At 56.1% G+C, this 98,179-nt stretch carries 93 protein-coding genes and 1 pseudogene (1 of these 94 running past the window's edge); 61 read left to right on the forward strand and 33 right to left on the reverse strand.

Translation table 11 applies throughout. The features are described from left to right. From ACXIZX_RS24580 to fes, 3 genes are all read right to left on the reverse strand, one after another. Positions 1 to 476, reverse strand: partial view of an amino acid adenylation domain-containing protein gene (locus tag ACXIZX_RS24580; protein WP_479405331.1) — the 5' end (the start) only. It extends 7,915 nt beyond the left edge of the window; only the first 476 of its 8,391 coding nucleotides appear in the window; its start codon is at positions 474 to 476; its stop codon lies off the left edge, out of view. A 172-nt stretch (positions 477 to 648) separates the two neighbouring features. Then, positions 649 to 870, reverse strand: coding sequence for an MbtH family protein (locus tag ACXIZX_RS24585; RefSeq protein WP_008110791.1), 222 nt, complete (start codon positions 868 to 870; stop codon positions 649 to 651). Continuing rightward, positions 863 to 2,221 (reverse strand): enterochelin esterase, encoded by a 1,359-nt coding sequence (gene fes / locus ACXIZX_RS24590; RefSeq protein ID WP_479405332.1) that lies wholly within the window; start codon positions 2,219 to 2,221, stop codon positions 863 to 865. The genes ACXIZX_RS24585 and fes overlap by 8 nt, the downstream gene beginning before the upstream one ends. Before the next feature lie 278 nt (positions 2,222 to 2,499). On the opposite strand from fes, the gene ACXIZX_RS24595 reads away from it, so the two are divergent. Both ACXIZX_RS24595 and ACXIZX_RS24600 read left to right on the forward strand, forming a co-directional pair. Beyond that, positions 2,500 to 4,686, forward strand: a complete 2,187-nt coding sequence (locus tag ACXIZX_RS24595) for a TonB-dependent siderophore receptor (RefSeq protein WP_479405333.1) — start codon at positions 2,500 to 2,502, stop codon at positions 4,684 to 4,686. 173 nt (positions 4,687 to 4,859) lie between these two features. Next, positions 4,860 to 5,345: a hypothetical protein gene (locus ACXIZX_RS24600; protein ID WP_179452373.1), complete on the forward strand. Its 486-nt coding sequence runs from the start codon at positions 4,860 to 4,862 to the stop codon at positions 5,343 to 5,345. Between the two features lie 69 nt (positions 5,346 to 5,414). Here ACXIZX_RS24600 and ACXIZX_RS24605 read toward each other — a convergent pair whose 3' ends face one another. Beyond that, positions 5,415 to 6,044 carry a LysE family translocator gene (locus ACXIZX_RS24605; RefSeq protein WP_479405334.1) on the reverse strand — a complete coding sequence of 210 codons (630 nt, stop codon included), beginning with the start codon at positions 6,042 to 6,044 and terminating at the stop codon, positions 5,415 to 5,417. Between the two features lie 93 nt (positions 6,045 to 6,137). Continuing rightward, positions 6,138 to 6,449 (reverse strand): PTS lactose/cellobiose transporter subunit IIA, encoded by a 312-nt coding sequence (locus ACXIZX_RS24610; RefSeq protein ID WP_061719101.1) that lies wholly within the window; start codon positions 6,447 to 6,449, stop codon positions 6,138 to 6,140. A gap of 168 nt (positions 6,450 to 6,617) precedes the next feature. On the opposite strand from ACXIZX_RS24610, the gene ACXIZX_RS24615 reads away from it, so the two are divergent. The 11 genes from ACXIZX_RS24615 (at position 6,618) to ACXIZX_RS24665 (ending at position 19,539) form a co-directional block, all read left to right on the forward strand. Beyond that, positions 6,618 to 7,952, forward strand: coding sequence for a PTS sugar transporter subunit IIC (locus ACXIZX_RS24615; RefSeq protein WP_479405335.1), 1,335 nt, complete (start codon positions 6,618 to 6,620; stop codon positions 7,950 to 7,952). Between the two features lie 9 nt (positions 7,953 to 7,961). Further along, positions 7,962 to 9,389 (forward strand): glycoside hydrolase family 1 protein, encoded by a 1,428-nt coding sequence (locus ACXIZX_RS24620; RefSeq protein WP_479405336.1) that lies wholly within the window; start codon positions 7,962 to 7,964, stop codon positions 9,387 to 9,389. A gap of 9 nt (positions 9,390 to 9,398) precedes the next feature. Next, positions 9,399 to 9,716, forward strand: a complete 318-nt coding sequence (locus ACXIZX_RS24625) for a PTS sugar transporter subunit IIB (protein ID WP_479405337.1) — start codon at positions 9,399 to 9,401, stop codon at positions 9,714 to 9,716. A 78-nt stretch (positions 9,717 to 9,794) separates the two neighbouring features. After that, positions 9,795 to 10,568 carry an FCD domain-containing protein gene (locus tag ACXIZX_RS24630; RefSeq protein WP_036650080.1) on the forward strand — a complete coding sequence of 258 codons (774 nt, stop codon included), beginning with the start codon at positions 9,795 to 9,797 and terminating at the stop codon, positions 10,566 to 10,568. A 506-nt stretch (positions 10,569 to 11,074) separates the two neighbouring features. Further along, positions 11,075 to 11,707 carry an RraA family protein gene (locus ACXIZX_RS24635; protein WP_154156555.1) on the forward strand — a complete coding sequence of 211 codons (633 nt, stop codon included), beginning with the start codon at positions 11,075 to 11,077 and terminating at the stop codon, positions 11,705 to 11,707. Positions 11,708 to 11,762: 55 nt separating this feature from the next. Beyond that, positions 11,763 to 13,103: an MFS transporter gene (locus ACXIZX_RS24640; RefSeq protein ID WP_479405338.1), complete on the forward strand. Its 1,341-nt coding sequence runs from the start codon at positions 11,763 to 11,765 to the stop codon at positions 13,101 to 13,103. A 42-nt stretch (positions 13,104 to 13,145) separates the two neighbouring features. Then, positions 13,146 to 15,233 carry a hydantoinase/oxoprolinase family protein gene (locus tag ACXIZX_RS24645; RefSeq protein WP_479405339.1) on the forward strand — a complete coding sequence of 696 codons (2,088 nt, stop codon included), beginning with the start codon at positions 13,146 to 13,148 and terminating at the stop codon, positions 15,231 to 15,233. Further along, positions 15,233 to 16,915 carry a hydantoinase B/oxoprolinase family protein gene (locus ACXIZX_RS24650; protein WP_479405340.1) on the forward strand — a complete coding sequence of 561 codons (1,683 nt, stop codon included), beginning with the start codon at positions 15,233 to 15,235 and terminating at the stop codon, positions 16,913 to 16,915. The genes ACXIZX_RS24645 and ACXIZX_RS24650 overlap by 1 nt, the downstream gene beginning before the upstream one ends. 3 nt (positions 16,916 to 16,918) lie before the next feature. After that, positions 16,919 to 17,725 carry an SDR family oxidoreductase gene (locus ACXIZX_RS24655; RefSeq protein ID WP_479405341.1) on the forward strand — a complete coding sequence of 269 codons (807 nt, stop codon included), beginning with the start codon at positions 16,919 to 16,921 and terminating at the stop codon, positions 17,723 to 17,725. 11 nt (positions 17,726 to 17,736) lie between these two features. Then, positions 17,737 to 18,888 carry a pyridoxal phosphate-dependent aminotransferase gene (locus ACXIZX_RS24660; RefSeq protein WP_479405342.1) on the forward strand — a complete coding sequence of 384 codons (1,152 nt, stop codon included), beginning with the start codon at positions 17,737 to 17,739 and terminating at the stop codon, positions 18,886 to 18,888. 30 nt (positions 18,889 to 18,918) lie between these two features. Beyond that, positions 18,919 to 19,539, forward strand: coding sequence for a TetR/AcrR family transcriptional regulator (locus ACXIZX_RS24665; RefSeq protein WP_479405343.1), 621 nt, complete (start codon positions 18,919 to 18,921; stop codon positions 19,537 to 19,539). Positions 19,540 to 19,604: 65 nt separating this feature from the next. Here ACXIZX_RS24665 and ACXIZX_RS24670 read toward each other — a convergent pair whose 3' ends face one another. Next, a complete protein-coding gene (locus tag ACXIZX_RS24670; RefSeq protein ID WP_479405344.1) occupies positions 19,605 to 20,513 on the reverse strand; it encodes a LysR family transcriptional regulator in 909 nt (302 codons plus the stop codon). Positions 20,514 to 20,655: 142 nt separating this feature from the next. Between ACXIZX_RS24670 and ACXIZX_RS24675 the strand changes: the two genes are divergently transcribed. Both ACXIZX_RS24675 and nfsB read left to right on the forward strand, forming a co-directional pair. Then, complete coding sequence (locus ACXIZX_RS24675) at positions 20,656 to 21,657, forward strand: zinc-binding alcohol dehydrogenase family protein (RefSeq protein WP_479405345.1); 1,002 nt, start codon at positions 20,656 to 20,658, stop codon at positions 21,655 to 21,657. A gap of 112 nt (positions 21,658 to 21,769) precedes the next feature. Further along, entirely contained in the window at positions 21,770 to 22,423 is a 654-nt protein-coding gene (gene nfsB, locus ACXIZX_RS24680; protein WP_479405346.1) for an oxygen-insensitive NAD(P)H nitroreductase, read from the forward strand. A gap of 100 nt (positions 22,424 to 22,523) precedes the next feature. Here the strand turns inward: nfsB and ACXIZX_RS24685 are convergent, their stop codons facing one another. Then, positions 22,524 to 22,814, reverse strand: a complete 291-nt coding sequence (locus tag ACXIZX_RS24685) for an ATP-binding protein (protein ID WP_479405347.1) — start codon at positions 22,812 to 22,814, stop codon at positions 22,524 to 22,526. Beyond that, on the reverse strand, positions 22,814 to 23,059 hold the full coding sequence (locus tag ACXIZX_RS24690; protein ID WP_286176324.1) for a hypothetical protein: 246 nt from the start codon (positions 23,057 to 23,059) through the stop codon (positions 22,814 to 22,816). Before ACXIZX_RS24690 ends, ACXIZX_RS24685 begins: the two co-directional genes overlap by 1 nt. A 247-nt stretch (positions 23,060 to 23,306) precedes the next feature. Here ACXIZX_RS24690 and ACXIZX_RS24695 point away from each other — a divergent pair, with 247 nt between their 5' ends. The 4 genes and pseudogenes from ACXIZX_RS24695 (at position 23,307) to ACXIZX_RS24710 (ending at position 26,857) form a co-directional block, all read left to right on the forward strand. Then, positions 23,307 to 23,999 (forward strand): hypothetical protein, encoded by a 693-nt coding sequence (locus tag ACXIZX_RS24695; protein ID WP_479405348.1) that lies wholly within the window; start codon positions 23,307 to 23,309, stop codon positions 23,997 to 23,999. A 227-nt stretch (positions 24,000 to 24,226) separates the two neighbouring features. Continuing rightward, positions 24,227 to 24,706, forward strand: a pseudogene (locus ACXIZX_RS24700) (Hcp family type VI secretion system effector). A 232-nt stretch (positions 24,707 to 24,938) separates the two neighbouring features. Continuing rightward, positions 24,939 to 25,709, forward strand: coding sequence for a transporter substrate-binding domain-containing protein (locus ACXIZX_RS24705; protein WP_479405349.1), 771 nt, complete (start codon positions 24,939 to 24,941; stop codon positions 25,707 to 25,709). Between the two features lie 74 nt (positions 25,710 to 25,783). Next, complete coding sequence (locus tag ACXIZX_RS24710; RefSeq protein WP_479405350.1) at positions 25,784 to 26,857, forward strand: DUF2817 domain-containing protein; 1,074 nt, start codon at positions 25,784 to 25,786, stop codon at positions 26,855 to 26,857. On the opposite strand, the gene ACXIZX_RS24715 is transcribed toward ACXIZX_RS24710, so the two are convergent. Continuing rightward, a complete protein-coding gene (locus ACXIZX_RS24715; RefSeq protein ID WP_179452359.1) occupies positions 26,852 to 27,622 on the reverse strand; it encodes a 2OG-Fe(II) oxygenase in 771 nt (256 codons plus the stop codon). The two genes, ACXIZX_RS24710 and ACXIZX_RS24715, sit on opposite strands and share 6 nt — an antisense overlap. A gap of 99 nt (positions 27,623 to 27,721) precedes the next feature. Between ACXIZX_RS24715 and ACXIZX_RS24720 the strand changes: the two genes are divergently transcribed. The 4 genes from ACXIZX_RS24720 to ACXIZX_RS24735 all read left to right on the forward strand — a co-directional run bounded on the left by ACXIZX_RS24720 (position 27,722) and on the right by ACXIZX_RS24735 (position 31,660). Continuing rightward, positions 27,722 to 28,624: a LysR substrate-binding domain-containing protein gene (locus tag ACXIZX_RS24720; RefSeq protein WP_179452358.1), complete on the forward strand. Its 903-nt coding sequence runs from the start codon at positions 27,722 to 27,724 to the stop codon at positions 28,622 to 28,624. A gap of 416 nt (positions 28,625 to 29,040) precedes the next feature. Next, the gene (locus ACXIZX_RS24725) at positions 29,041 to 30,339 is read left to right on the forward strand and encodes an SLC13 family permease (protein ID WP_479405351.1); all 1,299 of its coding nucleotides are present in this window, start codon (positions 29,041 to 29,043) and stop codon (positions 30,337 to 30,339) included. Between the two features lie 21 nt (positions 30,340 to 30,360). After that, positions 30,361 to 31,218, forward strand: coding sequence for an AraC family transcriptional regulator (locus tag ACXIZX_RS24730; protein ID WP_061719117.1), 858 nt, complete (start codon positions 30,361 to 30,363; stop codon positions 31,216 to 31,218). A 34-nt stretch (positions 31,219 to 31,252) separates the two neighbouring features. After that, complete coding sequence (locus ACXIZX_RS24735; RefSeq protein WP_061719118.1) at positions 31,253 to 31,660, forward strand: DUF2000 family protein; 408 nt, start codon at positions 31,253 to 31,255, stop codon at positions 31,658 to 31,660. A 135-nt stretch (positions 31,661 to 31,795) separates the two neighbouring features. Here the strand turns inward: ACXIZX_RS24735 and ACXIZX_RS24740 are convergent, their stop codons facing one another. Together ACXIZX_RS24740 and ACXIZX_RS24745 are read right to left on the reverse strand one after the other, a co-directional pair. Beyond that, a complete protein-coding gene (locus ACXIZX_RS24740) occupies positions 31,796 to 33,118 on the reverse strand; it encodes an amidase (protein WP_479405352.1) in 1,323 nt (440 codons plus the stop codon). Positions 33,119 to 33,122: 4 nt separating this feature from the next. Beyond that, on the reverse strand, positions 33,123 to 33,944 hold the full coding sequence (locus tag ACXIZX_RS24745) for an MBL fold metallo-hydrolase (RefSeq protein WP_479405353.1): 822 nt from the start codon (positions 33,942 to 33,944) through the stop codon (positions 33,123 to 33,125). An 81-nt stretch (positions 33,945 to 34,025) separates the two neighbouring features. On the opposite strand from ACXIZX_RS24745, the gene ACXIZX_RS24750 reads away from it, so the two are divergent. Further along, positions 34,026 to 34,949, forward strand: coding sequence for a LysR family transcriptional regulator (locus tag ACXIZX_RS24750; protein WP_479405354.1), 924 nt, complete (start codon positions 34,026 to 34,028; stop codon positions 34,947 to 34,949). 76 nt (positions 34,950 to 35,025) lie between these two features. Here ACXIZX_RS24750 and ACXIZX_RS24755 read toward each other — a convergent pair whose 3' ends face one another. Continuing rightward, positions 35,026 to 35,706: an SDR family NAD(P)-dependent oxidoreductase gene (locus ACXIZX_RS24755; RefSeq protein ID WP_479405355.1), complete on the reverse strand. Its 681-nt coding sequence runs from the start codon at positions 35,704 to 35,706 to the stop codon at positions 35,026 to 35,028. 132 nt (positions 35,707 to 35,838) lie between these two features. Here ACXIZX_RS24755 and ACXIZX_RS24760 point away from each other — a divergent pair, with 132 nt between their 5' ends. After that, entirely contained in the window at positions 35,839 to 36,774 is a 936-nt protein-coding gene (locus ACXIZX_RS24760; protein ID WP_479405356.1) for a LysR family transcriptional regulator, read from the forward strand. On the opposite strand, the gene ACXIZX_RS24765 is transcribed toward ACXIZX_RS24760, so the two are convergent. Beyond that, positions 36,732 to 37,766: a LacI family DNA-binding transcriptional regulator gene (locus ACXIZX_RS24765; RefSeq protein WP_008109401.1), complete on the reverse strand. Its 1,035-nt coding sequence runs from the start codon at positions 37,764 to 37,766 to the stop codon at positions 36,732 to 36,734. The genes ACXIZX_RS24760 and ACXIZX_RS24765 overlap by 43 nt on opposite strands. 217 nt (positions 37,767 to 37,983) lie before the next feature. On the opposite strand from ACXIZX_RS24765, the gene ACXIZX_RS24770 reads away from it, so the two are divergent. The 4 genes from ACXIZX_RS24770 to ACXIZX_RS24785 all read left to right on the forward strand — a co-directional run bounded on the left by ACXIZX_RS24770 (position 37,984) and on the right by ACXIZX_RS24785 (position 43,283). After that, the gene (locus ACXIZX_RS24770) at positions 37,984 to 39,012 is read left to right on the forward strand and encodes an ABC transporter substrate-binding protein (protein ID WP_008109398.1); all 1,029 of its coding nucleotides are present in this window, start codon (positions 37,984 to 37,986) and stop codon (positions 39,010 to 39,012) included. 175 nt (positions 39,013 to 39,187) lie between these two features. Further along, entirely contained in the window at positions 39,188 to 41,410 is a 2,223-nt protein-coding gene (locus ACXIZX_RS24775; protein WP_479405357.1) for an ABC transporter permease, read from the forward strand. Next, entirely contained in the window at positions 41,407 to 42,468 is a 1,062-nt protein-coding gene (locus ACXIZX_RS24780; RefSeq protein ID WP_008109395.1) for an ABC transporter ATP-binding protein, read from the forward strand. Before ACXIZX_RS24775 ends, ACXIZX_RS24780 begins: the two co-directional genes overlap by 4 nt. Positions 42,469 to 42,482: 14 nt before the next feature. Further along, positions 42,483 to 43,283 carry an inositol monophosphatase family protein gene (locus ACXIZX_RS24785; RefSeq protein WP_008109393.1) on the forward strand — a complete coding sequence of 267 codons (801 nt, stop codon included), beginning with the start codon at positions 42,483 to 42,485 and terminating at the stop codon, positions 43,281 to 43,283. A gap of 82 nt (positions 43,284 to 43,365) precedes the next feature. Here the strand turns inward: ACXIZX_RS24785 and ACXIZX_RS24790 are convergent, their stop codons facing one another. Continuing rightward, complete coding sequence (locus ACXIZX_RS24790; protein WP_008109391.1) at positions 43,366 to 44,004, reverse strand: LysE family translocator; 639 nt, start codon at positions 44,002 to 44,004, stop codon at positions 43,366 to 43,368. Between the two features lie 389 nt (positions 44,005 to 44,393). On the opposite strand from ACXIZX_RS24790, the gene ACXIZX_RS24795 reads away from it, so the two are divergent. From ACXIZX_RS24795 to ACXIZX_RS24825, 7 genes are all read left to right on the forward strand, one after another. Beyond that, entirely contained in the window at positions 44,394 to 45,506 is a 1,113-nt protein-coding gene (locus tag ACXIZX_RS24795) for a lactonase family protein (RefSeq protein ID WP_179452348.1), read from the forward strand. Between the two features lie 279 nt (positions 45,507 to 45,785). Next, positions 45,786 to 47,027, forward strand: coding sequence for an urea ABC transporter substrate-binding protein (locus ACXIZX_RS24800; protein WP_008109387.1), 1,242 nt, complete (start codon positions 45,786 to 45,788; stop codon positions 47,025 to 47,027). Positions 47,028 to 47,038: 11 nt separating this feature from the next. Further along, positions 47,039 to 47,908, forward strand: coding sequence for a branched-chain amino acid ABC transporter permease (locus ACXIZX_RS24805; protein WP_061719130.1), 870 nt, complete (start codon positions 47,039 to 47,041; stop codon positions 47,906 to 47,908). Continuing rightward, a complete protein-coding gene (locus ACXIZX_RS24810) occupies positions 47,908 to 48,939 on the forward strand; it encodes a branched-chain amino acid ABC transporter permease (RefSeq protein ID WP_479405358.1) in 1,032 nt (343 codons plus the stop codon). The genes ACXIZX_RS24805 and ACXIZX_RS24810 overlap by 1 nt, the downstream gene beginning before the upstream one ends. After that, complete coding sequence (locus ACXIZX_RS24815) at positions 48,936 to 49,667, forward strand: ATP-binding cassette domain-containing protein (protein WP_154157524.1); 732 nt, start codon at positions 48,936 to 48,938, stop codon at positions 49,665 to 49,667. The genes ACXIZX_RS24810 and ACXIZX_RS24815 overlap by 4 nt, the downstream gene beginning before the upstream one ends. Further along, entirely contained in the window at positions 49,660 to 50,364 is a 705-nt protein-coding gene (locus ACXIZX_RS24820; RefSeq protein WP_479405359.1) for an ABC transporter ATP-binding protein, read from the forward strand. Before ACXIZX_RS24815 ends, ACXIZX_RS24820 begins: the two co-directional genes overlap by 8 nt. Before the next feature lie 153 nt (positions 50,365 to 50,517). Continuing rightward, positions 50,518 to 51,096: an ANTAR domain-containing response regulator gene (locus ACXIZX_RS24825; protein ID WP_479405360.1), complete on the forward strand. Its 579-nt coding sequence runs from the start codon at positions 50,518 to 50,520 to the stop codon at positions 51,094 to 51,096. Here ACXIZX_RS24825 and ACXIZX_RS24830 read toward each other — a convergent pair. Beyond that, positions 51,085 to 52,032 carry a helix-turn-helix domain-containing protein gene (locus ACXIZX_RS24830; protein ID WP_258145393.1) on the reverse strand — a complete coding sequence of 316 codons (948 nt, stop codon included), beginning with the start codon at positions 52,030 to 52,032 and terminating at the stop codon, positions 51,085 to 51,087. The genes ACXIZX_RS24825 and ACXIZX_RS24830 overlap by 12 nt on opposite strands. 118 nt (positions 52,033 to 52,150) lie before the next feature. Further along, positions 52,151 to 53,545 carry an amidase gene (locus tag ACXIZX_RS24835; protein ID WP_061719135.1) on the reverse strand — a complete coding sequence of 465 codons (1,395 nt, stop codon included), beginning with the start codon at positions 53,543 to 53,545 and terminating at the stop codon, positions 52,151 to 52,153. 270 nt (positions 53,546 to 53,815) lie between these two features. Here ACXIZX_RS24835 and ACXIZX_RS24840 point away from each other — a divergent pair, with 270 nt between their 5' ends. The 7 genes from ACXIZX_RS24840 to ACXIZX_RS24870 all read left to right on the forward strand — a co-directional run bounded on the left by ACXIZX_RS24840 (position 53,816) and on the right by ACXIZX_RS24870 (position 61,945). Beyond that, on the forward strand, positions 53,816 to 55,240 hold the full coding sequence (locus tag ACXIZX_RS24840; RefSeq protein WP_479405361.1) for a hypothetical protein: 1,425 nt from the start codon (positions 53,816 to 53,818) through the stop codon (positions 55,238 to 55,240). A 365-nt stretch (positions 55,241 to 55,605) separates the two neighbouring features. Beyond that, the gene (locus ACXIZX_RS24845; protein ID WP_479405362.1) at positions 55,606 to 56,811 is read left to right on the forward strand and encodes an SfnB family sulfur acquisition oxidoreductase; all 1,206 of its coding nucleotides are present in this window, start codon (positions 55,606 to 55,608) and stop codon (positions 56,809 to 56,811) included. A 9-nt stretch (positions 56,812 to 56,820) separates the two neighbouring features. Beyond that, complete coding sequence (locus tag ACXIZX_RS24850; RefSeq protein ID WP_479405363.1) at positions 56,821 to 58,023, forward strand: SfnB family sulfur acquisition oxidoreductase; 1,203 nt, start codon at positions 56,821 to 56,823, stop codon at positions 58,021 to 58,023. Then, positions 58,020 to 59,381 (forward strand): LLM class flavin-dependent oxidoreductase, encoded by a 1,362-nt coding sequence (locus tag ACXIZX_RS24855; RefSeq protein WP_479405364.1) that lies wholly within the window; start codon positions 58,020 to 58,022, stop codon positions 59,379 to 59,381. The genes ACXIZX_RS24850 and ACXIZX_RS24855 overlap by 4 nt, the downstream gene beginning before the upstream one ends. Before the next feature lie 20 nt (positions 59,382 to 59,401). Then, positions 59,402 to 60,208, forward strand: a complete 807-nt coding sequence (locus ACXIZX_RS24860; protein ID WP_179452337.1) for a MetQ/NlpA family ABC transporter substrate-binding protein — start codon at positions 59,402 to 59,404, stop codon at positions 60,206 to 60,208. 2 nt (positions 60,209 to 60,210) lie between these two features. Further along, the gene (locus tag ACXIZX_RS24865; RefSeq protein WP_479405365.1) at positions 60,211 to 61,311 is read left to right on the forward strand and encodes a methionine ABC transporter ATP-binding protein; all 1,101 of its coding nucleotides are present in this window, start codon (positions 60,211 to 60,213) and stop codon (positions 61,309 to 61,311) included. Next, positions 61,295 to 61,945, forward strand: coding sequence for a methionine ABC transporter permease (locus ACXIZX_RS24870; protein ID WP_479405366.1), 651 nt, complete (start codon positions 61,295 to 61,297; stop codon positions 61,943 to 61,945). The genes ACXIZX_RS24865 and ACXIZX_RS24870 overlap by 17 nt, the downstream gene beginning before the upstream one ends. A gap of 54 nt (positions 61,946 to 61,999) precedes the next feature. Here the strand turns inward: ACXIZX_RS24870 and ACXIZX_RS24875 are convergent, their stop codons facing one another. Then, positions 62,000 to 62,902: a LysR family transcriptional regulator gene (locus ACXIZX_RS24875; protein WP_479405367.1), complete on the reverse strand. Its 903-nt coding sequence runs from the start codon at positions 62,900 to 62,902 to the stop codon at positions 62,000 to 62,002. Positions 62,903 to 63,002: 100 nt separating this feature from the next. Between ACXIZX_RS24875 and ACXIZX_RS24880 the strand changes: the two genes are divergently transcribed. The 3 genes from ACXIZX_RS24880 (at position 63,003) to ACXIZX_RS24890 (ending at position 65,995) form a co-directional block, all read left to right on the forward strand. Further along, positions 63,003 to 64,070: an SDR family oxidoreductase gene (locus ACXIZX_RS24880; protein WP_479405368.1), complete on the forward strand. Its 1,068-nt coding sequence runs from the start codon at positions 63,003 to 63,005 to the stop codon at positions 64,068 to 64,070. 470 nt (positions 64,071 to 64,540) lie between these two features. Next, on the forward strand, positions 64,541 to 64,855 hold the full coding sequence (locus ACXIZX_RS24885; protein WP_479405369.1) for a DUF3302 domain-containing protein: 315 nt from the start codon (positions 64,541 to 64,543) through the stop codon (positions 64,853 to 64,855). 3 nt (positions 64,856 to 64,858) lie between these two features. Further along, on the forward strand, positions 64,859 to 65,995 hold the full coding sequence (locus ACXIZX_RS24890; RefSeq protein ID WP_154157510.1) for an HlyD family secretion protein: 1,137 nt from the start codon (positions 64,859 to 64,861) through the stop codon (positions 65,993 to 65,995). Between the two features lie 135 nt (positions 65,996 to 66,130). On the opposite strand, the gene yahO is transcribed toward ACXIZX_RS24890, so the two are convergent. Beyond that, positions 66,131 to 66,400, reverse strand: coding sequence for a DUF1471 family periplasmic protein YahO (gene yahO / locus ACXIZX_RS24895; protein WP_154157509.1), 270 nt, complete (start codon positions 66,398 to 66,400; stop codon positions 66,131 to 66,133). Between the two features lie 290 nt (positions 66,401 to 66,690). On the opposite strand from yahO, the gene ACXIZX_RS24900 reads away from it, so the two are divergent. Both ACXIZX_RS24900 and yiaK read left to right on the forward strand, forming a co-directional pair. Continuing rightward, positions 66,691 to 68,256 (forward strand): MFS transporter, encoded by a 1,566-nt coding sequence (locus tag ACXIZX_RS24900; protein WP_479405370.1) that lies wholly within the window; start codon positions 66,691 to 66,693, stop codon positions 68,254 to 68,256. Then, a complete protein-coding gene (gene yiaK / locus ACXIZX_RS24905) occupies positions 68,237 to 69,253 on the forward strand; it encodes a 3-dehydro-L-gulonate 2-dehydrogenase (RefSeq protein WP_479405371.1) in 1,017 nt (338 codons plus the stop codon). Before ACXIZX_RS24900 ends, yiaK begins: the two co-directional genes overlap by 20 nt. Positions 69,254 to 69,293: 40 nt before the next feature. Here yiaK and ACXIZX_RS24910 read toward each other — a convergent pair whose 3' ends face one another. From ACXIZX_RS24910 to ACXIZX_RS24930, 5 genes are all read right to left on the reverse strand, one after another. Then, positions 69,294 to 69,923, reverse strand: a complete 630-nt coding sequence (locus ACXIZX_RS24910) for an NrsF family protein (protein WP_179452329.1) — start codon at positions 69,921 to 69,923, stop codon at positions 69,294 to 69,296. Continuing rightward, on the reverse strand, positions 69,910 to 70,467 hold the full coding sequence (locus ACXIZX_RS24915) for a sigma-70 family RNA polymerase sigma factor (protein ID WP_479405372.1): 558 nt from the start codon (positions 70,465 to 70,467) through the stop codon (positions 69,910 to 69,912). Before ACXIZX_RS24915 ends, ACXIZX_RS24910 begins: the two co-directional genes overlap by 14 nt. 17 nt (positions 70,468 to 70,484) lie before the next feature. Next, positions 70,485 to 71,714 carry a protein-disulfide reductase DsbD family protein gene (locus tag ACXIZX_RS24920; RefSeq protein ID WP_061719151.1) on the reverse strand — a complete coding sequence of 410 codons (1,230 nt, stop codon included), beginning with the start codon at positions 71,712 to 71,714 and terminating at the stop codon, positions 70,485 to 70,487. 15 nt (positions 71,715 to 71,729) lie between these two features. After that, positions 71,730 to 72,296: a peroxiredoxin gene (locus ACXIZX_RS24925; protein ID WP_479405373.1), complete on the reverse strand. Its 567-nt coding sequence runs from the start codon at positions 72,294 to 72,296 to the stop codon at positions 71,730 to 71,732. 461 nt (positions 72,297 to 72,757) lie between these two features. After that, on the reverse strand, positions 72,758 to 73,423 hold the full coding sequence (locus ACXIZX_RS24930; protein ID WP_479405374.1) for a TetR/AcrR family transcriptional regulator: 666 nt from the start codon (positions 73,421 to 73,423) through the stop codon (positions 72,758 to 72,760). A 79-nt stretch (positions 73,424 to 73,502) separates the two neighbouring features. On the opposite strand from ACXIZX_RS24930, the gene ACXIZX_RS24935 reads away from it, so the two are divergent. Beyond that, entirely contained in the window at positions 73,503 to 75,023 is a 1,521-nt protein-coding gene (locus ACXIZX_RS24935) for an MDR family MFS transporter (RefSeq protein ID WP_479405375.1), read from the forward strand. 5 nt (positions 75,024 to 75,028) lie between these two features. On the opposite strand, the gene ACXIZX_RS24940 is transcribed toward ACXIZX_RS24935, so the two are convergent. The 3 genes from ACXIZX_RS24940 to ACXIZX_RS24950 all read right to left on the reverse strand — a co-directional run bounded on the left by ACXIZX_RS24940 (position 75,029) and on the right by ACXIZX_RS24950 (position 77,898). Next, positions 75,029 to 76,444, reverse strand: a complete 1,416-nt coding sequence (locus ACXIZX_RS24940; RefSeq protein WP_479405376.1) for an amidohydrolase family protein — start codon at positions 76,442 to 76,444, stop codon at positions 75,029 to 75,031. Positions 76,445 to 76,451: 7 nt separating this feature from the next. After that, on the reverse strand, positions 76,452 to 77,420 hold the full coding sequence (locus tag ACXIZX_RS24945; RefSeq protein WP_179452325.1) for an ABC transporter substrate-binding protein: 969 nt from the start codon (positions 77,418 to 77,420) through the stop codon (positions 76,452 to 76,454). Positions 77,421 to 77,589: 169 nt separating this feature from the next. Further along, on the reverse strand, positions 77,590 to 77,898 hold the full coding sequence (locus tag ACXIZX_RS24950; protein WP_179452324.1) for a hypothetical protein: 309 nt from the start codon (positions 77,896 to 77,898) through the stop codon (positions 77,590 to 77,592). A 29-nt stretch (positions 77,899 to 77,927) separates the two neighbouring features. On the opposite strand from ACXIZX_RS24950, the gene ACXIZX_RS24955 reads away from it, so the two are divergent. Both ACXIZX_RS24955 and ACXIZX_RS24960 read left to right on the forward strand, forming a co-directional pair. Continuing rightward, on the forward strand, positions 77,928 to 78,905 hold the full coding sequence (locus ACXIZX_RS24955; protein WP_179452323.1) for an isopenicillin N synthase family dioxygenase: 978 nt from the start codon (positions 77,928 to 77,930) through the stop codon (positions 78,903 to 78,905). Positions 78,906 to 79,144: 239 nt separating this feature from the next. Beyond that, positions 79,145 to 79,696, forward strand: coding sequence for a C40 family peptidase (locus tag ACXIZX_RS24960; protein ID WP_008101910.1), 552 nt, complete (start codon positions 79,145 to 79,147; stop codon positions 79,694 to 79,696). A 63-nt stretch (positions 79,697 to 79,759) separates the two neighbouring features. Here ACXIZX_RS24960 and fhuE read toward each other — a convergent pair whose 3' ends face one another. Continuing rightward, a complete protein-coding gene (gene fhuE / locus ACXIZX_RS24965; RefSeq protein WP_179452322.1) occupies positions 79,760 to 81,913 on the reverse strand; it encodes a ferric-rhodotorulic acid/ferric-coprogen receptor FhuE in 2,154 nt (717 codons plus the stop codon). A gap of 452 nt (positions 81,914 to 82,365) precedes the next feature. Between fhuE and ACXIZX_RS24970 the strand changes: the two genes are divergently transcribed. The 5 genes from ACXIZX_RS24970 to ACXIZX_RS24990 all read left to right on the forward strand — a co-directional run bounded on the left by ACXIZX_RS24970 (position 82,366) and on the right by ACXIZX_RS24990 (position 85,666). Beyond that, complete coding sequence (locus ACXIZX_RS24970) at positions 82,366 to 83,454, forward strand: YncE family protein (protein WP_179452321.1); 1,089 nt, start codon at positions 82,366 to 82,368, stop codon at positions 83,452 to 83,454. 116 nt (positions 83,455 to 83,570) lie between these two features. After that, a complete protein-coding gene (locus ACXIZX_RS24975; RefSeq protein ID WP_179452320.1) occupies positions 83,571 to 84,464 on the forward strand; it encodes a dihydrodipicolinate synthase family protein in 894 nt (297 codons plus the stop codon). Between the two features lie 121 nt (positions 84,465 to 84,585). Beyond that, positions 84,586 to 84,801 carry a YdgH/BhsA/McbA-like domain containing protein gene (locus ACXIZX_RS24980; RefSeq protein ID WP_007890154.1) on the forward strand — a complete coding sequence of 72 codons (216 nt, stop codon included), beginning with the start codon at positions 84,586 to 84,588 and terminating at the stop codon, positions 84,799 to 84,801. Positions 84,802 to 84,996: 195 nt separating this feature from the next. After that, positions 84,997 to 85,212, forward strand: a complete 216-nt coding sequence (locus ACXIZX_RS24985; RefSeq protein ID WP_008101902.1) for a YdgH/BhsA/McbA-like domain containing protein — start codon at positions 84,997 to 84,999, stop codon at positions 85,210 to 85,212. Between the two features lie 142 nt (positions 85,213 to 85,354). After that, on the forward strand, positions 85,355 to 85,666 hold the full coding sequence (locus ACXIZX_RS24990; RefSeq protein ID WP_179452319.1) for a cupin domain-containing protein: 312 nt from the start codon (positions 85,355 to 85,357) through the stop codon (positions 85,664 to 85,666). Here the strand turns inward: ACXIZX_RS24990 and ACXIZX_RS24995 are convergent. Continuing rightward, the gene (locus ACXIZX_RS24995; RefSeq protein WP_179452318.1) at positions 85,663 to 86,412 is read right to left on the reverse strand and encodes an IclR family transcriptional regulator; all 750 of its coding nucleotides are present in this window, start codon (positions 86,410 to 86,412) and stop codon (positions 85,663 to 85,665) included. The genes ACXIZX_RS24990 and ACXIZX_RS24995 overlap by 4 nt on opposite strands. 138 nt (positions 86,413 to 86,550) lie before the next feature. On the opposite strand from ACXIZX_RS24995, the gene ACXIZX_RS25000 reads away from it, so the two are divergent. Next, positions 86,551 to 87,684, forward strand: a complete 1,134-nt coding sequence (locus tag ACXIZX_RS25000) for an MFS transporter (RefSeq protein ID WP_179452317.1) — start codon at positions 86,551 to 86,553, stop codon at positions 87,682 to 87,684. Positions 87,685 to 87,969: 285 nt separating this feature from the next. Here ACXIZX_RS25000 and ACXIZX_RS25005 read toward each other — a convergent pair whose 3' ends face one another. Next, entirely contained in the window at positions 87,970 to 88,659 is a 690-nt protein-coding gene (locus tag ACXIZX_RS25005; RefSeq protein ID WP_277967342.1) for an N-acetylmannosamine-6-phosphate 2-epimerase, read from the reverse strand. Next, a complete protein-coding gene (locus ACXIZX_RS25010) occupies positions 88,656 to 90,215 on the reverse strand; it encodes a PTS transporter subunit EIIC (protein WP_479405377.1) in 1,560 nt (519 codons plus the stop codon). Before ACXIZX_RS25010 ends, ACXIZX_RS25005 begins: the two co-directional genes overlap by 4 nt. Before the next feature lie 154 nt (positions 90,216 to 90,369). On the opposite strand from ACXIZX_RS25010, the gene ACXIZX_RS25015 reads away from it, so the two are divergent. Next, complete coding sequence (locus ACXIZX_RS25015; protein ID WP_061719167.1) at positions 90,370 to 91,197, forward strand: MurR/RpiR family transcriptional regulator; 828 nt, start codon at positions 90,370 to 90,372, stop codon at positions 91,195 to 91,197. A gap of 63 nt (positions 91,198 to 91,260) precedes the next feature. On the opposite strand, the gene ACXIZX_RS25020 is transcribed toward ACXIZX_RS25015, so the two are convergent. Together ACXIZX_RS25020 and ACXIZX_RS25025 are read right to left on the reverse strand one after the other, a co-directional pair. Then, the gene (locus tag ACXIZX_RS25020) at positions 91,261 to 93,198 is read right to left on the reverse strand and encodes a MacB family efflux pump subunit (protein ID WP_479405378.1); all 1,938 of its coding nucleotides are present in this window, start codon (positions 93,196 to 93,198) and stop codon (positions 91,261 to 91,263) included. Continuing rightward, positions 93,195 to 94,370, reverse strand: a complete 1,176-nt coding sequence (locus ACXIZX_RS25025) for an efflux RND transporter periplasmic adaptor subunit (RefSeq protein WP_479405379.1) — start codon at positions 94,368 to 94,370, stop codon at positions 93,195 to 93,197. The genes ACXIZX_RS25020 and ACXIZX_RS25025 overlap by 4 nt, the downstream gene beginning before the upstream one ends. 183 nt (positions 94,371 to 94,553) lie before the next feature. Between ACXIZX_RS25025 and ACXIZX_RS25030 the strand changes: the two genes are divergently transcribed. Genes ACXIZX_RS25030 through ACXIZX_RS25040 form a run of 3 tightly spaced genes read left to right on the forward strand, consistent with a single transcriptional unit; the run spans position 94,554 to position 96,421 of the window. After that, a complete protein-coding gene (locus ACXIZX_RS25030) occupies positions 94,554 to 95,090 on the forward strand; it encodes a tetratricopeptide repeat protein (protein ID WP_154157487.1) in 537 nt (178 codons plus the stop codon). Positions 95,091 to 95,117: 27 nt separating this feature from the next. Continuing rightward, positions 95,118 to 95,633, forward strand: a complete 516-nt coding sequence (locus ACXIZX_RS25035) for a sigma-70 family RNA polymerase sigma factor (protein ID WP_479405399.1) — start codon at positions 95,118 to 95,120, stop codon at positions 95,631 to 95,633. Then, the gene (locus ACXIZX_RS25040; protein WP_479405380.1) at positions 95,630 to 96,421 is read left to right on the forward strand and encodes an anti-sigma factor family protein; all 792 of its coding nucleotides are present in this window, start codon (positions 95,630 to 95,632) and stop codon (positions 96,419 to 96,421) included. Before ACXIZX_RS25035 ends, ACXIZX_RS25040 begins: the two co-directional genes overlap by 4 nt. Before the next feature lie 26 nt (positions 96,422 to 96,447). Here ACXIZX_RS25040 and ACXIZX_RS25045 read toward each other — a convergent pair whose 3' ends face one another. Beyond that, positions 96,448 to 98,148, reverse strand: a complete 1,701-nt coding sequence (locus ACXIZX_RS25045; protein ID WP_479405381.1) for an ABC-F family ATP-binding cassette domain-containing protein — start codon at positions 98,146 to 98,148, stop codon at positions 96,448 to 96,450. Between the last annotated feature and the right edge of the window lie 31 nt (positions 98,149 to 98,179).

The raw sequence follows: 98,179 nt of genomic DNA on the forward strand, positions 1-98,179 counted from the left end.
ATCGCCGCGACGCGTTGGGTCAGCGCTTCAAAACTGAAGCCATCCACCAGTAAATGGTGATAGCGCTGATACCACAACCAGCTACCGTCGCCGATACGCATCAGCGCGTGACGATAGAGCGGTTTGTCGCCGTCGGCGGGCAGTTCTGCGGCGAGATCCGCCTGCATCAGTTTGTGTGCCTGTCTGGTGGCACCGGCGCGCTGGCTGAAATCATGCCATTCCGGTGCGACCGGCGCTTGCGCACCAAACCACTGCGCCGGATTGCCATGCTCATCCAGGCCGAAGCGCGCCTGCACGGTATCGGCTTCCGCCATCGCTTGCTGTATAGCGCTGTCCAGCGCCGCGCGATTGATGTCGCCGTGCACCACGCTGTAGTGCGCCACGGTAAATTGATTGCGCTGCTGCGCAATGCTGTCAGCGATCCAGATGCCGGGCTGCGCCGCGACTAAAGGATAAGGTTGGTTGAACGTTGCCAAGAGACAATTCCTGTCTAATTCCCGTCATCCTTCAAGCTGCAGCTGCGTTGGCTACATGCGTTCACCCCAGTCACTTACTTCAGTAAGCTCCTGGGGATTCGCGCACTTGCCGCCTTGCTGCAACTCGAATGATTTTGGGAATAAATTATTGAAAGAAAATAAGGAAATATAATTAAGCTGCGGTAGACGACGTCTGTTGCGTCGCTGGCCGCATGTCGTGCCAGTTTGCTTCGATAAACTCAATGGCGGCGCTGCGCGTTAGCGGTCCCGCTACGTTGTGCCAGCCGGCCGGAACCGGGGCAAAAGCCGGCCACAGGCTGTATTGCTGACGCGCGTTGAGCAGCACCAGAAAATCGAGCGCGTCGTTATCAAACGGATTCTGTTGTTCAGACATGGTTATTACCTTCAGAAGGTGAGGTTGTGGGGAGAAAATCGGCCAGCAGCCAGCGGCAGCCGTCGATCAGACCGCCACGCCAGCACAACGCATCGTGCCCTCCGGCGAAGCGGCGAAAATGTAATGCATGGCCTGCGGCTTGCAGCGCCGGGACGATCTGCTGGTTGACGTACACCATGTCTTCCTCGCGATCGCCCACTTCCTGGAAAATCTTCAGCGTGCCCGGCGGTAACTCGCCCTGTTGCAGCCGCTCTAACAGCAAACCGGGCGCGTGCTGTTCGCGGTTGGCGTAGTCGCGGATGTATTGCAGATGCGGCCACCAGAAGGAGCCGGATTGCGTGAGAATGCGGCCAAAACGCTGCGGCCAGTGCAAACCGGCATACAGCGCGGCGAGTCCGCCGTAGCTTTGCCCAGCCACCAGCGTGCGGTCGGCGTCGCCGCTGAACGAAGCGTGCTGGCGCACCAGCGGTAACAGTTCCTGCTGCACTGCCTGCCAGAAGGTTTCATTGCACGGCAATTCGGCTTCGCGGTGTTGGCTGTCGATGACATCGATAAACAGCCAGCAGGCGGGCGGCAGTTCGCCATCGGCGGTGACCTGATCAAGCGCGCTGAAAATTGGTTGGCCGTACACCCAGTTTTGTCCGTCGAGCAGGATCGCCAGCGGACGCTGTTCGGGTTGAGCGGTTGTGCCGGTGCTATAGAGCCAAACGTTGCGGGTGACGTTGAGCAACGCGCTGTGCCACTGCAAGGTTTGCAGCGTATCCGGCCAGGTTTCCGCCATGCCAGCATCCAGCGCGCGCCAGGCGGATTGATCCGGTGCATCCGGCATGTGCGCGTTGCTCAGAGCAAAACGGCGGCTGCTGAGAAACGGCGGCGTGGGATTGAATTTGTCGGGGATTGCCAGCGGCATCAGCGAAATCCACCACTTGCGCTGTAGCGCGCGACAGGCGGCATCATCGCCACAAAACAGCGGCGGTAACTGCTGCGCGGTGGCGGGGATCAGGCTGTAACTGCCGCGCCAGTCGGACTCAATGGCGGTCGACCAATGCCAGACGTTGCTGTCGCCGACGCGCACCAGACTTTCTGGCGCTTCGCTGTGGTGATCGGTGACGCCGTTAATATCGACGTAAACCCGTTCAGTGGAAGAAAGTGCGGAATGCCCTTCGGGATCGCGCCAGAAGAAGTGCATGGTCGTTTGACCGCTTTCGTCACGCTCAACCAGCGGCGTACCAACCGCATAAAGCCGCTGCCACCAGCCTTCGCTACCCAAATCGGCCTGCTGTAACCATTGCGCAACTGTCCCGGTGGGCAACCATGTCTGCGTCGTTTTTTCTGCGCTTGTTAGAAACATCCTGCAACCCATCTCCACATTTTGTTCACTGTCTTTACTTAACCAAAGCTAATGCAAATGCTATTGATAACGATTTACATTTGCAATATGATTTTTCGCGCCTAATAAACCTTCGGATTTTCAGTGGATTATTTTGTGAAGGACGTCACGCAGGGAGATTAGGACCGTAAATAACGCAAGAGAGTAATATTTCAATCCGTTACAGCCATTGTCGTTGGGCGAGGGCGACTGAACGGATTATTTCATCTACAAGGCAGTTTGAAATAGAGATGGCAACTATGTCCGTTAAAGCAAGAAATTCAGCAATACCTGCTGTGGCACGTCAGTTCAGACTCAATCCTCTATACCTTTCTCTGGCCTCAATTCTGTTGCTGGCACCGGCTGCCTTCAGCGTGGCCGCCGAAGAGACCATTACCGTAAACGCCGACACGCGTGAAAGCGTGACCTCGCCGCTGCAGGGTTATGTAGCGAAAGAGAGTGCGGCGGGCACCAAAACGTCCACGCCGCTGCGCAAAACCCCGCAATCTATTTCGGTGATTACCCGTGAGCAGATGGACGATCAGGCTGCATCCTCCGTTGCAGATGCGCTGAGCTATAGCAGCGGCGTGCTGACCAACTATCGCGGTAACTCCAACCGTAACGATGAAATCATCGCGCGCGGTTTCCGCTATGCGCCGAAATTCCTCGATGGCCTGAGCTACGGTTTATCCGGCCAGGCGGGCGCAGCGGGGCAGGTTGATCCCTGGTTGCTGGAGCGCGTAGAGATGATCCACGGCCCAGCTTCTGTGCTGTACGGCCAGGTGAATCCAGGCGGCATCGTGGCGATGACCAGCAAGCGCCCAACCGCGCAGAGCATTCATAAAGTGCAGCTCAGCACCGGCAACCAGCATTTGGGTGAAGCGGCGTTTGATTTCGGCGGTAAGCTGAACGATGACAACACGCTGTTCTACCGTCTGAACGGTATTGCCAGCACCAAACATGAGTTCGTGAAGGACAATAAACAGCAGCGCATGGCGATTGCGCCAGCGATTACCTGGCTGCCGAACGCGGATACCAGCTTTACGCTGCTGACCATGTACCAGAACGAGCCGAAAGCAGGTTACCGTAACTTCCTGCCGGCCAGCGGTACGCTGAAAGAGAGCAGCGCGGGCTTTATTCCTTACGATTTCAACGTCAGCGATCCGAGCTTCAACGAAGCCAAGCGCGAACAGACGTCGATCGGCTATATCTTCGAGCACAATCTCAACGACAACCTGAGCTTCACGCAGAATCTGCGCTACAGCAACATGGACGAATCGTACAAATATCTGGTGTATACCTTTGATGCCGATAACGATCATTCGATCAACCGTCGTCCGCAGCATGACAAGATCAAGTCGAAAGAGTTGGGCCTTGATAACCAGCTGAAAGCCATCTTTGAAACCGGCAACATCGCGCACACCGTGCTCGGCGGGCTGGATTACAAGTGGAGCGATGTGGATAACAAACTGTGGCGCGACAGCGGCGATCAATACATCCTCGACTGGGCCAACCCAACGCGTATTAGCATCAATGAAAGCGATTTGACGTTGACTACCAGCACGCGCAAGAAGCTCGATCAGGTGGGCGTTTACTTGCAGGATCAGCTGGAGTGGAATCAGTGGAACCTGCTGCTGTCTGGACGTCACGACTGGAGCGAAGTGCGCACTCAGGATCGCACCGACAACAGCCAAACCCAGCAGAATGACGACAAGTTCACCGGCCGTGCGGGTCTGTTGTATGCCTTCGATAACGGCATTTCACCGTACGTCAGCTACAGCACCTCGTTCGAGCCAAACCTCAACAGCGGCGCGCCAGGCAGCGATCCGTTCAAACCGACTACCGGCGAACAGACCGAAGTGGGCGTGAAGTATCAGCCGGTTGGTTGGGATGCGGTGTTCACCGTGTCGGCGTTTGATATCACGCAGAAAAATATCACTGCGTATAACAGCGTGACCGGCTACAACGAGCAGATTGGTAAAGTGCGTTCGAAAGGTATCGAAACCGAAGCGCACGCGCAGATTACGCCCGAGATCAAACTGTTAGCGGCCTATACCTATACCGATGCGGTGACCAAAGAGAGCAGCATTACTCAGCGTATCGGCCACTCACCGTCGAGCATTCCGCGTCATGCGGCGTCGGCGTGGGGCAGCTACACCTTCCTCGATGGCGTGCTGAGTGGCTTTACGCTGGGCAGCGGCGTGCGTTACACCGGCACCGCGCCAGCGGACGAAATTGGCGTCGACAAAGTACCGCATTACACCTTGTATGATGCGATGGCCAAGTATGAGCTGGGCGAAGCGGCGAATTCGCTGCGCGGTACCACGTTGCAATTGAACGTCAACAATATCGCGGATAAGCATTACGTGGCGTCATGCAGTAACGAAAGCGCCTGCTTCTACGGCAGCGGTCGCACCATCGTAGCGTCCGTCAGCTACAGCTGGTAATTCCCACAGGCGGCCTGCGTGGCCGCCGTTTCGTTTTGCATTCCGTGCGGCTCGCTTTCCACTAAGACACTTCTTAGCCGGTTTTCGGAAAATACTGTATTTGTGTGACTGTCATCACTCTGCAAGGCGCGTTAAAATGAACGCTTCTCATTTAGCAGGGGTTTTTCGTCACGATGTTATCGCGCTTCACTTTAGCCACTTTGATGGCAACAATCATGCTTACCGGCTGCGCCCGCCTTGCCGCCGTAACGGGTACATCACATGACAGCACTGCGACTGCGGATGCTTCCGCCGCTCAGCCTGCAACCGGCGCGCCAATCGACAGCAACGATTCACCTTCACCGTTCGAAACCGGCCCAACGGTGATCAACATTTCGCATGTGGTGACGCGTACCGATGACGGATCTTCTATTTATGTGACGGTAGATGGTCAGGATGCGGGTCTGCTGAAGAAGGGTGAGAAGAGAGAGATTCGTGTTTCGCCAGGTAAACACCAGATTGGTGGTTACGTGCAGACGCTATTTGGTTTTGGCAAAGTGACCATCGCCTCGGTGGATGTCACCACCGATGCGAACAGCCCGAAAAACGTGGTTTACTCTGTGACGCGCCAGAAGCCCGCGTTCAGCGAAACCGACGCCACGCCGCCGAATAATTCGTGATGTTTGAGTGCGCATATATGTGCACCAGCAAGGTTTTGTAGGGTCGCCATTCATGGCGACCTTCCCACATTAACTCCGGCTAAACACCAGCTTCAACCCGGCAACCGTAAAGCAACAAGCCAGCAGCGCATCCAGCCCACGACGGATGCGGCGATAAAATGCTGCCATCACCGCAGTGGAAAACAACACCGCATAACCGCCAAACACCAGCATGCAAATCGCCGCGCAGCCTGCAATTATCATTGGCAAAGTGGATGCCGCCGCACCCGGTTTTAACGCCACCGACATAATCGCCACCCACGTCAAAATCGCTTTAGGATTGCCGACGTGCATCAAAATGCCCTGACGAAACATTTTGCCAAAGTGCGCTTTTGCACTTCCCGGCGCGAATTCGCTGGCATCTGGCTTACGCAATGCCGATTTCCCTGCCTTAAATGCCAGCCACAACAGATACAATCCGCCGCCAATTTTCAGCACAATCAGCAGTTGTGCGAAAGTGGCCAACACGGTGAGAACGCCGCAGGCTGCCAGCAGCGCCCACATCATCGAACCGCCAATCACGCCGCTGGCTAATGCCAGCGCCGCGCCGCGTCCCTGTTTCATCGCCGTACCCATAATCGCCATATTGCTAGGACCGGGACTGGCGGTGGCGACGAAATAGGTGGTGTAGATCAGAATCAATTCATGTGACAGCGCCATAGGTTCCTCTGCGATGGCGGAAGGGAACTCACGTTATATCGCCTGAAGCTGGATTCTTCCAGAATGGATTAAATATTCATCCTTGCTGCACCCTTACTTCCCGTGCAGCTCCTTCCGTAACAGCACCAACTCGCCCGCCAGATCGCGGCACAGCATCGCCGTCATCAGATGATCCTGCGCATGCACCAAAATCAGCGTAACCGGCACTTTGCCGCAGCCTTCATCGGCGCCAATCAATGCGGTCTGGATTTTATGCGCCGCTTTGGCGGCCTCATCTGACGCCGCCAAAGCCTCATCGGCACCTTGCCAGTCGGCTTTGCGCGCCTGCTGGATTGCCATCATGGCTTGCGATCGCGCCTCACCGGCATTAATCAGCAACTCCATCATCGTTTGTTCAAAATCCATATCCGCCTCACTTATTGGTATGCCAAATTGGTGATTACGATGCTACCGGAATACCAAAAAAGAGTTCCGCGAGCATGATCACAGAAATTAAGTGCGAATATCGCCATTTTGGTATGCCACGAACCATCACGCTGATGCATAACACCTAAAACCGCTGAGGGTTGACCAATGTCTCTACAGGAACGTCTTATCGATTCGCTGGGTAGCTTTGCCACGCGATTCAACAGCTACCGCTACATCATGGCGATCAAAGCCTCGTTCATCACGCTGATGCCGGTGATCATCGTCGGGGCGTTTTCGGTGCTGATTTCCAACATGGTGCTGGATCCGAAAAATGGCCTCGCCAGCTTCTCTGCGCTGTCGTTTCTCGCCGATTTAAAACCGATCACCAGCAGCATTAACTACGCCACGCTGAGCTTTCTGAATATCGGCGCGGTGTTTCTGATTGGTATCGAGCTGGGTCGCATCAACGGCATAAAAACGCTGTTTCCTGGCCTGCTGGCGATCATCTGCTTTATCTCGGTGACGCCCACCACGTTGCAAATGTTGGTAGATGGCCAGATGCATATGGTCACCGATGTGCTGGCGAAGCAGTTCTCCGATACCAAAAGTCTGTTCCTCGGCATGTTTATCGCCATTCTGTCGGTGGAGATTTACTGCCGGCTGGAGCAGGTTGAACGGCTAAAAATCAAAATGCCGGATACCGTGCCACCGAACGTTGCCGCGTCATTTTCTGCGCTGATTCCGTCGATCATCACCGTCACGCTGGTCGCTACCTTTGGCTTCATTTTCCATCAGATCACCGGCATGTACCTGTACGACGCCGTGTACAAAGTGGTGCAGCAGCCGCTGGAATCGGTGGTGCAGAGCTTGTGGGGCATTCTGCTACTGATGTTTGTTGCCCAGCTGTTTTGGGTGATTGGTATTCACGGCAACCAAATGGTGAAACCGATTCGCGAGCCGCTGCTGCTGGGGGCGATTCTGGTCAACATGAACGCTTTCGAGCAGGGCAAGGAAGCGCCGAACATCATCACCATGCCGTTCTGGGATGTGTACATGAGCATCGGCGGTTCCGGTCTGACGATTGGGCTGTTAACCGCGGTGATGATTGCCACCAAACGCAAAGAGATGCGGGAAATCGCCAAGCTGTCGTTTGGACCTGGCTTATTCAACATCAATGAGCCGGTGATTTTTGGTATGCCGATCATGCTGAATCCCATTCTCGCCATTCCTTTCATCATCACGCCGCTGGTCACTGGTTCGATTGGCTATTTCGCCACGGTAATGGGCTTCGCCGGTAAAGCGGTGGTGATGGTTCCCTGGACTACGCCGCCGATTATCAATGCATGGCTTTCTACCGCCGGTTCGATGGGCGCGGTAGTGACGCAAATCATCTGCATCGTGGTTTCAGTATTGATTTATCTGCCGTTTGTCAAAGTGGCTGCACGTCGAGCCGAAGCGGCGGAAGCGAAAAATCTGCAGGCCGAGCTGGCACAAAATTAAGGAGATTCGATGAGTAAGCACACCATTGCGCTGCCTGAGGGCTTTATCCTCGGCGCGGCGGCATCGGCCTGGCAAACCGAAGGCTGGAGCGGCAAAAAAGCCGGGCAGGATTCGTATCTGGATGCCTGGTATCAGCAGGATCGTCATGTCTGGCACAACGGTTATGGGCCGGCGGTGGCGACCGATTTTATCAACCGTTTCCGCGAAGACGTGGCGCTGATGAAAGCGGCGGGACTGACGCACTATCGCACCTCGATTAACTGGTCGCGTTTTCTCACCGATTATGAAAACGCGGTGGTTGATGAGGAGTACGCGGCCTATTACGACCAGCTTATTGATGAGATGCAGCGTCAGGGCATTGAACTGATGCTGTGCCTCGAACATTACGAACTGCCACTGCAGTTGCTGGAAGAGTACGGCGGCTGGCAGTCAAAACATGTGGTGGAGTTGTTTATCCGCTATGTCGAAAAAGTGTTTGCCCGCTACGCCGGAAAAGTGACGCGCTGGTTTGTATTTAATGAGCCGATTGTGGTGCAGACGCGCGTCTATCTTGATGCGCTGCGCTGGCCGTATGAGCAGAACACCCATAAGTGGATGCAGTGGAATCACCATAAAAATCTCGCAACGGCGAAGGTGGTGAAACTGTTCCGCCAGCAGGGTTATGCCGGCACGGTGGGCACCATTCTCAATCCGGAAGTGACCTATCCGCGCTCGTCGGCGGCGCACGATGTTAAAGCCGCGCAAATCTACGATCTGTTCTACAACCGGGTATTTCTCGATCCGGCGATCAAAGGCGTCTATCCGGCTGAATTGTTGCAGCTGCTGGATAAACATGAAGTGCAGTGGGATGTCACCGAGGACGAGCTGGCGATTATTGCCGCCAACACCGTCGATGAAGTGGGGCTGAATCTTTACTATCCGCATCGCGTAAAAGCGCCGTCTCGCGCGTGGCATCCTGAGACGCCGTTCCATCCAGCCTTTTACTACGAACATTTTGAGCTGCCGGGCCGACGCATGAACAGCTCGCGCGGCTGGGAAATTCAGCCGCGTATTGTCTTCGATATGGCGCAACGTATGAAAGAGGAGTACGGCAATCTGCCGTGGTTTGTGGCCGAGAGCGGCATGGGCATCGAGAACGAAGCGCAATTTAAGGATGCGCAGGGGGAAATTCAGGACGACTATCGCATCAACTTTATTGCTGAGCATCTTTACCAGGCGGTGCGTGCGCTTGAAGCGGGCAGCAACTGTCAGGGTTACATGTTGTGGGCGTTCACCGACAACGTTTCGCCGATGAACGCCTTCAAAAATCGCTACGGACTGATTGAGATCGACCTCGATAACCAGCGGCAGCGACGCATGAAGAAATCCGCGCACTGGTTCCGTCAGTTGCGTGACACCCAGCAATTGACCCTCAACATTGACGATGAAGCCAAATAAGGACGACCGATGAAACGCATTATTCTGGCCTGTGCAGCAGGCATGTCGACTTCGATGTTAGTTACCCGCATTGAGAAAGAGGCGGTAGCACGCGGTCTTGAGTACCAGATCTACGCCATTCCGGAACAGAACCTGCGTGAAGAGCTACAAAATTACGGCCAGGACGTGGTGGTGGTGCTGCTGGGACCGCAGGTGCGCTTTAAACTGGAGGAGAATAAAAAGCTGACCGACAGCTATCAGCTGCCGATTGCGGTGATCGATACTGTGGCTTACGGCACGTTCAATGGTGCAAAGGTACTCGATCAGGCGCTGGCTTTGGTACACTAGCGCCCAGATAGCAGTCAGGTTCCGGCTCGCACAGGACGCGGCCGGGCCGAATGCACCATGATGCAAAAGGGTGAGAGCGTGGAAAAAGCCGAAGCGCCACAAGAGAAAAAGCAGTATCAGGAAATTGGTCAGCATCTGCGTCAGCAAATCCTCGATGGCCATTACCCGGTTGGCTCACGACTGCCGCCAGAGCGCCAGTTGGCGGAAACCTGGGGCGTGAGCCGCACCATCGTGCGTGAAGCGTTGCTGATGCTGGAGCTGGAAGGCACGGTGGATATTCGTCAAAGCTCCGGCGTTTACGTGATGCGTATTCCTTCGGAAAGCGAGGATGCGGAAGAGGCCTTTTTCCGCAGCGATGTTGGCCCGTTCGAGATGTTGCAGGCGCGTCAGTTGCTGGAGAGCAATATCGCCGCCTTCGCCGCTAAAATGGCCACCAAAGCCGATATCGAAAACCTGCGCCGCACGCTGGAGCAGGAGCAGCGCGCCATCGCGCTCAACGACAGCAGCCAGGATAATGACAAGTTATTTCATTTGCTGCTGGCGGGCGCGACGCAAAATCAGATGTTGCTCGATACGGTTACCAGCGTCTGGCGCCATCACGAAGCCAGCCCGCTCTGGCAGCAGCTGCGACCGCAGTATGAAACCCGCGCCTATCGCCTGAAGTGGCTGGGCGATCATCAAACCATTCTGGCCGCGCTGCGACGTCGTGATGTGATGGGTTCCTGGCAGGCGATGTGGCAGCACCTGGAAAACGTTAAGAATACGCTACTGGAGTTATCCGATGCCGATGCACCTGACTTTGATGGCTACCTGTTCGAATCGGTACCGATTTTTCAGGGTAAGTTGATGTGATGCGGTCGCCATAAATGGCGCCCCTACAAACCCGCTGTCGTAGGGTCGCCATTCATGGCGACCAGGTGCGCATTTATGCGCACCGCAACAGTGCAATGTAACATCGCCCCCAATTATTTAACCGCTGAAAACTGAAGCCTTTATTTATTTACTTATGGCTCCGCATTAATTACCGCACCAAATTGTGACACGTATCGCCTGATTTAATAAATAATGCACTTAATTTGTGCTTCTCCTCATAAAATCGACATAAGAAAACACTATAACAGCGGATTATCCGATTTATTTCGATATCGGTCTGCTCCGCGCATTGAATGAATTGGCATAAATATTGTTTATAATCAATTTATTAACAGCACCCCCTCAGATTGAATCCTGCACAATTCCGTTAATTTAAAACCTCGTACCTGTCATATTCATGTAAAAAAGACGTTGCACACCTAATTTTTAAAATGATAAAAGTTTCTCACTTGATAATTCTTTTTCATTTTAAAAGGTGACCGATAATGGCTCTTGAAACGGCTGAAGTCCGTATTTCGACATCATGGCAGCGCCCGGAAAATAAATGGCTGGCGGCATTTGCCGAATTTCCGGTTGCCAACATTGGCGATGCGATGGAAAGACTGAATATGTGTGATGGCGGCATTGTTCCGGTCTCCTCCAACACGGCGTTCGTCGGCTTTGCCTTTCCGGTTCAGGTCACGGCGGGCGACAACGCGGCAGTGATCCGCGCGCTGGATTACATCCAACCGGGCGATGTGATGATGATTAACGGGCAGGGCCACATTGATCGGGCGCTGGTGGGCGAGCAGCTGACGCAGCGCTTCCAGCATGCCGGTGCAGTGGCGCAGGTTATCGACGGCGCGGTTCGCGATCGCAGCGTGATTGAATCAACGGGTTTACCCACGTTCTGTCGCGGCACCACGCCGGCGGGTCCGTTCAAAAACGGTCCCGGCGTGATCGGTGAGCCGGTCGCCATTGGCGGCGTGGTGTGCTGCGCGGGTGACATCGTGGTCGGCGACGATGACGGCGTGATCATCATTCCCTTCTGGCGCGCGGAAGCGGTGTTAGCGGCGGTACAGGAAGTGGCGCGCCGGGAAGCAGAAATGACGGCAGAAGTAACGCGACAGTATAAATAAGCCGCTGGCTTAGCGCATTCCGGGGATGTTTTCACCACACTTTCAGGGCAAACCAATGACGAAATCACATGCGGTAACAATGGATTACGCTTTGCCGAAGGACGGAACAACCAAGAATAACGTCGTCCGCCGCGCCTCGCTGGCGGGCGGCGTCGGATCCTTTGTCGAGTGGTATGACTACGGCATTTACGGCTTATTGGTCAGTTCACTGGTGCTGGTGTTTTCCGCCAGTGACATGAGCACCACCGATTCCGGCCTGATGTTGACCTACCTCGGCTTCACCGTAAGCTTCTTTGTGCGCCCGTTCGGCGGCGTCATTTGCGGCTATCTCGGCGACAAAATGGGCCGCCAGAAGCTGCTGGCGATTCTCCTGCTGATGATCTCACTGGCGACAGCGGCGATTGGCCTGCTGCCGAGCTACGCCAGCATTGGCTGGGCGGCACCGGCGCTGCTGATCTTGCTGCGCATCGTGCAGGGATTCTCTGCCGGTGGCGAAGTCTCTGGCGCAGGTTCGTTCGTGGCGGAATATGCCGAAGATCATCGCCGCGCGGTGGTGATGTCGCCGCTGGTGATGGGATCGTTTATCGCGTTGCTGTTCGGCAGCCTGCTGATCAGCGGATTGATCAACGTATTCGGCACGGAGGCGATGACCGCCTGGGTGTGGCGCGTGCCGTTCCTGCTGGCTATTCCGATGGCCTTGATTGGCGTCTACATCCGCACCCGCATTGAGGACACGCCCCATTTTCAGATGGTAAAAGCCAACAAGCGCGTGGTGCGCAATCCACTGCGTGAAGTGCTTTCCTCAAAGCGCCATCTGAAAGCGATTGGACTGGCGATCACGCTGCCTGCGGTCAACGGTCCGGGCTATTACATCCTGTTTGTCTACATGCCGACCTACCTGAATAAAGTGATGCACTTCCAGCAGATTCAAAGCCTGATGGTCACCGCCTGCGGCTTGATCACCATTATCGCCACCATTCCGATGATGGCATGGCTGTCGGATCGTCTGGGACGCAAGCCGCTGCTGGTGGCGTCGGCGATTGCGATGGCGCTGCTGGCGTGGCCCTGTTTCTGGCTATTGACGCTCGGCATGTTCCCGCTGGCGTGCATGGCGGCGGTTCTGCTGGCCTTTGCTTTCGCCGGACATGCCGGTGTGATTCAGGCAACGCTGGCCGAAATGTTCCCCACCAACGTGCGTTACAGCGCCTACAGCATCGGCTTCAACCTCTCAACGGTGATCTTTGGCGGCTCCGCGCCCTTACTGATGACGTGGCTGATTGGCCTGACCGGCATCGCCAGCATTCCCAGCTATATGGTGATTTTCACCGCCGCGTTGACGCTCATCAGCACGCTGTATCTGAAAGAAACCGCCGGTAAGCCACTCGCTGACGAGTGAACGCCGTAGCAATCAGCCCACATTCTGGATTTCGAGGTCATTATGAAAAACGCGTCACCCTGGCGGATAGGGTTTGATATTGGCGGCACTTTTACCGATCTGGTGCTGTTAAATGACATCTCTGGCGAGGCGATTCGGCATAAAACCCTGACCACGCCGGAGGATCCTTCTGAAGGGGCGTACACCGGCTTAACCCAGCTGGTGGAGCTGGCCGGGCTCAAAGCCAGCGACATTCACACCATCACGCACGGCACGACGCTGGCCATCAACGCGCTGCTGGAGCGGCGTGGCGCGAAAACCGCCTTTGTGGTGACGCGCGGCTTCCGTGACGTATTGGTGCTGGGGCGTGAATACCGTTATGACATCTACGATCTGAATGGTGCACCGGCGCAGCCGCTGCTGCCGCGTTCTCAGTCGTATGAAATCACCGAACGCGTGACAGCACGCGGCGAAGTGATTACGCCGCTCGACGAAGCCGATGTGGTGCGGCTGGCCGCTGAGCTGCGCGACCAAGGCTATGAAGCCGTCGCCGTACTGTGCATGCATGCCTATGCGTGGCCGGAACATGAGAATCGCATCGAAGCGATTTTCAGCCGCGAACTGCCTGGCGTGTCGATATCGGTCTCGCACAAAGTGTCGCGGGAAATCCGCGAATACGATCGCGGCGTGTTAACCGCTATGAATGCCTTTGTGCAGCCGAAAGCGCGCCGCTACATGGCACGGCTGGAAACCAAATTGCGCGAAGGCGGCTTCACCTGCGACTGGCTGGTGATGGGATCGAACGGCGGCCTGATGGCGCCGCAGGTGGCAGCGGATTATCCCACGCGCATCATTGAATCCGGCCCGGCAGGCGGCATCGTCGCCACCGCCGCCTTTGCGCGGAAAAATGCCGAACGTCAGGTGCTGGCGTTTGATATGGGCGGCACCACCGCCAAGGCGTGCGTGGTGCGCGATGGCGAACCCTCCATCACCATCGATTACGAAGTGGGGCGCGCGGATCGCCTGCTGAAAGGCAGTGGTTTACCGGTGAAGTTGCCGGTGGTGGACATGATTGAGATTGGCGCTGGCGGCGGCAGTATCGCGCGCGTCGATTCCCTTGGCCTGCTGGAAATCGGCCCGGAAAGTGCCAGCGCCTGGCCAGGTCCAGCCTGCTACGCGCGCGGCGGCGAGCGGCCGACGGTTACTGATGCCAATCTGGTGCTGGGCTTGCTCGATCCCGATGCCTTTCTCGGTGGACGCATGCCGCTCGACGTTGAAGCCGCGCGCCAGGCGATTCGCCGCGTCGCTGAGCCGCTGGGGCTGAGCATTGAAGACGCCGCTTGGGGCATTCACGAAGTGGCCAACAGCAAAATGTCCGAAGCGCTGCGCACCCATTCGGTTGAGAAAAACGTCAGCCCAGCACAAATGACTATGCTGGCGTTTGGCGGCGCAGGCCCGAGCCACGCCTGGTCGCTGGCGAAACAGCTCAGCGTTAAGCGCGTTTACTTCCCGAACGGAGCGGGCGTTTACTCGGCCTTCGGCTTATTGACCGCGCCGCCCAGCGCTGACTTTGTACGCAGCGATCGCTGCCGGCTGCAGCCCGGCATTGATGTGAAACGCATTGCGGCGCTGTTCGCCGAAGGCTTTGACGAGGCGATCACCACGCTGGCGGCGGCCAACGCCGATCCGAATACCGCGATTCAGCAGAAGCTTGCGGGCGTGCGCTATGTCGGCCAGGGATCGGAGCTGACCGTCACGCTGCCGGAAAGCTTCCTTGCGCAAGGCGATGCGCAAGCCTTAATCGACAGTTTTGAAGCCGCCCATCTGGCGCGCTTTGGTCGCACCTTGCCGGGACAAGGCGTGGAGGTGGTTAACTGGCGCGGTCGCGTGCAGACCACGCCACCGACGCTGAATACCACCGATCAACTCAGCCATCCTGAACCCGACGCGCGCGAGAAGAGCTTGCAGGTCTATCTGGGCCGCGAGCAGGGCTTCAGCGCCTGCCGCGTCATCCCACGCAGCTTACTGATCACCGGCGAAGCGATTCACGGTCCGGCGCTGCTGCAGGAAAAAGAGTGCGCGATTTATGTCGGTCCCGGCGCATCCGCGCAGCTGGACCCGCAAGGCAATATTTTGATGGAGCTGAACTGATGAGTGCGACAACCCACGATCATCTGCGTTTTCTCGACGATCCGATTAGCCTGCGAATCACCTGGGATCGGCTGGTCAGCATTTCGGAAGAGGCGGCAGCCACGCTGGTTAACATGGCGTTCTCCAGCATTATCCGCGAAGTGGGTGATTACTCGTGCCTGCTGATGGATGCCAGCGGCAGCTCGCTGGCGCAACCGAAAACCAGCGTGCCAGTGTTTATTGGCACCTTGCCCGCCACGGTGCGCCATCTGCTGGCGAAATTCCCGGCGGAGACGCTGAAACCAGGCGATGCGCTGATCACCAACGATCCCTGGCTCGGCACCGGCCACCTCAATGACGTCACGGTGGTAACGCCGGTGTTCCGCGCCGGCAAGCTGGTGGCGTTTACCGGCGCGGCGGCGCACATGTCCGATATCGGTGGCTCGCTGAATATGGGCTCATCGCGCGACATGTTTGAAGAGGGATTCCTCATCCCGCCGAGCAAACTGATGATTGCGGGCGAGGTGAACCAGCAGTTGCTGGATCTGTTCCTTGCCAACGTGCGCTCGCCGGATCAGGTGGAAGGCGATCTGCACGCCATGCTGGCGGCCAACCAAATTGGCGCTAACGGCTTACTTGGCTTGATGGAGGATTTGCAGCTGGAATCGGTGACGCCGCTGGCGGAGAAGATTCACTCGCTGACTGAAATCGCAATGCGCAAAGCCATTGAGGCGGTGCCGGATGGTCGCTATGAAGCGGCGGTGGATATTGGCGATTACGAAGGCGATATCCATCTCAATGTGGCGGTGATTGTGGATGGCAGCAACATCACCATCGATTATGCCGGTTCGTCGGCGGAGTCGCTGTTTGGCAGCAACTGCCCAATGTCATTCACCTATGCCTACAGCGTCTATCCGCTGAAATGCCTGCTTGAGCCGCATCTGCCGAATAACGAAGGCTGCTTTAAATCCATTACCGTTACCGCGCCGGAAGGCTCGATTGCCAATGCGCGTCCGCCGTGTGCGGTGGAGATGCGTAACCGCGTCGGACACATGGCGCACGCCGCCATTTTCAGCGCGCTGGCCGACATCATGCCGGATCGCGTGATGGGCCACTCGGGCAGCGCGCCGGTCACCTGCGACGTGTTCGCCGGACAGTTTGATGACGGACGCCGCTTTGTCGAAAGTCTGTGCGTCAACGGCGGCACCGGCGCGCGTCCTGCCGCAGACGGTATTGTCACCGGTTTCCCCGGCAACATGTCCTCCACGCCGGTTGAGTTGATTGAATCCGCCACGCCGCTGCTGTTCCTGCAGAAATCCATCGTGCCCGATTCGGGTGGTGCCGGACGCTATCGTGGCGGCGTGGCGCAGCGCATGGTGATTCGCAACACCAGCAAATATCCGCTCTCGCACAGCATGTTCTACTCGCGGCAAAAACACGCGGCAGAGGGCGTGTTAGGCGCGGCGGCGGGTGCGCCGAACGTTGTGGCGATTAATGGCGCATCGCTGACGAAACCGGTGGGACGCCATGATGTGTTACCCGGCGACGAAGTCACCATTCAAATGCCGGGCGGCGGCGGCAAAATGCCGGTGGCCGAGCGCGATCTCAACGCCATCCTGTGGGATGTGCAGGAAGGTTACATCACTGAAGCGGGCGCGTTGCGTGATTACGGCGTGAACCTGCATGACCTTAAAAGAGGCTAAAACATGGACAGATTAACGGGAAAAGTGGTGCTGATTACCGGCGCGGGCAGCGGAATTGGCAAAGCGGCGGCAGCCGGTTTTGCCGCGCGCGGTGCGCATGTGATTTTGGTGGGACGACGTCAGGCGGTGCTGGATGAGGTGGCGGCAAGCCTGATCGCGCAGGGCGGTAAAGTCTCGGCGTATGCAGCGGACATCGCGCAAAAAAACGAGGTCGAGGCGCTGGTGGCGTGGGCGATAGCCGAACGGGGCCAGGTCGATATTCTGGTTAACAACGCGGGAAGCGCCAGCAAGACGCTGAATGCGCGCTGGATTGCCGAGGAGGAGTGGGATCAGGTGCAGGACGTCAACATGAAAGCGGTTTTTCTGCTGACCCAAGCGTTGCTGCCGGACATGCTGGCGCGCAAAAACGGCACCATCATCACCGTCTCTTCACTGGCGGCGCTGCGGCCAAATCTGCTGGGCGGCGCGGCCTACGGCGCAGCGAAAGCGGCGGTGCGCAACTTTATGACCTATCTGCACAACACCTTCCGCAACGACGGCATCCGCTCTACCTGCATTTTACCGGGTGAAGTGAACACGCCGATTATGGATAACCGCGCCAATCCGCCGGATCAGGCGATTCGGGATGGCATGGTGCAACCGGAAGATGTGGCCGAAGCCATTCTGCTGTGCGCCAGCTTACCGGCGCGCACCGTGGTGGAAGAACTGATTGTCGCGCCGACGGTGCTGCGCGACCTCTCCGGCGATCTGGAGATCAGCCGCTGGAAAAATGCCCCGGCAGCGTGCCAGGCCGAACGTGAAAAATCGTGATAGGAATCCTTATGTCGAGCCAAAATTTTAAAGCCGCTGAGGCGGTATTACGTGTAGAGCGCACCTCGCTGCGTGTGCAGCAACCCGCGTCGAGCAGCGATATGGTTTCTCTGGCGATGGGCGAACCGGATTTCGATACGCCGCCGCGCATCGTGCAAGCGGCAGTTGAAGCACTGCAAGCCGGTTACACCCATTACGCGCCGCTGCTCGGAGACAAAGCCTTGTGCAGCGCGCTGGCGGACGAGGTGTCCGCGCAGAGCGGTAACGCGGTGAAAGCCGGTGAAATTCTGGTCACGCACGGCGGCACCGCCGGTCTTGCGGCGGCGATTCTCTCTATCGTCAATCCAGGCGATCGCGTGGTGATCCCCGATCCGACCTATTCGCTGTATGCGGATTTAGTCAATATGGCTGGCGGCATCTGCGTGCCGATGCCGTGCCGCGCGGATTTGCACTGGGATCTGGAACGTCTGGATCGTGCGCTGGACGGTGCCAAACTGTTTGTGTTCTGCAATCCCGGCAATCCCACCGGCATTGTGCACAGCCGCGCCGAAATTGAAGCGCTCGGCCAACTGGTGAACCAGCACGATACGCTGGTGATCGCCGATGAAGCTTATAGCGATTTGGTATTTACCGATCGTCCCTTTACCTCGGTGCTGCATATTCCCGCCTTTGCCGGACGCACGCTGTTCTGTCAGACTTTCTCTAAAAGTTACGCCATGACCGGCTGGCGCGTGGGTTATCTGGCGGGACCGGCGGAGATGATCGCCGCCGCCGCGCGCGTACACAATACGGTGAACGGATCGGTGAACAGCGCGGTGCAGCGTGCGGCGCTGGTGGCGCTGACGCAGTGTAAAGATGACGTAAAACGTATGTATGATGTCTACCGCCAGCGTCGCGTGCTGATGATGGAAGGATTGTCGGCGATTCCAGAGTTGAAACTCAATGAACCCGAAGGCGCGTTTTACTGCTTCCCGGCCTATTCGTTGCCGATTCCGGCGATTGATATGGTGTCGCTGCTGCGCGAACAGGGCATCGCGGTGCGGCCTGGCAGTGAATTTGGCGCAGCGGGCGAAGGGCATTTGCGACTCTCTTACGCTGCCAGCAGTGAAGCCATTACTGAAGGTGTGCGCCGTTTGAAGCGCGGCCTGGCCAGTTTCAAGTAACATCAGCACGTTTAAGGAAGCACACCCACAATGACGGGAAAACCGATGCGCAGTGATACCGAAAGAAACCGCAAGAATCTGATTCAGGCAGCAGCCCGCTTGTTCGAGCGCTCCGAAACCCCGATAAGCATGACGGAAATCGCGGCGGAAGCGGGCGTCTCCGTGGCCACCGCCTATCGTCAGTTTACGTCGGTAGAAGAGGTGCTGAATGCGTATCGTCAGGACGTGGGGCAACTGCTGCTGGATTATAGTCTCGAGCAAAGCTGCAGCGGCTTACTGAAGCTGGAAAAAGTCAGCCGTTACTGGATCAAACTGGTGCGCGAGCGCGGTGCGGCGATGGTGCCGATGCGTAACCGTCGCGGCTATCTGGAACGTTTATGGGAAGGCGCGGAATACCTGTTAGTGCAGGCGGACGCGCTGCGCCCGGCGTTGCGTGAAGCGATGGCGGAGATGGAGCTGCCGGATATTGGCGATAAGGCGGTGTTCCTGTGGAATATCCTGTTCGATCCGCGCGAAATCTTTGATTTGCTCGACACGGTAGGGCTGACGGAAAAACAGGTCGGCACCCAGCTGATGTCGGTTCTGGTCGGCGGTTTACGCGGCTTCGCCACCGCGAATGAATTCACCGCCGAAGCCAGCCGCAGTAAATAGTTTGTGTGGCAGGTCGCCATAAATGGCGACCCTACAAAACCCGCAATTTACGGCATTGATTGGCATTAAAGCTTCGCCGTTAACGCGCGTAGCGGGGTGCGCAACACTTCATGCAGCGCGCGGATCGCTGGGGAAAACTGTTTACGATGCGGGCAGATAAGGTGCAGTGGCGTGCTTTCTCCCGGCATCTCCGGCATTACGCGCTCCAGCCTGCCGGCCAGCACATCGTCACACACATCAATCCACGATTTATAGGCGATGCCCATACCGGCGATGGCCCAGCGCCGTGCCACTTCCGCGTCATCACATAGCATGCGGCTTTTCACCGTGATCTGGCGGCGCATGCCATCCTGCGGAAAAGTCCATTTGTCGTAAACATGGCCGCCCATAATAAACAGCAGGCCATGATGATGCTGGGCGATCTCCTCCAGCATTTGCGGGCGACCGTGACGATCAAGATAATCCGGCGATGCCACCATCACGCGGCGATTGTCCTCCGCTAGCGGTAACGCCACGTAACTGCTGTCTTCCAGTTTGCCGTAGCGAATGGCGATATCCACCGGATCGCGGAACACATCGCTGATCTGATCAGAAAAGGAGAGACGCACCGCCAGCGCCGGATGCGCACGGCAAAAGTCGGTGATTAGCGGCAGCAGAATATTGCGGCCAATGTCTGACGGCAGCGCGATTTTCAGCTCGCCGCTCAGCGCATCTTCATCGCTCTGCAAGCTGTCGGCACCGGCATGCATCAGCGCCAGCATCTCTTGCGCATAGGGCAGATACTTTTCCCCTTCGGCGGTTAAGCGCAGGCTGCGGGTTGAACGGGCAAACAAGCGCCGATCCAGTTCCCGCTCCAGCCGCTGGATCGCCGCGCTGACCTGTCCGGGCAGCAAATTCACCTCGCGCGCGGCGCGTGAAAAGCTGCCGAGTGCGGCGGAACGCACAAACAGAGTGACATCTTCCAGTCGGATCATCTTCTTATTCATCGTGGTAGTCGGCGGGGATTTTCACTCTAAGAGTGAAAGTGTTCACCTGCAACTGGCATTTTTCATTGCGCTGCGGCCCGCTATGCTGAATTCACTTCACCAAACCTGCTGATGAATAAGGATCTGCCTGATGAAAGCCATTGTTTATAGCCAAAACGGTTTACCGATTTCCGATGAAAATGCGCTGTATGAGCTGGAGGTTGATAAGCCAACGCCGGGCGCGCGCGATCTGCTGGTAAAAATTCACGCCATTGCGGTGAATCCGGTCGACACCAAAGTGCGTGCCGGTGCGCCAACCGATAAGCCGCGTATTCTGGGTTGGGATGCGGTCGGCGTGGTGGAAGCGGTGGGCGCAGAGGTCACGCTATTCCAGCCGGGCGACGAGGTGTTTTACGCCGGTGATATCACTCGCGCCGGCAGTTATGCCGAATATGGGCTGGTGGATGAACGCATCGCCGGGCACAAACCGCGTTCGCTGAACGACGCCGATGCTGCCGCGCTGCCGCTGACCTCGCTCACTGCATGGGAACTGCTGTTTGATCGTCTGGAGGTGCAAGCCGATGACGACGCTGCGCTGCTGATCATTGGCGCAGGCGGCGGCGTCGGTTCCATGCTGACGCAGCTTGCCAGCAAATTGACCAAATTGAAGGTAATCGGCACCGCATCCCGCCCGGAAACGGCAGGTTGGGTGCGTTCACTCGGCGCGCATCACGTGATTGATCATTCTCAACCGCTGGGCGAACAACTGGCGGCAATTGGACATAAAGAGGTGCGCTATGTCGCCTCGCTGACACACACCGACAGCTATTACGATCAGCTGATTGATGCCCTCGCGCCGCAGGGCAAGCTGGCGTTGATCGACGATCCCGAGACGCTGGATGCGGTACCGCTGAAGCGCAAAGCGATTTCACTGCACTGGGAATTGATGTTTACCCGCTCGCTGTTCCATACCGCCGATATGCAGCGCCAGCATGAGATTTTGCAGCGCGTGAGCCAGTTGATTGATGACCAAACCCTGCAAACCACCGCTGGCGAACATCATGGCGTTATTAATGCCGCCAATTTGCGCAAGGCGCATGCGCTAATCGAGAGCGGTCGCGCACGCGGTAAGATTGTGTTGAGCGGGTTTTAATGATGCGGTCGCCATAAATGGCGACCCTACAAAACAGTACCGAACATCCGTAGGGTCGCCATTTATGGTGACCGTAAAACATTCTCTATTTGAACAATTTAAGGAATAGACCATGACACTCAATGATGCAGTCGCTCGTCGTCACACCGTCAAAGCGTTTGAGGGCGGTAAAAGTCTGCCGCAGGATGAAATCGAAACCCTGCTGAACGTGCTGCGCAACAGCCCGTCATCGGTCAACTCACAGCCGTGGCATTTTGTGGTGGCGTCCACCGCCGCCGGTCGCGAGCAGATGGCCAAATCCACTGAGGGTGCCTTTGTCTACAACAGCCCGAAAGTGCTGAATGCCTCGCACGTTATCGCGCTGTGCATGCGTACCGATCTCGATGAAGTGCATTTACAGAATGTGCTGGCGCAGGAAGAGGAAGATGGGCGTTTCGCCAAGCCAGAAGGCAAAGCGGGGCAGGATAAGAGCCGTCGCAGCTACGTGGATATGCATCGTTACGAGCAGCGCGATGTGCCGCAGTGGATGGAAAAACAGGTTTATCTGGCGCTGGGTGGATTGCTGCTGGGTGCGGCGATGTTAGGTATTGATGCCACGCCGATGGAAGGTTTTGACCAGCGCGCGCTGGATCAGGCGCTGGGCCTGCGCGAGAAGGGCTTTACCAGCGTAGTGCTGGTATCGCTGGGCTATCGCAGCGAGGCGGATTTCAACGCTGCATTGCCGAAATCACGCTTACCGCGTGAAGAGATTTTTACCTTTATTTAAACTTTGCGGTCGCCATAAATGGCGACCCTACGGCAGGTTTGCAACATCGGGGCCGACCCGATAACGCGATTCCGTAGGGTGCGCATTTATGCGCACCGTTTCAATGGCCGCACCCAACCGATGGAAACCGCAACGTAAAACGATTCACACCCTGTTCGCTGTATACCTCACAACTTCCCTGATGCAGCCGCATAATGCTGCGCACAATCGACAATCCCAAACCGCTGCTACCCTGATGACGTGACGCGTCAGCGCGCCAGAAGCGATCAAAGATGCGCGCCTGCTGTTCGGCACTCAGCGCCGGACCCTGATTTTCCACCATCAAACTGCTGCCCTGATTGAAAATCCGTACGGTGGAATCTCGATCGCCGTAGCGCAAGGCGTTCGCCATCAGATTCGCCAGCCTTTCCAGCTCCTCGTAATTGGAGCCGAGCAGCGCCTGATAATTGCCGACGCTGCGCGTCTGGCTCGTGCTACTTCGGTTTGGCGGATCAGCGTGCTAATCGGCGTGCGCAGATCGTGCGCCATATCGGCAGAAACCTGACTCAACTGCTGATAGCCCATTTCAAGGCGACTCAGCATCTGATTAAAAGCCGCCACCAGCGGCTGCAGTTCCAGTGCCGCCTGTTCAGGCATGCGCTGTGATAGCCAGCAGCATGCCCGCTGCAAAGGTAAGTTTGTTCAATTTCATCGTAATGCTCCTGATAGGAAGGTAGGCCATCAGGATATGCAATCGGCTCTGACACCAGCGTGAGCGAGTTATGACAAAAGAATGACAGGTGCACTTGTTATATAGAAATAACCTAACGTAATGGGTGGATCTAGAATTTGATAAACAGTATCGTAAACCACGGTAACTATAAGGATATAGGGTGCAGCAATTATGTATAACAACAGTGAAGTCATCAGTTATCTTCAAGCCAATAAAATTCTCGCAATGAAACTCGATCATGCCGTTAATGCCGTCGGAAAACAGGTCATGGAACAGGTCAAATCAATCGGTGCTGGTACTACACGAGCGTTGTATTACACATCTTGTTTCACTGATGAATATAACGATGTGTGCCTGCGGCAAAAAAATGAAGATATCCGTTTCCGGGATGGGGTTTACCGGCTTCTTAGGCACGGAGATATTGGCTTCGAGATGCTTAAAACATATTTTGAAGAGCTGCTGAAGTTTAAAACTGCACAGCAATTAGAATACATAAAGAAAAAGCTTATGACGGTTAATGTTCATATTGCTGCAAGTTCACTGACTAACGCAGGTTTTGCTATGGCGGCAGCCAGCGCCGTTCGCATGGGATTAAACCTGAGTATGGAGATCAGCGCGCTGACAGGGCGAATAGCCGGCGGTTTAGTGGGAGCAGCAGCTTTATATGGCATTGTTCAGAGGGCAGCAGATAGTGCGCACCGACTTCAAACTCAATATCCCGCTTATTATTCAGCGCTCTATTTACAGAATCTGGAAATGATGTATTTCCTAATCGAACCCGTAATGCAACGCGCGAATGCCCTCGATGCCCAATGGGCAACTGAAGAAAATATTGCAGATATCATTACCCGGTTGATTAGGTAACCATGATTAAATTTATAAAAAACTCAATGCGTTCATTAGGCCGGTCGTTGGTATGGATATACGGACCGGCAATATTGACCATTGCCTTTGCATTACTCCAGGCTCATTTTTTTCCAGAAAGTCCAGTTTGGCCTATTGCGGTTTTCTTTATATTCTCGCTGGTCATCGTGGCTCGTTACATAAAATGATGTTGTTTTAAAAAAACTGTTAACCGATAAGGATATTATATGTCGACACCCGCACATTTATGGCTAGAAGATGAAAATGGCTCGCCTATTGTTGGCAGTTGTTTAATCCCACTGCGGTTAGGTTCTATCGAATTGAAATCATTTTCACACGGCATAACCATCCCAGTAGATCAAAATAGGGGGAAATTGACCGCAACGCGAGTCCATCAACCTATCGTGATAGTAAAAGAGTTCGATAAGACAACACCAATTCTTTACCGCGCTGTATGTGAAGGGCGCACACTTAAAAAAGCTACGATCAAGATGTATCGAATTCTTGAATCAGGCATTGAGTCCGAATATTTCAATATCATTTTGGATAACGTTAAAATAACCACAGTTTAGCCTTACCTTGCCCCAAATGGTCAGAGCAACACTCATGTTGAAACATTAGAGTTGCGTTATGAGGCGATCACCTGGAAGTACACGGAAGGAAATATTATTTACCGTGATACATGGAATGAATACGCTTGCGCGTGACAATATTTCAGTGGCCAAAGTTATTAAGTGTATCCAAACTAAGTTTGGTTTGCGCAAAACGTTCACCTTCGGCATTAAGATTCTTTTACTGCCGAAGATAAAATCGCTTAACCCCCTCTGTTTAATAAGTATTCCCTCTGCATCAAATCCGTAATTTCTGTAGTGGGATCATGTCCACCATGTTATTAACTCTGTATGACGTTGTGAATTTAGCTACCTGCCGGAGATAACAATGAAGAAAAGTTTGTCCTTTGCCTTACTGCTTTCACTGAGCGCGTTTAGCCACGCTTCTTTTGCTCAGCAAACCTTGCGTTTCGGCGTTGATCCTACGTTCCCGCCGTTTGAATCCAAAGCCAGCGACGGTTCGCTGCAGGGCTTTGATATCGATCTCGGTAACGCCATTTGCGCTCAGGCGAAAGTGAAGTGCCAATGGGTGCAGATTGGTTTTGATGGCAGCATTCCGGCGCTGCAGGCGAGAAAGTTTGATGCCATTCTTTCGGCGATGTCGATGACGGAGAAACGCCGCGAGCAGGTGGCTTTCAGCGATATGCTCTATGTCACGCCGAGCGCGTTACTTACACCGGCCAACGCTCCGCTAACCGGAGACATTAACGCGCTGCGTGGCAAAAGAATTGGCGTCGCGCAGGGCACTATTCAGGAAACCTACGCCAAAGCGCAATGGGCAACCAAAGGCGTGAGTGTGGTTTCTTACCCTAATCAGATGGAGATTTACCCGGACTTGGTGGCGGGACGTCTTGATGCCAGCCTGGCGAATGCGGTTTCGGCAGAGCAAGGTTTCCTAAATACGCCAGCAGGCAAAGACTACGTCATCAGCGCCATGCTGGTGGATAAAGAGGTGTTGGGCAATGGCGTGGGCATTGGATTGCGTAAAGACGATGCGGCCAATCTGAAGTTGATCAACACCGCGCTGGCGGAACTGCACAGCAACGGCACTTACGATCAATTGGCGAAGAAGTACTTCAAATTTAAGGTCTATCCGTAAAAGTCATATGCACGTAGGGTCGCCATTTATGGCGACCTCGCCCACCAATCGCACCCACACTCATTCAAAAAATCATGCAAAACTTACCTCACTACCCAACTCAACGCGCCCGCTTTCTCGCCGCCGTCCAACGGCAAAACGGTGCATTAACGTCATACGCGCATCCGTTACCCGGCCCGCAAGGCGAGGAGCTTTTCACCGATGTAGCGGTGATCGGCGATGCTAACGCATCCCGTTTGATGCTGGTGATCTCCGGCACGCACGGCGTGGAAGGCTATTACGGATCCGATTGCCAAATTGCCTGGCTGGATACCTTTAACTTCACGGCGTTGCCCGCTGACACCGCCATCGTGATGCTGCATCTGCTCAATCCGTGGGGCGCGGCGCATTTACGCCGCGTCAATGAAGACAACATCGACCTCAATCGCAACTTCATCGATTTTTCACAGCCCGCACCCGCCAATCCTGATTACGCCGCGTGGCATGGCATTTATCATGGCGATCGCGCCAGCGCCGATAAGCTGTTAGCGGAAACGCTGAACAGCGCCGGTTGGCAGGCGGTAAAACGCGTAGTGGAAGCAGGGCAATATGGCGCGGCGGACGGTTTCTTTTACGGCGGCCAACAGCCAAGCTGGTCGTATCGCACGCTGGAAACCATCATCTCCCATCATTTGTCGCAGGCCAAAACCATCATCAGCTTCGATCTTCATACCGGCGCGGGCGCATGGGGACATCCGATGCTGCTGTCGATTGCCGAGCAGCGCTTCGCCGCACATGACTGGGGCAAGGCGATTTACGGCGAATGGTTAACGCTGCTGTTCACCGGCGCGGGACGCGACAGCGAAACCGGCGTCACCGCGACCGCCACCGGATATGTGTCGCAATTCCTGCTGACCTCGCTTCCGAACACACAGATTTTGCCGCTGGTGGTGGAGTGCGGTACTTATCCCGGCGAGGAGATGCATCGCCGCGTGCGCGACGATCACTGGCTGCATCTGCAAGGCGATCCAGCCAGTGAAAGCGGGCAGGCGATTAAGCAGGAACTGGTGGAAGGATTCTGGCCCGCCGACGCTGACTGGCGGGCGCTGGTGGCCTTTCGCACCCAGCAAATCTTCGTGCGCGGCTGGCGGGCATTAATCGATTTATAAGCGTCCGTAAAACGTCATGCGGGCGGTTTCCGACAGCGCAATGCCCGGCTCGGTGTTGTACGCCAGCACCGCCAGCATGCGGGTGATATCGCCTTCGGTTGGCGTGACGCGATGCAGCGAATTGCGGCCACGGAATAGCACCAAATCCCCGGCATCAATCGCCAGCGCGTCTACTGGCTGGCGCTGATCCAGCACCGCCGCCACGCCGTCGAAATTCATCTCGCCGGCATCGGCATCGCGCAGATCCTTCACGTACTGGAACACCGCGCCGGCGCGCGGCTTCTGCACCAGCAGCGTGATGGCAAATGACGAGTTATCAAAGTGCCAGCCCAGTTCCTGACCGTCGGGCGCGTAATGCAGATTGATCGACGACAGCGGATCGGCATAAGGATAGAGCGCCTCTTCTCCCAACACATCGCACAGGAAGCTTTTAAACAGTTCATCGTTATAGAGCTGACGCAGCGGTGAATCGGCGGCAATCACATCATCGGTGATGCAGCCTTTGGTGCTGATGACATCGCGATTGCGCGGATGATCGGCGCTAAAAGCCTCATCTTTCTTCATCAGATAAACGTTGTGTTTGCTGGCGGTGTGATACGCCAGATGGCGCTGCGCATCACCTTCGGCAATGATGGCTTGCAGCGCGGCGGGCTGCAGGAACTGACGCAAAACTAAAGCGCCGTGCTGATTAAGTTGCTCACGGCAGGCGCGACGCCAGTCGGCATCGGCCAGCGGATGCAGTTCGAAACGAATCAAGGCAGACATAGTTTCACTTCTCATGTGTTACAGGTGTGTAAAGACTGTAACTCGCTGATATGTTAATACGTAACGATAAAAATTTAACACCTTGCTAAGGAAACCTTAATGCCCGCGCCATCACCGCGTTTGCCCAAAATCAGCGTCATTCAATCGTTCAAAGTGGCGGCGGAACTCGGCAGCCTGGCGAAAGCGGCTGCGCAGCTGGCGTTAACGCCCGCTGCGGTGAGCCAGCAAATTCGCCAGCTGGAAGAGCAGTTGGGCAGCGCGCTGTTTGTGCGCACGCAAAGCGGCGTGATGCTGACGGAAATGGGCAAAGAGTATCTGCGTTATGTCACCGAAGCGTTTGACATTCTGCATCTCGGCCAGCAAAACCTGCGTCATGCGGCGTCGACACCAAGATTAACACTCTATTCGCTGCCAGCGCTGGCCTCAAAATGGCTGCTGCCGAATATTGCGCAGTGGCGCGAGCAGTGTCCCGAGATCGATTTAGCACTGCACGGCACGCATACGCAGGTGGATTTCAACGCCACGCCCGCCGATTTTGTTATCTGTTTCGGCGAAGATCGCTATCCGCAGTTGGACAAGCAGTTGCTGTTCCTCGACGAGGTACTGCCGGTGGCGAGCCCGGCGCTACTGCAACGTTTTGCCGGGCAGGATGTGTTGCAGCATGCGCCGCTGATCCACCTTGACTGGGGCAACGAAGGGCGCTTTTTACCCGACTGGCGCAGCTGGTTTCAGGCGAAGGGCATTGACGATCCACCACCGCAGCCATCGTTCAGTTTCAATCTCACCTCGCTGGCGATTGATGCCGCCGTGGCAGGCGCGGGCTTGCTGCTCGGTCAGCGGCGTTTGATTGCTGACGAACTGGCGCGCGGCGATTTGGTGATCGTCGATCCACTTAGCCTGCCGCTTAGCAAACCGTACTTCCTCGCCTGGCCGCAGCGCTCACTTAGCCAACCAGGCAGCGACACACTGATCCGCTGGCTCACGCAGCTAGCCCACTCGTAGGGTCGCCATTTATGGCGACCAGCAACCCGCACGAACTTGTAGGATCGCCATTTATGGCCTAAGACTCGTCAGTTAAGCGTCTTTCGGTCACCATAAATGGCGACCCTACAAATGATTGGCGCTTTTTTCGGATGGTCACCATAAATAGCGACCCTACAAATGATTGGCGCTTTTTTCGGATGGTCACCATAAATGGCGACCCTACAAATGATTGGCGCTTTTTTCGGATGGTCACCATAAATGGCGACCCTACAAATGATTGGCGCTTTTTTCGGATGGTCACCATAAATGGCGACCCTACAAATGATCGGCGCTTTTTTCGGATGGTTACCATAAATGGCGACCCTACAAATGATTGGCGCTTTTTTCGGATGGTCACCATTCATGGCGACCTAAAAAAGAAAGGGAGTTCACCAATGACCGCAGATCTCAATTTCTGGCTCACCGCGCTGGTGGTCGGCATCACCATTTTGCTGTGGGCCAGCGCGCGTTTGCCAGAATACGTCACCGCGCTGCTGTTTTTCGCGGCAGCGATGTTGCTAAAGCTGGCTCCCGCCAGCAGCGTGTTCAGTGGCTTTGCCTCGTCAGCGTTCTGGCTGGTGCTCAGCGGTTTTGTGCTGGGCGCGGCGATCCGCAAAGTCGGCCTGGCGCAGCGCTGGGCCAACTGGCTGGTGGTGCCGCTCAGCCAAAGCTGGCCGCGCATGATTGCAGGCACCGTGCTACTGACTTATCTGCTGGCGTTTGTTATGCCCTCAAATATGGGACGCATCGCGCTGCTGATGCCGGTGGTGCTGGCGATGGGCGAGCGCGCAGGAATCAAAGCGGGCAGCCGCGGCAGTATTGGCCTGGCGCTGGCGGTGGGATTTGGCACTTTCCAGCTCTCTGCCAGTATTTTGCCCGCCAACGTGCCGAATCTGGTGCTGAGCGGCGCGGCGGAGAGCGCCTATCACCTGCATCTGCAATGGTTGCCGTGGTGGTTGCTGCACATGCCGGTGGTAGGCATCGCTAAAGGATTGTTGTTGATAGGTTGCCTGCTGTTTCTGTTTCGTGCTCAGCCCAAAGCGGTGCAACAACGCGACAGCTTAACTGCGCTCAGCCGCAGCGAGTGGCGCTTGATTGGCCTGCTGGCGATCACCTTGCTACTGTGGATGACCGACAGCGTGCACGGTTTACCGGCTGCATGGGTAGGATTGGCGGCAGCCTGCATCTGTTTGCTGCCGCGCGTGGGTTTTATCACCAGCGATGATTTCGCCAGCGGGGTGAATTTCCGCACCTGCATTTACATTGCCGGGATTCTTGGCGTCGCCACGCTGGTGGTGGATTCCGGTCTGGGACGGATGATCGCCAACGCACTGCTGAACGTATTGCCTCTGCACGCAAACCCATCCTTCAGCAATTTCGCGGTGCTTAATGCGCTGGTATCGCTGCTGAATTTTGTGCTCACCGCCAACGGCGTGCCGGCGATGGTGACGCCGATGGCGCAAGAGCTGGCGAACGCGTCCGGCTTTCCGCTGCTCACCGTAATCATGCTGCAGGTGTTTGCCTACGCCACGCCGCTGCTGCCGTATCAGGCATCGCCGGTGGTGGTGGCGATGGGACTCGGCAATGTTCCGGCGAAGGCCGGTTTGCAGCTGTGCGCGCTGATTTTTCTGCTTAGCGTGCTGTTGCTGTTACCGCTGGATTATATGTGGTTTCGGCTGCTAGGCTATGCCTGATATCTCTGCCTGAGAATGCTTATGCCAGCCAATAACGATTGGGTTGATTTTCGTCGTGACGATGAAACCGGGATTGAAAGCGTCAACGCGCATTTTCGCGGACACGCATACGATCCGCACGATCACGACGAACTGCTGGTGGGCGTGACGCAGCAAGGTTTACAACGCTTCAACTGCCACCGTTCGCTACACACCAGCACGCCGGGCCGGGCGATCCTGATTGAACCGGGCGCGGTACACGATGGACACGCGCCGGACGCCGAGGGTTTCACCTACGTAATGCTTTATCTGCCGCAGAGTTGGGTGGCGGAGATGATGCAGCGGCGCGGATTGGGCGATGTGTCGAACATTGAAGGCGCTTTTCGCCACACGTTGACGGACGATGCGCTGTTAGCCAGCGCCATTCAGCAAGCCTGGTTTGCGGTGCATCAGGGCGAAGGGCGTTTGGCGCGCGATCAAAGCCTCGATCACCTGCTTACTATGCTGTCGCGCCATCTGGATACCAAACCCAGCGTGCAGCACAGCGAAGCGATGCGTCAGATGCAGCTGCTGCGCGACTATCTGCACGATTTTATGGCGCAGGATATTGGACTGGATGAGCTGTCGCGCCTGTCCGGCATTGATCGTTTCCGCCTGACGCGCCAGTTCAAACAGGCGTTCGGCCAATCGCCGCATGCTTATCTGGTTCGGTTACGCTTACGCAGCGCACGCACCTTGCTGGCGCAGGGCATTGAACCGGTAAACGTTGCGGCGCAGGTGGGATTTGCCGATCAAAGTCATCTCGGTCGCTGGTTCCAGCGCGCCTATCGCATGACGCCCGCCGCTTATCAGCGTCAGTGCACAAACGTTCTATACGCTTCCCCGTCCGCTCTTAGATGATGAGGTTTTCGTTGTCATTGGAGAGTTGTTGCAGATGTTTGATACCAAAATCGCCCTGATCGTACGTGATGATTTAGCCACCTGGCAGCGCCTGAATGTGGTGGCGTTTCTCGCCACCGGCGTGGCGTCCGCCGCACCCGAGATGATGGGCGAACCCTATGTTGATGCCAAAGCGCGTCACTACGGCAATATGGCGGGCCAGCCGATGCTGGTGTTTGCGGGGGATTTAGCCGGTTTGCAGCGCGCGCATCGTCAGGGGCTGGAGCGTGAGTTAACCATTATTCCTTACGTGGAAGCGATGTTCTCCACCGGCCACGACGCGGCGAACCGCGAAGTGTTTATGGCAGAGGATGCCGATAATTTGAATCTGGTCGGCATTGCGCTGCGCGGTCCGAAGAAAGCGGTGGATAAGGCGATTAAGGGATTGGCGTTGCACGGTTAGTGCGGGTTTTCCCTCACCCTAACCCTCTCCCGCAGGCGGGAGAGGGAACCGAATGTGCGGCTTGGTGGCTGATCATTCGCTCCACCTAATCATTCCCTCTCCCTCAGGGAGAGGGCTAGGGTGAGGGCGACGCTATCAAACAAACCTATCCGCCGCGCTCAGCAACAAATCTTCCCGCCCGCGCAGCGCCAGCAGCTCCAGCCCAATCGGCAAACCTTCGGCGCTGAATCCTGCCGGAATGCTGATCGCCGGCGCGCCGGTCACTGCTGAAATTAGCGCGTTGCTGCCTTCCTGCATCTCGCCGTGCTTAACCGGCGCACGGCGCACCACAGGATAAGCCAGCAGATTGATCTGCTGCGCGGCGAAAAATTCAGCCAGCTGCAGATACAGTTCGCGCTGACGCAGCTGTACCTGCTGATAACCTTCACTCTCCACGCCCGGATGCTGCGCCCGCGTGGTAAACACCGTTTCCAGCTGCGGATGGTAACGCTTTGATGCCACCACTTCCGCCAGCGTGCGGCTCTGCGCCTGCGGTTTATCCGCCAGATACGCCGCAAGCGCACCGGCAAATTCGTAGCCGATGATATTGGCGTCAGCCGCCAATGTCTCCAGCTGCGGATAACTCACCTCACGCGGCGCGAAATCCACCAGCGCCGCGCGCACCGCCTGATTAATCTCGTCTTCATCGGCAGCAAAACCTTCCAGCCAGATGCCGATGCGCAGCGGCTCATCGCTCTCCGCGAACTGTTGGCCGCTCAAAATCTCAGAGGCTAAACGCAGATCCGCCGCCGAACGCGCCAGCGGGCCGGGAATATCCTGGGTTGGCGACAACGGCACGATACCGTCGGTGCTGATGGCGCCGCGCGTCATGCGCAGTCCAAACAATGCGTTAAAGGCAGCTGGAATGCGCACCGAACCGGCGGTATCGCTGCCGATCGCCAGCGGCACATAGCCGGCCGCGACCGCCACGGCGGAACCACTGCTCGATCCGCCCGGCGAGCGGCCTTCAACCCACGCATTGTGGGTAAAACCGCTCAACGATGACGCGCCGGTAATGCCTGCCGCCAGCTCATGCATGGCGGTTTTTCCGATCAGTATCGCGCCTGCATCTCTCAGTTGGGTAACCAACGGCGCATCATCGCTGGCGATAACCTCACGCAGCAGCACCGAACCGGCGCTGGTCGGCCAGCCTTGCACTTCAATATTGTCTTTGATCAGCACTGGAATCCCTTCCAGAGGTCCCGCCACTTCTCCACGCTGACGACGCACATCGCTGGCGTCCGCCGCCGCTAACGCCTGATCGGCAAACAGCCAGGTAATGGCGTTGTAGCGCGGCTGATCCACCTCGCCAATGCGCTGCAGCGCGAACGTCGTTAACTGGCGAGCGCTCACCGTGCGCTGGGTCAGCGCCTGCTGTAAATCGTTAATCGAAGCGGTGAGATAATCGGCGTATTGCATCAGGTTAAACCTCCAGCGGAATCCATTGCCCGTCGCGCGTGACGCGTCCGCACGAGCTGCCATTAAAGTGGGTGCTGAACCAGATTGCCTGATGTTTTGCGCACCAGTCCACCACGCGTTGCCTTGAAGTGACGGCCAGCGCTTTATCCTCGCAAAACAGCGAGTTCCAGTGCGGATACTTAAACTGGATGGCATTGTGCATCACGTCGCCAGCAAAGATGGCCGATTCACCGGCACTTTCCAGCACGATCGAGGCATGATCGCCACTGTGTCCTGGCGTCGAGAGATAGCGCAGCACGCCAGCAAACTGCGGGGAATCCTGCACGTTGATAGTCTCCAGCTGTCCGCTCTCGATCAGCGGCAGAATGCTATCGCGATAGAGTTCCTGCGCCGCTGGATTCTGCTGGCAATGCGCCAGTTCCCGCGCCGAGCAAATATAGCGCGCATTCGGGAACATCGGCTGCCATTCGCCGTCTTGTTGATGTGTGTTCCAGCCAACGTGATCGGTATGAATATGTGTCATCAGCACCAGCGTCACCTCCGCCGGATCAACGCCTGCGCGCGCCAGGTTTTCGGCATATGGCGTATTCAGCTGATGGAACATCGGTTTGTTATCGCGGTTGCGGCCGTTGCCGGTGGCGGTATCGATGATGATGGTGTGTTCGTCGGTGCGTATTACCCAGCTGTGAATCGACATTTCAGCAGGTTGATTGGCTAATTCATCACTCATTTCCGCGCGATGCGGCGTAAACAGCACGCCCAGCGGGAAGGTGGCGGTTTGTTCGCTCACTTTGGTAATCCGGCAATCGCCGACGCGAATTGTCATGTGGTGATCCTTATTGCCTGGTTGCAGCGAAGAAGCCTCACTATACTGGCAGCAAGATCATTATTTAAATCGATTAAAATCATGAAAGGCATCAACGAAAATGATTTCTCGCGCATCGACCTGAATTTGCTGGTGGTGTTGATGGTGATGTACGAGGTGCGCAGCGTCACGCTGGCGGCAAATCGGCTTTATCTTGGGCAACCGGCGGTGAGCGCGGCGTTAAAACGGCTGCGCGAAATGTTTGACGACCCGCTGTTTGTCCGCGCCTCAAACGGCATGACGCCAACGCCACGCGCCGAGCAGTTGGTGCAGCAGTTCGCGCCGCTGATGCAGGATCTGCATCGCGTGATCTTCACGCAGCAGCCCTTTAACGCGGCAGAAGATAGCTACAGTTTTCGCATTGGCATGAGCGACTGGCTGGAACATTGGCTGATGCCGGATTTGCTGGCAGAACTGGCGCGCGTGGCGCCGAAGGTTGATGTGAAAGTCATTGCCACCGATCCGTGGCAGGCGATTCCGCTGATGGAGCAGCAGCAAGCGGATGTGGTGATGACGGTCGGCAACGAAACCAGCCGCGATCTTACGCGTGAGAAGATCCTGCGTGCGGGTTTCAGCACGGTTTGGCACCGCGATCAGATTCAACTCGGCTCGCCGCTGACGCTGCAGCAGTTTGTCAGTTACGATCACGCGCTGGTGTCGTATCGCGGCGTAAGTGAAAGCGCGCTGGATCAGCAGTTGCAACAGCATGGAATGACGCGGCGCGTGCGTTATGTGACGCCGCACTTCTCCGCACTGCCAATGCTGCTGAAGCGTCTGCCGCTGTTCGCTACGGTGCCGCAGGGTTTGGTGCCATCCTGGTGCGCGTTATATGACTTGAGCGCCGCGCCCGTGCCGGTCAGCATACCGGATTATGAAGTGTCGCTGCTGTGGCATAACGCGCGCAGCGAAGATGCCGCCAACCGCTGGCTGCGGGATTTGCTGCGCGCGTTGATAAGGTCGCCATGAATGGCGACCTTACGACAGGACGGCGGGAATTCCGTAGGGTCGCCATTTATGGCGACCGTTATGCCGACCTGCTCGCTTACCACGGCACCACGCGTCCTAAATAATCCAGATAATGAATCCCGCGCCGTCCCGCGTAGCTTTCCATGGTATTCAGCAGATTCGGGATGCTCTCCTCAATGGTCAGGCGCGCTTCCGGGCCGCCCATATCGGTGCGCACCCAGCCGGGCGCCATCAGCAATAATGTGCGTTCGCCGCCACTGCGTGCGGCAAAGCTGCGCATAAACATATTCAGCGCCGCTTTGCTGCCGCGATAAACCTCGTAATTGCCGTTGGTGTTGTTGGTCAAACTGCCCTGACCGGATGACATCACGGCGATGGTGCCGCTGGTCGTCACACAATCTTTAAAGGTTTCAATCACCCGCAGTGGGCTCAGCGCGTTGGTCACCATCACGCGAGTAAACTCACTGGTTGAGACATCGGCGATGGTTTCGCGGTCGTCATTTTTCACTCCCGCGTTAACGAACAGCATATCGAATTGGCGATCCGCCAGCCGCGTATGCAGCGCTTTGACCTGTTCGGGTTCATTGATATCCACGCTTTCGACCCTGAGCTGTGCGGGGAAGCGATCGGCCAGTGGCTGTAAATTCCCTGTCGAGTTTTCACGCCCGGTGGCGACCACCTGATAACCGCGCTGCAGCATAGTTTCCGCCAGCGCCAAACCCAGTCCACGCGATGCGCCAATCAGTAAAATGTTCATGTTGTTATCCTCGGTGTTTGCGATGGATAGAGTGTAGCGCCGGGTGAGGGCAGGCGGAACGCGCAGCATTGACAGTATTAACCTGTACCAAACGCCTTGTCTCGATGCGTCGAATCGGCGAGGATAAACCGCATGAATGATGCCGATCTCAACCTGTTAATTGCTTTGGATGCGCTGCTGATTGAAGGCAGCGTGATTGGCGCTGCGCGTCGCCTGGGCTTAAGCGAATCAGCGATGAGCCGCACGCTGGGACGCTTACGCGCCACCACCGGCGATGCGCTGTTAGTGCGCGCCGGACGCCAAATGGTGCTGACACCTTATGCTGAAGCGATCCGCGAGCGCACGCATCACACGGTGCGTGAAGCGCGCGCGGTATTAAGCCCGACGGCGCAGTCGCTGGATTTGCGTCAGCTGGATCGCTGTTTTACCTTGCGCACTAATGAGGGATTCGTCGAAGCTTTTGGCAGCGCATTGATCGCTGCCGTGGCTGAACAAGCGCCACACGCGTGGCTCAGTTTTGTGCCTAAGCCAGAGAAAAGCGCGCGCGACCTGCGTGAAGGCAACATCGATTTGGAGATTGGCGTGCTGGGCAATATGGGCCCGGAGATTCGTTTGCAGGCGCTGTTTCGCGATGACTTTATCGGCGTGGTGCGCGCCGGGCATCCGCTCATGCAACAGCTGGATATCGCACACTTCGCCGCCTTTGGTCATATCGTGGCGTCAAGGCGCGGTGAGCTGGGTGGGCCGATTCATGATGCGCTGCAGCAGGCGGGATTTACGCGCAAGGTCGCGGCGCTGGTACCGGCATTTTCCAGCGCGGTGGCGTTGGCGCAGGAATCGGATCTTGTCGCCTTAGTGCCGCGTTCGCTGTTTCTGCATCATCCGCTGATCAAAAACAGCAACACCTTAGCGATGTTTGAACTGCCATTCGCCACGCCGGAAATGACCGTGTCACAGCTGTGGCATCCGCGACTGGAAAATGATGCCGCGCACCGCTGGCTGCGCGGCGTGGTAAAACACGTTTGTCAGCCGCCGCGCACCGAACCGCGCCACACCACATCGGCCTGATACAGCAGGCTGTCGTGCTGCTGTTCACCTTGCGGCGTGAAGCCGGTTTCATCCTGCTCAGTTTGTATCAGCCACTTCACCGCATCCTGCGCGAACTGCTCAACCGGCTGGGAAAAGGTAGTGAGATTGTAAGATGACCAGCCAGCCTGCGCGATGTTGTCGTAGCCGATTAAACAGAGATCTTCCGGCACGCGCAGGGCAAAGCGGTGGCGCGCTTCATCCATAAACCCGCAGGCCACCAAATCGGTGACGCAAAACACGCCGTCCGGCCTCTGGTGACGCGTCAGCAAGCGGTGCGCCAGAATTTGGCCACTTTCATACGATGTGGTGCCAAAGCGTTCCACCGTCACGCTTAATCCCGCACGTTCCGCAGTCGCGACAAAAGTATCTTCGCGCTTTTTCAGGCTCGGCGTGCCCGCCAGCGAATTGGCAAACGCCAGATGCTGACATCCGGCGCGCTGAAACGCCATCACCGCGGTTTGCGCGGCACTTTCCGCATCAAGATTAATGCTGAGCGAACCTGGCAACGCTTCATCGCGGTTGATCAAAATTATGCGCTGGCCGTGCTTATAACACTGGCGCGTGATGGTGCGATCCGGCATGCCGGAGAGAATGATTGAGGCATCGGCGCGGAAATTAATCGCCTGCTGCAGCGCCGCTGAAACGCTGTTATCCGATCGATCGGTGTTGATCAGCATCGCCACTTTGCCTGCTTCCTGCAGAAATTGTGTCAGCCAGCGCACCAGGCTGGCGCGATAGGGCGTGGCGATTTCCGAGACGATCAGGCAGACAATGCTGCTGCGATTGCTTACCAGACCACGCGCCAGATGATTGACGTGATAACCCAACTCTTCCGCCGCCTTCATCACCCGTTCACGCGTTGCCGGTGACACGCTGGCGCCCGGCGTAAACGCGCGCGACACCGCCGAGCGTGAAACGCCCGCGCGTTCAGCGACATCCTGCGCACTGACCACCGCTTTCTCATGCTGCATGCTCAACACCTCTTCACAATCTGGCTGCCACTGAGTCTGCCTCAGATTGCAAAGCTGTGCAAACCGCTTTAGATCTCATTTGTTGCATTTTTGTGACATAGCCTAACAATTGCGCAGCATGGTGTTTGACAGGACATTTCTTGTTCATTACTACTTTGCACACACGTGCAAGAAAAGGTGCCAATGAAGCACCAACCCTACAATCCAGGAGAACACTATGCGAGTCACCTCAATGGCCATCGCGCTATCCCTCTGTTGCACTGCACTGCCGTTTGCCGCCTCGGCGGCGGGTAATCTGAATATGGTCTGTTCGGCCGATGTGGTGGTGTGCGAGCACATGACCAACATCTTCAGCAAGGCGCATCCGGATATCAAAGTCAGCATGGTGCGCCTCTCGGCGGGCGAAGCCTATGCACGGCTGCGCAGCGAAGCACGTAATCCGCGCACCGATATCTGGTGGGCGGGCACCGGTGATCCGCATATGCAGGCGGCGGAAGAGGGGCTGACGCAGCCGTACAAATCGCCGCTGCTCGATCAGCAACAGGATTGGGCGCAGAAGCAGGCGGAAAACTCCAATTACCGCACGGTGGGCATTTATGCTGGCGCGCTCGGCTGGGGCTACAACACCAAACTGCTGGAGTCGAAAAAGCTGAAAGAGCCGAAATGCTGGGCCGATCTGCTGGACCCAAGCTTCAAAGGGGAAATTCAGATCGCCAATCCGAACTCGTCGGGTACCGCCTACAACACGCTGGCGACGCTGGTGCAGATCATGGGTGAGGATAAGGCCTTTGATTACCTGAAAAAACTTAACGCCAATATTTCTCAATACACTAAATCGGGCTCGGCGCCGGTGAAATCGGCGGCGCGTGGCGAAACCACCGTCGGCATCGTGTTTATGCACGATGCGGTAGCGATGGAAGTGGATGGTTTCCCGATCAAGACCGTCGCGCCGTGCGAAGGCACCGGCTATGAAATTGGCTCGATGTCGATTGTCAAAGGTGCGCGCAACCTCGCTAACGCTAAAGTCTGGTACGACTGGGCGCTGAGCGCTGAAGCGCAATCACATATGAAAGAGGCCAAATCCTTCCAGCTGCCGTCGAACCGTAATGCGGAGATTTCTGAGTACGCGCCGCGCTTTGAGAACATCAAATTGATTGATTACGACTTCAAGACCTACGGCGATTCGGCCAAACGTAAAGCGTTGCTGGGACGTTGGGATAAAGAGATCGGTGCCAGCGCGCAGTGAGATCGGTGCGGTTGGTGGGACGGTCGTCATAAATGACGACCCTACAAAACCCGGTAAAACACCGTAGGGTCGCCATTCATGGCGACCTGGTTAAGCACCGCACAAAACCCCGTAGGGTCGCCATTTATGGCGACCTTATAAAGCACCGCACAAAAACCCGAATTCGAGGTATGTGATGAATGCAAATAATCGCCGTCTGACAGGCGCGCTGATCATCGGCGCAGTAGCGTTACTGCTGCTGCCGTGGTTCAGCCTGGAAGCCGGTTTCTTCAGCAGCGGCTGGTTAACCAGCCTGTGGAGCGACAGCGCCAACGCGCCCGCGCTGTGGCAAGTAGGCGAACATCCCTGGCTGCTTATCGCCATCGCGCTGTTCGTGCTGTGCGCCGGTTGCGGCATCTTGCCTGCGCAGGCGCGCAGCCGTTTACTGCTGCTGTTCAGCGCGCTTGGCGTACTGTTCCTCATCATTGAAGGTCACGCCATTGGCTACAGCGGCTGGAGCTGGTTGTGGCTGGAAAATCGCTTCGGCGCGCTCGCTTCCGGCCAACCGGCGATGGGCGCGGGTGCGCTGCTGTTGCTGACCACTTTCCTGCTGCTGTTTTCCTTCGCGCTAGCCGAACGCGGCGTAATGAAAGGTGATGCCTTTGTGGTGGCGTCGCTGGTGCTGCTCACCGCGCTGGTGAGCATCTTCGTGCTTTATCCTGTGCTGAGCATGTTTGTGGTGTCGGTGCAGGACGTGGACGGCAGCTTCAAGCCGGATGGCTTGATCAGCAACATTCAGGATCCATCGATCTGGAGCTTGTCCTGTTTGTCGGGCGGCACCTGCGGCACCGCGTGGCGCACATTGTGGTTGGCGCTGATGACCGCCGCCGGCTCAACACTGCTCGGTTTGGCGTTTGCATTAGCCGCCACGCGCACGCCGCTACCGTTCAAAAAAGCGCTGCGCATGCTGACCATTCTGCCGATCATCACGCCGCCGTTTGTGATTGGCCTGGCGCTGATCCTGCTGTTTGGCCGCTCCGGCGTGGTGACGGAACATCTGGCGGCGCTGTTTGGCATCGAACCGGGCCGCTGGCTGTATGGCTTAACCGGCATCTGGATCGCGCAGGTTTTATCGTTCACGCCGATTGCGTTTCTGGTGCTGATTGGCGTGGTGGAAGGCGTCAGTCCGTCGCTGGAGGAGGCGTCACAAACGCTGCGCGCCAATCGCTGGCGCACCTTCACGCGCGTCTCGCTGCCGCTGATGGCGCCGGGTTTAGCCAACGCCTTCCTGATTAGCTTTATCGAAAGCATGGCCGATTTCGGTAACCCGATGGTGCTGGGCGGCAGCCACGGCGTGCTCTCCACTGAGATCTTCTTCTCGGTGGTTGGCGCGCAGAACGATCCGAGCCGCGCAGCGGTGCTGGCAATGATTCTGCTGTGCTTCACACTGACGGCATTTGTGCTGCAGCGCTGGTGGCTCGGCGGCAAAAACTTCGCCACTGTCACCGGTAAAGGCGACGGCGGCAAACATGTGCAGCTGCCGCGCGTGCTGCGCTTTGGCGTGTACGGCATGGTGATTCCGTGGGGCCTGTTCACGCTGGTGATCTACGGCATGATTGTGGTCGGCGGCTTTGTGCAGTCGTGGGGATTGAATGATGCGCTGACCATCGAGCATTACGTGCGCGCCTTCGGCGTCAGTTTCAGCGATGGGCATCTGCTGTGGAGCGGTGTGGCGTGGAACTCGTTCTGGACCACGCTGGAGATCGCGCTGATTGCTGCACCGCTGACGGCGATTGTCGGCCTGCTCACCGCCTGGCTGATTGTGCGTCAGAAGTTCGCCGGTCGTCAGACCTTCGAGTTCCTGCTGATGCTGAGCTTCGCCATTCCCGGCACGGTGATCGGCGTGAGTTATGTGATGGCGTATAACCTGCCGCCGCTGGAGATCACCGGTACCGCGATGATCCTCGTCGCCTGCTTTGTGTTCCGCAACATGCCGGTTGGCGTGCGCGGCGGCATCGCGGCGATGAGTCAGCTGGATAAAAGTCTTGATGAAGCTTCATTAACGCTCGGCGCTAACAGCTTCCGCACGCTGCGCAAAGTGGTGCTGCCGCTGCTGAAACCGGCGATCAGCGCCGCGCTGGTTTACGCCTTCGTGCGTGCCATCACCTCGATCAGTGCGGTGATCTTCCTCGTGAGCGCGCAATACAACATGGCAACCTCTTACATCGTCGGGCTGGTGGAAAACGGCGAATACGGTGTGGCGATTGCTTACTCAACTGTCTTGATAGTGGTGATGCTACTGATCATCGGCATGTTCCAGTGGCTGGTGGGCGAACGGCGTCTGCGCCGCGTGGCCCGTCCGGTCGATATGGCAATTCCGCCAGCTTCAACGTCCTTAACCCAGGAGAGAGCCGTATGACACGCGTAACCGCTGGATCTGTGGTGTTTGAACACGTCTCGAAACGCTTTGCCGGTTTTGATGCAATTCCCGATCTCTCGCTGACGGTAGAGCCCGGCACATTGGTGACGCTGCTGGGCCCGTCCGGCTGCGGCAAAACCACCACGCTGCGGCTGCTGGCCGGGCTGGAGCATCCCACTGCCGGGCGCATTTTGATTGGCGGCAAAGATGTCACCAACCTGCCCGCTAACGAGCGCGACGTGGCGATGGTGTTTCAGTCTTACGCGCTGTTCCCGCACATGAGCGCGCTCGACAACATCATGTATGGCTTGCAGTCGTCGGGCATGAATAAACGTGAAGCGCAGGACCGCGCGCGTGAAGGGCTCAAGCTGGTGGGCCTCGAACATCAGGGCCAGCGCCTGCCTTCGGAGCTCTCCGGCGGGCAGCAACAGCGCATTGCCGTGGCGCGCGCGCTGGTGCTGGAGCCGCAGGTGCTGCTGCTGGATGAGCCGCTCTCCAATCTTGATGAGCGTTTGCGTCGCCGGGTGCGTACAGATATCCGCGATCTACAACAGCGCCTCGGTTTCACGGCGGTGTACGTCACGCACGATCAGGAAGAGGCGCTGGCGGTCTCCGATAAGATTATTGTCATGAAAGAGGGTGATATTGCCCAGCAGGGCGCGCCGGAAAGTCTCTATCACGCGCCGAATTCGGTGTTTATCGCCGACTTTATGGGCGAGGCCAATATTCTGCCGTGCGAAGTGGAGCAGCTTGATGGCAGCGAAGCGCTGGTGCGGCTTGGCAGCCAGCGCTACCGCGTGCGCGGCAACGGCCTGAAAACCGGCGCGGCTCAGCTGTCGGTGCGACCGCAGTTCATCACCTTGCGCGGAGAAGGCGCGGGCGCACTGCGCGGCGAAGTGACGCACAGCACGTGGCTTGGCGACCATATCGAATATGAAGTCGCTACCGAATTGGGTTCGCTGTTTATTGTCGATGCCGAGATGGAGCAGCAGCTGCCTCTGGCATCGAACGTTGCGATTGATTTTAAACCTCAGGGTTTGGCCCTGATTGCCGGTTAATTTAAGGATGGATGATGAGTGAATTAGACAATGACCCGCTGTTATCGCGCCTGATTTTAGCGGAGAAGGTGGCACGCGCCGGCGGCGCGAAGGCGCTGGAGTATTTCCATCAGCGCGACACCTTAGTGGTGGAGACCAAATACGATTTGCAGGATGTGGTGTCCCGCGCTGACCGCGAAGTGGAACAGATGATCGACCAGCAGATTCGCGCGCAGTTTGCCGACGACGGTTTCCTCGGCGAAGAGTACGGATTGCAGGAAGGTTCATCGGGTTATACATGGGTGGTCGATCCGATCGACGGCACCAGTCCGTTCCTTAACGGCATGCCGAACTGGTGCGTGTCCGTTGCGGTGCTGCACGACGGTGTGCCGGTGATTGGCGTGATTTTCGCGCCCACTTATCAGGAATGTTACGTGGCGGCTCTTGGTCAGGGTGCGACGCTCAACGGCAAGCGCTTGCAGGTGGATGCATCGCGCACTTTGCAAAATCATGTCACCGGTTTTGGTGCCAACAGCCACGTTAGCCCGGATGAAGTGGGGAAAATCCTCGCATCGTTGCTGGCGGCGGGCGGGAATTTTATCCGCATTGGATCGGGTGCCTTGATGCTGGCGTGGGTCGCGGCCGGGCGCGTGGTGGGTTATTACGAGCCGTATATGCATGCGTGGGATTGTCTGGCCGGTTATTGCCTGGTGAAAGAGGCGGGCGGCTGGTATCACCCGTTCAACACCGAAGGTGAACGTTTGCTGAAAGGCGCGCAGGTGCTGGCGGTTGCGCCGGGTGCGGAAGCGGATTTGAAGCGGATTGCCGGATTGTGATGTTGGTTGCGGTCGCCATGAATGGCGACCCTACAAAAACGCGCAGAATCGTCGTAGGGTCGCCATTTATGGCGACCTCCCATCAAACCAGAATAAATTCCCGATAACCCGACCAAATCACATATATCGCGAAATAAACAAAAATCAACGCGGAAGCGAGATAGGAATACTTCAACAAACGCTGCCCCAGCAGCTTGCCGCCCATGCTGCCCACCAGGCACAGCACGCAGGTCCACACCACGCCCGCAATAAAGAAACCGCCGAGGAACGATGAGGTGGCCGCCGCGCTGCCGTGTCCCATACGTGAAATCAACGCACCGCCGACGCTGGCAAACCACAAAATCGCGGTCGGTGATGACATCGCCAGCATCACGCCACGACTAAACTCGCGCAGCAACGATCGATACGGCTGTTGTTCGGTTTCCGGCAGTGCAGCCTGCTTCTGCAACGCCGCATAAAGCATTTTTCCGGCAAACCACAGCAACAGCACACCGCCGCCAATCCACAGCACCCAACGTACGGCGGTGAACTGCAACACAATCGCCATACCCGCCAGCGCGAGCAACGCATAGATTAAGTCACCGATACAGGTGCCAATCCCCAACCAAAAACCGTGAAAATAGCCGCGTTGCATCGCCAGCGTGATCATGGCGATATTGGCGAGACCGATATCAAGGCACAACGACAAACTCAGCAGAAAACCATTTGAAAACTGCAGCATAGCAACGTCAGCATCCCTGGCCTGAAAAGAGAGCTGTATTAAAGCATGCCGGTAAAACGCAGTAATAATAAGAATTACGCATTTGAGGTCTTTCGGCTGACAGGTTTGGAGGTAATCGTGCTCTAACGGCGGATAAATCCCCGATAATGTGAACACGATCACGCCCGTTCGGCGCGAATCAAAACAATCCCACTATAGTCGTAAAGCGGCCTGCATCATCGGCCGCAATCACAATAAAAAATCCAACGCGACTAACGCTTTCTATAAAGAACATTCCGATTATGGTGGGTACCACAATGAAAAATCACAATAAATCCGTGTCTGGCGGTTTGGCGTCACGTCTAAGCGTGGCATTATCGCTAGCTGTTTTCACATTAGCGGGAAGTGCAATGGCAACTGCAGCGGAACATCACAACCAAACGGCCTTAGTGGGCACATGGACCAGCATCCCGGATGCGCCGTTAGTGCAAAATCCGGGTCATCCCAGCGAAGGCTTGTACCGTTTGAAGGTCAATAGTGACGGCTCGCTGACGCCGCTCGATTTCATCAAAATGAAAAGCCCATCGTGGATTGTGAAATCGCATGATGGCCGTTTTGCCTACACCACCAATGAAGAGAACGCCGGTGCGGTGACTGCGCTGGCGATCGATCACAGCGGCAAGGTTCGCGTGATTAACGCGGTGGATAGCCACGGCCAGCAGCCGACGCATGCCACCATCAGCCCGGACGGTAAGTTCCTGTTTGTCGCCAACTATTCGGTGGCTAAAGGCGGCGCCAGCGTGGCGGTATTCCCGATTCATCACGACGGTTCGCTCGGCGAGCAGGCGCAGAATTTCCCGTTTGCCAGCGGAAGCGGTGCGGTGAAAGATCGTCAGGATAGCGGCCACGCGCACTCCACCACCTTCACGCATGATGGCAAATACCTTTACGCCGCGGATCTCGGCGGTGACAAACTGCACGCTTATGCCTATCACGCGGGCAAAACTCAGCCGCTGGCAGCCGATACTTCACGCGATGTCACCTTCCCGGCCGGTTCTGGCCCGCGCCACATGGTGTTTTCCCCGGATGGCAAACACGCTTATGTCACCACCGAAATGGCCGGTGAAGTGGTGGTGTTTGCGGTGAAGGACGATCGTCTGGAGCAGCAGGCTAAGGTCAAACTGAACACGGAAAACAGCAGCGCCGAGTATCGCAGCGGCGGCGGCATTATCCTTAGCCCGAACGGCAAGTTTGTGATTGCGGCTAATCGCGGCTCGGATAACAGCTTAGTGGTGTTTAAAATTGCGCAGGATGGTTCACTGGGAACGCCGGTGCGCTACAAAGCAGATGGCATTGAACCGCGTGCTTTTGCCTTTGATGCCAGCGGCAAATACCTTTATGTGGCGAACGTGTTTACCAATAACATCACGATGTTCCATTTCGATGCTGAGACCGGTGCGTTAAAAGCCGCAGGTGAAGTGGCGAAGATCGCCACGCCAACGGATATTAAGTTTTTTAATTGAGTTTTGTAGGGTCGCCATTTATGGCGACCGTGCACCATATGAGTGCTTATTGCCATTTAACCGTGCGCATATTTTTCTGAAACGTCGTAATTAATCACCGAAATACGGCAATCTACGGCCTGTTAATTATTTGGCCCACTTCTTGCTTAATACAAAATAACGCCCCAACGATGTGGCAACCCTCTTGTTAACGCAGACAGCGCCGTCTGCCGATCGCTTTTATTCTCTCCGGCCTCCCGGAAACACTCTAATTTGACCCTTCCCTTTCAAGAGGTTGCTATGGCTATTAGTCGTCGTTCATTTATCCAGGGTTCAGCAGTTTCGGCGTTAGGTTTGGCCGCGGGCGTTGCGCCTAAATTCTCTTTCGCCGCCGACAGCAAAGACGCGATTAAAATCGCCAGTATTCTCGACTTATCTGGCGGGCTCGATATCTACGGCAAGCCAATGTCGAACGCGATTAATTTGGCGGCGGAAGAGATCAACGCAGCGGGCGGATTATTAGGTCGCCCGTTGCAGGTGATTAATTACGATGCGCAATCCAACATGCAGCTTTATGCGCAATATGCGCAGCAGGCGGCGCTGAAAGATAAAGTGGCGGTGGTACACGGCGGCATTACCTCGGCTTCGCGCGAGGTTATTCGTCCGGTGCTGGATCGTTTTCGTTCGCTCTATTTTTATCCGGCGCAATATGAAGGCGGCGTATGCGATCGTAATTACTTCTCTTCCGGTTCTACGCCAGCGCAAACCGTGGAAAAACTGGTGCCTTATGCGGTGAAGAAGTGGGGCAAAAAAGTCTACGTGCTGGCAGCGGATTATAACTACGGCCAAATCGTCTCGGCGTGGGTGAAAAAGTCGGTGCATGATAACGGCGGTGAAGTGATGGCGGTTGAATTCTTCCCGCTGGATGTCACCGATTTTGGCGCGGCGATCTCCAAAATCCAGAGCGCCAAACCCGACATGGTGTGGTCAGCGCTGGTCGGTGGCGCGCACATCTCGTTCTATCGCCAGTGGCATGCGGCCGGTATGAGCGGCAAGATCCCGATTGCCTCCACGGTGTTTGGCGGCGGCAACGAACACATCATTCTGTCACCGGAAGAGAGCAACGGCATTCTGGTGGCCGCCAACTATATGCAGGAAATCCCCTCGCCGGAAAACAAAGCCTTCGTCGAGCGATTCCATGCACGCTATGGCGCCAACACGCCGTACATCAGCGACCTCGCGATGGGCGCTTATCAGGGCATGCTGATCTGGGCGGAAGGGGTGCGCAAAGCGGGCGATATCGACCGCATGAAGGTGATTGAGGCGCTGGAGTCCGGCGTCACGCTGACCTCGCCGAGCGGCAAGCTGAGCGTCGATCCCGCCACCCATCACTGTTCGCTGGATGTGCATATCGCCGAAGTGGAAAACCATCAGATGAAAATTCTGGAAACCTTCACCGATCAAGCGCCAGTGGATACCGCGATGGTGTGCGATCTGAAGAAAAATCCGCGCGATACCAAACAGTATCAAATTGAGCTGTAACAGGAGCCGCTATGGATCTGTTCATTATCTACGCCATTGAAGTGCTCAATGCCATCGCCGTGCTAGTAATCATGAGCGTTGGGCTGGCGGTGGTGTTCGGCATGATGAAAATCGTCAATATGGCGCACGGCGAATTCATGATGCTGGGCGGCTACAGCGCCATTCTGGCCACCAATCAGTGGGGCGTGCCGATCTGGATCTCAATGCTGGTGATCGCGCCGCTCACCGTGGGGGTGTTTGGCGCGGTGATTGAGCGCGTGATTATCCGTCATCTTTACGGACGGATGATCGACACCATGCTGGCGACATGGGGGCTGAGTCTGGCATTGATCGGTGCCGCCACCATGCTGTTCGGCAACACCACGCTGGGTATCAGTTCGCCGCTGCCCAGCGTCAGCATCGGCAATTACAGCACCAGCGGTTATTCGCTGTTCATGATTGTGTTTGCGGTCGGCTTGCTCGGCGCGCTGTGGCTGCTGCTGCGCTTTACCACCTTAGGTTTGTGCGCGCGTGCCACCATGCAGAATGCGCGCATGGCGGCGGCGCTCGGCAGTAATCCGGGCAAGATCTACAGCCTGACATTTGGCCTCGGCGCGGCGCTGTCGGGTTTAGGCGGCGCACTGTTAGCGCCGATTACCGGCGTGATTCCGACGATTGGCGTTAGCTTTATCGCCAAAGCCTTTATCACGGTGATTGGCGGTGGCAGCGCGATCATCGCCGGTACGCTCTCCGCCTCGACGCTGTTCGGCACCATTTCACAGCTGGTGACCTACTTCTCCACGCCGGTGTTTGGTGCGGTTGCGCTGTTGCTGAGCGCTATCGTGCTGCTGCGTTTGCTGCCGCAGGGCATCACCGGGCGCTTCTTCAGGAGATCGCTGTAATGAAACTGTTCTCGGAAAAGATTCAGATTGTCGTCACCTCACTGGCGATGGTGCTGGTGGCGCTGTGGCTGTCAGGTGCGATTGAGCTCTACACCTTGCTGTCATTGACGGTGTTTCTGGTGATGGGGTTGTTGTCGCTCAGCCTGGCGTTTATCTGGGGTTACGGCGGCATCCTGTGCTTCGGCCAGGCGGCATTTTTCGGTTTAGGCGCTTATACCTATGCGATTTGCGCCATCAACTGGGGCGATTCAACCTGGGCAGTGGTGATGGCGGTGCTGCTGCCCACGCTGTTCTCACTGCTGCTGGGCTATGTGATTTTTTATGGCGGCGTCAGCGATGTCTATCTCGGCGCCATCACCCTGGCGGTGAGTCTGGTGCTGTTTAACTGGGTTAACTCCACTTCCGGCAGCGAATATCACATCGGCGAAGCGCTGCTGGGCGGCTTTAATGGCATTCCCTCGGTGCCGACGCTCAACCTGCCGTTCCAGCCGGATGCCATTTTATCGCCCGAAGCGATCTTTATGGCCACCGCCGGATGTCTGGCGCTCTGCTATGCCTTGCTGAAGTTCGTGCTGCTGAGCCGCTTTGGCAAAACCGTGGTGGCGATTCGCGAGAACGAACAGCGCGCCGGATTGCTCGGCTACAACGTGCCGGCGCATAAGCTGGCGACCTTTGCCATCGGCGCGGCAATTGCCGGACTGGCGGGTTGTTTGTACGTCAACTGGGGCGCGTTTGTCAGTCCCGGCGTATTCAGCATCAGTCAGTCGGCGCAGATCATCATCTGGGTGATTGTCGGTGGACGCGGCACGCTACTTGGGCCGGTGATCAGCTGCGTGCTGTTGCAGTGGATGGTGACGCGGCTGGGCGCGCAGCAAACCGTGGATGTCAATTTAGTGCTCGGCGTAATCCTGGCGATATTTGTGTTGCTGATTCCGGGCGGTATTTTGCCGACGTTGCAGCGCCTGTGGCGGCGCAAGCGTCGTGCCGCCGTGCCCGCCAGCCGCGCGCAGGTCAGTGAGGTGAAACAATGACGACCAACGTGTTACTGGAAACCCGCAAAATGGGCGTCAGTTTTGGCGGCGTACATGCGGTGAAAGAGGTGGATTTCACCTTACGTGAAGGTGAGTTGCGCTGCCTGATTGGCCCCAACGGCGCAGGCAAAAGCACCTTCTTCAAGATGCTGAGCGGCCAGGTGACGCCGACGCGCGGCGAGTGTCGCTATCGCGAACAGGTGATCTCCGGCAAACGACCGTGGGAGATCGCGCGTTTGGGGATTGGCATCAAAACCCAGGTGCCGAGCGTGTTCGAAGGTTTAAGCGTGCGGGAAAACTTGTGGCAGGCGGCAGCCAATAAGCTGGCGAAAGCGGCGCTGCCAGCGGCGATTGAACAGGTGCTGGAGGATATCGGCCTGGTCGATCTGCAACATGCGGTGCTCTCGGAACTGGCACATGGTCAGCGGCAATGGGTGGAACTGGGGATGATCCTGATCTCCAAACCGCAGCTGGTGCTGCTGGATGAACCGGCGGCGGGCATGACGCATCAGGAAGTGCGCAAAACCGCGCAGCTGATCAAGGCGATCAATCAGCAGAGCACGGTGGTGGTGGTGGAACACGACATGGAGTTCATCAGCATGATTGCGCAGCAGGTGACGGTGTTTAACCAAGGCGCGGTGCTGGCGGAAGGCAGCTTCCGCGAAGTGACACAAAATCCGCTGGTGAAAGAGGCGTATCTCGGCAATCTGGAGATTAAACATGCTTGAAATAAAAGAGATGGTTTCGGGCTACAACAAGATTCCGGTGCTGAACTTATCCGAGCTGTTTGTCAGCGCAAAGTCGTTCACCGGCGTGCTGGGCCGCAACGGCATGGGCAAAACCACGCTGCTACGCACCATTATGGGCGAACTGCCAGCCTGGCAAGGCCGCATCGCGCTGAACGGTATTGATATTACCGGTTATCAGGCGCATCAGCGTGCGGTGGCGGGCATCGGTTTTGTACCGCAAGGACGACAGATTTTCCCGCAGCTGACGGTGGAGGAGAATTTGCGCATGGGCTGCGTGAAACACTTCTCCCGCGCCGGGCAAATTATCGAGCAGATGCTGGAATATTTTCCGCGCCTGAAACGCCTGCTGGCGCAGCCGGGCGGTGCGCTATCGGGCGGCGAACAGCAGTTGCTGGCATTGGCGCGCTGCCTGTGCGGGCAGCCGCAGCTGGTGCTGCTGGATGAGCCAACGGAAGGGATTCAACCGAATATCTGCGAGGAGATCATTGAGACGCTGCGGCGGCTGCGCCACGAGATGGATATTTCGATCATTCTGGTGGAGCAGGATATCGAGTTTCTCTATGCGCTATCTGACCAGATTCATGTGATTGAGAAGGGGCAGATTGTGCAGAGGATCGATCCAAAAACCCAGTCGAGCGCCAGCGTGGCAGAGCAGTTTTTGGGGTTTCATGTTTGAGCATTATTCAAGGTGCGCATGAATGCGCACCCTACGAAACCGCTCCGCATCCTTGTCCGCCCTGACACAGCACCCGGCAGCATCAGCAAAGCACGGATTCACTCGCTCGTTTACCTTAAGGCTTCCTCATTCGGGATGCGCATAGGGTGAACCATGACTGAACAATCATTACTGGCAACGCTTTCTGGTGTCCGGCTGCATATTTTCCATCCTGATTCACAGAGCGTGCGCGCGTTTTGCGCCTCGCTGACGCAGTTGGGATGTCACGCGCAACACAGCTGGCCGCCTGCTGCATCAATTCCTGCGGATACGCAACTGCTGCTGGTGGCGATCGATGTGCATCAGCAGCAGACTTTATCCACTCTGTTCAACAGCGCGCGCGAAAGGGAAATTCCCATCATCGCGCTGGCGGATAGCCACAACGCGCGGCTGTTTCCGCTGCTGCTGCAACTCCAGCCGAACGCCATCGCCGAGCGTGAACTGAATCCGTTTGCCTTGATTGTGCAGATGATCGGCACGCTACAAACCGTACGTCATCACCAGCGGTTGCGTGCGGTGCAGCAGGCGCGTAAAGCGCGCGGGGAAAGGTTGGCGCAGGCAAAAGGCGTGCTGATGCAAACCTTCGGGCTGGATGAATCGGGGGCGTATCGCTTGATGCGCAGCGAAGCGATGAACACGCGCAGCAGCATGGAATACACCGCCGAGCGCGTGATCACCTCGCTACAAAAGTAGCGGCGCGTCCGGCTGCCGTAACAGGCTGCTGGGCGTGTAACCAAAGGCTTTGCGAAATGCCAGGCTGAAGTGCGACATATCGCTAAAGCCGTGATCCAGCGCCACCTGGGTGATATTGCGCGCTTTGCCTTCGGCCAGAATGCGATGACACGCCTGCAAACGCTCCTGCCAGAGGAAGTTCATCGGCGTGGTGCCGTGGGCGGCAAACACCCGGCTGATGGTGCGCGGCGAGACGTGATGCGCATTGGCGATTTGCGCCACCGACAGCTCCGGCTCCTGCAGATTGTGACGCAGGAAACTCACCACGCGCGAATACAGATCCGGTTTCAGCGCCTCTTCGCTGTGCTGCAAATTGACGCTGACCGAAATCATATTCAGCAGCGTATTGGCGAACTGTTCGGCCAGAAACGGGTTTTCACGGTCGGGATTAAACACGAACGCTTCCTGTAAAAGCAGCTTGAGCGAAGCCATGCCAGGGCGCGTAAGGTCCAGCGTTTTGCCCGCCAGTTTGGCGGTGGCAGGCGCTTCCTTCTCCATAATGTGACGTGGCAGATGTACGATATTGATCGCCACATTCTCCATGGCAAAATCAAACGGCGTCGCGGCATCGTAAATCACCACATCGCCCGCGCTGACGCGTGATTGGTTGCCATTCTGCCGCAGCGTGCCGCTACCGGCGCAAACGTAGCCCAGATAGAAATCGTGATTAGGATGGCGGCGGATACACTCCGGTGTGCGTTGCCACATCAGCGCGGTATGTGACACGTGATTGGCAATATCCATGTGACCGAGCATCGAATAGGCAAAGCTGCCGGAAAAGGTGCCTGAGTGCATCTGGCGCGCTTCGGCTTTGATCAGACGCGAACACACCGCATCACGCCAGGCATCGAAGCGATGGCGGTTATCGAGATCGTCGGTGGTGAAAAGCTCTTTCATATCAGCATCCCCTAAACATGGCGAAAAAGGGCGGAAGTCAGGGAGTTAAAGCAAGTTTCAGGCCATGAGCGGGTGAAATGACCGCCCCGATGCTGTCGGGGCGGTTATAAAAGCGGATTTACAACGCAGGATGCTGTTTGTGCCAGTCGGTGACCTGCTGGAAGGCCCACGCGCCCTGAATCATGGTGGTTTCGGCGAAATGTGCCGCGACCAGCTGGAAGCCAATCGGTGCGCCGCTGGCGGTTTTACCGCACGGCAAGGTGATGGTGGGATGTCCGCTGGCGTCAAATGCACTGGTATAGCGCAGTACGCCGTTAAACAGTGCCTGATCGGTACCAAAACGGGTCATGGTGTCCCAGGTCAATCCGGCATAAGCAGTGGCTGGTGCCAGAATCAGATCAACCTGAGTAAAAAGCGCGGAGATATCGCCGCGCAGCGCCGCACGGCTGAGCAGCAAGCGCTGATACTCCAGCGCGGTGACGCTGTGACCAAGATCCAACAGGCCAGCCAGGCCGGGACCGTATTGATCTTTCTGCGCTGGATAAGTGTCTTCATGCGCCAGCGCGGTTTCCACGGCGCAGAGTGCGCTCCACTCGGCGGCGGCTTTTTCAGTATCGGGCAAGGTGATATCCACCAGCGTCGCGCCGAGCGAACTCAAGGTGGCAATTGCCGATTGCAGCGCGGCGCGCGTCTCCTCGTCGACTTTCTCCAGCGCCCAGCTTTTATCTACGCCAATGCGCATCTTGCTGATGCCGCGCGTCATCAACGCCAGATAATCCGGCACCGGCTCGCTGCTGGAGGTGGGATCTTTGTCATCGCGACCGGCAATCGCCTGCAACATGGCGGCGGCATCGGCGGCGTTACGCGCCATCGGGCCGATGTGATCAAGTGATGCCGCCAGTTCACAGGCACCGTGACGCGTGACGCGGCTCCACGTCGGTTTAATGCCGGTCAGGCCGTTGGCGTTGGAGGGAAAACGAATCGAACCGCCGGTATCGGTGCCAATCGAGCCGAAGCATAAACCTGCAGCAGTGGCGACGCCGGAGCCGCTGGAGGAGACGCCGGTCCACAGCGCGCTGCCCCACGGATTATTGGGGCGGGCGATGTCAGGATGGTGATCGGCGAAGGCGCTTTCGGTTTGCGTCAGCTTGCCGAGAATCACCGCACCTGCCGCGCGGAAGCGTTCCACCACGGTGGAGTCTTCAGTTGGGTAACGATCTTTGTGGATGATCATGCCGTGGCTGGTGGGCGCATCTTTGGTCCAGATCAGATCTTTAAGCGCGATGGGTACGCCGTGTAGCGGACCGCGCATTTTGCCTTGTGCAATTTCGGCGTCGGCTTCAGCCGCCTGTTGCAACGCGCTGTCGCGCATCACGTAGAAGTAGCTGTGTAAGTCGCGATCGAGCGTATCGATGCGCGTCAGCAGGGTTTGCGTGACCTCCACCGAAGAGATTTCGCCCGACTGAATCAAGCGGCCAATTTCCAGCAAGCTTTTGTAATGCAGGTTATTCATCGTGACCTTACCTCGTGAGTGAGAGATGTGTTGATGAATAACGTAAGTCACTGCGGGAAGTGCGGCTGTGTTTAGGCGGACAGATGATATGTCTGGAATGACAGGTTGGGAGGTTGTGGTGAGAAGGTCGCCATGAATGGCGACCCTACAAAAACCGCACTGAACTTGTAGGGGCGCCATTTATGGCGACCGAATATTGTAAACGTTGCTAAAGCTGCTCATTAATACGCCGATAACACTCAGGAATAGTACACAACGAGGATTATTTTCATGCTAAATGGGATTGGCAGCAGCGTACTGAGAAATTTAATCGCATCGAATGCGGTGGTGACGCCGGCGGTGAACAACAAATCCGCGCAAAACGCTCTGACGGCGGAAGCCTCGACCAAAGTCACCTTCAGCGAGGCGAGTGACGCCATCGCTGCTATCTACAAAATCGAGCCCTCTCAGGTCAAGAGTTCCGTCGATGTCACCAGCAGCCTGCAAGCGCAGATCAACGGTGCCGCGCATGCCAGCGGCGTTGGTATGAACGGTCTTGGCAGCACCTTACTGAGCAATCTGGCCAGCAATCGTGGCGACGTGACCTTGAGCGTGCCAGCAACCGAAGCGGTGAGCGGCGCAAAGAGCAGCAGCCAAAGCGCACTGGCACTGACCATCACCACGCAATCGGGCGTGCAGGTGAGTTTGCAGATGACGCGTCAGCAGGGCGGCTTGGTGGTGGAGCTAAAAACCAGCGGCGGCCAGCTGAGCAACGATGAAGCGGCGGCGATGGGGCAACTGTCTGCGGGCTTGCAGAAAGCGCTGGATGGTCTGGATGGCAGCACCACCAAGCTCGATATCAGCGATCTGATGAAGTTTGATAGTTCAGTGCTGAAAAGCGTCGATTTGAAGACCGATCTACGGAATGGCAATAACGTCACGCAATCTCTGAATCTGCATGCCGACGATCAGGAGCGCTGGCTTGGTTTCCATAACGGCGATGTCAGCATCAAACTTGATACTGATATGTCGAAACTGACGCAGGCGGGCAGCGCGGCGCAGCAGGCGGCGGCACTGGATCAGTGGAGCAGCAAATTCGATCAGGCAGCTTCGCGCGGCCATGGCGATAGTGACATGCTGGCGCTGTTTAAAGACAGCTTCCGCGCGCTCAATACCACCGAAGGTAAAGCGGCGGAAAGCATCAATACCCAGCGCGTGAAGTCAATTGATGCTAACGCGGCGAAAAACGGCGCGATCAGCGGGCTGGCGGACTTCTCGGCTATGTATCAGCAGACGCCGGTTTCCGGTAATCCGTATAAGCCGGAAGAGGAAGACACCTTCTCACTTAACGTGGCGCAAAAAACCACTTCGCAGATGCATGGCGATACCCAGAATTTGACCCAGCAAACGCTGTTTAAACTCAAGGCCAGCTTCCACACCGCACTTGATTCTGCCTCGGCGGTGAAATTGACCGACCAGAAGTCGTCGCAAAACTATAAGTACCATTTGATTGATGACGAAGAGCGTAGCCAGACGTCGGTGACGCAGAATAAGAAAGGCGATTTGACCGCGAATTATTCCCAGCAGCTGACGCAAAATGAGACGGTGCAAACCTATCAGCTGGCGAAGTTGATTGATAGCGTGCAGATCCCGCACAGCGCGAAAAACGAATTCACCCGCAGTTTCGCCGCCGCGCAATTTGATGCACAAATATAAAATCGTAGGGTCGCCATTAATGGCGACCTTATAAAATCCCGCACAATTCCACAAGGTCGCCATTAATGGCGACCCTACGGGATATGCATTATTTAAATTTTGATTGCGTTATTTGATCTTAAGAATTACACGCCGCTTTTTTATACTCGCTAATTGCCCGCAGCGCCGCCGCTAGCCTGTTGTTGCGCTTAATTAAATCCATAGCTTAATAATGGCAACGCATTGCCGGATATAGCATAACCGCGCTATTTACTTGTTTTAACCCCGCTGATTATCATCGCTTTCAATCCGTTATTCATTCCACGGCCTGCTGAGTTTTTCAGTGCAGGCTTACACTTCGCTGTGCAGTAAAAGTGAAATCAGCTATGACGCAAAACAGTGACGAGATTATTAACCGCGCGGCGGTAATAAACAGCGATGAACAAGCCATCGCTGCCGCACGCCATCTGGCCGAACAGGCAAAAGGCGGCGCAGTCGAACGCGATCAGCAACGCATCTATCCCATCGCGCTGCTCAACCAGTTCACCGCGTTGGGACTTGGCAGCATCAGCGTGCCACGCGAATTTGGCGGCGCAGGTTTGTCGTATCAAACCATGGCCGAGGTGTTTCGTCTGATCTCCGCCAGCGATCCCTCGCTGGGGCAGATCCCACAAAACCACTTTGGTCTGATTCAGTTCATCCTCGGCGAAGGTTCGGCGGCGCAACAGCAGCAGTTGCTGAGCGCGGTGGTGCAGGGCAAGCGTCTTGGCAACGGCGGGCCGGAGAAAAACACCAAACACACACGTGATGTGCAGGCACAGCTGGTGACAACGTCACAGGGCCTGCAGCTCACCGGCGAGAAGTTCTACTCCACTGGCGCGTTGTTCGCCGACATTCTGGTTACCACCGCGATGCACGATCAGCAGCCGAAGATGGCCTTTATTCCGCTGCCAGCATCGGGCGTGGAGATTGTTGATGACTGGTCGGGTATCGGCCAGCGCACCACCGCCAGCGGCACGGTGAAACTGCAGCAGGTTGCGGTGGATCCGGCGTTATTGATGTCGCTGCCCGCAGCCGAAAAACCGACGCTGCGCGGTGCGGTTTCCCAGCTGATTCAGGCGGCGATAGATGCGGGCATTGCGCAAGGTGCGCTGGATGAGGCGCTGGAGTTTGTGCGCAGCAACTCGCGACCTTGGGTGGATGCCAATGTCAGCCGCAATGCTGACGATCCCTACATCCTCGCCGATGTGGGCCGCATCAGCACCGAACTGAGCGCCGCCAACGCACTGCTGACGCGTGCCGCCCGCGTGCTCGACAGCATCGATCAACAAGCGCTGACCGCCGAAAACTGCGCGCGCGCCTCGATTGCGGTAGCGGAAGCAAAAGTACTCACCACCGAAGTGGCGCTGCGTGCCAGCGAGAAACTGCTGGAATGGGGCGGCAGCCGCGGCACCTTGCTGCGCCACGGACTTGATCGTCACTGGCGTAATGCACGCACCCACACGCTGCACGATCCGGTGCGCTGGAAAACCCATGCCATCGGCAACTATTACCTCAATGATGCGCTGCCTGCGCGTCATGCGTGGATTTAAGGAGCAACCATGACGCAGGTATCGCCTAAACAGCGCGCATCGCGCATCACCCATGCCCAACAGGCATTGCAGGTGGCGCAGGAACTGGCGGAACGTTTTCGTGCCGGTTCAGCCCAGCGCGACCGCGAACGTGAACTGCCGCACACCGAGTTGCAGCAGCTGTTTCAATCCGGACTCGGTGCCATCACCGTGCCGCGTGACTTTGGCGGCATTGAGATTTCTACCGCCGAACTGGCCGAAATCTTCGTGATATTGAGCGCCGCCGACGGATCGATTGGTCAGGTGCCGCAGAACCATTTTTACGCGCTGGAAGTGTTGCGCATCAACGGCAGCGAGGCGCAGAAAAAGCGGCTCTACGCCGAAGTGCTGGATGGCGTGCATCACGGCAATGCGCTGGCGGAATTCAGTTCGCCTGCCGCGCATCAACGTTCTACGGCGGTTTCGCAGCAGGCGGAAGGATTGCGCCTCAACGGCAACAAGTTTTACTGCACCGGCGCGCTGTATGCCGACCGTATTCCGACGCTGGCGATTGCCGATGACGGCAAAGAGCAACTGGTGTTTGTACCGCGCCATCAGCACGGCGTTAACGTGATTGATGACTGGAGCGGTTTTGGTCAGCGCACCACCGGCAGCGGCAGCGTGCAGTTCCGTGACGTAGCCATTGCGCCGGAAGATGTGGTGCCGTTCCAGACCGCATTTGAGCGTCCGAGCACCGTTGGGCCCTTTGCGCAGATTATGCATGCGGCTATCGATCAGGGTATTGCGCGGGCGGCGTTTGATGACATGCTCGATTTCCTGCGTCAACGCGCGCGACCCTGGCCGGACAGCGGCGTAGAACGAGCCAGCGACGATCCGTTGACGCTCGATCGCACCGGTCGTCTGGCCGCACGTCTGAGCGCGGGCGATGCACTGCTGGCGATTGCGGGTGATGCGGTTGACGTGGCGCAGCGCGATCCCAGTGCCGAAAACGTGGCGCTCGCGTCAGTGGAAGTGGCGAAGGCGCGCGCCTGGACCACGGAAGTGTCGCTGGAGGCCAGCAATCTGCTTTTTGAACTCGGCGGATCGCGTTCCAGCCTGCGCGAAAACAACTTTGACCGCCACTGGCGCAATGCGCGCACCCACACCTTGCACGATCCGGTGCGCTGGAAATATCCGGCAATCGGCAACTATCTGCTGAATGGCGTGTTGCCGCCGCGTCGGGGGACGATATGAGTCAAAAACAGATTCTGCTTAATGCTTTCAATATGAACTGCGTTGGGCACATTCATCACGGTATGTGGACGCATCCGCAGGATCGTTCGGTGGATTTCAACTCGCTGGATTACTGGCTGGATCTGGCGCGTTTGCTGGAGCGCGGGCTGTTTGATGGGCTGTTTATCGCCGACATTCTCGGCGTGTATGACGTCTATCAGCAAGGCATTGGCCTGACCGCTAAAGAGTCGATTCAGCTGCCGGTCAACGATCCGCTGATGTTGATTTCCGGCATGGCCAGCGTGACGCAGCATCTGGGTTTTGGCGTCACCGCCAATCTGAGTTATGAAGCGCCATATCCGTTTGCACGCCGCCTTTCCACGCTCGATCACCTGACCAAAGGGCGCATCGGCTGGAACATCGTCACCGGTTATCTCGATAGCGCCGCGCGTGCCATGGGTCAGCAACAGCTGCTGGCGCACGACCGCCGCTACGATCAGGCCGATGAGTTTCTCGATGTCACCTACAAGTTATGGGAAGGCAGTTGGCAGGATGATGCGCTGGTGCAGGATAAAGCCCATCGGCGCTACGCCGATGCCAGCAAAATCCATCAAATCAATCATCAGGGCGAGTTTTATCAGGTGCAGGGTTATCACCTGAGCAGCCCGTCACCGCAGCGTACGCCGCTGCTGTTCCAGGCCGGTTCCTCGGCGCGCGGCGTGCAGTTCGCCGGACGTCACGCCGAGTGCAGCTTTGTGAATGCCGCGTCACCGGCGGCGATGCGCGAGCAATCGACGCGTTTGCGTCAGGCGGCGGTGGCTGCTGGACGCCATCCTGACGATCTGCGCATTTTTATGGGCGTCAGCGTGATTGTCGCGCCAACCGAACGCGAAGCGCAGGAGAAGCATAAAACCTATCTCGAATACGCCAGCCCGGAAGCCGGTATCGCGCATTTCTCCAGCTCGATTGGCCTGGATTTGGCAGCGTTCGAACTCGATGAGCCGATTCAGACTGGCGACACGCGTGCCATTGAATCAGTGAGCAAAGCCTTCAGCGGCTGGACGCGCCGTCGTTTGCTGGAGCAGCACGCGATGGGCAGCCGCTATCCGCTGATCGTCGGCAATCCGAGCCAGGTCGCGGATGCGTTGATTACTTGGATCGATGAAGGCGATATCGACGGCTTTAACCTGACGCGCATTCTCAATCCGCAGAGCTACCGCGATTTTATCGATCTGGTGGTGCCGGAATTACAGCAGCGCGGCCGCTTCAAGACCGCGTATCAGCCCGGTTCGCTACGGCAGAAAATTTTTCAACAGCAAGACCGCTTGCCCGATCGCCATCCGGCGGCGCGCTGGCGCGACGGCGTTAACCTTCGTTAATTTAACCTCAGGGATCTGATATGAACATTGCACGTCATTTTGCGCTGGCTGCCAGCGTCGCACTGCTGGCGTTTAGCGCCGTCGCCGCCGAAAACTACAGCGGCCCGCTGAAAGTTGGCACTACCGCCGCCTTTGCACCGCCGCTGGAAACCGCCGTTGCCGAGGCGAAGAAACAAGGGTTAAACGTTGAGCTGGTGGAATTCACCGACTGGACCGCGCCGAACGTCAGCGTGGAAAACGGTGATATCGATGTGAACCTGTTCCAGCACAAACCGTTCCTTGAGAACGCCAATCAGCAGGGCGGATTCCATCTGGTGCCGTTCGCGCCAGCGATCATCAATAACATCGGTCTCTATTCGAAAAAACATACCGCGATTGACCAGATTCCTGATGGCGGCACGGTGGCGATTGCCAACGATCCGATTAATGGCGCGCGCGGCCTGCTGCTGCTGCAAAAAGCCAAACTGATTACTTTAAAACCCGGCGCGGGCCTCAAATCTACCGTGGATGACATTGTCAGCAATCCGAAGCATCTGAAGATTATCGAAGTGGAAGCGGTGCAGCTGTCGCGTTCGCTGGATGAAGTCGATTTAGCGCAGGGTTATCCGCACTATCTGCGTCTGTCGAAGACCATCGATCCGAACAACGCGCTACTGTTCGATGGGCTGGAGCATCCGGAATACGTGATTCAATTCGTGATCCGCGATGGTCATCAGAACGATCCGCGCCTGGCGAAGTTCGTTGATATCTATCAACATTCGCCGGTGGTGCGCGCCAAACTTGATGACTTCTACGGCAAGCTGTATCAGCCGGGCTGGAGCCAGTAAGCATGGTTAGCCTGACGCTACCCGGCGAGCGCGATGCGTTGCTGTCACCGACGGCTGAGACGGCAGGGAAAATCCACGTGCAGATTCGTGGCCTGAGTAAACGTTATCCCGGACAGACTCAGGATGCGCTGAAAGAAGTCGATCTGCAGGTTAAGCGCGGTGAGATTTTCGGCATCATTGGGCGCAGCGGCGCGGGTAAATCGACGCTGATCCGCTGCCTCAATCGGCTGGAAAATCCCACTCGTGGTCAGGTAGTGATTGACGGGATCGATCTCGGCACGCTGAGCGATCGTCAGCTGGTGGATTGGCGACGCGGTACCGGCATGATTTTCCAGCACTTCAATTTGCTATCGGCAAAAACGGTGCGGGAAAACATTGAGCTGCCGATGAAAGTGGCAGGCGTTCCTGTGGCGCAGCGGCGGCGCAAAGTGGATGAGCTGCTGGCGCTGGTGGGCCTTGAGCAGCGCCAGCACGCCTGGCCTGCACAATTGTCCGGCGGGCAGAAGCAGCGCGTCGGCATCGCGCGCGCGCTGGTGCACGATCCTGAGCTGCTGCTGTGTGATGAAGCCACGTCGGCGCTCGATCCGGAAACCACGCGCTCGATTCTGGCGCTGCTGAAAAAGATCAATCAACAGCGGCACATCACTATCGTGCTGATTACCCATGAAATGGATGTGGTGCACGATCTCTGTCATCAGGTGGCGGTGATCGATCAGGGCGAAATCATTGAGCGCGGGCCGGTGTGGCAGGTGTATAGCGATCCGCAGCAAGAGACCACGCGACAGCTGCTTAACCCGCAGTTCAGCGCGTTGCCGGAAGCGATTCAACCGCTGTTGACGCCGGCGCGTCAGCATGGCGATTCACGCTTGCTGGTGCGTTTGCGCTACACCGGACAAGGCGCGCAGCCGGATTTGGCGGCGCTGAGTGCGCGGGTTGGCGGCGAATTGACGTTAATTTATAGCGCGGTGGAGTGGGTGGATAGCAAACCGACCGGGCAAATGTTGCTGCTGCTCGATGCACAGCATGACGCGGACGCCGCGCGGACGCTGTTAACCCCGATTGCGGACCAACTGGAGATTCCGGGTTATGTCACTGGCTATTGATCGTTTGTGGATTGGGCTGCTGGATACGCTGCTGATGGTCGGCGTGTCGTCGCTGCTGGCGCTAGCGATCGGATTGCCGATGGCGGTGATTCTGGTAGTGACCGGACGCGGCGATCTGTTTCCCAGCCCGCTGCTGAATCGCGTGCTGGGCTGGGTGGTGAACCTGTTCCGTTCGATCCCGTTCTTGATTCTGATGGTGGCGCTAATTCCGTTTACCCGCTGGATCGTCGGTACCACCTATGGTGTGTGGGCGGCGGTGGTGCCGCTGACATTGGCGGCAACGCCGTTCTTTGCGCGCATCGCCGAGGTGAGCCTGCGCGAAGTGGATAAAGGGCTGACCGAAGCGGCGCAGGCGATGGGTTTCCATCGCTGGCATATTATCTGGCATGTGCTGCTGCCCGAAGCGCGGCCCGGCATTGTCAGCGGATTTACCATTACGCTGGTGACGATGATTAACGCCTCGGCAATGGCGGGCGCGATTGGCGCAGGTGGGTTGGGGGATTTGGCGTATCGCTACGGTTATCAGCGTTTTGATATGCAGGTGATGCTGACGGTGATTGTAGTGCTGGTGGCGTTGGTGACGGTGCTGCAGTTTTTTGGCGACAGGTTGTCGCGTAGGTTGAATCACCGTTAGGTGCGTTGTTTGGCCAGGTCGCCATAAATGGCGACCCTACGGCGCGTTTGGATTTTACCGGATCTGTAAACCTTCTAACGCCGCTAGCAGCGCATCCACTTTGGGCAGCAGCTGTTTGCGCCGCGGCCAAATCAGCGTTAAGGCCAAACCGTCCGGCTGCTGCTCGGGCAGAATGATCTCCAGCTCGCCGTGCGCCAGCGGTTCACGTACCAGCCACGATGGCATCTGCGCCACGCCCAGTCCGGCACACAGCGCCTGCATCTGCGCATCCACATCACCCAGCGCCATGCGGTGTGGCAGGTTGCGCCAGTGCGGATAACCATCTTCCGTGGTGAACAGCCACGGCTTGGTGCTGCCATCGACACGTTCATACATGATCGCCTGATGCTGCAACAATTCGGCTTCGCTATTGGGCCGACCCACGCGCGCCAGATAATCCGGTGACGCGCAAAACACCATGCGTTCGCGCCCCATCTGGCGACAGCCCAGCGAGGCGGGCAGATCCGGCGAGCCACCAATGCGCACCGCAACATCAATCCCTTCATCAAACAGATCGATAAAGCGATCCGAGAACGTCAGATTGAGCTCCACATCCGGATGCTGGCGGCAAAACGGAATCAGCAGCGGCATCACGCCAAGGCGGCCATAGGTGTTCGGCACCGCTAGGCGTAAACGTCCGGAAGGAATGGTGCGCTGCGCCGCCAGCACCGCTTCGGCTTCTGCCAGCTCCTCCATAATGCGTAAACAGGTTTGGTAATAGGCGTTACCGGCATCGGTGAGTTTCAGGCTGCGGGTGGTGCGCTCCAGCAGCCGCGAGCCGAGACGGGTTTCCAGCCGCGTCACGCTTTTACTCACTGCGGAACCGGTGAGATGCAAGCGCTCAGCGGCGGCGGCAAAGCTGCCGCTCTCGACGCTGGCAACAAAGGGAACGATATCTTTCAGGCGCTGATCGTGCATGGATTCGTGAACTCAAGTTGTGAATGCCGTGAATTAATGCCAGAGATGGGAATTTAATTCTCAATTAAACTCATCATTACTGAAACTGAGGAGAATTGAAATGCAAAAGCAGGCATTGATTGTTGGTATCAGCGGCGTGATTGGACGTGCGCTGGCAGAAAAATTACAGCATGAAGGTTGGCAGGTGAGCGGTTTATCACGCGGACGTGGCGCGGTGCCGGAAGGTTGCCGCAGCCTGACCGCCGATCTGACGGATGCCGACGCAGTGCGGGCTGCGCTGGCGGAAGAGAAGCCGGATGCGCTGTTCTTTAGCGTCTGGTCGCGCCAGGAAAATGAGAAAGAGAATATCCGCGTGAATGGCGCGATGGTGCGTAACGTGATTGAAGCGCTGGGCGAGCGTCTAAATGGATCGCATGTGGCGCTGGTGACCGGCCTTAAGCATTATCTCGGCCCGTTCGAAGCTTATGGTAAAGGCGCAGTGCCGGTGACGCCATTCCGCGAAGAGCAGGGACGTCAGCCTGTCGATAACTTCTACTACGCGCAGGAAGACGAAGTGTTTGCCGGTGCGGAGAAATATGGCTATCGCTGGAGCGTGCATCGTCCGCACTCGATCGTTGGATTTGCACTGGGTAACGCGATGAATATGGGCCAGACGCTGGCGGTTTACGCCACGCTGTGCCGCGAGCAAGGTTTGCCGTTTATTTTCCCAGGTTCGCCCGAGCAGTGGAATGGTGTGTCCGATGTGACCGATGCCGGTTTACTGGCGGAACAACTGCTGTGGGCCGCGACTGCGGCAGAAGCGGCCAATCAGGACTTCAATGCGGTGAACGGCGATGTGTTCCGCTGGAACTGGCTATGGCCACGTCTGGCGGCCTATTTTGGCGTGGAAGCAGCAGCGTATCCGGCGCAGATGATGCCGCTGGAAGGTCGCATGCAGGATGCTGCCGAAGCGTGGCGCGAGGTGGCGGCGCGTTATCAGCTGCGTGAAGCGGATATCACTAAACTGGCATCATGGTGGCACACCGACGCGGATTTGGGCCGTCCGATGGAAGCCTTCACCGACATGAGCAAGAGCCGCAAAGCGGGCTTCACCGGTTATCGTTCAACGCTGGATTCATTTACTCAGCTGTTTGATCGCTTGAAAGCGGAGAAGGTGATTCCGCAGTAACGTTCGGTTGATGGAAAGGGCAGCTTGCCAAGGCTAATGCACGTCAGTTAAGTGTAAAATGGTCGCCATGAATGGCGACCCTACGAAGTATTGGCGCGTTTTTCGTAGGGTGCGCATTCATGCGCACCTATATACATAAATTCGGGGATTGAGCGCAAAAGCTGCGCTAAAAGCGTTGAGGTAAAAATATAAATAACGTAAGTCACATCCTGCCTATGATTAGCCTATATCCCTATAAGTAATTAATGATTTTTTATTCATTAACATGCTCATTCAACTGATTTTATTCCTATCGTCATGATCCTCACTTATGCTGTTTAAGTTGTACAATATAAATCTTATTGTACATATTAAATCCATATCCTGCTATTTATTTTGAGCGCTGAATAAATTATTTTTCTAATTAAATGTTCAGGAAAAATAATGCGGTCTATATTGATCTTTACGCATCTTTTAAATTCGAGGCTGGTATGTTTCTTAACTACTTTGCGCTTGGGGTTTTGGTGTTTGTTTTTCTTGTCATCTTTTACGGGATAATTGTGCTGCATGATATCCCTTATCTCATTGCAAAATCACGTAATCATCCGCACGCGGATGCAATACACGTCGCGGGTTGGGTTAGCCTGTTTACACTCCACGTCTTATGGCCATTCTTATGGATTTGGGCCACGCTTTACCGGCCAGATCGAGGCTGGGGAATGGAAGGTAGGAACGCGTCACTGGAACAACGCATAACGGCGTTGGAACAAAAGGTGACGGTAAACCGGGATTCTCCAAAGGGGTGACATATGGACTTACTGATTATATTGACCTATGTCGCTCTGGCTTGGGCCGTTTTCAAAATATTCAGAATACCGGTAAATAAATGGACAGTTCCAACAGCCGCTTTGGGCGGTATTGTGCTGGTCAGCGGCCTGATATTATTAATGAATTATAATCATCCCTATACTTCGCTGGCACAAAAAGCCGTTATCGCCATCCCTGTGACACCGCAAGTGACCGGTATTGTCACCGAAGTCACTGACAAACAAAATATGCGGATTAAAAAGGGAGATATGCTTTTCCGCCTTGATCAAACCTTGTTTAAAGCGCGCGTCGACAGGTTGAATGCTGACCTCGTCACTGCCATCCATAATATTCAGGTATTACGTGGACAATTAGAGGAATCCCTGGCGAATACCTCAAATGTGAGTGCTGAAAGAGATCGGTTATACAAAAATTACCAGCGTTATCTTTCCGGCAGTAAAGCCCGCGTAAATCCGTTTTCCGAAAAAGATATTGATGATGCAAGGCAAAACTATCTCGCGCAGGATGCTTTGGTAAAAGGATCGGTTGCTGAGCAAAGGCAGATAAAAAGCCAGTTGGATAGCATGGTCGGCGGCGAGCAATCGCAGATTGTCAGCCTCAGAGCCCAATTAGCAGAGGCGCAATATAACCTTGATCAAACGATTATTCGTGCGCCGAGTGATGGATACGTAACGCAGGTGTTAATTCGTCCCGGTTCTTTCGCCTCATCATTGCCATTGCGCCCAGTGATGATTTTTATACCTGAACAGAAGCGTCAGGTTATTGCCCAGTTTCGACAAAATTCATTGTTGCGTTTAACGCCCGGTGATGAAGCGGAAGTGGTATTTAATGCGCTGCCGGGGCAAGTATTCAGCGCAAAACTGCTGAGAATTATTCCGGTGGTTTCGGGCGGTACTTATCAGGCTCAGGGAACCTTGCAATCTTTGACGATCGATCCCGGTTCGGATGGCGTGCTGGCAGTGGTTGAACTGGATCCTGATGCGGCAGTCGATGCGTTGCCGGATGGTATTTTTGCGCAGGTTGCTGTTTATTCCGATCACTTTTCCCATGTTTCTGTAATGCGTAAGGTATTGCTGCGCATGACTAGCTGGGTTCATTATTTGTATCTTGATCATTAATAAAACAGAGATGATTTAATGTTTTTCAGTTAAAAATGTATCGGTCGCCATGAATGGCGACCCTACGTTAAGGTTATTGCATTTGAAAAGGACTGCCTCAGCATAAAACACATTCATGCTGAGGCAGTTTCTAAATTACTTTTTCTTGTAGACGATTGCAGTACCATAAATTTTGTTATTGGTATTCGCGGACGTCACGATATAAATATCGCCGCCTTTCTCATCTGCCATTTTAGACAGCTCTTCTTTGGCACTGGCAGCATCCATTTCTCCTGAAGTGGAAATATTGCCAACCTCGACATACTGATCTTTTACTTTTTCAAACTCGACCTTGGTCATCAGTTGCGCGGCAAATGAGCTGAATGATAAAGCGCTAATGACTAAGCCTAACATTAACTTTTTCATACTGATCCTTGGGTTAGAGAAAAAAGATGAGTTGCTATTATTGTATAGTTTAGAAGCGAAACATTTACAACCTGAAGCAACTCATTACGTTTTTTATTGGCCAATAATTCGTATCCATTCCAACGTCACCCTGTATTTCCATCAGTATTTCAGAAACGTCTTACCGGTCACAATTTAGCCGAATCGATCCGCTGAATTTTGTCAGGCCTCACAAAATTTTCGAAACATTCTTGTATGGCAGTTAATCAAGGGTCAATTCTTATGGCATAACTCCTGACAAGGTACTGCTGATGATCAACCGTTCGGAAGAGAAACCCATCAAGTTAAGAAACATGCTGGCCTATGGCGGCGGCGATGTTTTTGGAGGCGGTAGTTTTACCATTCTTGGCCTGTGGCTGATGTATTTCTACACCACCTATGGCGGATTAAGCCCGGCTGAAGCGGGTGCAGTGATTGCTTTTGCGCGTTTGCTGGATGCATTTTTCGATCCGCTAATGGGCTACGTAACCGACAACTTTTGGCGTAATCGGCTTGGGCAGCGTTTCGGTCGTCGCGGCTTTTTCTTCCTGATTGGCGCACCGCTGGTGTTTTTCAGTTACATCCTCAAGTGGGTCAGCGACATGGGATTCGCCTATTATCTCGCTACTTACATCCTTTTTTATGCCTGCTACACACTGGTCATCGTGCCTTACGAAACCCTTGCGGCGGAAATGGCTCACGATTTCCATGTGCGCTCACGTCTGACTGGCGTGCGCATGTTCTTCTCAATGGGAGCCGGCATTCTTGCCGCCTGGCTGCCGGGCGCAATTATTGCTGTGCTGGGTGATAACGCCTCCTCCTCGTTCCTGTATATGGCAGTTATCTTTGCCACGCTGTTCGCCATCGTAATTTTTGGGCTCTACTTCTTCACTTGGGAACGCGCCATCGAGATCACCGAGAAGCCCGCGCCGGTTGAGTTCAAACGTGACATGAAAGCGCTGTTCCGCTCGCTGCTCTCAACTTTCCAGGTGCGCACCTTCCGTCAGCACGTTGGCATGTATCTCGGAGCTTATGTGGCGCTTGATGTGCTTGGCGCAGTGTTGGCGTATTACATCATTTTTGTGCTGGGTCACAGTGCTATTGATGCCGCCAACAGCATGACCTTTATGTCGGTGGTGCAATTCTTCTGCATCGCTGCCTGGATCCCTTTCTGTATTCATATTGGTAATGGCGCGGCTTACAAGCTGGCGCAATACCTGATGCTCGTCAGCGTGGCGCTGTTCATCAGCTTCTATGCGTTTGGCATTAGCGCGGAGATGTGGATGGTTTGGGGCGCAGCGATTGTTATGGGAATGGGGCGTTCAGGTACCCAATACGTGTGCTGGAATATCTACAGCTTTATTCCGGACGTCGATGAAATGCTAACTGGCCAGCGTCGTGAAGGCATCTTTGCTGGCGTGATGACCTTCGTGCGCAAAGCTGTGCAGGCAGTAGCGCTATTTATTGTCGGGCTGGTACTGCAATCCTATGGTTTTGCGGGTAAAGGCGCAGTAAGTCAGCCTCCCGAAGCCATTCACGGCATCGCGCTGGTATTCGGCATTGGTGCGCTAATTTTCCTGACTGTCGGACTGTTTAGCGCCCGTGGTTTTAGTTTGAACCGCCACAATCACGCCCTGCTGATTGTTGAGATTCAGCGCCGCCATGCGGGCGGAAATCCCGCCGAAGCCTCCGCCGAAACGCGCGCGGTCGCAGAAAGACTAACCGGCTGGCCGTGGCCCAGTTTATGGGGCAAAAACGACATTATGAAGCGCATCGATCCACGCGCAGAAAACCTTACTGCTAAAGGAAACCAGCAACATGACACGCATCACCTTTGAAACTATGCAGTCTACGATTGAGCAGGCGTTATTAAATGCTGGACTAGGGGCGAAACAAGCGGCGTTGTGCGCGCGAATTCATACCGAAACCAGCTGCGACGGCATTCCGTCGCATGGCCTGAATCGGGTCGCACGCTTCGTTGATTATTTGAAGAAAGGTTGGGTTGATGCGAACGCCGTACCGGAACGCGTCAAGAGTTTGGCCGTGATGGAAGTGTGGGATGGGCAGCGCGGGCCGGGCATTACCAATGCCATTCTGGCCGTTGACCGCGCGACTGAGTTAGCGCGTGAACATGGCATGGGGCTGGTAGCGATGCGTAACACGACGCATTGGATGCGGGGTGGCACCTATGGATGGCGTGCGGCAGAACAGGGAATGGCCGCAATTTGCTGGACCAACACTGAATCTTGCATGCCTGCGTGGGGCGGTAAAAATACCCGACTCGGCAATAATCCGTTTGTGATGGCGGTACCCGGGAAACAAGGGCCGCTGGTGCTGGATATGGCGATGTCGCAGTATTCATATGGCAAGCTGCAGGTGACGCGTTTGAACGGGGAGCAACTGCCGTACCCCGGCGGATTTGATCAGCAGGGAAACCTGACCAGCGATCCTGCGCCTATCGAGCAATCAATGCGTATTCTGCCAACGGGCTACTGGAAAGGATCCGGCCTGGCGATTTTGCTGGATGCGATGGCCGCTCTACTTTCAGGCGGAAGTTGTACCGCCGAAATTGACACTATCCAGCAAGGCAGTTGCACCGGAGCCAGCCAGATCTTTATGGTCTTCGACCCGGCGCAACTCAGCGGCAGAGATTTCAGCGATCAACTGGCTGAGACTATTCAGCAGTATGTGAATGGATCTGAGGTTGCGGAGGGATTCAATCACGTCACATGGCCCGGTCAGCGTCAACGCGCTACCCGTGAGCGTAATAGGGTTGAAGGGATTCCGGTTGATGATGGTGTTTGGCAGGAAGTTCAGCAACTGGCGGGTCGATGATTAAAACGGGGGATTTTAAATCCCCCGTTTTAATCCGTATTTAACGCAACGTTACCCAACGTCTCCCGACCAGCACGGTTAACGCCACTATCGTAACTATCGCCGCCAGATGCATGACAAAATCTAGCGGATGCAGATGCACCGGATGACAAAACGCCAGCAGCGTCACTGCCATGCAGGAAACGCCCAAGCCGGCCATCGCCAAACTGCGCACCGGATGCAGTGCACGGGTGCGGCGCAGGCTGGCGATCATCAGCGCCATCATCGGTGTGCTCACCACCAGCAGAAAGGTAAAGCAGCGCGCGCTGTCGTTGTCATGTTCGATTGGCACCTCACCGGGAATCTGGCTGATACTCATGCCAAGCCACAACAAGCCAATCGGCAGCAGCGCTTTCCAGCTGATACTGCGACGTCCGGCGATGCTCATATTGAAGGCGCTACGGATCGCCAGCGTGCCGAGGATAAACGCCAGCACCAGCTGCAGAATTGCCTGCAACGCGCCGGGCTGCGCCCAGTCGGTGAAGCTGCGCTGCACCAAAAAGCTGGCGGCGATGCCACAAGGTAACGCCAGCAGCAGCCAGGTGATGACGCGCCAGCTGGTGGATCGCAGCGGTTTGACGGGCCGCATCTCGCGCCCGAGTTTTTCAATTAACAGTTCATGATCGGTCATGATTGGCTCCAAAACGGCGCAGATTCGTCAGCGCGCGGTGCAACAGCGATTTCACCGCTGCAACACTTAAATTGTTATGCGCGGCTGCTTCCGTCAGGCTCATTTCGCGCAGATGAACATGTTCGACAATGTCGCGCTGACGCGAGGGCAGCTGGCGCAGGTAGCCGGCCAGCTCTTCCTGCGAGTCCTGCTGCGGGGCGTCGGGCGGGCTAGCCACTTCCGGCATCGCGTCGTCGTTAATTTCCCACTGCTGATGGCGACCGCGTCGCCGCAGCGCATCAATGACGCGCGCCGAGATAATCGCCATCAGCCAGGGTAAGAAAGGGTGGGCAGGATCATAGGTGTGACGCACCCGATGCACCGTCAGTAGCACATCCTGAATCACATCTTCTACCAGTGCATTATCGGCGATCTGTTTGCGTGTTTGCGCACGAATCACCGGCACCAGCGCTTTCAGCAGTCGGGTGTAGGCGAGCTGATCGCCCGCCTGCGCCTGTTCCATTAGCGCGGGCCAACTTTCGCGCGCGCTATCGCTTGTTTGCATAATCCGCCTTGTTGTTCTTACGCCTTCTTGCTCGCCTGGTTCAGCGCGTTGACCACAATACTCGGTGTCAGCACCTGCGGCAGCACTTTCGGCGGTCCGCCATCGGCAGGGTAAACCAGATACATCGGTAATCCGCCCTGACCGAACTCGCTCATGGTGTCATCCACGTCCGGATTAAATTTAGTGGAATCTGCCACCATGTACAGCGTGCCAGTTTTGGCGATGGCATCTTTCACGGCCTGAGTTGAGAGTGAGGTTTTCTCATTCACCTGACAGGTGATGCACCAGGACGCAGTGAAATCGACAAATATCGCTTTACCGTGACCGCGCTGCGCTTCAACCGCCTGCGGCGTCCATTTGGCTTTGGTAACTTCTGCCGTCAGCTGATCGCCTGCCAGACCTGCGCCGGGTTTGATAAGGCCAGGAAGCGGTGCGATTACGGCGATGATCAGCACCGCCGTAACGGCATACAGCACCTTGTGACTTTTCCCGGCAAAGTGGCGATGTTGCGCCATGCCGTACAGCCAGCCGGCGAAGGCCACTATCACCGAGGCGGCCAGTAAGGTTGCCAGCGCCGCGCTTCCCGCTTGCTGCGCCAGCACCCAAACCAGCCAGGCGTAAGCACCAAACATCGGGAACGCCAGGCCGCGTTTTAACACATCCATCCATGCGCCGGGACGCGGCAGGAATTTAGCCAACGCCGGGAACAGCGATACCAGCGTGAACGGCGCGGCGAAGCCGATGGCCAGCGCAAAGAAGATCACTAAGGCAACGGCGGGCGGCTGCACCAATGCATAGCCGATGGCGCTCGCCATAAAAGGTGCGGCGCACGGCGTGGCGACGATAATGGCCAGCGCACCGGTCAACGCTGAGCGCGTAAAGGCACCGCGACCGACGTCAACCGATCCAACGCGTTGTACCGATAAGCCCACTTCAAACACACCGAGCAGATTGAGCGCGGCGGCGAGGATAACCAGTGAAAGCAAGGCGATCACCAGCGGCGATTGCAGCTGGAAACCCCAGCCAACCGCCGCGCCACCGGCGCGTGCCGCCAGCAAGATGCCCGCCAACGCCATCATGGTCACTACAACGCCGAGTAAAAAACCCATCCCTTCACGACGCGCGCTGGCGGCGTTATCGGTATGGCGCAACAGGCCGAGCGCTTTCAGCGAGATCACCGGAAACACGCAGGGCATTAAGTTCAGAATGATGCCGCCGATGAAGGCGGCCAGCATGGCGGTTAACATCGCTGGCCTCTTTGCTTAGTTAGCTTGCGGGTGAGAAGCGTCGTATTGCTTAACGGCGGCCATCGCTTTTTCAATGTGCGTGTCCGGGTTTCTGTCAGTGTAACTCAGCAGAATGTTGCCATTGGGCGCGATCACATACGAGGTACGATCGGACAGGGTTTTGCCTTTCATCTGCATGGTGGTTTGATACTGCGCCGCCACTTTCGCACCTGGATCAGCGGCGACGGTGAATTTATCGCGGCACTCCAGTTTGGAGAAATCACTAACCTGATCGGTATTACCGGCGGTTACACCCACCACAGTTGCGCCCATTTTGGCGAAGCTATCGGTGGCTTCAGCAAAATCGTGCGCTTCAATGGTGCAGCCTGCGCTAAATGCAGCCGGGAAGAAATAGAGTACCACCGGGCCTTTCTTTAAGGCGTTTTGCAGTGAAAAGGTCAACGGCTTACCGGCTAACGCGCCCTGCAGTTCGAAGTTCGGTGCTTTCGCGCCCACCGGCAATGCGGCACCGGCGTTAAAGGCAGACAGACCCAATGCGGCGGTCATGGTTAGGGTACAAACGAGGGATTTGATGCGTTTCATTTTCTGCTCCTGCGATGAATGGGAGTTCCGATTTGGATGTCTCAGTAATTCAGTTCGCTGGAGCAGGGAGTAAAGTTTCGGTGGGGTGAAAAATTATTTTTCAGGCGAGTCAGGGAGGATTGCTTGAGGCCGAATTTTTTCGCCAATTACTTTATATCCATTGGTTTTTTTGGCGAATCAGTCTGTCGTGATTTGTAAGTTGGCGTGGACCGTAAATCATTGCTTATTCTCATTTGGAGTCGAAGTGAAAGTCGGGATTATCCTTTATGGGGGATAAAGCTGTCTTTATCCCAGTTCGCCATTCATGGCGTAATGCCGCTCAGTTAAGCATTAATTTGCCTATGTATGCAGGTGCGCATGAATGCGCACCCTACGAAAAACGCGCCAATCCTTTGTAGGGTCGCCATTTATGGTGACCGAAAGTCGCTTAAGTGACGAGCATACCGCCATGAATGGCGACCCTACGGAGTGGGCTGAATGCCCTTGCAAAACAAACTCAACGTATGCTGCACAATGATTTCGCGGGGGTAAGCGGTATCGTTGGCAAAGCGGGTGAAGGGCACCAGCACCAGGCTGAGAATCGAGGTCATCAGCAGTTGTGGCTCCAGATCGGGATTGAGTAAGCCTTGCTGCTGCCAGCCCTCAATCAGTTTTTTCACCTGATCGCGTTCGCCGTGACCAAAGCGTTTTTTAATGTGCTGACCTAAACCACCTTCACCTTGCATTACTTCCTGCATCCACAGCGGCGCGAACCAGTTGTGCGTGGTGACGATATCCGCCACTTCACGGATAAAAGCGCTGAATGTAGTGACAGGGTCACGCGGGTCATCCATAAAGTGCGCTACCAGGCGCTGGCGTAATGGCAAAAACCGCTCCTCAACCACGATATCCAGCAGCGATTCGCGCGACTGGAAATAGTAATTGAGCATCGCCGGACTAACGCCCGCTTTGCGCGCAATCGCGTTGAGCGAGGTTTCGCCGATGCCGTTTTCGGCATACAGCGCTAAGGTGATGTCGAGCAGCAGTTCGCGCTGTTGCACGTTGATCGCGCCACCGCGTGGACGGCCAGGACGGCGGGGTTTGGCGGCGTTGGCCATTTCGTCAGCAGGGACTTTTCGTGCGGTCATCTTTACTCGCTCACTTGATTCGTGTCAGACTGAGATCAATATTAATTGTGTATTTAATTAATTTCAATTGGTGTCTGTTATGAAACCCCAAACACTCGCGCCGCAGTCGGGCGGCGGGCAGGAGAATCCTCCTTCCGTCCGCCTGCTGATGAGCGCTTTATTACTGGTGATGCTGCTGGCGGCGCTGGATCAAACCATCGTCTCCACCGCGCTGCCAACCATCGTCGGCGAACTGGGCGGGCTCGATCGCCTGTCGTGGATCGTCACCGCCTATATGCTGGCTTCCACCATTGTCGTGCCGCTGTACGGCAAGTTTGGCGATCTGTTTGGCCGTAAAACCGTGCTGCAAATCTCGGTGATTCTATTCCTGATCGGCTCTGCGCTGTGCGGTCTGGCGCAGAATATGGAGCAGCTGATTTTCACCCGCGCGCTGCAAGGCTTAGGCGGCGGCGGTTTGATGGTGGTGAGCATGGCGGCGGTCGCCGATGTGATTCCGCCGCAAGATCGCGGTAAATATCAGGGCCTGTTTGGCGGCGTATTTGGTTTAGCCACCGTGATTGGTCCGCTGCTGGGCGGTTTTATCGTGCAGCATGCGTCGTGGCGCTGGATTTTCTACATCAATTTGCCGCTCGGATTGTTTGCGCTGGTGATCATCAATGCGGTGTTCAAGACCGACAACAAGCGCAAGCCGCATGAAATCGACTATCCCGGCGCGGTGTTTCTCAGCCTGGCGCTGGTGGGCATTACGCTGTTCACCAGCGAAGGCGGCACATTACGTGAATGGTCCGATCCGCTGCTGTGGTGCATTCTGGCCTTTGGGGTGATTGGCGTAATCGGCTTTATTTATGAGGAGCGCCGCGCCTGGGAACCGATTATTCCGCTGTCGCTGTTCCGCAATCGCAGCTTCTCGCTCGCCAGTTTGATGGCGTTTATTGTCGGCATGTCGCTGTTTGGCAGCGTGACGTTTTTACCGCTCTATCTGCAAGTGGTAAAAGGCTCCACGCCCACCGAAGCCGGTTTGCAACTGCTGCCGCTAATGGGCGGATTGCTGATCACCTCCATCGTCAGTGGACGCATTATTAGCCGCACCGGTAAATATCGGCTGTTCCCGATTTTTGGTACTTTGCTGGCGACCATCGGTATGGCGCTGCTCACCACGCTGACCATCGATGCGCCGCTGTGGCATATCTACCTGTTTGCCTGCGTGCTAGGGATGGGAATGGGCATGGTGATGCAGGTGCTGGTGCTGGCGGTGCAGAACACCGTGACGCCCGATCGTATCGGTGTCGCGACGTCGTCGGTCACGCTGTTCCGCTCGGTGGGTGGCTCGATTGGCGTGGCGCTGTTTGGCGCGGTGTTCAGTCAGGTGCTGAAATCGGGCCTGACCACGCTGGTGGAGCAGGGCAAAGAGCTGCCGCGCGCGCTCGATCCGCAAGCGGTGCATCGTTTGCCGTATGATGTGCAGCAAGCCTATTTGCAGGTGTTTGGCGATGCGGTGCACTCAGCCTTTCAAATGGCGGCGGGCGTGATGCTGCTGGCCTTTGTGCTGTCGCTGTTCCTGCCAGAATCACCGCTGCGCAAGAAAGACGCAGCGGCTTAACGCTGTTACATCGCCGCGCGCTGCTGTAAGGTTTTTACCGCTTGCGCAGCGTCGCGGCCCAGTTCCGCCAAATCCACTCCGGCAATCACATCCTCCTGCATCAGCACTTTTCCTGCGCAGATCAGCGCTTTTAAACTGGCGCGTCCGCCGCTGGCCACCGGGCCAATGGCGGGATCGTGCAGGCCAAAATAGCGCGGATCGTCGAGCCGATAGACGGCGATATCGGCGGCCATGCCGGGCGCAAGACGGCCGGTGTTCAAGCCCAAAACCTGCGCGCCACCGGATGTGCCCCAGCGCACCACATCTTCGATGCTGGCGGCATCGCCACCGCCTTCAAAGGTGCCACCGGCATAGCGCGGATGCGCCAGCATGCCTTTGCGTGCGCGCTGAAACTGCCAGGCTGCGTGGGTTTCGCTTTGCATATCCGCCGCCTCATTCGAGGCTGCGCCATCGACGCCAATCGAGATTTTTACGCCCGCCTGCTCCATCGCCACCAAATCGGCAATGCCGCTACCGAGACGCGCGTTACTTTGCGGGCAGTGCGCGATACCGCTGCCCGCCGCACCCAGCATGGCGATCTCTTCCGGCAGCAGTTTCACCAGATGCGCAAACCAAACGTCGTTGCCGATCCAGTCGTGTTCGGCGCAAAATTGCAGCGGCGTCATACCAAACTTTGCGCGTGCGGCGTCGAGGTAATCAACGGTTTCCGACAGATGGCTGTGCAGACGAATGCCGAGTTGACGTGCCAGGCGCGCGCTCTCGCGCAGTTCCTGCGGCGTGGTGGAGTGCAGCGTGGTGGTCGGCGCCATCACAATGCGGCGCATCGCGCTATCCTGCGGTTGGTGATAGCGCGCCACCAGCCGATCGACATCGGCCATCATGCTGTCAAAGCTTTCCGGGCGCAGCGCGGTGGGCAAGTCGCTCTCTAAGCCACGGCTTTGCGTAGCACCGCCGCGACACAGCACGAAGCGCACGCCCAGCTTGTCAGCTTCATCGAACAGGATTGCTGCGCCATCAAACGGCATATCAGGCCAATAGAGATAGTGATGGTCGGCAATGGTGGTGCAGCCAGAACGCACCAGCTCAACCAAACCGACACGCGCGGCGATGCGAAACGTCTGTTCATCGAAAGCGCCGCGAAAGCGGTACGGCGTCGCGGCCAGCCAGCCGCCGAGGCTGAGATTGAGACCTTGCGGTTCGCCTTTGAGCAGCGATTGAAACAGATGATGATGCGTGTTGACCCAGCCGGGATAGACCACACAGTCGCGGGCGTCGATCACGGTTTCATCAGCGGCAGCGTCGAGCTCGCCCATCTCCGTAATCAGGCCATCGCGGATGCGAATATCGCGCGCACTGCTGCGCGGTTGCTGTTTGTCGCCGGTCAGAATCGCGGCGCAGTGTTTGATTAACAGTTGGCTCATGAGCAACTCACTCCGCGTTGGCCGCGACAAACTGCGTGCTAAATGCGCTCTGCCAGTCGGTGGAGGCTTTGAGCAGACCGGCGTTGACCATAAAGTCACGCGTTGCCTGCCAGCGCTTATCCGTCATCACACCTAGACCTTGTTTCGCCGCATCACCGCCGTCAATCAGATGCAGTGCTTTCATTTGCGACACGCCGAAGGCGAGAATCGCGTCGGTCATCTGCGGGTTCTCTTTTTTGATCAGCGCATTACCGGCAGCCGGATTGGCGAGGTAGGATCGCCAGCCTTCCATCGATGCCGCAACAAAACGTTTCATGACGTCCGGCTCTTTTTGCAGTAAATCGTCGCGCGTCACCAGAATGCCGCCGTACGCTGGATAGCCATAATCGGCAAACAGATAGAATTTGCTGTCCGGCTGCACCTGTTTGATTTGCTGCACTTCGGAGGTGGCGTAAGCTTGCTGCGCGGTATTTTTGTCGGCGAGGAAGGGTTGCATGTTGAAGGTGTAAGGGCGCGCCTGACCATCCTGCAGCTGATATTTGCCTTTCAGCCACGGCCACCAGCTGGCTTGTCCGCTGGCTGATACCAGCACGGTTTTACCTTTTAGTTGTTCCAGTGACTTCACATCGCCATGCGTGACTATGCCTTGCGGATCAAACTGAAACGGCGCGGCGATGGCTTTCAGCGGGAAGTTGCGCTCAACGCCCTGCAGCACTTGCAGATCGTAGCTGACGATGACATCAGCACGATTCGCCAGCAGCAGCGTCATGTTATTCAACTGCGGCCCGCCGGAGCGCACCTCAACATCCAGCCCGAATTTTTTATAGATGCCAGTGGCGAGCGCCTGGTAATAACCGCCTTGTTCAGCCTGTGCGACCCAGGTGGTTTGTAATACCAGTTTGTCGGCGGCGTGCGACAGGGCAGAGGTGCTCAGCAGAGCAGCGAATAACGAGAAACGGAAACGCGACATTGTCATAAAACCCCCAATAAACGTTGAGTTTGTTGTCGTCATCAGGGGCGTTGCGGCGCATGGCGTGCTCACGATGCGTGATTCGCATCGTCCCCTGACGAGGTACAGCTAATGCTGTAGAGCAATGTCCTGCGTGAATCTGCTGTCACGCTGACCGCTTATACTCAATAAGGATTTAGCAAAGCGCATGCCATTCATGTAACACGATGAAAATATTGAGTTTAATCTGAAATGTGTTGAGATTTTGCGTCATCCGCTGATCGTTGATGATGCAAGGCGCCCATTTTTGCACCGCCGTTGTGCAGGCATGATGTGCAAGATGGCTTAACTTGTTGATCTTACTTAGTTCCGTGAGCTGGCACAGGCTTTGCTTGACTGAAAATGAGTAGAAGCTGTCAACCGTGGTTTCACCCGGTGGGTCATTGCTCGATCGCCTGCACGTTAAGCAGGCGCGGGGATGACTGCCACACAGCGGGTGGGTCATCCGTTATCGCTCAATAACGAGGTGCACCAATGGAAAAGACCACTTATGACATGCATGAACTGGCAAAAGAATCGCGGATGGGCGCGCGCGGCGTGGAAGCGGCGCGTGATGTGCGCATCATCGATCTCTCCGATTTCGACCAACGTAAAGCTGAAATAGCCGATCAGTTGTGGCAAGCCGCCACTGAAATTGGCTTCTTCCAGGTTTCCGGCCACGGTATTCCCCTCGACGACATCAATGCGGCTTTTGCTAACGCCAAGCGCTTTTTTGCGCTGCCACAAAGTGACAAAGCGCGCCATCCACTCAGCCGCAATGCCGGCTGGGAATACCGCGCGCAGATTCGTCCCTCCACCGGTAAACCGGACCAAAAAGAGTCGTATCAGGTGACGCGACCGCGTATGGAAGGCTTATGGCCGGATGATGCCACTTTGCCCGGCTTCCAACATGATGTACTGAAATTCGAGCGTCAGTGCTGGGAAGTGGGCATGCGCTTGCTCTCCTGTTTTGCCCTGAAGCTGGGATTCCCCGACGACTTCTTTGCCAAAGCGCATGAGCCCTCGCGCGAAACCTACCAAAGCACGCTGCGGATGCTGCACTACTTTGCCATCAGCGGTGAGCCAGATGGTCCTTGGCGCGCGGGTGCGCATACCGATTTCGATTGCCTGACCTTGCTGTTCCAGCGTGATGGGCAGGGCGGTTTGCAAGTGTGTCCGGGCAAAGAGATGGAGGAGCAAATCTGGACGCCGATCGCGCCGCTGGAAGGCTTAATTACCTGTAATATCGGCGATATGTTGATGCGCTGGAGTGACGACAAGTTGCCGTCGAATTTCCATCGTGTCAGCAATCCGCTGCCGGGTGAATCGGTGCCGGCACGCTACAGCCTGGCGTTTTTCTGCCAGGCGAACGAAGACGTGATTATTGAAGGACCGGAGAAAAAATATCCGCCTATTTCCGCGAAGGATTATCTGGCGCAGCGTATTAGCGCCAATTTCTCCGGCAAGTATTAAACGTACAGCTGTAAGTCGAAATTGATGTCATTCTGTGCAGGAGAGCAAATATTCTCCTGCGCAGAAAAAGCGCAGCGCGGGAAATAGATTTTTAACTCAAATACAAGATGTTACCGTTGCGTAAACTTAGGTAAAAACAACCGGCAAATAAAAGATTTCACCGCACGCCTATTTATTTCTGCAACTTTTTTACGGTATAAATCTCTAACCACTGTCTCCCTCAGCGAAAACACCTACACATGATCAATTCTGCCGCCAGCAAAGTTATCGCCTGCCTGTTTCTTTTTACTCTGGCCGGTTGTTCTTCTAAGTCTTCGCATGCGCCTGCAGAGGACAGCGTGGATACCTCGGCAGACGGTGGCAAACAGCCCGATTTAATTCCGGTGATTGCCGCGCTGCACGATCAAATGCATTCGTGGGAAGGGACTAAATATCAGTGGGGCGGTACGCAATTAACCGGCGTCGATTGCTCAGGATTTGTCTGGCGCACGCTGAAGGATCGCTTCAATATTCCGATGGATCGCGTCACCACCAAAGAGTTAATTGCTATGGGCAAACCGGTGGATCAGGCGCATCTGCAACCCGGTGATTTAGTGTTCTTCCGCATTAAGCGCGAGCTGCACGTCGGCTTTTATGACACCGATCATCAATTCCTGCACGCGTCGGTGAGCCAGGGCGTGATGCGCTCTTCGCTAAATAATCCGTACTGGAAATCGGTTTATTTAGAGGCGCGCCGTTTGCCGAAAGAACAGAATTCGCAGATCAGTTTCAATTATAAAAATAAGGTTTGATGGGTCCGCATAAATGTGCGAAGGGTTGAATGGGTCGCCATGAATGGCGACCCTACGGTTTAATTAAAACTGGTATGAAACGCTCATCGAAACACTGCGCGGCGCGCCATAAACATAGCTGTTCATGTAGCTGTAATATTCGCGATCAAACAGGTTATCGACGTTCGCCTGCACCGCCACCTGCTTAGTCACCTGATAGCGCGCAAACAGCGATGCCAGTGGAATGCTGCCCTGATAAACGCGCACGGTATCGCCGCTGGCATTGGTGGCATCTTCAAACACGCGGTTCTGCCAGTTGATGCCGCCGCCAACCGTCAGATCCGGCAACATTGGTAGCTGATAACGGGTGAACAGTTTGAAGGAAGTTTGCGGCTGATAGCTGTTGAAACGTCCATCTTTATCCCGCGCCACGTAGCGTGTGGCACCGAACGTTAGCTGCAGATTATCGGTTAGCGCACCGTTCAGCTCAAACTCCGCACCTTTACTCACTGCACCTTTGGCGGGCGCATAAGCCTGTTCGTTGCCGCTCAAGTAGACGCCAGCAATCGCCTGACCAACGTTGTCTTGTTCAATACGGAATACCGCCACGGTCGCGGTTAATCGACCATCATACCAGGCGGACTTCAGGCCGGTTTCATAGCTTTTACCGGTAACTGGCGACAGGTATTTGCCGCTGGTATCGCGGTAGGTTTGCGGCAGGAAGATCGAGGTATAGCTGCCGTACGCCGACCATGTATCGTTGATGTCGTACACCAAACCAGCGTACGGCGTGGTGTTATTTTTCGTCATATCGCCGCTGCTGCCGTTGGTGCTCCACTGCGTATAGCGTGCACCAATAATCAGCGACAGCGGATCGGCCAGCGAGAAGCGCGCGGCGGTGTAAGCGGATTTCTGGCGAATGGTATCGTCGGCATTCTGATACCAACCTTGCCATTGCGGCTCGGCGATGTTGCCGTTCCAGTTGTTGTTGAAAATGCCCATGTCGCCTGAGGCGATATCATAGTTTTCCAGGTCGGTAACGCCATCCTGGCTGTAAGTGGCGTTGTGCTGGCGGCTGTAGCTTACGCCCGCCATCAACTGGTGCTGACGCCCTAGCAGCTCAAACGGGCCGCTGGCGTAGCCGTCGAAGGAATCCATCTGGCGTTTGCCGCGATCCATGCTGCCGTAGCCGGTGGTGCCTTCGCCGCTGTCCTGATCAGGGCTGCCCATGACATACAGCAACTTATCGTTAAAGGTATTCTCCGCGTGCGTGCCGTTGACGTGGATGTTCCAGCCGTTATCGAAATTATGATCGATGTCGGCGAACACTTTGCGCGAATTGGTGTTGTAGCGTGCCCAGTTGGCGGCGGAGTTGAGGCTGCGATCGTAATGTGTGGTGGCATTGTTGCTGTAGAACATCGGCAAGCCGCCCCACGTTGGATTGCCGGTGTTGGCATCTTCGTAGTCGTAGCCCAGCGACAGCGTGGTGTGCTCGGTGATATCGGCATCGATCACGCCGTAAAGGAACTTTTTGGTTTTGTGGTAACGATCGAGCCAGCTGTCTTCATCGCTGTAACCGGTCACTACGCGGCCGCGCAGGCTGCCATCCTGATTCAACGGCGCAGAGAGATCGGCAACATAACGCTGTTTGTTCCAGCTGCCGTAGCTGGCGCTGACCGAGCCGGTGAAGGTTTTGCTGTCGGCGTGTTTGCGCACCATGTTGATCGATGCTGACGGGCTTCCCGCGCCGGTCATCAATCCGGTGGCACCGCGTACGATCTCAATACGATCGTAAATGGCGGTATCCGAGGCGGCATCGCCATAGTTCCAGTTGTCATTAATCGACGTGGGAATGCCATCGAAAGAGAAGTTGGTGACTTTAAAGCCGCGCGAATAGTATTCCGAGCGCTCGCTGTCGATCAGGTTGGTTGAGATGCCGGTGGCGTTGGTCAGCACATCGTTCACCGATTGCAGGTTCTGATCCTGCATGCGCTGCTGCGTCACCACGCTGATCGACTGCGGCACATCGCGTGGCGTTAGCAACAATTTGGTGCCCGCCCGCGTGGTTTTTACCGCGTAATCCTGCTTTTCGTTGTTATCGCTGCCGCCGGTTGCGGATGCATCGACCACCAAATCCTGCTGCGTATCGCTTGCTGCCTGCGCCATGTTCGGCGTAAGCAGGGCATGAATCGTCACCGCCAGCAGTGAGACGTTAAAGGTTTTCCTGATGCCAGACATAAAATTTCCTGTAGAAACCTGTGTTATAGGAAGCTGTTTTGCTTCGTTTTTTATTGTTTGCGTCGTTACTTATCAGCCGGGAAGGGCGGAAGAGAAGGCACGCAAACCGCCACTGCGCATTTATTGAGAAAGCCAATGATAATCATTTGCTTTAAAGAATCCGCCGAAGGTTTCAACTGCAATTGTAATAATCTGTAAGTGGGCTATGTATCAAGGTCTTACGAGTAAAAATAACCTGTTAATTGCTAACGTTTTCATGTTTTTAAGGCAATATCAGGACGTTTTTTGGCTAAGAAAGGTGTGCGACTAGCAAGCCGGTATTCACGGCAAAGTACGGAAGATCGTCGAGAAAGTTGCTAAGTTTATGCTAATGCGTATGATTCTCATTCTTCTTGTATTTTCCGTATGCGCACGCGCGCAACGGAGCCGTTCATCCATTGATGGAGTTGAGCATGAAATCGTTATTTAGCCCGCGCAAAGCCGCCTTAGCTGCAGCGATCGTCGCTGCTTTCAGCCTGACCGCTTGCCAGGCTCCGGCTAAAAAAGCCGAAGCGCCAGCCGCCGCTGCCAAGCCAGTTGATACTTCTCTGACCCAGCGCACCTTGGGCGATGGCCTGTATGAAATGGCGTACTCGCCTGCTGCGAAAGCGTTATACGTTGCCAGCGCGCAGAGCTTTAAAGACGTGAACGGCGGTGTGATTTATCGTCTCGACCCAAACACGCTGGAAACCAAAGGCGTGACGCATACCGATCTGAAAAACTTCGGTACGGCGATCGACGAAGCGGGCAGCGTGTTCTACACCACCAACTCGCTGGATGGCGCCATCTCGAAAGTGGATGCGCAAAGCGGCAAAGTGCTGGAACGTTTAGTCTTCCCAGGCAAGAAAGATAAAGAAGGTTATCCGGCGGGCGCGCGTGAAGTGCTGTGGCACGGCAACGAGCTGTATGTTGGTCGCGTGGCCGATCCGGGGTACATCTCGGTGGTTGACGTGAGAACATTCAAGCTGAAAGCCACCATCAAAAATGCAGGCAAATGGGTAACCGGCATCATCTATTCTCCGCTGACTGAGCGCATTTATGCGACCAACGGCGCGGGCGAGATTCTGGTAATCAATCCACGCACGCACAAAATTGAGAAGCGCTGGACGGCGGGCGACGGTAAAGAGTACTTGTTCCTGAATATGGCGGAAGATCCGGCAACAGGTCGCCTGTTCGTCACCGACGATTCGAAAGGCAAAACCACGCTGGTGTTTGATGAGCGCACTGGCAAAGTGATCAAGCGTATTGAAGGCGATGCGCTGGCTATCAAATTCAACGCCAAACGTAATGAGATCTACATCAGCCAGCGCGAATCGAAGAAAGTGCTGCAGTTGGATGCCACCACGTACGCGGTAAAAAACAGCTGGTCGTTTGATAACAATCCAAACAGCCTGCTGATTGGCCCAGACAACAACACGCTATATGTAACGTTGAAAGCGGAGTTTAATAAAGACTCCTCAACCAAAGGCCAGGATCAGATTGCACGCATCGCGCTGAAATAATCCCCTAGCTGTAGCGATAATTCATGCCCTCGTAAGAGGGCATTTTTATTTCTGATGGCTTATAACAGTGCAGGTTAAGCTGTTTTCCCCTGTTAATGACGAATAAGGCGCTGGCTATGTTTAAAGGATTGAGTGCATTTCCCCTGACTCCGCTGAATGCTTCTGGAATTGATGAGAAAGCTTTTCTTAATATTCTTGCGCGGCTCACGGCAGCAAAGGTCGATTCGCTTGGCGTGCTGGGATCCACCGGCAGCTACGCCTATTTCACGCGCGAACAGCGCAAGCGTATTGCGACGCTGGCGGTGCAGCATGCGGACGCTATTCCGGTGATGGTCAGCATTGGCGCGGTGAGCACCGACGAAGTGCTGCGACTTGCCGAGGATGCGCAACAGGCTGGCGCCAGCACCTTGCTGCTGCCCGCCGTTTCCTATCAGAAACTCACTGATGACGAAGTGTTTGGCCTGTATCAGGATGTCACGCGCCACGTTTCGCAGCCGGTGTGCATTTATGACAATCCCGGTACCAGCCACTTTGTCTTCTCCGATGCGCTGCATGCGCGTATCGCCACGCTGCCGCATATCGCTTCCATCAAAATTCCCGGCGTGCCCGCCGATATTGCAGCGGCTACGCAACGGGTAAAGGCTTTGCGTGATCAATTACCGCAAGACGTCACCATTGGCGTCAGCGGCGATGCCTTTGCCGCAGCAGGCCTAATCGCCGGTTGTGAAGTGTGGTATTCAGTGTGCGGCGGACTGTTCCCGCGCACCGCTAAAGCAATGACAGATGCGGCGATGGCGGGCGATTTTGCGGCGGTAGCCGAACAAGGACAGCGGCTGGCATCGCTTTGGGCGCTGTTTACCCAACACGGCGGCAGTATTCGCGTCATCGCTGCGGCGGCCAGCGCGCTGGGGCTTGCTGAGTATGATTGCCTGCCGCGCCCACTGCGTTCGCTTTCGGCGGCGGATGTGGCGGAAGTGAAAAGGGTTATCACAGAGCTCGAGCTGGCGTAGTGATAATGAGTTGATTAACTGTGATCGCACTAATAGTTAATCTGATAATAGTTTCAATGGTTATTATTGTTTCCATCGAAGGCGCACAGCCTTCAAATCAAACAACCAAAGGAATACGACCATGAAAACTATCAAAACTCTGACCATCGCCGCTGCTGCCGCTCTTTCACTGATGTCTGCCGCTAGCTTCGCACAGACCGTTTCAGCTACTTCTCTGACTCTGGATGGTGCTGAAGCCAAAATCGCTGCACAGGCTAAACAGAATGGTGAGCAATACAAAATTCTGGAAGCAAGCAACGGTAACGTCGTACATATGACTGCAGAACTTTACAAATAACGGATGGTTGCATACGGATGTGCCAGAACAGGTCGCCTACGGGCGGCCTTTTTTGTCGACAAAGCGCCGGAAACTGTATAGTTACGTAAGTTATCGTGATCGCACTAATGGTTAATATTGCAACGATAACTTCAGTTATTATTATTCTCATCGAAGGCACACAGTCTTCTATTTAAACCCCTAAGGATTATGACCATGAAAACTATCAAAACACTGTCTATCGCCGCCGTTGCTGCTCTTTCAATGATGTCTGCTGCTAGCTTTGCACAGAGCGTTTCAGTTCAGTCTTCAACTCTGGATGGCGCAGAAGCGAAAATCGCAGCTCAGGCTCAAGAGCAGGGCGCACAGTACAAAATCACCAGCGCCAACACTAACAACCGCGTACACATGACTGCAGAGCTGTATAAATAAGTTAGTCGCACAAGCCGTTGTGTTAAGGCCGCCTCCGGGCGGCTTTGTTGTATCTGCATGTCCGTAAATGGCCTGCGTGTGTCCCGCCGTCCGCCTGCGCTCTGTGTATCATCAACCCAGTTCTCCTTTACACGGATATCGCATGAAAATCTACGTCAGCAAAAACTTCTCACCTGCTAAAGCCTGGGATGCGTTAGACATCGCCAACTTCGGCGGCACCAGCGTGCGTCTGCACTGGACCAATCAACCTTACAAATGGCACATCAATGATGGCGAAGAAGTGTTTGCGGTACTGGATGGCGCGGTAGAGATGCATTACCGCGAAGCGGGCGAGGTGAAGAAAGTGCTGCTCAATACCGGCGACATTTTTTTCGCCAGCATCGGCACCGAGCATGTTGCGCACCCGCAAGGTGAAGCGCGCGTGTTAGTGATCGAAAAAGAAGATTCGGTTTAACGCGCCACTAGCGCTTCAATCTCGGCTTTTGCCTGCAGCAGTGACGCCAGCAAATGCGCGAACTGCTCATCAAAACGCAATGCCGGTGCGGCAATCGCTAAAGCATAGCGTTCACCCGCGCCGGTTTGCAGCGCCACGCTGATGCCGCAAACCCCGCGCGCATGCTCTTCACGATCAATGGCATAACCTTGCTTTCGCGTGGCGGCGATATCTTTCAGCAGCGACTTTGCTTCTTGCTGCGTTTTCTCGGTGCGCACCTCTTTCAGCTGTGGCAGCAAGCTTGCCAGCGCCTCTTCAGATTGCTCCGCCAGTAACGCTTTGCCGTGTGCCGCACAGTGCGAGGGAAACGCGGTGCTCACCGGCGATGCCACCCGCAACTCCTGATCCGAAACACACTGACTCACCAACACGGTATGGCTACCGCGCCAGACGCAGAGATCGACGGTTTCACGCGTACGACGGCCGAGTGTCGCCATTGCCGGTTGTGCCAGCGCGATGATATCGGTATGCGCCGATGCCGCGAGACGAGCCAGCGCCGGACCCAATTTGATGCCATCGCTATCCTGCAACAACAGCTGTTGAGCGATCAGCGAGGTCACCAGCCGATGCACGGTGGTGCGCGGTAATGCAGTGATTTTCGCCAACGCCGACATCGTTAATCCCGCCGGACGATCTTCCAGCGCGCGCAAAATCGTGGCGGCGCGCGCGATCACCTGTGATCCGTTAGTTTCTGTTTCCACACTCATTTTTAGAGGATTCCGTGCGTTTGAGCTGGCAACACTATAGCACGATGGCGTGCGGTGATTGACAGCGCCACCGATTCCTCTAACACTGTCGTCCACTATTCGGTGTTTATGTCCATTATGTGGATATCAGGAGTTGATGTGTCATCCCTCAAACCTACCGGCGCAATTACCTTATTAGCGGTCAGTTGCCTGACGATTATGGTGGGCTGCGTGATTGTTCCCGGACTCAGCGAAATCGCTGCGCAACTTGGCGTCGCGCATTTGGCAAGCTGGCTGGTCACGCTGCCGTCGCTTGGCGTGGTACTGGCGGGTCCGTTAGCGGGACGTGCTATCGATCGCTGGAGCGCTTATTCACTTCTGCTCATCGGACTGTTTTGCTACGGACTTTTCGGCGTCGCAGGCGCGTGGTTGCCTGGCGCGCTACCGCAGATCATCGATCGTCTTTTACTCGGCTGCGCCACCGCAATCGTAATGGCGGCGGGTACCAGCTTGATCGCCCGTTTTTACAGCGGTGAAGCGCGGCTGAAAATGATGGCGCGGCAAGGGATGTCTATCGAACTGGGTGGCGTACTGTTTCTGTTTATTGGCGGTATTCTGGCGTCGATCAGCTGGCGCTGGCCGTATGGGCTTTATCTGTTTGCCTGGCTGATGTTGCTGATGGTGTTGATCACCGTGCCACGCCCGCCGCAGTTGGCGGCATCGGAATCTGTAGATGAGAAGGCGGGAAACAGCGATCGCGCGCTGCGTCCGGTTTTACTCGCCGCACTCTGCTCGATGATGTGTTTTTTCACCGCCGTGATCATGTTGCCGCAACGTTTTGCCGCGATGGGCATTGATGCCGCGCACATTGGTTATTTTCTCTCTTTCGTCTCGCTGGTGGCGGTGCTTGCCGCCGCCATCATGCCCGACGTGTCGCAGCGCTTTGGCAGTTATTCAACCTTAGTGATGGCGTTTGTCTGTTATCTGCTGGCGCATCTGGAGTTTGCCGCTGCGCCAAACATGGTGCTGTTTATTCCGGGCGGCATTTTGCTGGGCATGGGATTTGGTCTGTCGATTCCGCTGGTTAACCATATGACGGTGGAGATCAGCCAGCCGCAGGAACGCGGCCGCCAGCTGGCGCGTTTATCGATGGCGATTTTTTCCGGCCAGTTTCTCGCGGCCTTTATGGCGTATCTGCCCGGCGGTTTCGTCAGCGCCTTTGCTGCCGCCGCGCTGTTAGCGGCAGTAAACGTTTTTGCCATGGGGAAAGTGGGGCGCTCGGTCACTACATGATTTCATAATCGTGCGAAAAGTAACCGTATGCGCGCATCGGGCGCTGTATGGCGCGAGGCGAGTTTTATCCACAGGATAACGCCGACTCTACGCACGGGGATTGTGGATAACCTTGAACAGTTTGGTTTTTTTCGTGGAAGAAAGGCAGTTCAGCAGAAAAAAGGGTTCACGCTGAACGTGAACCCTTAATGATTAATTGCTGTGGCTGGCGACGTATCGGTGCGCACCCTACAAAAACCTTTCCAAACATCCGTAAGGTCGCCATTCCTGGCGACCGTTTTACGCTTAACTGATGGCATTCACAAAGCGGCGCGTTATCTGCTGTGGACGCGTAATCGCGCCGCCGACCACCACCGCATGTGCGCCCAGCGCCAGACAATGCGCCGCCATTTCCGGGGTTTCAACATTCCCTTCGGCAATCACCGGCACCTCTACCGCAGCTAAAACATCACGCAGGAAGCGGCTGTCATCGGCAGCCAGATAACAACCTTGCGTTTCTGCGGTGTAACCGTGCAGCGTGGTGCCGACACAATCGAAACCTAATTCCGCTGCCTTGCACGCTTCTTCCACCGTCGCGATATCAGCCATCAGCAGCAGTTGCGGATAGCGCTGGCGAATCGCTGCCACCAATGCCGGCAGTTGCAAATCGCCAGGACGCGTGTGCAGCGTGGCATCCAGCGCAATCATCGCCGGATTCGCCACCATCAACTCATCCACTTCCCGCAGCGTCGCGGTGATATACACATCGCTGCCGGGATAGTCGCGTTTAATAATGGCGATAATCGGCAAATCCACAGTTTGCATAATCTGCTGCACGTCGATCAGGCTGTTGGCGCGAATCGCTGCTGCGCCGCCTTCCATTGCCGCCAACGCCATGCGCGACATAATAAACGGGCTGTGTAACGGCTCATCTTCCAGAGCCTGACACGAGACCACCAGTTTTCCCTTAATCTGGGCCAGCATCGGTGCTTTCATAGCGCGAGTAACTCCTCTACTTCATTTTTGATAATGGTGACGTGCGGGCCATAAATTACCTGCACGCCCTTGCCACGTTGGATCACGGCGCGTGCGCCGGTGGCTTTCAATGCGTTTTCATCGAGCTTGCTGCTGTCGATCAGCGTGATGCGCAGACGCGTGGCGCAGCAATCCAGTTCGGCGATGTTCTGCTTGCCGCCTAAAGCCGCGATGACCTGTAAAGGACGTTCTCCGGCGACCATCGGCGCTGTTTCAATGCTGGCATCTTCACGGCCCGGCGTTTTGAAATTGAAGCGGGTGATCAGCAGGCGGAAAGTAAAGTAATAGAGCAGGAACCACGGCACGCCAACCAGCGGGACATACCACCAGTGGGTTTTAGCTTCGCCCTGTAATACGCCGAACAGAATGAAATCGATCAGGCCGCCGGAGAAGGTTTGGCCAATGGTGATGTGCAGGATGTGGGCGATCATAAATGCCAGCCCATCAAACAGCGCGTGGATGACATACAGCACCGGCGCAACAAACAGGAACGAGAACTCAATTGGTTCGGTGATGCCGGTAAGGAAAGAGGTCAGCGCCGCCGATAGCAGCAATCCCGCCACGCGTTGGCGGTTTTCCGGTTTGGCGGTGTGATACATCGCCAGACACGCGCCGATTAGGCCAAACATCATGGTGATGAAGCGCCCGGACATAAAGCGCGCGGTGCCAACGTAGAATTGCTGGGTATTGGGATCGGCAAGCTGGGCGAAGAAGATGCGCTGCGTGCCTTCCACCAGATGTCCGTTGACCACTTCGCTGCCGCCGAGCGCGGTGGTCCAGAACGGCAAATAGAAGATGTGATGCAGGCCGAATGGGCCAAGCATGCGCAGCACGAAGCCGTAGATAAAGGTGCCGAAATAGCCGGTGGCATCCACCAAGCCGCCGAGGCCAAAAATCAGTTTCTGGAAATGCGGCCAGACAATGGTCATCGCCGCGCCCACCAGAATGGCGACCAGGGAACTGATTATCGGTACGAAGCGCGAGCCACCGAAAAAGCCAAGGAACTGCGGCAGGGCGATTTTGTTATAGCGGTTATGCAGCATGGCCGTCACCAGCCCGATCACCACGCCACCAAATACGCCGGTTTCCAGGGTTTGAATGCCAAGCGGCATACCTTGTCCTTCCGCGCTCAGGTTGCCCTGAGCCAGCACGCCGGTTAGCGTCAGCAGCGCATTAATGGTGGCGTTCATCACAAGATAAGCCAGCAGCGAAGCCAATCCGGCGGTGCCTTTGTCACTTTTGGCCAATCCTACCGCTACGCCAACCGCAAACAGCACCGCGAGGTTGGCAAACACCACCGAACCGGCGCTCGCCATAATGGTGAACACGCCTTGCAGCCAGGTCACATCGAGGAACGGATAGGCTTTGATGGTATTGGGATTGGAGAGTGCGCCGCCAATGCCCAGCAGTAACCCGGCTGCCGGTAGCACGGCAATCGGTAACATGAACGACTTGCCAAAACGCTGGGCTTTTTCGAACCAAACTCCTGAGGAGGCACCGCTGAGGATTGATGACATAAATTTTTATCCCTGAAGTGATGTTGTGGTAAAAATTATTACCACAATTTAATTCATCAGGTGAAAATTTCCATCATTATTGTGATAGCTTTCACTTATGCCCTAATCTGCTGCACACTGTGCGCCATTAATGCCGTGAACCAGAGAGACCGCCATGACGGACAATGAAAACATCTTGCTGCACCTGCGCCAGGGTTTGCCGGGCTACAGTCCGACGCTGCAAAAGCTGGGCGATTTCATCCTCACCGACCCGCAGAAAGTGCTGTATCTCACCATCACCGAACTGGCGCGTGAGACCGATACCAGCGAAGCGAGCGTGACGCGGCTGTGTCGTCATCTCGGCTGCAAAGGCTATACCGAATTCAAAATGGCGCTGGCGCTGGATGTGCAACACAATCAGCCCGCCGCGATTGCCAGCGGTGACAGCATCGACATGCTGGTGGAGGAAACGGTGCAGGCGCTGCGGGATACCGGGAAATTCATCAACCGCGAGGTGTTACAGCTCGCGGTAGAAGCGCTGCATCAGGCCAACACCATCCAAATCTACGGCGTGGCGGCCAGCGCGATTACCGGTGAGTATTTGCACTATCGCCTGTTGCGCTTAGGTAAATCGGCACAGCTGTTTGGTGATATGCATCGCGCGGCAATGAATGCCTCGACGCTAAAAGAGGGCGATTTGGTGATCGCCATCTCTGCATCCGGTTCAACCAAAGATGTGATGCATGTGGTGAAGGTGGCGAAAAAGCAAAACGCCCGCGTGCTGATGCTGAGTAATACGTTGCGCAGCCCGATGGGCAGCTTAGCCGATATGCTGCTGGTGGCCGCACGGCCGGAAGGCCCGTTCAACGCCGGTGCGTTGAGCGGCAAAGTGGGCGCGATGCTGCTGGTGGAAGTGCTGATTAACGAGTTGATGACGCACGATGCACGCTATCTGGCGGCGAGCCAGCAAACGGCGACTGCGACGTTGCCGATGCTGATGTGATTTGAGTGGGATGGGGGAAGGTCGCCATGAATGGCGACCCTACAAAACGTGCGATTTTATATGTTATTCGCTGGCTAACGCTGCTACCGGATCCATGCGTGCGGCTTTGCGCGCCGGCAGATAACCAAAAATCATGCCGATGATGGTGGAGCAGGCAAAGGCTGCGCCCGCCGATTGCCACGAGAAGATCGCCGTAATCATACCGCCCGCCAGCAGGCTGATAATCGGTCCAATCACCAGCGCCAGCGCGACGCCGAGCGATCCGCCCACCAGACAGACTAAAACCGCTTCGATCATAAACTGCTGCATGATGTCGCCGCGTCGCGCGCCCACCGCCATGCGCACGCCGATTTCATGGGTACGCTCCGTTACCGACACCAGCATGATGTTCATCACGCCGATGCTGCCAATCATCAGCGCAATCGAGGCGACCAGAAGAATCAGCAACGTTAACGTTGCGGCGGCGTCTTCAATCGCTTTACGATATTTGTCGCGATTGAACACCAGGAAATCTTTGGTGCCGTGACGCGCGGTCAATAGTTGCGTCAGCGATTCCACCGCCGGGCCGCTTACCACATCGTCCTTGAGTTTAATGCTGATGCTGGTGAGCGCGGTTTGCCCGCTGATGCGATACATCACGGTGCTCCACGGCAGCCACACGCTGAGGCGATTGGGCGACATACCATCGTTATTATCCGCCACGCCAATCACCCGCACCGGCACCGAACCCAACACGATCATTTTGCCAATCGGGCTGTCGCCGTTTTCGCCGAACAGTTTGTTGCGCGTGTTGGTATCAATGATGATCTCCTGACGCGCGTGACGTTCATCGCTGAAGTTGCTGCCTTCCAGCAGTTTGATGCCCTGAATCTGGAAGTACTCTTTGCCGACGCCGTACACCGAGGTTTTTGAGGAGTTGGAGAGATAGCGAATCGGCTGATTGGCGATCATCTCCGGACTGACCGCCGCAACAAACTGCTGACGCCCAATCACGTCGGCATCCGACATGACCAGCGTCAGCACCGGATGCGCTTCATCCTCAACGAAATCACCGCCGGCATAAATCGACACCACGTTAGTGCCGAGCCCGGAAATACTCTCCAGCGTTTTTTGCCGTGCGCCCTGGCCGAGCGCCACTACGGTAACCACCGCCGCGATGCCAAAAATAATCCCGGTCATGGTCAGCGCGGTGCGCAGCCGATGCGCGTTCATGGCATTCAGCGCCATGCGCAATGATTCACGTAAGCGGTCGAGAAAGCCGCGCAGCTTGCTCTGACTTTTGCGCGCGGCGGGTATATATTGCGCGCGGTTGGCATCCGGTTTGCGGCCGCTGTCGGCAAAAATCTCGCCGTCCTGAATCTCAATAATGCGATCGGCGTGCTGCGCCACTTTCATGTCATGCGTCACGATGATCACCGTGTGACCTTCGCGATTGAGATCGTGCAGGATGCGCAGCACCTCTTCGCCGGAGTGCGAATCCAGCGCGCCGGTCGGTTCATCGGCAAGAATGATTTCGGCACCGTTAATCAGTGCGCGCGCAATACTGACGCGCTGCTGCTGGCCGCCGGACAACTCACCCGGTTTGTGATGCTCGCGGCCCTGCAAACCTAAACGTGCCAGCAGATCTGCCGCGCGCTGCAGCCGCGCTTTGCCCTGCAGATTGGCGTAAATAGATGGGATTTCAACGTTGCTCAGGGCGCTAAGATCCGGCATCAGATGGTAGCGCTGGAAGATAAAGCCGATGTGTTCGCGGCGTACTTTCGCCAATGCATCCGGCGACAGCGTGGCGGTGTTCTGACCACCAATCAAATAGTCGCCGCTATCTGGCGCATCAAGGCAGCCGAGGATGTTCAGCAGCGTTGATTTACCCGAACCGGACGGCCCGATAATCGCCACCAGCTCGCCGCTGGCGATACTCAGGTTAATATCCTTCAGCACATGCAGATATTGCGAACCGTTAACATAGCTGCGCTGAATGTTTTTCAGTTCGATGATATTCACATCACCACCTTGTCAGCGCCCGCCGTCTGCGTGGCAAGGATCACTTTCTCACCGGCTTTTAAGCCGCTCAGCACCTGAATATCAACGCTGTCAGTGATGCCGGTGGTGATGATGCGTTTCACCGCTTGGTTATCCTGATCCGGGACTTCCACGTAGGTTTTGCCGTCGGCATCTTTCTTCGTCGCCTGCACCGGCACCAGCAACGCATCTTTCACCGCATCACGGATGAGATTGACCTGCGCGGTCATGGAGATACGTAACGCGTTGTCCGGGTTTGGCACATCAAGCAGGGCGTGGTAGTAAACGGCCGCATTGGTGGTGCTGCTCGACGTGCTCTCGCTATTGCCCATCAGCGCGTCATCTTTCATTACCGATTCCGGTGCCAGTTCGAGGCTGCGCAGCGTGGCGTTGTAGCGCTTGTCCGGATTGGAGAAGGTGGTGAACCACGCTTGCTGGCCGGGCTGCACATTGTTGATGTCGGCTTCGGAAATCTGCACTTTAATCGTCATGGTACCGAGTTGCGCCAGCTTGGCGATGGTCGGCGCCGTTTGCACCGCGTTCACCGTTTGACCTTGCTTAGTGACAATAGCGATGACCGTGCCGTCCATGGGCGCCATGATGCGGGTATAGCCGAGATCGAGTTGCTTCTTGTCTACCTCAATCTGCGCCTGAATCACGCGCGCTTTTTGCGCCGTCAGTTCTGCGCGTGCGCTGCGCCAGTCTTCTTCGGCGGTGTCAAAATCCTGACGCGAGATCGCATTGGTTTTGATCATCTGCTGCAAGCGCTGATATTGCGCTTGCTGTCGAACCAGCGCAGCTTCGCGGGTTTCCAGATCGGCCTGCGCCACGCTCAGCGCCGCTTGCGCATTACGTAAATCGCTGCGCTGTGGCTGGTCGTCAATCTCGGCAATCAGCTGGCCTTTGCTGACGCTATCGCCCGCTTTGATATAAAGCTTTTTTACCTGCCCGGAAACCTGCGCACCGACGTTGACGCGTTCAATCGCATCCATTTTGCCGGTGGCGGCAATCACGTTTTCGATATTGCCCTGGCGCACCTCGGCGGTGACCACCGCGTTGGGTTTGTTGCGTGAACCGGCGTAGTGCCAGACCAACAGCAGGAGAATGACGGCAGCGAGCGTGGCGAATAGCCACTTTTTCGAGATATTGAGCATAAGCGTCCCTTTTATGAAGTGAGAATCATAATCACTTCAGGGAACAAACTGGAGAAAATTCTCATGTTAAAAAAAACTTTAAATTTTTCCGAATAGAAAGGGCGGCTGAGTTGTTTACAGCGTATCTGAGTCACTGTTTGCCTCAGCTTGAGTTCCATCCATGACACGCCATGAGGATTAACCATGAATACGATGATGAAGTTACGCTGGTTAGCGCTGCCCGTATTACTAATGACGCTGCATGCGCCTGCAGCACTGGCAATGGGCGATGATGACAGCGACAAAAAGACGCCGGATTGCCCGAAAGGCCAGGTTTATGACAGCAAATCTAAATCCTGCGTGCCGGAGAAAACCAGCATGCTGAGCGACAGCGACAAAACCAATTACGCTTATCACCTGGCGAAAAAGGGCGAATATCAAGCGGCGATCAACTTGCTGGATACGCTGCATAATCAGAACACCAAAGAAGCCTGGAACTATCGCGGTTATGCCACGCGTAAACTGGGTAAAACCGACGAAGGCATGGCCTATTATCAGAAATCGATCGCGCTCGATCCGAAATATGCCAAAGTGCGCGAATATCTGGGTGAAGCCTGGATGATCAAAGGGCGGCCGGATCTGGCGAAAGAGCAGCTCACCATCATTAAATCGCTGTGTGGCGTGGATTGCGAAGAGTACCGCGATCTCAACGCCGCGATTCAGGGCCATCCGGAAGCCTGATGAACGCCGCGCTTAGAGGACGAAAACATCACTAGCACTGAAGTCCGCCAGCATTTAGCGGCGCATCTGGCCCGCCTGTGGCGCTACGCCATGGTGCTGTCACGCAACCGCGATGTCGCCGAAGAACTGGTGCAATCTACCTGCGTCCGGGCGCTGGAACGCAGCGCCCAGTACACGCCCGGCACGCGTATTGATCGCTGGCTGTTTAGCGTGCTGCATTCGGTGTGGATCAACGAACTGCGCGCGCAGCGGGTGCGCCTCGGGCAAGGCTTTGTCGACTGCGACGAGCTTGTTGCTGCGGATCAGCAACCGCATGATGAGCAACGTCAGCAATACGCCAAAGTGATGCAGCGGGTGAGTCAGTTGCCCGAAGCGCAGCGCAACGCGGTGTTCCTGGTTTACGTCGAAGGATTCACCTATCAGGAAGCCGCCGATACGTTGGCGGTGCCGATTGGCACCATCATGAGTCGCCTTGCGGCGGCGCGCACTACCTTAGCCAGCGCAGCCACTTTGCGCCCGGCTGGACAGGAGAAACGTTTGTGAAGGCTGCACGTTTTAGTTCGCCTTATGCGGACGAGGCCATCGTCGCCTGGCTGGATGGCGAGATGCGCGCGGATGAAGCGCTGGCGTTTGAGAATGAACTCAAGCGCAGTGAAGCGCTGTCGGCACGCACTGCCGAGTTGATGAAGAGCAATCAACCTTTTGCTGAGGCCTTTGCGCCAATGCTGGATGACGCACCGCTTGAGCGCATGGCACCGCGCTTAGCGCATCTGCTGGCAACGACGCCGTCCGCGCCGCAGGTCAGCCGCCGCGCGCTGATCGCCGCTTCGGTGAGTTTTTTGCTGGTGGGCAGCAGTATCGGTTTTCTGGCGCGACCGGCAATCAAAGCTGAGCAGGGCGAAAGCGAAAAGATCCGCGAGCTGGAAGCACAATATATGTCGCTGTACAGCGCGGAAACGCTGGCCGACGTCGACAGTTCACCGCTGGTGTTGCAGCAATCGCTGGCGCGTACCGCGCGCGATCTCGATCTGCATTTCACGCCAGCGCAGTTAACGCTGCCGGAAGCGACGCTGAAGAGTGTGCGCATGCTGCGTTATGACGATGCGCTGATTACGCAGATTGCCTGGAATCACAGCAGCTACGGTCCGATGGCGCTGTGTATTTCGCGCGAAGATCATCAGCAAACCACCGATTTGGCGCAGGAGAAACGACAGGGAATGAATGTGGTGTGGTGGCACAAAGCGGGATATCAATATGTACTGATTGGCCGAAATCCTGCGCAGCAGTTGAAAAAGACCGCGCAGGCATTAATACAGGCAATGCTGGCGTAGGGTCGCCATTCATGGCGACCCTTTCATTACAGCTCCAGCTTGGCTTTCAGCAACGCAATCTCCTCACGCCACTGCGCCTGCAACGCGGGTTTCTGATGCTTCGGCTTGCGCGCCAGATCCTCATCCAACTTGCTTTCTACCTCCAGCAGCGCCAGCAGCAACGCATCTTCATCCCACGCTGTTGCCGTTGCAGCAGGTGCGACAGAATCAGACGTTGCTATTGCCTGCTCAGCACGCATGCGCTCGGTCACCGCGTCAAAATCGTGCCATTCGCTGAGTTTTTGATCTTCAATCAGCCAGAAACGGTTGCAGCTGTTGGCGATTAATTGACGATCGTGCGACACCAGCAACACCGCGCCGTCGAACTGGTTGAGCGCTTCTGCCAGCTCCTCTTTGCCCACCATATCCAGATGGTTGGTGGGCTCATCGAGCAGCAGCAGCGAATAACGCGCCAGCGTCAGCCCAACAAACAGCAAGCGCGAACGCTCGCCGCCGCTGAGTGAGCCAATCAACTGATGATGACGCAGATACGTAAAACCTGCGCCGATTAGCGCCATCTTGCGCTGCTCATCGCTGAGCGGAGCAAAATGCGCCAGCGCGTCACTCAGCGTTTCCTCATCATGCAGCTGATGCAGACTTTGATCGTAATAGCCGAGGCGCGCGCGAGGATGAAACAGCGGGCTATCTGTGTGTTGATATTCACCCCACAAATGCCGTAGCAGCGACGATTTACCACAACCGTTGCGGCCAACTATCGCTACGCGATCGCCACTTTTCACCTGCAACATCGGCAGTGAAAACAGAGCTGGCGCGTCATCGGCTGGATGAATCGACATCTCCGGCAACGCTAAAACGCGATTGGCATCCAGCGCTTCACCTTGCAGTTGCAGCCGCCACAACGATCCTTCGCTCAGCGTGGTTTGTGCCTCTTTCAACCAACCGGCGCGCTTCTCCATCTGCTGCGCCTTGCGCGACAACCCTTCGTTATCGTAAGTGCGGCCCCAAATCGCCAGACGTTTGGCGCTTTTCTCGACGCGCTCAATCTCCCTTTGCTCAGCCTGATGACGCTGCGCATCCGCTTCATCCTGCTCATCCAGCGCCTGACGCGCCGCGCTGCAGGGCAGACGGAAGAATTGCAGACCGCGATCGCGCAGAATCCAGCTGCAGTTGGTCACCCGATCGAGCAAGGTGCTGTCATGGGAAACCAGTACGAAGCTGCCGCTCCAGCCGTTAAGGAAATTCTCCAGCCACAACAGCGTCGGCAGATCGAGGTGGTTGCTGGGTTCATCGAGCAGCAGCAGATCCGGTTGCAGGATCAGCGCGCGCGCCAGCAGCAGGCGCATATGCTGGCCACCGCTCAGAGTCGCAGCGGTTTGCGCTTGTTGCTCAGCCGTGAAACCCAGGCTGCCCAACAGCGCTTCGGCACGCCAGCGATCACTTTGTTCCGGCAGGCGCGCCATTACGCCATTCAGCAGCGAATCATTATGCAGTTCTGCAGGCAGATGCTGCTCGATGCGCGCCAGTAAACAGAGATTAGCCGATGTAACGCTGCCGTGGCTAGGTTCCAGATCGCCACTGAGGATTTTCAATAAGGTACTTTTACCGGTGCCGTTATCACCCAGCAAACCGATGCGATCGCCTTTTTTCAGGCTGAAATGGATATCGTGAAACAGCGTGCCGAAGGCGTTATCGAAGCCGACAGCGTGGGCGGATAATAATGTGCTCATGTGCTTACTCATAAGTTGCAGGCGCAAAAAG

This window comes from Candidatus Pantoea symbiotica (assembly GCF_056491525.1).

Coding starts and splice junctions, on each gene's coding strand:
- ACXIZX_RS24730 (WP_061719117.1), top strand. CDS start 30,361: ATGCCAGCCAATAACGATTGGGTTGATTTTCGTCGTGACGATGAAACC.
- ACXIZX_RS24920 (WP_061719151.1), bottom strand. CDS start 71,714: ATGTTAACCGCCATGCTGGCCGCCTTCATCGGCGGCATCATTCTGAAC.
- ACXIZX_RS24950 (WP_179452324.1), bottom strand. CDS start 77,898: ATGACCCACCCGCTGTGTGGCAGTCATCCCCGCGCCTGCTTAACGTGC.
- fhuE (WP_179452322.1), bottom strand. CDS start 81,913: ATGTCTGGCATCAGGAAAACCTTTAACGTCTCACTGCTGGCGGTGACG.
- ACXIZX_RS24940 (WP_479405376.1), bottom strand. CDS start 76,444: ATGAGCCAACTGTTAATCAAACACTGCGCCGCGATTCTGACCGGCGAC.
- ACXIZX_RS24810 (WP_479405358.1), top strand. CDS start 47,908: ATGAAACTGTTCTCGGAAAAGATTCAGATTGTCGTCACCTCACTGGCG.
- ACXIZX_RS24900 (WP_479405370.1), top strand. CDS start 66,691: ATGATCAACCGTTCGGAAGAGAAACCCATCAAGTTAAGAAACATGCTG.
- ACXIZX_RS24600 (WP_179452373.1), top strand. CDS start 4,860: ATGTTATCGCGCTTCACTTTAGCCACTTTGATGGCAACAATCATGCTT.
- ACXIZX_RS24725 (WP_479405351.1), top strand. CDS start 29,041: ATGACCGCAGATCTCAATTTCTGGCTCACCGCGCTGGTGGTCGGCATC.
- fes (WP_479405332.1), bottom strand. CDS start 2,221: ATGTTTCTAACAAGCGCAGAAAAAACGACGCAGACATGGTTGCCCACC.
- ACXIZX_RS24820 (WP_479405359.1), top strand. CDS start 49,660: ATGCTTGAAATAAAAGAGATGGTTTCGGGCTACAACAAGATTCCGGTG.
- ACXIZX_RS24765 (WP_008109401.1), bottom strand. CDS start 37,766: ATGCAGCATGAGAAAGCGGTGGTCAGTGCGCAGGATGTCGCTGAACGC.
- ACXIZX_RS24665 (WP_479405343.1), top strand. CDS start 18,919: ATGACGGGAAAACCGATGCGCAGTGATACCGAAAGAAACCGCAAGAAT.
- ACXIZX_RS24655 (WP_479405341.1), top strand. CDS start 16,919: ATGGACAGATTAACGGGAAAAGTGGTGCTGATTACCGGCGCGGGCAGC.
- ACXIZX_RS24930 (WP_479405374.1), bottom strand. CDS start 73,423: ATGACCGCACGAAAAGTCCCTGCTGACGAAATGGCCAACGCCGCCAAA.
- ACXIZX_RS24960 (WP_008101910.1), top strand. CDS start 79,145: ATGATCAATTCTGCCGCCAGCAAAGTTATCGCCTGCCTGTTTCTTTTT.
- yahO (WP_154157509.1), bottom strand. CDS start 66,400: ATGAAAAAGTTAATGTTAGGCTTAGTCATTAGCGCTTTATCATTCAGC.
- ACXIZX_RS25010 (WP_479405377.1), bottom strand. CDS start 90,215: ATGTCATCAATCCTCAGCGGTGCCTCCTCAGGAGTTTGGTTCGAAAAA.
- ACXIZX_RS24815 (WP_154157524.1), top strand. CDS start 48,936: ATGACGACCAACGTGTTACTGGAAACCCGCAAAATGGGCGTCAGTTTT.
- ACXIZX_RS24695 (WP_479405348.1), top strand. CDS start 23,307: ATGTATAACAACAGTGAAGTCATCAGTTATCTTCAAGCCAATAAAATT.
- ACXIZX_RS24885 (WP_479405369.1), top strand. CDS start 64,541: ATGTTTCTTAACTACTTTGCGCTTGGGGTTTTGGTGTTTGTTTTTCTT.
- ACXIZX_RS24795 (WP_179452348.1), top strand. CDS start 44,394: ATGGCAACTGCAGCGGAACATCACAACCAAACGGCCTTAGTGGGCACA.
- ACXIZX_RS24970 (WP_179452321.1), top strand. CDS start 82,366: ATGAAATCGTTATTTAGCCCGCGCAAAGCCGCCTTAGCTGCAGCGATC.
- ACXIZX_RS24780 (WP_008109395.1), top strand. CDS start 41,407: ATGACACGCGTAACCGCTGGATCTGTGGTGTTTGAACACGTCTCGAAA.
- ACXIZX_RS24945 (WP_179452325.1), bottom strand. CDS start 77,420: ATGACAATGTCGCGTTTCCGTTTCTCGTTATTCGCTGCTCTGCTGAGC.
- ACXIZX_RS24735 (WP_061719118.1), top strand. CDS start 31,253: ATGTTTGATACCAAAATCGCCCTGATCGTACGTGATGATTTAGCCACC.
- ACXIZX_RS24770 (WP_008109398.1), top strand. CDS start 37,984: ATGCGAGTCACCTCAATGGCCATCGCGCTATCCCTCTGTTGCACTGCA.
- ACXIZX_RS24935 (WP_479405375.1), top strand. CDS start 73,503: ATGAAACCCCAAACACTCGCGCCGCAGTCGGGCGGCGGGCAGGAGAAT.
- ACXIZX_RS24720 (WP_179452358.1), top strand. CDS start 27,722: ATGCCCGCGCCATCACCGCGTTTGCCCAAAATCAGCGTCATTCAATCG.
- ACXIZX_RS24760 (WP_479405356.1), top strand. CDS start 35,839: ATGAATGATGCCGATCTCAACCTGTTAATTGCTTTGGATGCGCTGCTG.
- yiaK (WP_479405371.1), top strand. CDS start 68,237: ATGACACGCATCACCTTTGAAACTATGCAGTCTACGATTGAGCAGGCG.
- ACXIZX_RS24835 (WP_061719135.1), bottom strand. CDS start 53,545: ATGAATAACCTGCATTACAAAAGCTTGCTGGAAATTGGCCGCTTGATT.
- ACXIZX_RS24800 (WP_008109387.1), top strand. CDS start 45,786: ATGGCTATTAGTCGTCGTTCATTTATCCAGGGTTCAGCAGTTTCGGCG.
- ACXIZX_RS24840 (WP_479405361.1), top strand. CDS start 53,816: ATGCTAAATGGGATTGGCAGCAGCGTACTGAGAAATTTAATCGCATCG.
- ACXIZX_RS24875 (WP_479405367.1), bottom strand. CDS start 62,902: ATGCACGATCAGCGCCTGAAAGATATCGTTCCCTTTGTTGCCAGCGTC.
- ACXIZX_RS24995 (WP_179452318.1), bottom strand. CDS start 86,412: ATGAGTGTGGAAACAGAAACTAACGGATCACAGGTGATCGCGCGCGCC.
- ACXIZX_RS24980 (WP_007890154.1), top strand. CDS start 84,586: ATGAAAACTATCAAAACTCTGACCATCGCCGCTGCTGCCGCTCTTTCA.
- ACXIZX_RS24610 (WP_061719101.1), bottom strand. CDS start 6,449: ATGGATTTTGAACAAACGATGATGGAGTTGCTGATTAATGCCGGTGAG.
- ACXIZX_RS24860 (WP_179452337.1), top strand. CDS start 59,402: ATGAACATTGCACGTCATTTTGCGCTGGCTGCCAGCGTCGCACTGCTG.
- ACXIZX_RS24645 (WP_479405339.1), top strand. CDS start 13,146: ATGAAAAACGCGTCACCCTGGCGGATAGGGTTTGATATTGGCGGCACT.
- ACXIZX_RS24750 (WP_479405354.1), top strand. CDS start 34,026: ATGAAAGGCATCAACGAAAATGATTTCTCGCGCATCGACCTGAATTTG.
- ACXIZX_RS24625 (WP_479405337.1), top strand. CDS start 9,399: ATGAAACGCATTATTCTGGCCTGTGCAGCAGGCATGTCGACTTCGATG.
- ACXIZX_RS24990 (WP_179452319.1), top strand. CDS start 85,355: ATGAAAATCTACGTCAGCAAAAACTTCTCACCTGCTAAAGCCTGGGAT.
- ACXIZX_RS24670 (WP_479405344.1), bottom strand. CDS start 20,513: ATGATCCGACTGGAAGATGTCACTCTGTTTGTGCGTTCCGCCGCACTC.
- ACXIZX_RS24585 (WP_008110791.1), bottom strand. CDS start 870: ATGTCTGAACAACAGAATCCGTTTGATAACGACGCGCTCGATTTTCTG.
- ACXIZX_RS24915 (WP_479405372.1), bottom strand. CDS start 70,467: ATGCAAACAAGCGATAGCGCGCGCGAAAGTTGGCCCGCGCTAATGGAA.
- ACXIZX_RS24910 (WP_179452329.1), bottom strand. CDS start 69,923: ATGACCGATCATGAACTGTTAATTGAAAAACTCGGGCGCGAGATGCGG.
- ACXIZX_RS25015 (WP_061719167.1), top strand. CDS start 90,370: ATGACGGACAATGAAAACATCTTGCTGCACCTGCGCCAGGGTTTGCCG.
- ACXIZX_RS24865 (WP_479405365.1), top strand. CDS start 60,211: ATGGTTAGCCTGACGCTACCCGGCGAGCGCGATGCGTTGCTGTCACCG.
- ACXIZX_RS24850 (WP_479405363.1), top strand. CDS start 56,821: ATGACGCAGGTATCGCCTAAACAGCGCGCATCGCGCATCACCCATGCC.
- ACXIZX_RS24640 (WP_479405338.1), top strand. CDS start 11,763: ATGACGAAATCACATGCGGTAACAATGGATTACGCTTTGCCGAAGGAC.
- ACXIZX_RS24685 (WP_479405347.1), bottom strand. CDS start 22,814: ATGGCGAACGCCTTGCGCTACGGCGATCGAGATTCCACCGTACGGATT.
- ACXIZX_RS24890 (WP_154157510.1), top strand. CDS start 64,859: ATGGACTTACTGATTATATTGACCTATGTCGCTCTGGCTTGGGCCGTT.
- ACXIZX_RS24855 (WP_479405364.1), top strand. CDS start 58,020: ATGAGTCAAAAACAGATTCTGCTTAATGCTTTCAATATGAACTGCGTT.
- ACXIZX_RS24745 (WP_479405353.1), bottom strand. CDS start 33,944: ATGACAATTCGCGTCGGCGATTGCCGGATTACCAAAGTGAGCGAACAA.
- ACXIZX_RS25005 (WP_277967342.1), bottom strand. CDS start 88,659: ATGAAAGCACCGATGCTGGCCCAGATTAAGGGAAAACTGGTGGTCTCG.
- ACXIZX_RS24660 (WP_479405342.1), top strand. CDS start 17,737: ATGTCGAGCCAAAATTTTAAAGCCGCTGAGGCGGTATTACGTGTAGAG.
- ACXIZX_RS24785 (WP_008109393.1), top strand. CDS start 42,483: ATGAGTGAATTAGACAATGACCCGCTGTTATCGCGCCTGATTTTAGCG.
- ACXIZX_RS24870 (WP_479405366.1), top strand. CDS start 61,295: ATGTCACTGGCTATTGATCGTTTGTGGATTGGGCTGCTGGATACGCTG.
- ACXIZX_RS25025 (WP_479405379.1), bottom strand. CDS start 94,370: ATGCTCAATATCTCGAAAAAGTGGCTATTCGCCACGCTCGCTGCCGTC.
- ACXIZX_RS24775 (WP_479405357.1), top strand. CDS start 39,188: ATGAATGCAAATAATCGCCGTCTGACAGGCGCGCTGATCATCGGCGCA.
- ACXIZX_RS24605 (WP_479405334.1), bottom strand. CDS start 6,044: ATGGCGCTGTCACATGAATTGATTCTGATCTACACCACCTATTTCGTC.
- ACXIZX_RS24675 (WP_479405345.1), top strand. CDS start 20,656: ATGAAAGCCATTGTTTATAGCCAAAACGGTTTACCGATTTCCGATGAA.
- ACXIZX_RS24710 (WP_479405350.1), top strand. CDS start 25,784: ATGCAAAACTTACCTCACTACCCAACTCAACGCGCCCGCTTTCTCGCC.
- ACXIZX_RS24845 (WP_479405362.1), top strand. CDS start 55,606: ATGACGCAAAACAGTGACGAGATTATTAACCGCGCGGCGGTAATAAAC.
- ACXIZX_RS24955 (WP_179452323.1), top strand. CDS start 77,928: ATGGAAAAGACCACTTATGACATGCATGAACTGGCAAAAGAATCGCGG.
- ACXIZX_RS24880 (WP_479405368.1), top strand. CDS start 63,003: ATGCAAAAGCAGGCATTGATTGTTGGTATCAGCGGCGTGATTGGACGT.
- ACXIZX_RS24595 (WP_479405333.1), top strand. CDS start 2,500: ATGTCCGTTAAAGCAAGAAATTCAGCAATACCTGCTGTGGCACGTCAG.
- ACXIZX_RS24985 (WP_008101902.1), top strand. CDS start 84,997: ATGAAAACTATCAAAACACTGTCTATCGCCGCCGTTGCTGCTCTTTCA.
- ACXIZX_RS24635 (WP_154156555.1), top strand. CDS start 11,075: ATGGCTCTTGAAACGGCTGAAGTCCGTATTTCGACATCATGGCAGCGC.
- ACXIZX_RS24830 (WP_258145393.1), bottom strand. CDS start 52,032: ATGAAAGAGCTTTTCACCACCGACGATCTCGATAACCGCCATCGCTTC.
- ACXIZX_RS24620 (WP_479405336.1), top strand. CDS start 7,962: ATGAGTAAGCACACCATTGCGCTGCCTGAGGGCTTTATCCTCGGCGCG.
- ACXIZX_RS24740 (WP_479405352.1), bottom strand. CDS start 33,118: ATGCAATACGCCGATTATCTCACCGCTTCGATTAACGATTTACAGCAG.
- ACXIZX_RS25030 (WP_154157487.1), top strand. CDS start 94,554: ATGAATACGATGATGAAGTTACGCTGGTTAGCGCTGCCCGTATTACTA.
- ACXIZX_RS25045 (WP_479405381.1), bottom strand. CDS start 98,148: ATGAGCACATTATTATCCGCCCACGCTGTCGGCTTCGATAACGCCTTC.
- ACXIZX_RS24755 (WP_479405355.1), bottom strand. CDS start 35,706: ATGAACATTTTACTGATTGGCGCATCGCGTGGACTGGGTTTGGCGCTG.
- ACXIZX_RS24615 (WP_479405335.1), top strand. CDS start 6,618: ATGTCTCTACAGGAACGTCTTATCGATTCGCTGGGTAGCTTTGCCACG.
- ACXIZX_RS24805 (WP_061719130.1), top strand. CDS start 47,039: ATGGATCTGTTCATTATCTACGCCATTGAAGTGCTCAATGCCATCGCC.
- ACXIZX_RS24690 (WP_286176324.1), bottom strand. CDS start 23,059: ATGCCTGAACAGGCGGCACTGGAACTGCAGCCGCTGGTGGCGGCTTTT.
- nfsB (WP_479405346.1), top strand. CDS start 21,770: ATGACACTCAATGATGCAGTCGCTCGTCGTCACACCGTCAAAGCGTTT.
- ACXIZX_RS24975 (WP_179452320.1), top strand. CDS start 83,571: ATGTTTAAAGGATTGAGTGCATTTCCCCTGACTCCGCTGAATGCTTCT.
- ACXIZX_RS24825 (WP_479405360.1), top strand. CDS start 50,518: ATGACTGAACAATCATTACTGGCAACGCTTTCTGGTGTCCGGCTGCAT.
- ACXIZX_RS24715 (WP_179452359.1), bottom strand. CDS start 27,622: ATGTCTGCCTTGATTCGTTTCGAACTGCATCCGCTGGCCGATGCCGAC.
- ACXIZX_RS24790 (WP_008109391.1), bottom strand. CDS start 44,004: ATGCTGCAGTTTTCAAATGGTTTTCTGCTGAGTTTGTCGTTGTGCCTT.
- ACXIZX_RS24925 (WP_479405373.1), bottom strand. CDS start 72,296: ATGAAACGCATCAAATCCCTCGTTTGTACCCTAACCATGACCGCCGCA.
- ACXIZX_RS24705 (WP_479405349.1), top strand. CDS start 24,939: ATGAAGAAAAGTTTGTCCTTTGCCTTACTGCTTTCACTGAGCGCGTTT.
- ACXIZX_RS24650 (WP_479405340.1), top strand. CDS start 15,233: ATGAGTGCGACAACCCACGATCATCTGCGTTTTCTCGACGATCCGATT.